This window comes from Streptomyces atratus, from assembly GCF_014648655.1.
Lineage (GTDB): Bacteria > Actinomycetota > Actinomycetes > Streptomycetales > Streptomycetaceae > Streptomyces > Streptomyces atratus.
Window position 1 is genome coordinate 1 of record NZ_BMRN01000027.1, and the last position, 103,932, is coordinate 103,932.

Sequence of the window (103,932 nt, forward strand, 5' to 3'; positions counted from 1 at the left end):
GCGGGCCGAGGAGCTGATCCGCGAGACCATCGCCCGCAACGGCATCGTGCCCCAGACCGTGCACGCGGACCGCGGCACCTCGATGACGTCGAAGAAGGTCTCCCAGCTACTGATCGATCCGGGGGTGCCGCGGTCGCACTCGAGGCCGAAGGTCTCCAACGACAACCCTTACAGCGAGGCCCGGTTCAAGACCACGAAGTACATGTCGGACTATCCCGAACGGTTCGATTCGCCGGCCCACGCCCGCGAGTGGTTCGACGCGTTCATCGCGTATTACAACCATGAGCACCGGCACTCGGGTATCGGCTGGCACACCCCCGCCTTCGTCCACTTCGGGACCGCCGAGGAAGTCCGCGACCAGCGCGCGGTCACCCTCGCCGAGGCATACGCCCGCCACCCCGAACGCTTCGGCCGCCGCACCAGACCACCCGAGATACCCCAGACGGCCTGGATCAACAACCCGGCCAAACGCAGGGAACCCACACCACAAACCCCATAGCGTCACAACCATCTCATTGGACTTGAAATCTTCCGGCAGATATCCGAAGCCCTGATAACCCGCGGCACGGACATCAAATGGCACGGCGTGGCCCGCTTCGAGAAGGGGATGACGGACGAACTCTTCGCCACCATGCGCCGGGCCGGCTGCGTGCGCCTGTACATGGGAATGGAGAGCGCCAACGAACGCGTGCTGGAGGCGATGGTCAAGGGGACCGACCGGCAGCGCATGTCGAACATCCTGCGCATGTGCAGCTCGGCGGGTATCTCCGTGGAAGCCGGGGTGTTCAGCGGCTTCCCGTCCGAGACTGCGGAGGAGGCGGACGACACCTACCGGTTCGTCCGCGACCACCGGCACGTCATCGCCCGTGCGGACGTGGGCACGTTCAGGCTGCTCAAGGGCGCTCCCATCGCCGACACCCCCGAGAAGTACGGGATCATCGTCCTCGGCGACCCCAAGAAGCGCTGGTACCACCTGGACTTCCGGCACACGGCACCGCAGGAAGTGTCGGACGGCGCGGCGGCCATGGAACGGATCCAGCGCCTCTACCCGGAGGTCGCCCTGATCGACGTGCCGGAGGACATCCTCTACAACGCCGATGTGGGCCCGGACGCGTTCCGCCGGTTCTTCGCCGCCGCCGGCGAACCGGCGACCCCGTCGGAGGCGGTCCCGGACGAGGCGACGGTCGCCCTGTCCACCGACTGCGAGCTGCAGCGGGTCCATGTGGCCAACTCCGGTGCCGTGCACTTCGACGACCCCGCCGCGCAGGGCGCGCGCCCCGTCTTCGAGGTGTCACGCATGACGCTGACCATCGCCGTCGACAGGGCAGCCTCGGCCCTGTACCCCCTGAGCCGTGCGGAGGAGTTCGTCCTGCGCCGTCTCGGAGAGGGCCCGATGTCCGCCGCACGTCTGCGCGCCGAGATCCAGGAGTACGCGGAGTCGGACCCTGACCGCGACGACACGGTCGACGTGAGCCTCCTGGACCACCTGGTGGCCCTGGGAGTCATGGTCGTACGCGCGGTGGACGCCGTCACTGAGGCTTCCCTTTGATTGCGGCGGACACCTGGCGTTCGGGCTGCGGCGCTGGGGCGCCGGTCGAACGTGGGGTGCGCTTCGGTCATCGCCGCATGGCTGAAGGGCGTCAGCGTCCGATGCCTCGGCGAATCGCGGTCTCCACAGGGGAGTAGTCGCCATCGGGACGTTCGATGCTTGGACCCTGTCTCGGGTTGGGGAGCAGCGGCGGCTGCGCCATGAAGCGGGGTTCGACACCCCGGTGAGGTTGCGCGGCATGTACGAGGAAGGGGTGACAGAGGTAGACGTCCCCGGCTCGGCCCGTGGCCATGGCAAGCGGTCGGTGATCGGTGGCGGGCACGGCGCGCTCGGCGAGGTTCATGAAGGTCAGGCCGGCCTCTCTCTCGGGTTCGAGAAGTGCGGCGACGTCCAGGTGGGAACCTACCCGGATCCGGGTAGGCGCGTCGTCCTCCCCCACGTCGGACATCAGGAACAGCATCAGCAGCCACCGTCCCCGGGAAGTGACGTTCACCCGGTAGGACATGAAGTCGGCGGGATCGTCTCCCGGGAAGCTCGCATCGATGTGCCATCCGTCGTCGCCTGGCTCCTGGTCGCTGCGGAATCGCACTGGGAACGTGCCAAGCCCGCCGAGGGGCGCCCAGCGCCCCTCGCCAACGAGGGCATCGAACGCGGCGTGCAATCGAGACGTGTTGGCAGCGGCCCGGAAAGGCTCTTGCCCATAGGCGCCAAGCCGCACCACGGGGCTCTTCCACGTCGTCGGGTCATCGGGCTCACCGTCGATGTCCCGCCACATGATCTCCCGGCACTCCGCCGCGAGATCACGCGAGAACGCCCCCTCCACACGGAGGAACCCCTTGTCCACGAACTCGGACACATCGTCGTCACTGATCACTGATTCACTCATGCTGCCAACGTGTCATCGAGGCGGGGGCACCCGCCCAACAATTTCTGCACGGCTGCTGTCAAGACACCGGCGTTGAGCGCGGTGTAGCGGCTTTGGGCGGGAGCTGCCTCGGGGCCCACGAACGTGACGCCCGCCTCGACCTGTTCCGCCGGCTGCACCGCTACAACACCCGACGCCGCCACTCCCGCCTCGGACAATGCAGTCCCATCGCCTACGAAACAGCACTCGACACCACATCAACCACCCTTGCCCCAGCCTCATAGCCCGTTTCCAAGATTCCGGGTCAAGGCCCCACCAAGCTGAGCCGGTCGGAACGGACCAGTCCCTTTTACGCGTGGGCGAGGCCGTTTTCCGGTGCGCCGGTCCAGACCGCTTGCCGGGTGAGGAAGGAACGTGGAGGTGGTCTCGTTCCAGGGCCTGCTCGGCTGCAACTGGTGGACGGTCTGCCGTTGCTGCGACCGGACCTCACCCGCCTTCGACCAAGTCACCCAGCACACGACGGCGACCGCCGGATCACCGTCCGGATTTTACCGAGCATGCACGAGCGCGGCACGCGTGATCTCTGCCGACTCCGAAGCCGTCGCCCCTGGCCGAATCACTCACCATTCCCGAGACCGTCTCCAAATACCTTGAATGCGTGGTGAGTTGAGGGGAATACTCCCGTTGACGGGACTGGCGATCAGGGGGACGGGGGCCCGCCGGTGAGTGCGCTGCGGAACAGTGAGACGGAGCGAACGCGGGAGCTGGCCCGGGGGGCCGTGCGGTGGCTGGCTCCGCAGGAGCTGGCGTTCTTCGAGGAAACGGCTGACGCCTACTTCGAGGATCCGGTGCGAGCGACCCGGAAGGCTCGGCCCGAGCCGCTGGGCATCGGCATCGACGCCATCGCTGTCGGCACGTGGACGGTGTTCGCATTGCCGGTCGCGGCAACGGTCGCGGGGAACATCGCCACCGACGTCATGCGTGAGGAGCGCGTACGAGGCTGGTGGCGAAGGCGTCGGGCGCGGGCGGACATCCGTACCGACGGCACCCCGGTCGACGAGGCGGTCGGCGGTCCGGCCGGTGCTGCGGACAACCCGTACGCCGCGCCGGGCACGGCGCGGCCCGTTGCGCCGGGGGGACTCCGGCCCGCAGACCTGGAACTGCTGCGGCGCATCGCCTACGACCGTGGAGTCGCGCTGGGCCTGCCACCGGAGCAGGCACGGCTCCTCGCCGACGCCATCCTGGGCGGGGTTGTCGCCGGCTGGAGCGCGGGTGCTCCGGAGGACGACGAACAGAGCGGGAGCAGCCGGGACGGGGAGGACACCTCCTCGTGACAGGGACTGCGAACGGCATGGGGGCCGGCAGTCCAGTGGGAGTGCAGCACCCGTTCCGCCTGCCGTCCGGCACGTCTCTGCGGTTCGCCTTGCTGATTCTGAGTACGTCGGTGGCGATGGCGACGCAATTGGGGTCGTTGGTCAGGACGGTGACATACTTCGGGTTTGGCAGCGGCGGCTTGGGCTCCATCGCCGAGTCCCTCGAATGCGCGTCGGAGAACTTCGCCGAGGACGCGACCGATCCCGCGGCATTCGCCCGCCGCTGCGGGCTGGAAGCGGAATTCGGCGGCAGCGGGTCCACCGTGGAGCTGGCGGCGCTCGCCGCTCTGTGGCTGGCCGTCGGCATCACCTACTGGCTGCTGCCCCTCTACCGGCTGCGCCGGCGTCGGCTGCGGCCGTTTCGGCCCGACGCGTACCCCGACATCCAGCGCACACTCACTGAACTGATGGCGCTCGCCGAACTGCGGTGCTCGGTGCGTTTCGTCGTCGACCTGCGGGACCAGCGCCTCACCGGAATCGCCTTCGGGCGGATCGGCCGACGCCATGTGATGCTCAGTGGCGGCCTGCTGCGCATGCACGGCATCGATCCCGAGGCGTTTCGCATGATCGTCCTGCACGAATTGGCACACCTGCGCAACCGTGATGTCGACATCGCCTTCCTCACCCTCATCTGCTACCGGCTGTTCGTCTTCGCGGTGGCGATCCCCATGGCCGTCCTGGCGCCCTTCTCCCTGCTCGTCGGCTGGACGCTGCTGCCGAGCAGCGCGATCTTCCAAGTGCTGCTCATCGCCGCCCAGTGTGCTCTGGCGGTCACGGTCGCCCACGCCAGCAGCGCGGTACTGCGCAGCCGCGAGCTGTATGCGGACGCCCGGGTCGCGGTATGGACGCGCGGCGCCCATTCGTTGCGGCGCCTGCTCGCCGCACAGCACGGCATCGAGCGGACCGCGCCCCGCCGGCCGCTGTTCCGCCGCACGCATCCCTCGGCGGCAAAGCGGCTGGCCGCGCTGAGCGACACCAGCCTGCTGTTCCACTTCTCCCCTTGGGAGGCCTTCGGGCTGGCGCTGTCCTGCTCGCTCGTCTACTTGCAGGTGGCGCAGTGGACCGAGGACGCGGCCGGCCTGACCGGCCACGACGGCGTGCTGAGCGCCCTCGCCCCCGCCGTGCTGCTGGGCGGCAGCGTGGCCGCGGGCATCTGGCGCGTGACGCTGGCCGCACATCTGAACCACGCGAGGTGGGCGGGCGCCCACCGCACGGGGCTCGCCGTGGGCTGCGGTCTCGCCGTCGGCACGTTCGGGGACGAGCAGCATTACACGGCCTTCGCTCTCGGCGTCGCCGACCCTCTTGCGGTGCAGTTGTCGTGGTGGCTGCTCCTCGGAGTCGTCGGGTACGGATTCGTACGGTGGAACGCGGTGACCGCCCGCGCGTGGGCACCGGTCGTGCTCGCCGCGCGCCGTCCGCTCGCGCCTATCGTCGCCTGCTGTGCGGCCGGTGTGGCGCTGCTGAGCATCTGGCTCGGGCACGTCTATCCCGCCGGGGTACCCGGCTTCGGGCTGCTGACCCTGCCGAGCCCGCTGAACCTGCTGCCGACGCCCTTGGACTACCTCGGCTATGTGTTCTCCACGATCGCCGTGATCACACCCTCGCTGGCGGTCATCGCCGTGGTCGGGGCAACCGCCGCGCTGCCGCTCGCCGCGCCGCTCGGAGTAAGGGTCCTCCACCGGATGCGAGGCGACGCGCCCACAGCAGGACCTGGACGGTTCCTGCTGTGGCCCCCGTCGGCGGAGGCTTCCGCAGCGCTCCTCGCTCCGCCGCGCCTGCATCCCGTGCGGGCGCTGGTGAGCGGTGTCGTGTTCGGCGCGGCCGCGGGGTTCGGACTATGGGTGGAACACGTCGTAAACGCCCTGGTCTTCCCGTGGCCGATCCAGTGGGTCGGCGGGGTGTTCACCCTCTACACCGTGCCCGTCGCGATGCTGCTGCAACTGGCTGTCGGCTTCTTCGTGGCATGGCGGAACGCGCACAACGAACTGCGCGCGCTCCACGGAGTGCTCGCCGCCCTCGGAGCGGGGTTGCTGCTTCCGTTGGCCTCGTTCACCTCACGCGACCACTTCGCCTGCGTACGCTGGGGCACCGACCACCCGGCATGCGGATCGGATCCGCTGTCCGGGATGGGATTCATCACGGTGGCGATCATGGCCTGGACCGCCGCCATCGCGCTGGTCCTCCTGCCCACCTGGGCAGCCCTGCACGACGGCATCCGGCAGCAAGGCCCGCCCCGCCGCCCCGGATCCTCGCCCCTCCCGCACCCGCCGCGGGCTTGGTGAACCCGTCTTGCCCGCCGTGGCGTGCACTGCCTGGACAAGCGCTCGACCCGCAGCAAGAAGGGCTGGGCCACGATCGCCGTCACATGCCGGTCGAAGTCCGCGTACCACTGCCGCGCCAGCTCCTGGCGTGACCCGTAGATCACGTGATCCGACTGCGTACTCGACCAGTAGGAACCCGAGTAGTGCCTCTGCTCCATGTACCAGCGGAATGTCCGCCACGACTCGGCCGCGTACAGCATGGGGTCACGGTTCACGGAACGGCGACATGCGTGCCCACTGCGTTGCAAGGACAGCTGTGGCTGCCTCGCAAGTGTTGAGCTTCCCGAGTTGTCACGGTGAATCTCAGTTGCCCGGGGCTCGACAGACAGCGATGATCCTCCTCATGTTCGACGCTGCGTCAGCAGGTTCCGGGCTACAGCCGTATCCCAAGATCTCCGCGAGGGGAGGGCTTGGCGTGTCTGGGATCCGGGAGTGGGTCGCGGTGGAAAAGGTGCACGCAGCGCACTTTGCGGTGGTGTGCACCGGCACGGGGGTTCATCCGGCGAAGCGGCGTGAACTCCTGGGCGACGATGCGCTGGACGGTTTCTTCGGCGTGAGCAGAATCTGGCCGGTGCTGTCGGTGGCGGCGGCCCGTTTTACCTCCGCACTGCGCAGTGTGTGGGGTGACGCTGCGGCGGTGACGATCTACGGTGAGCTGGCCGGCGGATGCTACCCACACCCGGATGTTCCTGCCGTTGCCGGGGCCGAGCCGGTGCAGACGGGCGTGTGGTACTCGCCAGGCCTGCACTGGCTGCCGTTCGACGCATCCGTCGAGACGGCTGGCGGCCGCTACTGGATCTCTGACCGTGCTCTGCGCGGAGCCGCGGCGGCCGCAGGGCTCGTCTGCCCTCCTGCTCTCGGGCACGGCGCGCTGAACAAGCTGCAGGAGCTGCCGTGCGCCTTCTCCACAGGAGTCCCAGCCCTCTTTGGGCTGCCTGAGCTGGCGGACAATCTCGCCGAAGGCTACGTCCTCAAGCCGGCCGGCGAATGGCCGGAGGCGGATCCGCAGGCGCGTCCAGTGGTCAAGGTCAAGCAGAAGTCTTTCGCGGAGGACGAGCGGTTCGACGGCGCACGTCCCTATCTGCCACCGCCGCAGGGAGCGGCCGGAGTTCCCGCCTGGCTCCTGGCCCAGGCCTCGGCACTCCTCACCCCCGCTCGCGCGGCCGCCGTGGTCAGCAAGCTGGGCCCCCGCACTCCGGTAGATGCCGTGGCGGAGGAGATCACCCGGGATGTTTCGGAAGAGCTCGCCGAAGCCCTGGGAGGCCTGGAGAACACACTCCTACGCCCTCTGGAGCGAGCGCTTCTGCCTGCGGCACGCTCCCTGGCGGTGTTCGACGCCAAGGACCGCCGTCCCTCTCGGACAGGCAGAGAAGGCACACGGTGACGACAGCAAGCAGCCGCCTCAGTGAAAGGCGCGGCGAGCAGAGGCATCGGTCGCATCCTCTTCAAACGCCTGGGCGCCATATCTATCGAACTCGATGGCGCGCTCCGGCACGTGACCGTCTTTCTCACGCTCAGTCGTCCTCGCCCGCGACGGCGGGTTCGTGGTCTGTACCACCGGGGGTATTACGGCTTAGTAGCGATACCCCCGAGGCCTCATGAGGATCTACACGCATTCGTCAGAGGCCGCTCTGCTCACCACACCGGCGAACTGACGGACCCGCATGCGTGGCGCCATTCGACCAGAGCAGCCCCCTCAACCCACTCGTCGGTGAAGCGACCGGACACATATCGAAACTGGCTGGACCGGGCGTCGGCATCACCCTCGGTCCGGTCGCCATCCACTGCGCCATCCTGCGGCCCGGCAAGATGTTCGGCGCCTACCAGATCGCACTGCCAAGCGGGGACCGGACCTGGGCGAGCACAACGACGAGATCCTTGCCGAGCTGGGATTCAGCCCCGCCGAGATCGCCGAGCTGCGTAGCCAGGAAGCGATCCCCGGCACGACGGAAGCGGAGGAGTCGCGATGAGCACGGCGCCCGAAGCGGCCCGACATGGTGCTCCATGAGCGCCGCGCCGGCGCGCTGACCATCACCATCAACCGCCCGGCGCAGAAAGAACGCCGTCGCCCACGAGGCCGCGGTACAGCTCGCGGCGGCCGTGGATCTGCTCGACTCAAACCCGGAACTGTCGGTCGGCGTACTCACGGGCGCGCGTCCCCAGTGGCGTCACGCCGAAGCAGCTCCACTTCGAGGCCGCCGGCCGGAAGCTCTACTGGGTTGATCGCGAGGGCATGCGCGTGATGCGCTGCGACCTCGACGGCTCGAACGTCGAGACCCTCGTACAGACGGGACAGGGAGAGAACAACCGCCGCGACGAGACCGGGTGGTGAAGTAGTTCCAGCACGCGTAGCCCAGGAAATAGCCGAGGTGCAGAGCGTCCCAGGCGCTGTTGCGCAGCATTCCTTTGAAGCCGGCGCGTGCGGGGGTGAGGATCTCGACCGGTCCGCCGTCGAGGGTCTGCATGGTGACGCTGTCGGCGGCGGCGTCGAAGACCATCCGCTGGTCGGGGCGGGTGAACGGGGTGAATACGATGTGCTCTTTGACCGTGTCGGGCGTCAGGATCTGGTCGAACGTCTTGTCCGGCGGCCAGCCCTTCCTCGCCCAGATCGGGCCGCCGATGGAGATGTCGACGTTCAGGCCGCGTAGGGTGTCCCAGTGTTCTTGGCCGCCGGCGGTGGCGATTGCCAGATCGAGGAGTTCGTCACTCACGAGCCGGGTACTTTCCGTCGCGATGCGTATGGCAGGCACCGAATCCGGGGACCACCAGGCCTTACGGTGGCTATCAGGGGCGGACGAGAACGAGGCCGACCTTGCCGGGCCGTACCGCGTGCTCCACGGCGTCGGCCAGCTCGCCAAGGCCGTACGTGGCGGCCACCTCGAGCTGGTCCTTGAGCCCCAGCGCGATCTGCTTCGCGGTGGCGACGTCGGACGCCCGCCTCTCGGCGGAGGCCTCGGACAGCCACCGGCCGATGCTTTTGCCCCGCAGCGTCAACGATTTGTTGAGCAGTCTCGACGCGTGCACAGAGATCACCTCTTCGGCGATTTGCCCATAACTGACCAGTTTCCCGCCCGGCGTCAACAGGTCCAGAAGGGTCTCTGTCAGCTTCCCGCCGATCGGGTCGAAGGCCACACTGACCGGGCGGCCGCCGGCTGCCTTGCGGACCTCCTCCGCCCAGCCCGAATGCTCTGTCGACACGACCGGCACGTCGGGGAACCGCTTGCGCAGCTCGGCGGCCCCGCGATCGCTGCGGACAACGTTGACCAGTGCCAGGTTGTGAAACCGACACACGCCCGTCACCAGCCGCCCGACCGACGAGCCCGCGGCGGTCTGCACCACAAGACCGTCGTATCCGAAGGCCAGGTGCTCCTGCGCCTCACGGCGCAGCATCACCGTGGTGAGCGGGTTGGCGAGCATCTGCGCGGCGACCTCGTCCGACAACTCGTCCGGTACGGCGACGACCGCCTCGGCATCCGCCACGATCCACTGGGACCACGCCCCCGGCTGGGGGAAGACCGTTACACGGCCACCGACCTTGACACCCGGGGCCAAGCTCGCTCCCTGCCGATCGCCTCCACCACGCCGGTGGCCTCCAGGCCGGCCGGAACCGGCTGTGCAGCCTTCCCCGGGTAGGCCTCGACGGCCTGGAGATCACCAGGGTGCACCGAGAAGGCCGTGGTGCGGATCAGGACCTGGCCGTGCCCGGGCGCTGCCGACTCCGGCTCCTCGATCACGGTCAGGACGTCGGCAGGCAACCCCCCACGGGTGTAGTACGTATGAGTCCTGGCCCGGGCATCGACCACCGTCCTGCAGCCCCAGTCGCACTCCGCTGAGTGCACTGCGGAACAAGGGTTTCGTAGTGCACGCGGCCTGCGTCGTATGGGCGGTCCTTGCCGTCGGTTGGTGGCGATTGCCAGGTCAAGCAGTTCGTCACTCACGGGCCGGGTCCTTTCGGGGGCGGTGTCGGCGTGAGAACTCGATCCGGCGTACGTGTGGCGGCCAGCCCCCGTGCACGACGGCCAATCGGCGCCTCCAACGATCAGCCCGCAACACGCTCGACAACGAACGACGAAGAAGTGGCTTCAGGAGCTGAACAGGCCGGGGTTCTCACGGACGTGATCGGCCACTCCCGAAGGAGGCCGCCCGATGACCTGCTCGACCCCGTCCGCCTTGCGGTCGTACCGATTCCCCGCGTGCAGGCAAGCCATGGTGGAGATGTGCTGGAAGACGTGGTCGGGCAGCCCCAACGGCCCGAGATCGTCGTCGATCCACTCCTGCAAGGGGACGTCGATGTAACCGACCGGTCGGCCCAGGGCTGCGGAGACCTCCGCCGCCATGGCGGCGACGTCCTCCGACCGCGGGCCGGTCAGCTCATAAATCCGGCCGACGTGCGGGGCAGGATCGGCCAGGATCTCCTCCACGACCGCGGCGACGTCCCCGGCCGCCACAGGGGAGGTTTTCGCCCGGCCGAAGGGCAGCCTGATGCTTCCGCACTTCGCGATCGAGGAAAAGCCCACACGGAACAGCGGGTTCTCCAGGAACACGGTGGGCCTGACCTGGACGACGGGCAGGCCCGACCAGCCGAGGACCTGCTCCACCAGCCACTGCTGCCGCTGCTGCACGGACTCGGAGGTGCTGGTGAGGTGCATCTCGGAGACAGTCAGCTGCGACATGTTCACGAACACTTCCAGGGCCCCGTACGCACGCGTGACGGCCGCCACCGTCACGGCAGCCTCCAGATACTGCGCCGACACGCCCATGCCGAAGTACATACGTCCACAACCGGCCAGGGCGTCGGCGACGTCGCTCGCATGCGTCAGGTCTCCGACGACGACCTCGGCGCCCGTCGCGCGCAGCGCCTCCGCCCGCTCGTCATCGCGGCGCACCATGGCCCGGACGGGCAGGCCCCGACGCCGAAGGCCTTCGACCACGGAGCGCCCGACGGCGCCGACACTGCCCGCCGCGCCTGTCACCAGAATGGGTAGCACACTGGTTTCTGGGGTGCGGTCCATAGGGGCAGCCTGTGGTGCGCACAGCCAGGGCGCAACTGGAGCCCGCCGAACCGTCGGCGCTGCAACAACACTCGGCTCATGTGCGACAACAGTCGGCCCAATGTGACGGAATCGGCATACTCGACTGGCGGACCAAGCATTCAGCAGCCAACTGAAACGCAATAGATGACGGCCCTGCGGCGTGCGCTGCAGCGCCTGTCGGTGCGGATCTCGAAGCATCCGTACCGGGCGAGTCGGCCCCGTACGGTGCCAGCCGTTCGGTTGGAGCTGAAGCGAGCAGTTGGGGAAGCGTTGGGTGAGGAGCGATCCGCCACTGCAGACGGCCTGCCGCGGCACGCCCTCACCTCCATGCCGCCCACTCCTTCACCGCGAACCGGTCGCCGACGCGACGCACTTGTGCTGCGCCCGGCCCGGGGAAGTGCGCGGGGAACAGCAGGGCGCCCCGGTCCGCGGCCTCCCCCAGCACACGGCGCCGGCTTTCCCGCGCGCGGGGTTCGTCCTCGTCGAAGCCGGGGCAGTCGTCCGGCTCCGCGATCTGCAGTGGGCTGTGCAGCAGGTCCCCGGCGAACACCGCCCGGTCCGTGCCCGACCGCAGCCATACGACGGAGGAGCCGGGCGTATGGCCGGGAGCCGGCTCGATACGGAGCTGGGCGTCGATGTCGTGGTGGTCGCCCTCCCACAGCACGGTCTGTCCGGCCTGGTGCACGGGGGTGACGCTGTCCTCGAAGACGTTGGCCATCTGTGGGCCGGAGCGGGTCCGGTGTCCGTTGGCCGGGTTCCAGTAGTCGAAGTCGGCGCGCGAGATGACGTACTGGGCGTGGGGGAAGGTCGGTCGCCACTCTCCGTCGTCCGTCAGGCGGGTGTTCCAGCCGACGTGGTCGCCGTGGATGTGGGTGCAGATCACCGTGTCAACGTCCTGCGGGCGGACGCCTGCCGCGGCCAGCTCACCGAGGTAGTGGGTCTTCAGCCGGTGGAAGGACGGCATGGCCGGGCGCTCCCGGTCGTTGCCGATGCCGGTGTCGATCAGGATGGTCCGGCCCTCGCTGCGGATCAGCCAGGTCTGGATCATCATGTGGATCTCGTCGGCGGCCGGGTCCAAAAAGGTGGGGGCGAGCCAGTTCTCGTGTGCCTGCCAGTGCTCGACGGGCACGTCGGGGAAGACGTAGTCGCGGGCGCGGCCCTTGGCGGGCAGCTCCTCCGCCACGCGGGTGATCTCCGCGTTTCCAAGCACGATGGTGTCCATGCCCCCAGCCTGCGTGCCGGATGACGCAGCCGCTATCGGTCGCATGACCGCACCTGGGAGGGAGCGGGATGCGGCGCGGCCGCCCGGCCTCCCTGGTGCCCGTACCCTCACGTCGACCGCAGCCTCCGTCGTGCACGAGTACCGGCAGGTCGCGCGAAAGCTGTTCGCCGCCCGGGACGCCTGCACGGGCGAGCAGCAGCTGGTGATCCTCGCCCGTGCACTGCGGCACGTCTACCTCCGGGACGGAGGTAGAGGCGCCCACGGCCTCGGGATCGCTTTCACCGACGCGGAGTTGGCCGACTTCTCCATCGACCGAGCGGGACGCAAGCACGCTGGCACAGCCTGCCGGGCCGGTCGCATACGAGAGGGTCCCGTTGGCCGCGGCAAGCAGCGGAGCAATGTCAGTGGTGGGTGACAGCATCGGGCTCATGACGGACACCACAGCATTCGACTGGCGGCTCTTCCTGCTCAAGTGGAGCGGGGAGTGGGCAGATTCCCTGCCGGACGGCGAGACGCGGGACGAGGACGACGAGGTCGCGCGACGGGCGCGGTGGCTGGGGTTTCCACCCGCGTCGGAGGAGCGGATCGCAGCCATGGAGGAGCGCCTCGGCCGACGGATGCCCCCGTCGTACCGGAAGTTCCTCAAGGTCAGCGACGGTTGGCGGCACGCGGGTGGGTTCGTGTGGCTGCTGGCGGGGACCAAGGAAGCGTGCTGGCACAACGACGAGTCGGGACTCGCGGACATATTCGAGGAGTACCTGGACGAGGACGCCGGGCCCGAGGAGCGGCGGGAGGCGGATATCTGGCGGCGCGGGCTGCAGCTCGACGTCGAGTCCGACATCACCCACGTCCTCATGGATCCCGAGGACGTGGATGAGGACGGTGAGTGGGCCGTGTACACGTGGGCGAGCTGGCGGGCCGCGCCACCCGAGCGGCACGCGAACTTTGTCGAGTTCATGCGGGACATGTACCGGGAGTTCCACAGCCTGCGGGCGCAGCCCGGCGACGGGGAGCCGGTGTTCGACAACGCCACGACGCGAAAGCTGGACGGCCTGGTGGAAGAGGCCCGGCTGGAGGCGCTGCGCGGCGGCTGGGAACGGGCCGGCAAGGCGCTGGACGAGGCCAAGGAGTACGGCAGACCGCGGGCCGCCGGACTGGGCGACCAGATACGCCGCCTGCTCGGCCAGACCTACATGGTGTACTTCGAGAACTTGGTGACGGACCCGCAGTACGCGCCCGAGTTGCTGCCGGCGATGGTCGCCGAGCACGCGGCGCACTCGTACCAGGACGACTCCACGCTGACGTTCCATTTGCGGGGTGCCGACGCCGACCTGGTGTCACTGGCTTACGCGACGCTGGATCAGGTGCGCGCCGGCACCTACCGGTACACGGCGGCCGGACCGTTCGGGGCGGCGGTCGAACGGGCGCGGGAGCTGGCGCGGTGGGGAGAGACCGACGGGGCATGGCGGACGCTGATGGACGCTCTGCCCCTGTGGGAGCCACTGGGGCCGGACCATCTGGCGCCGCTGGGGTGGGTGGCCGACCCCGTGCTGGGGCCGCTGCTGACCGAGGAGCGGGGCCGCGAGCTGCTGTCCACCCCTAGGGGCGGGCAGCCTGGTGAGGCACCGAGGCCGACGGCCGGGCTCGACCCGGGCGACCTGGCGTGGCTCGCGGAGCCGGACCCGGGCAACAACCGCACGTCCTACCGGTTCGCACTGGTGGAGGGTGTGGAGCCGGAGGAGTTGCCCGGGCGTCTCGCGGAGGGGGACGGCATCGTGCTGAACGAACCCATGACCTTCTGGGAAGCGCGCCAGAGGGTGCTGCACAACCGGAGGGAGTTCTCGTCCTACGAAGACAGGGCTCTCATGGCGGTCGGCCGAGCCGGCACCGGTTGGAGCTTCGCCTTCGACGGTGACCCTGCACCGTTCGACCGGCAGCGGTTCGTCTCCCCGGCTGCGACCGCCGGCGCGGGCACTCGCGCGGTGGTGGTGTGGAGCGGCCTGAGGGCCTGGCACGGGGAACCGTTCTTCCACCTTTCGGTGGCGCGAGACGGCGTCGAGCAGTACGCATTCACGTACGCCGACGGAGAGGTCCGGTCAAGCGGGGAGGTACCGCAAGCGCTGGACCCGAACCGGTTCTTCAGTGACCTGGAGGACAGCGCCGAGGTGGAACGGTCGCTACTGGAAGCGGTGACCGGGGAGTTCGGTGCCCATCTGCCGCGTCATGCAATCGTGAACGGCCGGCTGCACACGTTTGCCACCCGCTCCTGGACGCGGCCGCCGAGGGACGGCGAGACGTACGCGGTGGTCCGCATGAACTGGGAAGCCGCGCGCCCGGCGGATGGCGAGCAGGCGGCAGACGACGGGCCAGGAAGCAGGTAGAGACGCAAGGCCGCGCAAATTCTCGATGCGGATCGCCGGTTTCGCCAACCGGCGATGTCGTGTCATGGCTGCGCCCGGTTTGCAGGCTCCCGCATCGGCATGCCGCCACCATGGTCACGCCGGATCGCCGCGTACGGCTCGACCTTCGACATCCGCGGCAGGACCAGCACCTTTCACCAGGAGCATCCCACCCGTGGACCGGGGCGCCTCCCAGACACATCGACAAGTGACTTCACCAGTTCCTCTGCCTCCGGAGCAAAGGATTCAGACGAAGGCCGCTCTTACTTCCGCTGAACTGCGATAACACTGGTCAAGTTCGAGCCGCGTTCGATGCCCGAACCTTAAAAGACAAGCTCAGCGCCGGCACGGGGACGCCCCTTCAGGCGCGGTGCCGGCTTCGGCTGCGGATCACCGACATCAGCAGTCGGTGGGTTTCGCCGTCGGCGGCCACGACGAGTCCGCGGCCTGCCTGTCCGATCGGGGCGCCGTCGATCCCGGTGACTACGCAGCCAGCGGCCTGGCACAGAGCGATACCGGCGGCGAAATGGACGCTGCCGGACAGTTCACCGCCGTCGGTGACGTATGCGGCGCGCTTACCGGCGGCGACCCAGGCCAACGCCAGCGTCGTGGACACGACCCGGGGCCGGAAACGTTCCACGAACCCGGGCTGGGCCAACAATTCCACAGCCCGGAAGCCGGGCGCGCTGGGGAACGGCGGATCCAGATTGACATCCACGAGTTGGGTCGCGGGCGTGGGTGCCAGCTGCGCATCGGCATCGTCGTGCCGCACCCAGGCGGTCTCACCGTCGGTGAAGAAGACGTCGCCGCTGAACGGGTCGGCCACCGCTGCCGCACCGTTGCGCAGCGCCACGTTGACGGCCACCAGCATGTTGCCGACGGCGTAGTTCAGTGTGCCGCACAAGGGATCAACCAACCACTGGCGCGCGGCCTGAGCAGCACCCTGCTGTCCGCCCTCTTCTCCGAGCACAGCGTCATCAGGCCGCGCGGCATGGATGACGCTGAGAATCGCCTTCTCGGCCTCCACATCGGCGGTGGTGGCGAAATCTCCGGCGCCCTTGTCGATGCGGGTGAGCCGCTCGCCGTACATGTTGCGCACGACGTCCGCGCCGGCACGTGCCGCAGCTATCGCAACCCCAGCATCGTCAAGGCTCGCATACGAGTTGATCACGTAGCGCATGATACCGGCGGCAGGATCTCGGATCTCTGTCTGCCAGGCCGGTCCTGTCCATACCGCCCTGATTTCGCCCCCGCTGTTCCGGCTTCCGTATGCCCCACCGAAGTTCCGGATTCATCCGGCCCCACCCGGCGGTCCCATGCGTCCACGAGCCTGCGGGCGTTGGTCCGTTCGCCGCCCGGACCGCACGCATCGGTTATCCAGGGTGAAGCCCCCGTTCTCGCAGCTCACGGCATGGCCGGTGTGTCAGGCACATGAGGCGGTCCCGCAGCAGGAGCCCGGAAGTCGACGGATACGCCTGACGTGCTCGCCAACTTGCAAGACACGGGCCTCCCGCCCTCGACGAGCAGCACGACTTGGATCGGCGCGAGTCCGGAGCAACTCGCCTCCTTCATCGGCCCGCTGCTGTGGAGCCGCTCGCCGTCCGTGCAGCGGGAAGTCCTCGCGGCCTGCTTCGGCCTGCATCTACGCGGCCGCAGAGCACCCGTCCTTGACGGGCCTACCGCGCACTACCCAGAACTCGTCTTCCGGAAGAACCCCCGGTCAGGCACGATACGGTTGTGAAACTCACACTTCACGATAAAGCCGCTCATGGTGCAATACAACCCATGACAACGCTTCTCGACAAGGCGCAGATTTTCCGCTCTCTACACACACCGGGCGCACCGCTGGTCCTGCCCAATGCGTGGGATGCGGCATCCGCCCGGGTGGTGGCGGACGCCGGTGCTCTCGCGATCGCGACGACCAGCGCCGGGGTGGCGTGGTCGCTGGGGCACGGGGATGGCAACCGTCTGAGCCGTGAGCAGGCGCTGGGCGCGATCGCACGCATCACGGCGGCAGCCGATGTACCGGTCACCGCCGACATCGAACGCGGCTACGCGACAGACCCGGCCGGTGTGGCCGAGACGGTTCGAGGCGTCCTGGCGGTCGGAGCCGTGGGCATCAACATCGAGGACACTCTGCGGCCCGTTGCCGAGCAGGCCGAAAGGATCGCAGCCGCCCGCAGGGCCGCTGACGAGACCGGCGTCCCGCTGTTCATCAACGCCCGCATCGACACCCACCGCCTGGCGCCCGGTGACCGCACGGCCTGGCTGGAGGAGACGTTGGCCCGGGCCCGGGCCTACGCGCAAGCCGGCGCGGACGGCATCTTCATCCTCGGCACATGGGACTCCGAGACGGTCAGGACGCTCGTGGACAAAGCGCCTGTGCCGGTGAACGTCCTGGCCGGCCCCGGTGCCCCGTCCGTCTCCGAGCTCGCTGGGGCAGGAGTCGCCCGTATCAGTGCGGGATCCTCCATCGCCGAGGCGGCGTACGGGCTGGTCCGTCGAGCCGCCCGCGAACTGCTGGAGAAGGGCACGACCACCACGCTGGAAGGCGGATTCGACTACGCCGATCTCAATGCGCTGCTCCTGGCCGAACCGGGTCACTGAGACGCGCTCCGGATCCCAGCAATAGGCTGCAGTTGGCAGATCCGCGCTGGCGCGCCGGCCAGATCGTGCCCGGGCTGAAGCGTCGCGGCACGGCCGCGATGACAGGCCTCAGACGCCATCCGCTCACCGGACGACGCTGCAGGCTTCACTTGCTCATGAGTCTGCCCGTCGATGTGCCCGGGAGCGAGGCGCTGGGCCTGTTGTCCCGCTTTCGGGTCGAGTTCTACGAGTGTCTCTGCGCCCGCGCGGATGCGCTCTTCGAGCTCACCGATGCGGTGCTGTGCACGGACGGGCCGGTGAAGACCTTGGTCGAGCTGTCGCTGGCGGCCGAGCACCGGCGCGGGCCCCGCTCAGGATGACCACGGAGTCGGCCCAGGCGGCTGCCGCTGGATCACGGGTGCCCAGGACGATCGTCTGCCCCATCTGGTCGACGGCCTCGCACAGCAGCTTCAGGACGTGTCCGGCCGACTTCGGGTCGAGTGCGGCCGTGGGTTCGTCCGCGAAGATGGTCTCCGGGCGGGTGACGGGCGCCGGGCGACAGCCACCCGCTGCCGCTGTCCTCCGGACAACTACGCGGGCATGTGGGCAAGACGGTCGGCCATGACCACCCGGTGGACGACCTCGGTCAGCCACTGCTGGTCGGTCTTCCCGCCGCCGAGGAACAGGGGAGGGTGATGCCGGCCGTACCGTCCCGCTCGTCGGCCGGTCCACGCCGGACGCGCAGCGCAGGAACGTGCTCTTGCCGGAGCCGGACTGCCTCGTGATCGCGAAAGTGCTGCCATGCGCCTGAGCTGTGTGAGCGAAGGCTGAGCGCAACTCGGTGGCATCTGGAGTGGAAGTCAGGAAGGCTTGCGCGCATGGTTTCGGTATTGCAGAACGTGGCGATTGACTGTGCGGATGCCTACGAGCTGGCCCGGTTCTGGAGCAGGGTGACTGGCCGTCCACTGCATCCGGAGGACAAACCAGGCGACCGGGAGACTCAGGTGCTGCTGGCGGAGGGCCCAGTGCTGCACTTCAATCAGGTGCTCGAGTCCAAGACGATCAAGAACCGGATCCATCTGTGTTTGCGCCCTGAGACCTCGCGTGAGCAGGAGGTCGACCGGCTGCTGGGCCTCGGTGCCTCCTTTGTCACCGATCACCGGAATCCTGATGGCTCTGGCTGGGCAGTCCTCGCTGACCCTGAAGGCAACGAATTCTGTGTTCTTCGCAGCGATTCCGACCGAGCCGCGATGAGTTCCTGAAGCTCGCGCGCCATCCTGGCCTGTTTCGCATGACTGCTGGTCACAGCCACTCGTTGATGGCCGCGATGCGGACGGCCGCCTCGTAGCGGACCGCGAGTTTGTCGTACCCCGTGGCCAAGGCACGGTGCCTCTTGAGGCGGTTGATGCCGCACTCGATAACAGCGGGCCGCCGAGGGAGGGGGTGGGGTCGGCCGGGTCGTAGCGGAACGCCGTTGCCTTTGCCGAAGCCCTGCACATAGAAGTTGCGGCGATCAGACCGTCACCGCTGGTGCTGCCGTTCGCCACATGGCCGAATTTGGTAATGCTGCAGGCGACGAGCTGGTGGTTGATGACGGTGCACGTGCCGGCAGCCGCGACGACGCCCTGTGCCTGCTCGTCCGGGACCAGCACCCGGATCACGCAGGCCCCCACGTCGCCGAGCTCTGCGCGCAGCGGCGTCGCGGGGGCGCTCCGGCTGCTGACGGCCGTCGTCGACGACTGGGGTGGCGAGTGGGGCGTATGCAGGGTTCTGGCTCCGCACCGGGGGCACAAGTCCTGCGTGGTCATGTCCCGTTGAGGGGCGCGCCCGGAGTCGATGCGGGCGGATCGGAGGCCGGGGACCTCGGTCGGCACCTGCATGATGCTGATCCCCTTGCTGGGCGCGCCGCGTGGGTTCGACGCATCGGGTCGCCCAGCAGTGGCCGGATGCCACGTGTGGCCCGGCCATGTCACCGTCGCTGGGTGGACACGCATGCCGGGGCGCCTGCGGTGCAGGCGCCCCGGCATCGGTCAGCGGCGGATCTGGTAGGCGCGGGTCACCGTCTGCTCGATGGTGTTGCCATCGGCATCAGTGGCCTGCACGCGCAGCGACACGAAGCCCGCGTTCGCGGGGTTGCGGATCGTGCCGTTGAGGCCGCTGTCGAGGCGGACCTGCCGCCAGTTGGTGCCGTCGTCGTACGAGGCCCACAGCTTCGCCCCGGCGAGCTTCAGACCGTTCAGGCCCTTGGGGTAGCGCACGCCCAGTCCGATGCGGGTGGTGGAGTGCGGCCTGGCGCTGTTGGCCTGGTCGACGTCGAGTCGGTAGTCGACCGACAGGACGGGGAGCAGGGTCGGTCCTTCCTGCCGCTCGGAGTGGAAGCGCCAGTCGGTGCGCACCTCGGTGGAGGTCGTCCAGCCGGGGGCGTCCCGCTGCACGTCGGTGACCACGCGGTATTCGGCGCGCTGTGCCGTCATCGGGAAGGCGACGGGCGCCGAACGGATGCTGCCGAGGAGCTGGCCGTCCCGGTAGACGGTGGACAGCGCCTTGTCACTGCCGGCTTCGGCGGAGAAGGCCTGGTCCGGCGCGGTGTCGAGCAGACCGCCCGACGCCACCACACCGAGATCGCCCTGCCGGACGGCCGAGTTGGACTGTGCGTCCGGCAGCGCGGTGCGTACCACGGCCTTGTTCCAGTCGCGGTGCACGCGCTGTCCGGCCTTGAGCGTCGAGGGGTTCGTCACCTTCCAGGAGCCGTCCGACGTCCACACGGGAGCTGCCTTCACCGCTTCCCAGGTGGGCACGTCCGCGGAGACGTATTCGGTCCGGGAGCGCGGCAGGACCACCCGGTCGAAGACGAAGTTCGCCGTCGGCTGCATCGGCGAGCGCGTCAGCCGGGCGTATCCGCCTTCGGTGGCCGGCGTCGAGGCGTGGAACGAGGAGTCCACGGTGGCCAGTTCCTGGTCGCGTACCCGGTAGCGCTGGTCGGCGGGGATGCCGCCCTTGCGGTACTTCAGCAGCTCGTAGGAGTACGGGCTCACCGCCGTACCGGAGATCCTGATCCTGGGGTTGTCCAGGGCCGCCAGCTCCTCGCCCTGGGTGCCGGAGAGGGTCATCGCCGGGATCTTGGTGGCCGTCGTGCCCCAGTTACCTGCGAGCCAGTTCTCGGGGATGTCGTTGTAGATGAGGATGGCGAGCGCACCGGCGCTCGCGGCGTCGTCGGCCTGCTCTCGCACCGTGCGCTCGGCGCTCCGCTTCACCAGGGCGAGCTTGCCCCGGACGTCCTCGCCGGCCTTCGCCACGCGCAGGACGCGGGTGCCGTCGATACGTGCGGAGCCCGTCCAGCCCTCGAGGTAGGCCGCGTCCAGGGTCCGGTTGCCGTGCCCGACGAGGCGGGCGTCGAGTGCGGGTGCGCCGAGCGACCAGCCGGCGCGCGATTCGAAGCGCTCGTTCGCGGTCTGCGACGGGACGGAGTACACGGCCGTCTCGCCGTCCAGCCATGTCTCGCGGTCGTAGATGCGGTCGCCGTCCACGGCCTGGAAGTTCAGACCGATGCGGGTGCGGTTGGTCTCCGTCGGCCGGGAGGTGGTCATGGTGACCGGGCCGGCCTTGGCGCCGTCCAGGGTGAAGGTCCGATCGGAGTCGATCACCGTGCCCGGCTGGGCGGCGTAGGTGTACTCCTCCAGCCTGCTCCAGTCGGAGTTGTAGTGGAAGATCTCCGAGATGAAGGCGTGCTCGCCGCGCGGTACCCGCACCACGACGGTCCCGTCCGCTGCGACCGGGTACGTCTCGGGCAGTCCGAAGCGGCCCAGCTGCCAGGCGGTGACCGCGGCGATGCCGCTCGTCGGCTTGCCGTCGCGGTCGAGCACCTTCAGCGTGACGTCGAAGCGCTGTACGTCGCGGCCGAAGCCGACAGCCGTCACTGCCGCCGTCCGACCGTCGGCGGAGACCGCGGTGACGTGCGCGCCGTGGGATCCGGTCGTCACGCCGGCGGTGTTGAGGGTGAGGTCGACCGCGGCGGTGCCGTGCGCCGGCACGGTCACCGAGTCGGCTCCCAGGCTGAGCACTCCGGCCGGCAGTTCCTCGCCCGCGTTCTCGACCTTCAGGGCGAGGGTGACCGGCTGGTCGCCGTCGTTGACGTACTCGATCTCCTTCCCGACCGGGGCGGTGGCGTCCCAGTCCCGCAGTCCGAAGTCGGCCGTGCCGCTGGCCGATACGGGCTGCCGGAGTGCGCGTGCCACGTCCACGCGGCCTGCGCCCTGGGCGTAGACGGAGGTGGCTGCGGTGGTCTTGGCCGTACTGATCAGCTGGCTCTTCAAACGGGCCGGCGTCCAGTCGGGGTGGCGCTGCGCGAGGATCGCGGCGGCGCCGGCCACGTGCGGCGTGGCCATGGAGGTGCCACTCGCGGTGGTGTACGAGCCGTCCACCGGTGTGCCCATCGTCGTGCCGGCGGCGCGGGCGGCGACGATCCGCGAGCCCGGCGCGGTGATCTCCGGCTTGAGCCCGCCGTTACCGCCTCGTGGGCCCCGGCTGGAGAAGTCGGTGACCGCGTCGGTGGAGTCCACGGCGCCGACCGTCAGGGCCGCGTCGGCGGCTCCGGGTGAGCCGACGGACGTCGCCGCGGGGCCGCTGTTGCCCGCCGCGATGGTGAACAGCACGCCGGTCTGCGCCGTCAGTTCGTTGACCGCCATCGCCATGGGGTCGGTGCCGTCGGCGCCTTCCCCGCCGCCCAGGCTCATGGAGATGACCTTCGCCCCCGAGTGCGCGGCCCAGTCCATCCCGTCGATGATCGAGGATTCCGAGCCGCTGCCGCCGTCGTCGAGCACCTTGCCCACGATCAGCCCGGCGCCCGGTGCCACGCCCCGGTACTTCCCGCCGGAGGCGGCTCCGCTTCCCACGATGGTGGAGGCGACGTGGGTGCCGTGGCCGTGGCCGTCGCGCACCGTCTCGCCGGGGACGAAGCTGCGGCTTTCCACAATGCGGTCGGCGAGGTCGGGGTGGGTGGCGTCGACACCGGTGTCCAGCACCGCGACCTTCACGCCGGTGCCGTCGAAACCGTCCTTCCACGCCTCCGGGGCGCCGATCTGCGGGACGCTCCTGTCGAGGAGCGCCTTCACCTTCCCGTCCAGCCAGAGGCGCTGGACGCCGCCCGACAGGCGGGCCTTGGGGGTACCTGCGCGGGCGCTGTCGTCGTCGACGGCCTCCCAGAACGCGGCGCCCTTGCGCTTGTCGGCGCTGACGGCGGCTCCGCGTACGCCGGGGAGTTTCCGTGTGAGGCGGGCGCCGCCGGGTGCGGTGTCCTTGGCGCCGGACGCGTAGCGCACGATCATCGGGGTCGACGCGTGGTGGGCATCGTCGTACCCCTGGGCGATGAGCTGGGTGACGTTGAACAGCCGGCCGTCCACCTGGCCGTTGTGCACCAGCGCTTCGACGTCGCGCGGGATCACGTACACATCGGTGCCCACGGTGTACGTCCGCAGCTCGGCCGCACTGCGGTGGTACGGGGTGATATTGACGGCGAGGGTCTTGCCCGCCTTCGTGGCCACCGTCACCTGGTCTCCGGTGACGAGGGTGACCTTCGCGGTGCGGACTTCTGCTTGGGACGGGGTGGTTACCGCGTCCTCCCCGGTCTTCGGTGCGGGGGTGGCACCGTGCACCAGGCCGCCGCCGGCCAGGGTGGTGGCCATGGTGGTCGCCAAGGTGAAGCTGAGCAGTGCGGCTCTTCGCCTGAAACGCATGCTGAACGCTCTCCTTCCGCCGGCAGGGAGGGTTCCGCGACCGGCGGGTCAAGCCTCGGCAGGAAGGGGCACCGACGCTACGGCCGCGCCTGACGAAGAAGTGACATGTCGGCTCGCCGCCACTTTGCGCATATCGAAGTCGGATGGTCGTCGTGCGTGATAGTGCGGACATCGTCCCGGTGTGCGGGTGTGGTTAGATCACGCTGTTTCTGGTGGGTGGTACATCGGTTGGGGTGGGTGGGGGCGTCGTGAGAGGCGGACACATGCTGGAGGCCGCGGGGATCGGGGCTGGGGAGGAACGGGTGTACCGCTTCCTCGTCGGGGTGCGTGAGGCTGATGCCGCGCTGATCGCGGAGCAGCTGGGGCTCGAAGTGGCTCAGGCACACAGGCTGTTGGCCTCGCTCCACGACAAGGGGCTGGTGGGGCGGGTGGCCGTTTCCCCGGCGGGGGGCGCGGTGCGCTATGTGCCGGTGGCGCCCGATGCGGCGCTGCGTCCGCTGCTGCTGCGTGGGCATGAGGCGCTGGAGTCGGCGCGGCGGGGGGTGGAGCAGCTCACCGAGGAGTACCGGGCCGGGGGGCGGCGGCATGACGCGGGGCAGCTTGTCGAGGTGATCACGGGGGCGAGTGTGATCCGGCAGCGGCTGCGTCATATGGCATACGGGGCCAGTGAGATGCGGTGGCTCTGCAAGGCCGGCCACGTGGCCATGCCTGCGGCGGAGAACGACGAGGAATGGGAGCTGCTCGCCCGTGGGGTGCGGTACAAGGCTGTCTACGAGCGCGCACTGTTGGAGGAGCCCGGCATGGTCGACAACGTTGCCCGGAGCATCCGCGCGGGTGAGCAGGCGCGGGCTACCGGGACGCTGCCGGTGCGGATGGTGATCGCGGACGCTTCGATCGCCATCTGCCCGCTGATGCACGGCGGTTCGGGTGGTTCGCTGGGTGAGCCGACGGCCGCGGTGGTCCGCGGCAGCAGCCTGCTCGACGCGCTGATCGCGCTGTTCGAGAACCAGTGGGCGGCGGCGTCGCCGCTGCACGTCACGGACTCCGGCGAGCTGGCCGACTTCGGCGGCAGTCCGCGGCCCGGTGCGAACGTCGCCGACGACGAGCGGTATCTGCTGTCCCTGGTCGTCGCCGGGGTCGCGGACAAGGCGATCGCCTCGCAGCTACGGGTCAGCCAGCGCACGGTGCAGCGCCGGATCCAGGTGCTGATGCAGCGCGCCGGCGCCGCGACGCGGACGCAGTTGGTGTGGCAGGCGGCGCGGCGCGGGTGGCTGTCGTGATCGTCGTAGCCTCGCTCCATCAGGCCGGTGATGTCGAACAGCCGGCGGTCGAGTGCGCCGGTGGCCAGATACGGCAGTGCCTCGCCGAGGAGTACGTAGAGGTCGCCGACGATCTCCACCTGCTCGTAGCTGCCCCCCGCGCCTTCCCCGCCCGGCTCGACGGAGACGGCCTGGCGGCCGTCGGGGAAGCGCTCCAGGTTCACCCGGTCTCCGGTCATGAGGGTGACGGTGGAGGTCCGGGAGGCGGGGCCGCCGGGCGGGCGGTGGCGGCGGTCGCGTGGGAGGAGGGGGCCAGGACAGGGGCCAGGGCGGCGATGAGGGCACCTGTCGCTATGAGCGCGGCGGGGCGGAGCCGTGGGTGCATCGGAGGCCTCTTCGAGAAGGTGCGGGCGTGGAGCGCGCGGTTCGGATCAAGACTCCGGCTTCCGAGGCCCGTGTGTCACCTGTTGCGGGTGCCGTGATTGCGACATGTCGTCTCTACGACAAGGGGAGCTGGGTTGGCCCTTTGGGGAATCGCGGCCAAAACTGTGCGCGCGTAACGGCTGATTGGGACCCGGATGGGGCTTGAGTTCTAGCGGTCGGATCAGTGGAGTGGCTGAACTGCCTCAGAATATGGATCGTTTGGGGGTCCCGTCGTGGCCGACGCACGGGGATTCACAGTTCCGGGTGGTGCAGGTGCGGGCGTCGTGCCTGCCGGTGGCAGGCAGTCGCTGCCGTGGCCGCTGTACGCCGTTCTGTTCCTTGTCCGGGCACTGTTCTGGGTCACGGCCGTCGGCGGCATCGGGGTACTGACGCTCGCGTCGTCGGTCGATGCTGTCGACGGCCGGCTGCTCGGGCCGGGTTGACCAGCGGTGGACGCCGGCGCGGGTGAAGACATTGATCGGACGGTTGTTCCACGTCAGCTACACGGTGGAGGGGACGTGGCGGCTGCTGAAGCGGCGTGACCGGCAGCCATCTCAGCCCGGGATCTTTGTCAGGCTGAGGTTGGAAGTACTGGGGGCTCTTCGCCCTCATCCGCAGGGGCTTCGGAGTGCTCGGCGATCCAGGCCAGCGTCTCTGGCGAAATCACGCCATGTTCCTGTTCGTTGTTCCGCTTGGCCAGTCTCCGCAACAACTCATCGTGATCAGCCTGGAAGTGGACGAGCCGCCACCTGGCGCCATACTCCGTGACCAGCTGCTTGTAATCGTCCCTGACCGCGCGGGTGCCCAGGCCGTGATCCAGCACTACCGAACGGCCTTCCCGTAGGAGTGCGACGAGCTGTCGCCGAACGTCCTCGATCACGGGAGCCTGCAGCGCGAGATGTTCGTGCTCGGCGTGGTCCTTGCCGATCCGTCCATGCCGGGCTGTCATTTGGTCATCCACTGACAGACGGACGACACCGCCTCGAGCCAACGCCTTCGCGAAGGTGGTCTTGCCCGAGCCGGGCATGCCGGTAAGTAGCCATACGACGGGCTGAAGATCACTCACCCGCCTGACCCTAGCGGTCCCGGCGCCCTGCAACGAACCGGATTCCGATCGCCCGGGCGCACGATCACACCATCGTGCAAGGCATGCGGAGCACGATGAGCTGCATGCCCGACAACACCCGATCAAGTTCAGTAGCGGCCGGGCCCGCTGGATGTTCGTCTTCCAATGCCCTGCGGAACTCGCTGAGTTCGCTGCGCCGGAGGAAGGACGGCACCCCGAAGATGCCGAGCAGGATGCCGGCCACCGCCGCTATCGCCGAGACCAGGGCAGCGATCTCACCCAGCCGCCTTGCGGGAGCGTCCCCTTGCCCCGGATCCTCCGCCACCTGATCCCCCCTCACCGCCACCACGGTTGACTCAGTTGTCATTGAACGGGATTGTGGCCCGAGTCGGAAGACGGCCAGGGGCAAGCCAGTCGCATCCCCGCCAGGCTCACACTGCGGCAAAGACCGATCGACGTGCTTGGCGGACCGGGGTACGAACCCGCCCCACCGATCTTCACGGGAGGCGTGGTTCGGCGCCGCGCAACGCAGTCGCGGCTGACGTGCTGACGCTCGCGGTCCGGGATCTGGAGCCGGGGGCGCTGTGCTGATGACGACGTACCGCTCCAACGGCCACGTGGTCGCGACCGGTGAGCTTTTCCTCGAAGTCCGCACCGAGGCAGCCGAGCAGGATGAACTCCTGGAGGAGCTCTGGGACGCGCTGGCTTCGGAGCTCCGCGTGGCGGTGGCGGTCTTCGAGCCGCGACGGCCGGCTGACGCCGCCATGCGCCACGAGGCGTCTGCCTGGGGGCGATCACTCGTCGCAAGAAGCGAGTTGGGCTTCAAGGTCTGCGACGCGGCGTCTTGGAGGCGGAGGTTGGAGCGAGCGGCCTTGAGCCATTCGTCCAGGCCGTGTCTCTTCGGTTGTCTGATCAGTTGATCGGATGTGTCTGCCCGATTAGTGATCACTGATGTGATGTGGGCTCGGATCGAGCCGTTGATGCCGGCTCACCCGGTCCGTGGGCGGCGGTTGGCCGACCATCGCCGCACGCTGGAGGCCATCGTGTGGAAGTACCGCACCTGTTCGCCCTGGCGGGATCTTCCCAACGAACTCGGCCCTTTCCAGACCGCTCACAAGCGGCTGCTTCGGTGGGCCGTGGACGGAACCTGGACGAGGATCCTTGCAGCGGTGCTGGCAGCAGCCGACGCCTGACGATCTGGACTGGACGATGTCGGTGCACTCCACCGTCGTGCGGGCCCACCAGCACGCCGCCAGGGCACGCAAAAAAGGGCCGCAGGCAGCGACGAGCCGGACCATCACGCGCTCGGACGCTCCTGCGGCGGGCTGAGCACCAAGGTCCACCTGGCCGCTGACGGCGGCGCACGCCCGCTTGCCTCGGTCGCCCGCGCGGCGGCCCGACGACCAAGCTGCACTTGGCCGTCGAGTAGGGGCAAAGGCCCATGTCCATCGTGATCGCCGCCGGACAGCACGGCGCCTCCCCTCAGTTCGAGCCCGTTCTGAAGAAGGTCCATGTCGCCCGCCTGGGTTCGGGGCGTCCGCGGACCCGGCCCGACCTGGTCCGCGCCGACAAAGCGTATGCGTCCCGAAAGAACCGCACCTACCTGCGCCGACGCGGTATCCGCTGCACCATCCCGGACAAGGCCGACCAGGCCCGCAACCGCAGGAATCTCGGCTCGCGTGGTGGCCGGCCGCCCAAGTTCGGCGCCGAGGACTACAAGGCTCGGCACGCGGTCGAGTGTGGCATTGATCGCCTCGAAAGGCACCGCGCTGTGGCCACGAGATACGACAAGCTCGCGGTCCGCTACGAGTTCACTGTCCTCGTAGCGGCCATCAACGAGTGGCTGTGACCAGCACCGTCAGGAAAGGCGGGCGGAGGGCCGGTGGAGTTTAGGTGGTTCAGGGGTTGATGGTGTGTTCGGTGAACTGGCCACAGGAGCGGAACCCCAGGCGGCGGTAGACGGGCTCGCCGTCGGTTGACGCCTGCAAGACCGCGATGCGGTGATCTCGGTCGCGGGCCGTGCGGAGTGCCGCGAGCGTGATAGCACCGCCGTAGCCACGTCGGCGGTGGGCGGCCAGGGTGGAGATGTTGTAGATGCCGGCGACCCCCGCGTGATGAAACACTTCAGCCGAACAGACCGGACGGCTCTCCACGTAGCCGACCAGGTACCGGGCCGGGCAGTGCGCGGCCAGTGCCTGCGGGGCGGCCTGGGCGAAGAAGCGGCGGACGGTGTCAGCAGGCGGGTCCCAGTTCGCGGCGAGAACCGTGGCGTAGTCGGCAAGCTGTTCGGGCGTGGCCACCGTCTGGATGTCCAGTCCTTGGGCGGCGGGCAGTGGCAGGGTGTCGTCCAGCTCGGCCCACATGGCCGTCTCGCGTTCGGACGCCGACAGACCGGCCGCCGTCAGGCGGGCGGTGAGGTCCAGTGGTGTCGAGGCAGGCCCCACCCACCAGGAGAAACGGCGGCCAGTGCGAGCCAGCGTCCGAGCGGTCTCGGTGATACGTGCCGGGGCGGTGGCAGCGGTGAAGCGGGCCGCGGCAACAATGTTGAAAGTGTCGTCGTCCAGGCCACTGTCGGCGACCAGGAGGTCATCAGCCTCTGTGACGGCCGCACCAGTCATGCTCCGATGCAGGTGACAAGCATGTCCCGCCAGGTTCCGTTCCATCCTGTCCATCAAGTCGGCTTCATTGAGGAAATGATCATTCATAGCGATTGATCCCAGCATGACCGGGCGTAGATCGCACGCGAGTTCGGGTCGTCCGCCGACGGTGTCGCGCCGGCGACCAGCACATTCGATACACGGCCTAGTAGGGCACCGTGTCACACAAGGTCTCCGCCCAGGCGGAGGCGCCGTACTTATTGGCTGCGCGCACCGTGACGCAGATCTCGTCACCTGAGTACGGGCCCTTGATCGTGTAGCTGGTGCTGCCGGTTGAGTAGGTGGTGTCGACGTTCTTCTTGGTGAAGTTGCTGCCCGTGTTGGTGTAGTGGATGTCGTACCTGGTCGCTCCGGAGATCGCCGGCCAGCTCACCTTGATTGGCATGTCGCACGCGCCAACACAGGAGTTGGTGTACACGGCCTTGTAGCTCTTCATGGCGGGCGGCCGCGAGCCGGAGGACGAGCCGCCGGAGCCGGACGGATCTCCGCCGTCCGAGCCCGAAGAGTCAGGCGACCCCGTAGAGCCGGACGACCCCGTAGAGCCGGTGCCGCCGCTGGTTCCGGTGCCGCCGCTGTCGGAGCTGCCGTTGCCCTCGGATGAACTGCCGTCGCTCTCCCGGGCGTTCGTCCCGCCCGGCCCCTTCTCGCTGGCCCGCCCCTTCTCGCTGGCCCGCCCCTTCTCGCTGGCTCGCCCCTTCTCGCCGTTCTCCCCCTTTCCGTCGCCCCCGTCCTTCCCGTTTCCTCCCCGGGAAGGTGAACTGATGGGATCGCTCGGCGAGTTACTGCCACCAGGAGTGGCACTCGCGCTGCTGCCCGGTGACTGGGCGTGTGTTCCGTCCCCGCCGCCGCCCCCAAAGGGCTGGAGCAGGACGACCGTGCCGCCGCCGACAGTGATGACGGCAACGATGGGCAGAGCGATGAGCCTGTGACGCCGACGGGGCCGCCCTTCGTGCTCCCGCCGTCGCGTCGTGGTGTCGTTGTCCGCCACGACGACTTCGGGAAGCCCGTTCTTCGGCCGCAGCCCGACAGTCGCCAGGTCCACGGGCTCCTCCCGCAGTGGCGCCGCCTCGGCATCGAGCAGCCGTGCGGACTGCTGCGCGAGGTGCGCGACGACGCCGGCGGGCAGCCAGGCACCGCGCACGGTACGGGGAAGCGGCCGCTCGGGGTCCTCCAACAGTTCGTCGACGTCCGGCCGTTGGTCGATTCCCTTCGTCAGGCACCGGGCGATGAGCGCCCGCAGCGCGGCGTCCTCAACACGCGTCAGATCGGGCTCGCCCTCCACGATCTGGAACATCACCGCGTGCTGATTGCTTGCCCCCTGCCCGAACGGCAGCTGCCCCGTCGCCGCATACGTCAGCACGCACCCGAGGGTGAACACGTCGCTCTTGACCCCCGCGCGCTGCCCGCGCACCTGCTCCGGCGACATGAACCCGGGTGAGCCGATGACCATCCCCGTACTGGTCAACAAGGAATCGACGGACGTCTCGAGCGCCCGCGCGATCCCGAAGTCGATGACCTTCGTACCGTCCACAGTGAGCATCACGTTGGACGGCTTCAGGTCGCGGTGCACGATCCCGGCGCCGTGAATGTCCTTGAGTGCCTTCAGCAACCCGTCGGCGAGGGAGTGCAGGGCCGCGGCCGGCAACGGCCCGTACAGCCGGACGACTTGCTCAAGCGAGAGCCCGGGAACGTACCCCGTGGCGACCCACGGCTGTTCGTCGCCCGGACCCGCGTCGAGCACCGGCGCCGTGTACCGCTCACCGACCCTCCGCGCCGCCTCGATCTCCCGCCGGAACCGCGCCCTGAACTGCTCGTCCGACACATGCTCTTCGTGCACCACCTTCACGGCTACGGTCCGCCCGCTGTCCGACCGCGCGAGGAACACCCGCCCCATGCCACCGGCACCAAGCCGCCCGAGCAGCAGATACGGCCCGATGCGCGCAGGATCGCTCACCGCGAGCGGCTTGATACCCCCGTCGACGCTGTCGTCCCGCTCGTCGCGTCCGTCCCCGTTCGTACCGCTCATGATGGTGTGACTCCCCCGCTCTTCCCGCCTGGTCAACGGCGTAACTCGGTGAGAATAGACGTTGTTGATGTACCTGGTGAAGTCGAGGAAGTCGTCGCACGAACCGGTCGCCCTGTAAGAGCAACGGCATTGTCATACAAAGCCTGGGGGCGGTGCCCGCCAAGGCACCGCCCAGACGCCGGCCGCCGATCTGTATCCCCCTGCCCAGCGCCCGAGGATCCAGGCCAGGCTCTCTGGGGTATGGGCGATGTCGGCGACCAAACTTGTCCCATACCGCCCTCGCCGAGTTGTCGCACCAAGCGGTAGCGGCCCCCGAGGCGCTGATCTGGCACTGCCACGCCTGCTGTTTGGAACACCTGTCCCTCCCGTTGGCAAACAGGCGCGACAGGAATGACGACGCAACTACGAAGGTGACACACCCGTTAACCGGTAACGCGCCAGGCACAGGGGTATTCGTCAGAGCGGTCACCCTGTGGTGGTGGCGACTGAGGTCGGAAGGCGTCTCGCCGTACCTCGGCAACTCGAAGCTTTCCTTGTCCGACGAGCGCGTGCGGTACGCCGGGCCCAACCACGGCGACGTACAGCGCGCCCGCTGGACTCCTTCCGGCCTGTTCGAGCGCCTGCACTACGTCGTCGGGGTCGGTGCCGCGTGGGATGGCGTCGGCGAGCAGCCGCAGCGCGGCGGCCGCGGCCGGGGCGAGGTCGGCTAGCGTCCCGCCGGTGCCGGCTGGAGCCGGCTCGACCAGTGCCGACAGTTCGGGTCGCAGCCCCGTATCCACCTCGACGGCTTTCTTGCGCCCGCCGCCTCCGGGGCGGGGGCGGACCCGACCCAGCGGGTCCGCCCCCGCTTCCCACTCGTCGACGGCCTTGCGGACGGTGGTCTCGCCGGCCTCGGCCGCCTGCGCGACGGCCCGGCTCCTGCCGTGTCCCGGGATCCGGGCCCCGGCCCCCGTCAACAGACGGCGCCGGCTCGTCCAGGTACGGAAACAACACCGCGAGTCCCACAGGCGCGGTCTCGGCCGGAACTTCCGTGCCGTCGGCCAGGGCTGCTACCACGGCCTCGACACCCTTGCGCGCAGCTACGGAGTCGATGTGACCGACCAGGGCCGTCGGCTCGGACGACGGACAGAAACGCCAGGCGACAGAGAGAAACATCAGACGGCGGACGGGGGCGTCATCCGACGGGTCTCGCTACCAGCCGGCCTTTACCCCGTTGTAGGCCTTACGGCAGTCGGCGTTGGTGGCCTCCACGGCAAGCTTCTGCATGGCGTTCTGCCAGACCTTCTTGGCCACCTTCTCCAACTCCCGCGTCTCGGCGGGGATGTTCGGGGCGTACTTCTTGATCGTCCCGATGGCGGAGGCGGTGAACTTGTTGCACGCGGGTCCGGCGGCGTTCCGGTAGCGGGTGTCCAGGTCCGTGGCCACCGCTTGGCCTTTCTTGGTGGCCCAGTTGTTCCAGGCCGCGCACGCCTTCTCGGTGAAGGCCTGCTGGTCGGCCTCGCTCAGGTTCCCGACCTCGTTCAGCATGGCGTTCTGGACCTTGTCGGGGACCGTGAAGTCCACGACGGGGAACTTGTCGAGGGTTGTGAGCAGCGCCTCCTGACACGCGGGCGGCAGCGGAGCCGCCTGCGCGGAGGCGGGGAAGGCCAGGGCGGAGGCGGACAGGAGAGCCGCGGTGAGGACTGCGCTCCGGGCGGTACGCGAAAGGGTCATGGGGGTGGTACTCCTTATGTCAAGAATGTAGTGATCAGGCGGCGAATCAACGCCCGGTTGCAGAACGATCGCCGGCTCCCGCAGGTCACGGCGGCTGTCAGGCCAGACGGCCGGTGGCCCGCCGGTCAGGTGGGTCGTACGCGCTGTGCGGCTGCGCCGGGCTCCGGCGTGTGCGCAGGCGCACCCGCGTCCGCACCGGGCCCGGAGTGGTCCGGTGTGCGTCGCTTCCGTTCCGGTGGAAGTGCGTCGCGGGTACGCCGGCGGAAGACCATGAACCCGGCCAGCGCCGCCCCCAGGAGCCAGAGCAACTGGATCGCGAGGCCCTCGGCCACCGGCGCGGTGGAGAAGGCCGCGGACATGCTGGCCTGCACCGCTCCGTACGACGGCAGGAAACGCACGACGGCGCTGTCCGACCCGGAGCTCGACAGGGGGTTCTGCAGGGCGACGTCGATGATGCTGATCATCAGGATGGCGAACATGCCCTCCACCTCACGGCGGACCACCGAGCCGAAAACCACTCCGAGCGCGCCGTAGGTCAGGGCGGCGCAGAACAGCGCGGCAGCGAGCATGAAGGGCTGCCGGGGGGACCAGGCGAAGCCGGCGGCGGCCGTGGCGTATGCCGCGACGGCGGCGCAGACCAGGGTGAGCGCAGAGAGCTTGGCAAGGACCAGGTGGTGACGCGGGTACCCCGCCATGGCCAGGCGCCGGTCGAAGGCACCGCCCGTGAAGGTGGCGGCGAACATCATGAACCCGGCGATCAGGGTGACCGCGTTCAGCGCGCCGGTGATCTGGGTGAGGTGATTGCCGGGCGGAGTCAGGACCTCGCCCGTGGCCCGCAGCCGGAACGGCGCCGGCCGGTCGGGAATGGTCACGTAGGCCAGGGCGATCCACACGGGGATGTACAGCACCACCAGCAGCATCGCGAACCGGTTGCGGGCGTGACCGATCAGCGCGTACCGGGAGGCCGTGGTGAACAGGGACCAGTGCCGCCTCATGCCGCCGCCTTCGAGCGCCGGTCCTGGTGGTGGAGGCGCCCGTCCTCCAGGCGCCACAGCTGGTCCAGCCGCTCGATGTCGTACGCCAGGTGCGAGACGACCAGCACCGAGCGTCCGGCGTCGCGCAGCCTTGTCGCCAGCTCCCAGAACCGCAGGTACGTCTCCCAGTCGAAGCCCTGGTAGGGCTCGTCGAGCAGCAGCACGTCCGGGTCGTGCATGAGCGCGAGGGTCAGGTTCAGCTTCTGCCGTGAGCCCCCGCTGAGCAGACCCGCGCGCTGGTCGAGGTACTCGGTGAAGGCCAGGGTCTCCATCACTTCCTCGGCTCGCCGCAGGTCCGCCAGCCCGAAGGCGTGCCGGAAGAAGTCCAGGTGCTGGCGGACGGTGAAGGAGTCGTCCAGGACCACGGACTGCGGGCAGTAGCCGAACCTGCCGCTGTGGTGCACCGAGCCCCGGTCCGGCCTGAGTTCACCGGCGAGGATCCTCAGCAGCGTCGTCTTGCCGGCGCCGTTCTCCCCGACGATCCCGGCGAGGACCCCTGGCCGCAGCCGGAGGTCGACACCCCGTAGAACGGCGTGCTGCCGGTAGGAGTGGTGCACATCTGTGACGTCCATCGCGCTGCTCCGTCGTGCCAGGTCTTCCGGATGTCCACGGAAGCGGTACGCGTCTCCCGATCGGACGGCCGCACGGAGCTGTATCTGCGCACGGTCCCGCCCCGCGTCCCGGGGCTCTACTTCATGGGGCTCGCGCAGCCCTCCGGTGCGGCGTTCCCGCTGCTCGAACCGCAGGCGGAATGGATCGCCGAGCTGATCGGGGGCGCGGTCGCGCTGCCGTCGCCGACGGACATGACGCGGGCGATCGCGCGTGAGTGGCGCCGCCATCGCAAGACGTACGTACCCACCTACCACCACGGGATCGAAATTGACTTCCGCTCCTACCGAAGAGCCCTCCGCCGGGAACGCCGAGCAGGCAGGCGTCGCGCACGCGGCGTCGTCCCGGCCCTTCCCGCCGTGGCCGGCCCCGCCCCGGCGGCCGACGCCTTGTGATCCGCTCAGCCAGGTGTTCCACCGGATGTCCGGCACGCACCAGTTGGCGGTGGGGTGGGCGGTGCGCTTCCGTGGGGAGCCGCCCTCACCGGACGCCCTGCATCGGCACGTACGGGCCAGGCTCGCGGACCTTCCGACGCTGACCCACCGTGTCGAGGAGGGGCTGGGGCCTCGTCCCTGCTTCGTGCCCGTCCCGGACCTCGACCTGCGTCAACATGTACACGATCTGCTCATGACGGATCCCCGGGAGCAATGGCAGAACTGTCTCCAGGAAGTGCTGATGCAGCCGCTGCCGGCCGCACCCCGCCCGCCCTGGGACCTCTGGCTGATTCACGGGTACACCGATGCCACCGGCCTGCCCGAGTACGTGCTGGTGTTCCGCATCAACCACGCTCTGGAAGACGGCGCGGGGCATCACCACCTACTGCGGACGCTGTTCACCCCGCGCGTCGCACCGCAAAGGTCGCCCGGCGTCCAGGACACGCCTCCGCCCGCCGACAGCGGGGGGCGGGGCTCCTCCCGTGCCGTGCTGGGCATCACGAGCGACGTCGCTCGGAGCCTGCGGGGCAGCGGCACCTGGTCCGTGTTGCGTCGGCCGCCGACGGGAGAGCTCGCCACGGCCGTCGGGACGGTGCAGACCCGGCGGTTGCTCGCTGTCTCCCGGGCCCTCGGTACCGACGTCAGCGCGGTCTTCCTGACCGCGCTGACCGGGGCGATGAGGGCTGTCGCCCTGGCCGAGGAAGAACGTCCGGCTCCTCTCACCCTCCTCTGGCCCCTGTCCGTCCGGACCGGCGGCGAACGGGGCGCGGTGGGCAACTTCCTCAGCATGGTGCGTCTCCGGCTGCCCTGCGAGGAGCCCCTTCCTCTGCGCCGTCTCGCCTCTCTCTCACGTCAATTGGAGCCTGGGCGCGTCGAGCGGAGGATGCACACCTCCCGCGCTCTCATGCGGCGCGCGCCGCGTCCGGTGAGCCTCGGCACGCTGCGGCTGCTCATGCGTCCGCGCCACGCCTCCCTCACCGGCACCTACTTCCCCGCGGCCGTGCCACAGCCGGTCCTCGGTGAGGCACGGTTGGACGGCGCGCTCGGGCTGGGCGCTCCCCTGCCCGGTCAGCTCTGTCATCTGACGCTGCTCAGGTACCGGGCCGAGTGCGCGCTCTCCGTCGTCCACGACACGGCCTTCGCCCGCGGCGCGGACCTCCCGGGGCTGTGGCTGACGGCCCTGGCAGAACTCGAAGCGGTGGTCTGAGACAGACGGCTTGGCCCGGGGCCACATCCGAGCGATCGGTACGGCCCCCGGCGCCTCCGCGTTCACACCGGCGCGGAGGTTCCCTCCAGTTCACCCACGGCCTGCTCCCAAAGCTCCGGAAGCAGTTCCCCGAGCGGAAGAGCGCGGTCAGCCACGAAGGACGACTCGGTCCAGTTGCCGAAGAACGACAGGCCCACTCCGAAGAGGTGCCCGGGCACGAGCAGGGGGAGCAGGGCGACGCCCGTCACCCGGCTGTCCCCCAGACTTCCCTTGTCGGCGACCGGCATGGACGTGGCCATGACGTCGGTGACGCGCGGGGAGAGCATCCTTCGCAGGTACCACTCGGTCGGGCGGTCCGGCATGTAGTGGACCAGGTCCTGAATGGCCTGCCGCCACACCTCGCCCCGCAGTTTCCGGGTCGTGGCCATGACGTGCTCCAGTCGCCGAAGGGGCGAGTCTCCGTTCCGGGATCCGGTCCCTCTTTCCTGGGCGGTCCGCACGGGCAGCTCCAGCGGCAGGGCGAAGCAGCGGTTGCCCCAGGTCTGTTCCTCGTCAGGGCGGCGTGCGTCAACGGGCAGCAGCGCCGTCACCCGAGGAAGCGGTACGCCGGACCGGGCCGACCAGGCCGACAACGCCCCGGCGAGCGCGGCCAGATGGACGTCGTGTGCCGATCCGCCATGTGCCGCAGCGATCCGGCGGAGGGCGTCCGCCGGTACGCGGCCCCGCCACAGCCGACGCTCTCCCGTGGGGACGAAGGGGACGGCCGGACGGTGGCCGCGAACGGCGAGGGAGCCGGCCAGGAACTTCGTGGTCAGCCCGACTGCCGTACCCACCCGTCGGGGCAGACAGGTCAGGCGGCCCTTCCTCGGCACCGGGCGGGCCGAGGGCTCCCCCTCGCCCAGCATGGTCCGGAAAGTCATCGCGGCGGCCGAGCCGTCCTGGCAGGCGTGGTGGAAGCGGTAGCACACGGCGTACTCGTCAGGCACATGGCCGTGGACCAGCCAGACCCCCCAGTAGGTGCCGGGCGCGAACGGCGTGTCGAGCGCGGTGTGCAGGGCGTCGTCCCACCCTGCGGGGCCCTCTGCGACCACCTCGTGGACGTGCCGGTCGACGGTGAAGTCCGCGTCCGGCCGCCACCGGGGGCGCCGTGAGCCGCCCTCGACCCGGCTCATGAGCAGCGGCAGCCGGCCCAGGCGTGAGCCCACGTACGCGCGAAAGTCCGTCAGGCTCGGGGGCGGACCGCTCAGGTACGCGACACCGCCGGCGTCCCAGCGGACATCGGGGTGGCGGCGCTCCATGCTGAGGAACGCGCGGTCGACCGAGTGGGCGGGGTGGCTGGGTAGGGGAACGGACCGGGCTGACGGATCGGACACGGGCATCGGGGAACTCCAGTTCGCGCCAAGGGACAGGCAGGCGGGGCGAGGCCGGGCGCTCGGCCACCCCGACCGACCGGGACGGACCACCGATCGGAAGGGCCGCCGACCGGTGCGCGTCCGCAGCGACGCCGAACGCGTCACCTCGGCCTGAATAAGTACGGTTTATATCCGGCCGCGGTGAACGGCCGTACTCGCCCGCAGCCCCCGAAGTACGGGCTCCCCGCCTGCCCCACTGGGCTCGACGCCCGTCACCGCACGCCTGCGGGGACGCGGAGCCGCCCGGGACCGCCTGCCGGCCACCGCCCGCGAGATCACCCGAAAGGGGGACGGTCCTCCGGGCGGCCCGCTCGGTCCCGAGTGCTTCCGTCGCGTCCGTACGGCCGGGCGCCCCGGCTCGCGGCGGGAGCTACGACGAGCCGTCCGGGACGCACACGGACCGTGGCGTGGGTACTTCATTCGGGTGAGCCGGTGGGATCGGGTGCTCCATCACCTTCCGCCGTCTGACACTGTGTGCCGTGCGCCAGTGGTCATCAAGCCCGGGAGAGGGCCTGAGCAGCCCCGGGCGGGGCCGGAGGAACCGGGGGGCCGGCGGACGCCCGTCGCACCGGGTCGCCCGGACGAGTTCAGGCCGCGCACGCCGCGACCGCCGGTGTCATGCCGCGCCGCGGAAGGGCCGGATACATCTCGCCTCCCCGGCCGCCGCAACAGCCCCGGCGTTCACCGCCCTCGCACGCGGTAGCGGTCCTGTCCCGTTTCGGAGCCCTTGGAGCCAAGGTCATGCACGTCGCCCTCACCGGCGCCACCGGATTCCTCGGACTGCGCCTGCTGCGCCGTCTGCTCGACACGCACCGGTCGGTGACGGTCCTGGTCCACGCGGGGTCGGGCGACGCGCTGCACCGCATCACCCGGTTCTTCGCACTGACCGGCGTGCCCGAGGCGTTCGTCGCCGAACTCCCCGACCGGCTGCGGGTGGTGGAGACCGAGTTGGAGCAACCCGGGCTGGGGCTGTCCAGGCGCGCGTTCCAGGAGTTGGCCGACGGTCTCGGCGCGATCTGGCACAGTGCGGGCAGCATCAACCTGGAGGGAGACCTTCCCGAGCTGCGCCGGACCAACGTCGAAGGAACCCGGCATGTACTGGAGTTGGCCGCCGCCGGACGCGAGAGGCCCGTGGTCCACCACGTGAGTACCGCTTTCGTCGCCGGGAGCCGGCGTGAGGGGGTGGCGTACGAGGACGAGCTGGACGACGCGTACGGCTTCGAGAACGCCTACGAACGCTCCAAGTACGAGGCGGAGGTGTTGATCCACGCGTGGTCGCGGGAGCACCGCCGCCCGGTCGTGGTGCTGCGGCCGAGCATCCTCGTCACGGACCTGCCGCCGCACCCGGAACTGCCCTCGCATCCGCTTCAGGTCATCGAGCGGATTCTGCGCGACGCGCGACGCACCGCCGGCCGCGGAATCCCGGGCCACGACGGCGAAGGACCCGACGCCCCCCACGGCGCCGACCCGGGCGGCCGTCCCCGCGTCCGGTTGGTGGGTCATCCGCACAGCCGGCTGAACCTGATGCAGGTGGAACACGCGGCCGAGGTCATGGTGCGGCTGGCCGGCCGGACGCCCTCGGGCGGAGTCGACACGTACCACGTCGTCCATGACCGCGACGTGCCCGTGCTGACGATCGCAACCCTGCTGGAACGGCTGGTCGAGTTGTCGATCGACCTGGTCGCCACGGAGCCGGAGGACCTGTCGGCGCTGGAGGCGCTGGTGGGCTTCTACCCGGGTCTGACGGCCTACCTGACCCACCGACGACGCTTCGACGACACCCGGGTCCGGGCCCTGTTCGGATCGTCGGCGGCCTCCGACCGGGTGGACCTCGACTACCTGTGGTCCGGACTGGTCCCGAGGGACCGTGTTCCCGCCGGACCGTCGTCCACCGCCGCGTTCCCGTCCGTCCGCTACGCCTGACCCGCACACCTTCTCTCCCGCTGGAGCCCCGCCGTGTCCGTCCTCTCCGCTCCCGTCGCCCCTGCCGCGTCCTCGCCGGTATTCTCCCCCGAGGAGATCGCCGCCCGTGCCCGACGGATCCGGGAACCCGTACACATCGTCAGCGGGCCGAACGGCCGTGAACTGGGGCTCGCGGCCGGTCCCGTATCCAACAACCCGGTGCTCGGGACGCTGCCGCCGCTGTACCCCGAGTGGCTCGGCGGGCGCACCTTCTGCGAGGCGCACGGCGTCCGTTTCCCCTATGTGGCGGGCGAGATGGCGAACGGCATCGCGACCACCCGGATGGTGTCCGCGATGGCCCGGGCGGAGATGCTCGGGTTCTTCGGCGCCGGCGGCCTGGCGTATGCCGATGTGGAGCGGGCCGTGCACGCGCTGGCCGGGGAGCTGCGGTCCCGTTCGAACTGGGGCGTGAACCTCATCCACTCACCGGCCGAACCCGCGCTGGAGTTCCGCGTCGCCGAGCTGCTGCTGCGCTGCGGTGTGCCCCGGATCTCGGCGTCGGCGTTCATGGAGCTCACCCCGGCCGTCGTGCTGTGCTCGGCCCGGGGACTGCGCCGCGGCGCCGACGGCGGAATCGTCCGGCGCACGCGGATGCTCGCCAAGGTCTCCCGGCCCGAGGTGGCCGAGAGGTTCCTCTCGCCCGCCCCGGCCGCGCTGCTGGACCGGCTCGTCGTCCAGGGGAAGCTGACCCCGCAGGAGGCCGGCCTGGCGGCCCTGGTGCCGGTGGCCGAGGACATCACCGTGGAGGCCGACAGCGGAGGTCACACCGACAACCGGCCGTTGTCGGCCCTGCTGCCGAGGATCGCCCTGCTGCGCGACGCGCTGTGCCGGCGATTCGACTACCGCCGACCGGTCAGGATCGGCGCGGCCGGCGGGCTGGGCACGCCGGCCGCGGTGGCCGCCGCCTTCGCACTCGGCGCGTCCTACGTGGTCGTCGGATCGGTGAACCAGACCGCCACCGAGGCGGGCCTGTCCGAAGAGGCCAAGGCGATGCTCTGCGAGGCGGATGTCGCCGATGTGGCCATGGCACCGGCGGCGGACATGTTCGAGCTGGGTGTCACGCTGCAAGTACTGTCCCGCGGGACTATGTTCGCCCAACGGGCCGGCAGGCTCCACGCGGCCTACCGGGCGCACGGTTCGTTGGAGGAGATCCCACCCACGGTTCGCGCCGCGATCGAACGGGACGTGCTGCGCGCCTCGTTCGATGAGGTCTGGCAGCACACGCGCGCGTTCTGGGAGCGGCGCGACCCCTCGGAGATCACGCGTGCAAAGGCCGATCCGAAGCACCGTATGGCTCTGGTCTTCCGCTGGTACCTGGGCAGTTCCAGTAGGTGGGCGATCACCGGCGAGGCGGCCCGGCGTACCGACTACCAGATCTGGTGCGGGCCGGCGACGGGCGCGTTCAACCGCTGGGTTGCGGGCACGTTCCTGGCCGAACCGGCGAACCGGTCCGTGGTGCAGATCGCGCTCAACCTGCTGGAAGGCGCTGCGGTGCTCACCCGCGCCCATCAACTGCGCACCTATGGAGTTCCGTTGCCGTCCGAGGCATTCGCCTACACCCCGCGCGGGCTGGCATGAGCGGCCCCGGCGCCCCGGAGGCGTCAGCGGCAGCCGTCCGGCCCCGGGGAGACAGCGTGTCCGCCTGCCCCCGTGGGCAGGTGCCCATCGCCGTGGTCGGTGTCGGCGCCCTGGTGCCCGGCGCGACGGACGCGGCAGGCTACTGGCGGATCCTGACCGGCGGCCGGGACCTGATCACTGAAGTGCCGGCCTCCCGCTGGCTGGTGGCGGACCACTACGACCCCGATCCGGCCGCCCCCGACAAGACGTACGCCCGCCGCGGCGCGTTCCTGCCGGAGGTGGACTTCGACCCGTTGGCGTACGGTGTGCCGCCCGCCAACCTGTCGGCGACGGACACCTCCCAACTGCTCGCCCTGATGGTCGCCGACCAAGTGCTGATCGATGCCGGCGGTCTGTCGGGCATGGACCGGGACCGGGTCGGCGTCGTCCTCGGCGCGGCCTCCCTGGAGCTGCTCCCGCACATGTACGGGCGCGCACACCGCCCGGTGTGGCTGAAGGCGCTGCGGGAGAGCGGTCTCGCCGAGGCCGAGGCGCAGGCCGTGTGCGATCGCATCTCGGCGCACTTCAGCCCGTGGCAGGAGTCGACCTTCCCCGGCCTGCTCGGCAATGTCGTCGCGGGCCGGATCGCCAACCGGTTCGACCTGCACGGCACCAACCACACCACCGACGCCGCCTGTGCCAGCTCCCTGGCGGCACTGTCCACGGCAGTCGGTGAGCTGACCCTCGGGCGGACCGACCTGGTGATCAGCGGCGGTGTGGACACCGGGAACGACATCGGCATGTTCCTGTGCTTCTCCAAGACGCCCGCGCTCTCCCGCACCGGTGACTGCCGTCCGTTCTCGGATGCGGCGGACGGCACCATGCTCGGCGAAGCGGTCGTCATGTACGCACTGAAGCGACTGTCCGACGCGGAGCGGGACGGCGACCGGATCCACGCGGTGATCCGGGGCATCGGCACCTCGTCCGACGGCAGGGGTACGGCGATCTACGCGCCGCTTCCCGACGGTCAGGCACGGGCTCTGCGACGCGCCTACGAGGAGGCCGGCTACGGTCCGCAGACCGTGGAACTGGTCGAGGCCCACGGGACCGGCACGAAGGCCGGGGACACCGCCGAACTGACGGCGCTGCGCGAGGTGTTCGAGGAGACGGGACGTACGGACGGGCAGTGGTGCGCGATCGGCTCGGTCAAGTCGCAGATCGGCCACACCAAGTGTGCGGCGGGCGCGGCGGGGCTGCTCAAGGCGGTCATGGCCCTGCACCACAAGGTGCTGCCGCCGACCATCAAGGTCGACCGGCCGATGCCGGCGGCAGCCGCCCCGGACGGCCCGTTCTACGTCAACACCGAGGCCCGGCCGTGGGTGCGGTCCGCCGGTCATCCGCGCCGGGCGTCGGTGTCGAGCTTCGGCTTCGGGGGCAGTAACTTCCACGTCACGCTGGAGGAGTACGTGCCCTCGGGCACCCTGGCCCGGGTGCCGCCGCGCCATCGCTCCGCACCGAGCGAACTCGTCCTGTTCAGCGGCGCGTCGCCGTCCGACCTGGTGCCGCCGGAAGCGTACGACGACCGTCCGCTGGCCGCGCTCGCCCGGGAGAGCCACAGCGCGTTCTCGCCCACCGATCCGGTGCGGCTGGCCGTCGTCGCCACGGACACCGAGAACCTGAGGGAGAAGTACGCGCTGGCGCTCACGCTGATCCGGCAGCGGCCCGGCACGGCGTTCTCGACACCGAACGGTGTCCGGTACGCCTTCGGGGATCCCGTGCCCGGCCGTCTCGCGTTCCTGTTTCCGGGGCAGGGATCCCAGTACATCGGGATGGGCGCCGGCCTCGCGATGCTGTCACCGGCCGCCCAGGCCGTGTGGGACCGGCTGGGCGGCACCAGGTTCGACGGGCGGCCCCTGCACCGGTTGGTGTTTCCGCCGCCCGCCTTCGCCGACAAGGAACGCGCGGCCCAGGCCGCGCGTCTGGCCGCCACCGAGTGGGCGCAGCCCGCGCTCGCGGTGCACGCGCTCGCCCTGCTGGCCGTACTGCGGGGTCTGGGGCTGCAACCGGACTGCGTGGCGGGCCACAGTTTCGGTGAGCTGGTGGCGCTGCACTGCGCGGGTGCCCTGGACGCCGATGCGCTGGTCGGTCTGGCCCGCAGGCGCGGTGAGCTGATGCGGGACGCGGCCGGCGTACCGGGCGCGATGCTGGCCGTGGCGGCGGACCGCGAGCACGTGGTGGCGGTGCTGGCCGGTGAAGAGTTCGGCGACATCTGGCCGGCCAACCTCAACTCCCCGCTTCAGGTGGTGCTTTCGGGTACGAGGGAGGCTGTCGCACGCGCCGAGAAGGCGTTCGCGGCCGAGGGTGTCGGCACACGCCGGCTGACCACTTCGACCGCTTTCCACAGCCCGCTGGTCGCCCCGGCCGGTGAGCCGCTCGCCGCGTTCCTGCGTACGGTCCCGCTCACGGAGCCCCGGATCGAGGTGTACGGCAACGCGGACGCGGAACCGTACCCGTCGTCGCCCGACGGGGTACGCCGCCGGATCGCCGACCACCTGGCCTCACCTGTGCTCTTCCAGGACCAGATCGAGGCGATGTACGCGGCAGGGGTGCGGACCTTCGTCGAGGTCGGCGCGGGCACCGCGCTGACCGGCCTGGTCGGACAGATCCTGGGTGGCCGCGAGCACGCGGCCGTCCCCCTGGACCGGGCGGACCGGTCCGGGGTCAGCACCCTGCACACCGCGCTCGGTGAACTCGCCGTACGCGGTATCCCTCTGGACTTCGAATCCCTCTGGGCGCCGTACGCCTCGCCCGGAACCTCAGTGAAGGAGCGCAAGCCCCGGATGACCGTGCAGATCAGCGGAGCCAACTACGGTCGGCTCTACCCGCCCCGCACCGGAGCCGCCGAACCGCAGCCGCCCGTGCCCGCGCCGGAACGCATGCCGGAAAGCCACCCGCATCCCGCCCCCGCCCCCTCGTCCGACATCCTGGCGGTTCCCATGTCCGCATACGCACCCGCTCCCGCCCACACTCCGGAGCCGTCGGCCCACGGGACGGCGCCCGCCCAGGAACCGGAGCCCGCGTACGGAGCCGAGCCGTCGCACGACCCCGTGCCCGTCTACGACCCCGCGCCCGCGTACGGCGCCGAGCCCGATGCCGACCTCGGCCCCGGGTGGTATGCCGCGGTGGAGAGCGTCCAGCGGCAGACGGCACAGGCCCACGCGGCCTGCCAACGCATGCTGACCGACAGCCATATGGCTTTTCTGCGGATGACCGAGACCACCCTGGCCGCGATGCTCGGGGCACCGGGCGTCGGCGCCGTGCTCGACGCCCCGGCTCCCCCGGCACCGCTGCCGCTCCCCCGTCCTTCGGCACCCCGGCGGGCCCCGGCACCCGCGACACCGCCCCCGGCAGCGGTCGCCGTGCCCGCCTCCGTACCCGCAGGGCCCACCTTCGTACCCGCAGGGCCCGGCGAGATGCCGTCGCCCGCACCGGTCGCCGCCGAGGAACGGGCCCCGGCCGCCGTCCCGGTGGCCCCCTCGGCACCGGCCGCCGATGCCGCGCCTCTGTCGGCGCCGGAACTGGAGGAACTACTGCTCTCGGTGGTGGCCCGGCTCACCGGCTACCCGACGGAGATGCTCAACGTGGACATGGAGTTGGAGGCGGATCTGGGAGTCGACTCGATCAAGCGCGTCGAGATTCTGTCGGCCGTACGCCAGAGGGTGGGCGACGTGGCGACGGGAGACATCGGACAGCTCGGTAAACTCCGCACGCTGCGCGAGATCGTCGAGGCGCTCACCGCGGCCGACCGGACGCCGGGGGCCCCGGCGCCGGATTCACCTGCCGTGACCGGACCCCCCGCCGTCCCGGAGATCCCCGCCATGCGCACCGGGTCCGGGCTGAAGACGGTGCTGACGAGGCTGGTGCAGCGCGCGGTGGAGTCACCGGCGTCCGGCCTGGCGACGGCAGGGCTCCTGGACGGGCCGCTCGTGGTGACGGGCGGGGGCGCCGACGGCGACGCGATCACCGCCCTCGTCGCGCGGAAGCTGGCGGAGCACGGCGTGGACGCCACCGCCGTGGCGGAGGTGCCCGAGGACGCGCGCGGAGTCGTGCACCTCGGCGGGCTGACCGGGGACGGCACGCCGGACCATGCGCGGGAGGTCCACCGGTCGGTGTTCCGCGCGGCGCGCGCGGTGGCGGCACAGGCCGCCGAACGGGGCGGACTGTTCGTGGCCGTGCAGGACACCGGAGGCGACTTCGGGCTCGACGGCCACGCACCCGACCGCGCGTGGCTGGGCGGCGTCGCCGGTCTGACCAGGACCGTGGCGAAGGAGTGGCCGGGTGTCTCGGTCAAGGCCGTCGACTGCGAGCGGGGCGGTCGGAGCGACGAGGAGGTCGCCGAGGCGATCGTGCGGGAACTGCTGGAAGGCGGCCCTGACCCGGAAACAGGTCTCCGCGCGGACGGCACCCGCACCACCCTGCGGACGGTACCCGCGCCGGTGATGCCCGGCAGCACCCGGCGGATCACCTCGGAGTCGGTGATCGTGGCCACCGGAGGGGCCCGCGGGGTGACCTCCGCCGCGCTGCTGGACCTGGCCAGGACCCATCGTCCGCGGATCGTGCTGCTCGGCAGGACGGCACCGGCTCCTGAGCCCGCAGGGCTCGCGTCGGCCGCCGACGAACCGGCGCTCACCCGGCTGCTCGCCGAGCGTTCGGCCGAGGGCGCGGAGAACTCCTCGCCCGCCCGGATCGCGGCGCGGGCCCGGGAGATCCTGGCCGCGCGCGAGGTGCGGGCGACGCTGGATGCGCTGGAGGCGGCGGGATCCCTCGTCCGGTACGTCCAGCTGGACGTCCGCGACGGCGACGCCGTCGCCGCCGCACTGCGCGACGTACGTGACGCGTGGGGGCCGGTCACCGGCATCGTGCACGGTGCGGGAGTACTGGCCGACAAGCGGATCGCCGACAAGACCGACGAGCAGGTCGAGCAGGTGATGTCCACCAAGGTGGACGGTCTGCGCGCGCTGCTGGCCGCGACGGCGGACGATCCGCTGGACGTGATCTGCCTGTTCTCCTCGGTGGCCGCCGTGTTCGGCAACGCGGGGCAGAGCGACTACGCCATGGCCAACGAGATCCTGGGTCAGGTCGCGTCGGCGGAGCAGGCCCGCCGCCCCGGCTGTCTGGTGCGGTGCGTCGCCTGGGGGCCGTGGCGCGGCGGCATGGTCACGCCCGCTCTGGCCGGGCATTTCGGCCGGTCCGGGGTTCCGCTGATCCCTCTGGAGCAAGGGGCGGCCGCTTTCACGGCCGAGCTGGACGGCACAGCCGGTGAGGCCCGCGTCGTCCTGGTGGCCGGGGACGATCCGGCGGCCCTGTCCCCGGCCGGCGATCCACGTCCGGCTCAGCTGCTGGTCCGGGCGGACAACCTGCCGCAGCTGGCCGACCACGCGCTCACCGGGGTTCCCGTGCTGCCCGTGGCGATGGTCCTGAACTGGTTCGCGGGGGCGGCCACCGCCTGGCTGCCGGGTGCCGGCCCACTCGTCCTGCGCGACCTGCGGGTGTACCAGAAGTGCACCCTGCCCGAACTGGCCGGCACAGGCCACCGGCTCACCGTGCACGGCAGCCGGGGCGCGGCCGGTTCATCGACGGGGCTGGAGGCGGAACTGCGCGGGGAGAGCGGGGTGGCGTACTTCCGGGCCGTGCTGGACACCGGGACCGAAGAGCCGGATCCGGCCACGTGGGACAGCCCGGACGGCCTCAAGCCGCTGGACCGCACCGAGTTGTACGACGGGGAGAGCCTCTTCCACGGCCCCCGCTTCCACTCCGTCCGCTCGCTGCACGGTGTTTCGGAGCACGGAGCCGAGGCGATCGTCGCGGGCGTGCGCGACTTGGAATGGTCCGGTGAGCACTGGCCGCTCGACCCGGCCGCCCTGGACGGCGCGCTCCAACTCGCCCTGCTCTGGGCGCAGGAGGTAGTCGATGCGGCGACGCTGCCGATGGCCGTCGCGGAGTGCAGGGTGTACCGGCGCGGCCCGGTGGACGGCACGGTGCGGTGTGTGCTGCGAGCCCGGAAGGTTCACAGCACGGGGGCGCGCTGCGATGCGGCGCTGATCGACGCCGATGGAGCCGTCCGTCTGGAACTGCTCGGCGTGGAGCTCGTCCGCCGCCCCTCCTGAGCCCGGCCCCTTTGAACCAGCCCCGCCCTGCCGTGAAGTGAGACCTGCATGGAATTCGAACCGATCGCCGTCGTCGGCCGCGGCTGTGTGCTGCCCGACGCACTCGATCCGGACACGTTCTGGGACAACATCGCCGCGGGCCGCACCAGCCTGTCGGCCATCCCTGAGGGCCGGTGGCGGCTGCCGCACCACTGGGCCATGGGCTCGGTGGACGACCACCTCGACCGCACCTGGACCGATGTCGGCGGGTACGTACGGGGGTTCGAGTCCGTCTTCGACCCCGGCGGTTTCCGAATCGCCCCGGAGCGGATCCTGTCGCTGGACCCGCTCTTCCACTGGGTCATGTACGGGGTCCGGCAGGCACTCATGGAGGCGGGCCGCGCGGGCCCTCTGCCGCGCGCGGGGCTGGTGCTGGGAAACCTGTCCTATCCCACGCCCGCAGGGGCGGCTCTTGCCGAGCACGTCTGGCTGTCCGCCCAGCGGCCGCCGCTTCGTGACGCCCTGCTGACGGGAGTGCACCGGCAGCGGCCCGACGCGCGGAATCGCTTCTCGTCCGGGCTGCCCGCCCACCTCGCGGCCCGAGCCCTCGGGCTGGGCGCGGGCGCGTGGTCCCTCGACGCCGCCTGCGCGTCGTCGCTGTATGCCATCAAGCTGGCGTGCGACCGGCTGCACGACGGCACGGCGGACCTGATGGTGGCCGGTGCGGTCAGCCGGGCGGACCCCCTCTATCTGCACGTCGGCTTCTGCGGGCTGTCCGCGACGAGCCGCACGGGGCGCAGCCGGCCCTTCCACCAAGACGCGGACGGGCTGGTGCACGGCGAGGGCGCCGGGTTCGTCGCCCTGATGAGGCTGTCCGAGGCCCGCACCGCCCATCTGCCCGTGCTCGGTGTGATCCGCGGTGTCGGGTTGTCCAACGACGGGCGCGGCGCCGGGTTGATCAGCCCGTCGGAGGAGGGCCAGGTTCGGGCCATGCGCCTGGCGTACGACGCGGCGGGCGTCGCGCCCGAGACCGTGTCACTCGTCGAGTGCCATGCGACGGGGACGCCGGTCGGGGACGCGGTGGAGGCGCGCGGCATGGCCCGGGTCTTCGGGACCGGTGACGACGTGCCCATCGGTTCGGTGAAGTCGAACGTCGGGCACCTGCTGGCCTCGGCGGGCGTGGCCGGGCTGCTGAAGGTGCTCGGCGCGCTGCGTGCGGGGGTCCGTCCGGCGACGCTCGGCGCACAGCGGCCGCTGGAGGCGCTGGCGGGCACGCCGTTGCGGGTGCTGACCGCGCCGGAACCATGGTCCGGGCCGCGCCGGGCGGCGGTGAGCGCGTTCGGGTTCGGCGGGACCAACGCCCATCTGGTGGTGGACCTTCCGGACGGCGACCCGGTGTCCGCCGTATCGCGGCCGATCCGCCCGGCCGCCGCCGTGACCGCCCCGACCCGGGTGCGGGAATCGCCGGGCGGCCGTACGCCGGTGGCGATCGTCGCCCTCGGCGCCCGAGTCGGCGACGGGAGGTGTACGGAGGACTTCCGGCGGGCGGTGCTGGGCGGTGAGCGGCGTGGCCCCGCCCCCGGGATCGCCGTGGAATTGAGGGACCTGTGCTTCCCGCCGCTGGCCCTGGAGCGGACGGTGCGCCATCAGCTCCTGGTGCTGGAGGCCGCCCGGGAGGCCGTCCGGTCGGTGTCCCTGCCCCGGGAGCGGACCATGGTGGTCATCGGCATGGGGGTGGATCCCGAGGTGGCCCGGGCGGGCGCCCGCTGGAGGGTTCCCCACTGGCTGGAGCAGGCCGGGCTTGCCGCCACACCCGAGTCGGCGGACCTCGCCCGGGACGCGTTCCTGCCGCCCGTGACCGCGGAGGGGGTGGTGGGCACCATGCCGAACCTGGTGGCGAACCGGATCAGTACCCAACTCGACCTGGCGGGACCGGGTTTCGCGGTCTCGGCGGAGGAGGCGTCCGGGCTGGTGGCGCTGGAGCTCGCGGCCCGGGCCGTCCGGTCGGGGGAGGTCGACGCCGCGCTCGTCGGTGCCACCGACCTGTCCTGCGAGGCGGTGCATCAGACCGCCCAGCGGGATCTCGGCCGCGAGGACGAACCGGGGGACGCCGCCGTTGTCCTGGTCCTCAAGTCCTTGGACACCGCGCGCAGGGACGGCGACACCGTCGTCGCCCTGCTCGACGAGGAAGCCACCGGCGCTCCCGACGTGGTCATCGGGGACGGCCCTGACGCGTTGTTCGATCCGGCGTCGACCTTCGGGCGCGCTCACGCCGCGTACGGGCTGGTCGCGGTCGCGGTCGCGGCGCTCTCGCTCCAGCACCGCGCGGTGCCGCGTCCGGGCCGTCCTGCGGATACCGCGGCCGTCGCGCGCACCGCGAAGGCCGCGGTGACACCGTTGGAAGGGCCCACCGCGAGTGTCCGGCTGCGCGCGGGGGACGCCCGGCCGTGGCTGCGCGGCCGGGCTCCGCGCCTGCACGTCTTTTCCGGGGTCGACCGCCGGGAGGTGCTGGCCGCGCTGGAGTCCGGTGCGGAGTCCGACGCCGGACCGGCCCGGCTGGCACTCGTGGCCGACGACGACGCGTTGCCGGGCCGGAAGGAGGCCGCCCGCCGCTGGCTGGCCGCGGGCGGAGCCCGTCCGGCCGATGTGTTGTACCGGGACAGGCCGGTCACGGGGCAGACCGCGTTCGTATACACCAACGGCTCGGCAGCGTACCCGGGTATGGGCCACGAGCTGATGCTCGCGCTGCCGTCGCTCGGCGAGGCCGTCCGTGCCAGGCACGGGGCGATCGGTGCACGGCTGCGGTCCCGGGCGGAGCGCGGAGTGCTCGACCAGATCTGGGATGCCGCCGAACTCGCCGTCCACCAAACCGTGTTCACCCGGGAGGTGCTCGGGCTCCGGCCACAAGCCGCTCTCGGGTACTCCTCGGGCGAGTCGGCCGCCCTGGTGGCGCTGGGTGCCTGGCCGGACGCCGCAGGGCTGTACGACGCCACCCGGGACAGCGGTCTGTTCACGACCGAACTCACCGGTGAAATGCGGACGGTGCGGCGCCACTGGGAGCGTCTGGGCGTCGAGGGCTGCCGCTGGTCGAGCTATCTGGTCAGTGCGCCCCTGGAAGCGGTCCGTGCCGAGCTCGCCGCCGAGGTCGCAGTCCATCTGATGGCGGTGAACGCCCCCGGAGTCTGCGTCATCGGCGGCGAGTCCCGCGCGTGCGCGGCCGTCGTGGCCAGGATCGGCGCCGACCGCGCGATCGAGCTCGACTACGACATGGCCGCCCACGCACCGGAGTTGGCGGAGATCCGAGAGGTATGGCGTGCGGTCCACCGTCGTCCGACCGTCGACGTGCCCGGTGTGCGGTTCTACAGCGGGGCCACCGGGCAGTCGTACCGGCCGACGGCAGAGCGGGCCGCCGAGGCGCTCACCGCGCAGGGACTGAACACGATCGACTTCGCGGCCACGGTCGAGCAGGCGTGGGCCGACGGTGTCCGGGTCTTCGTGGAGCACGGGCCGCGCAAGCTGTGCACCGGCTGGATCAAGCGGGTACTCGGCGACCGGGACCATGTGGCCGTCGCGCTCGATACCCCGGGCGACACCGGGCTGCGGCAGCCCTGCCTGGCGGTGGCCGAACTCGTCGTCGCGGGTGTGCCGGTACACGCAGACGAGTTGTTCGCCCGGCTCGCGGAAGCCGCCACGGAGGTCCCGCGTCCCGGGCCCACCGTCACCGTGCCCGTACTCGCGCCTCCGTGTCTGCCGCCACTGGAGCCGGCCCTGGTAACCCTGCCCCGGGCCCCCGAGCTGGCGCCGGTACCGGACCTGGAGGCCGGCCGGCCCGACGCACCGGGCGGCGCTGCCGTGGCCTGCCCCGGTACGGCGGGGCCGCGCCCCCTGCCGGACGTCCGGCCGACAGGCTCGGACGGGCGCGATCCGCGGGCGGCGGGCGCCCGCGCCGCAGTCCTCCGGCAGAGCCTACGGGTCGCCGCGCTGCACCAAGAGATCACCGCCGGGCACGCCGAGGCCCATCAGCGGTTCCTGCAGATGTCCGCTCTTGCCGTCACCGTGCTGCGGAGCACCGTGCCCGTTCCCGTACAGCCACCGGGCCCCCCTGCCCCGCGTCCGACCGCCGGGCCGCCGCCGGTCCCCGTACGGCCCGCGCCCCGCTCGGCGTTCCTGCCCGCTCCCCCGCCGGAAGCAGCACCCGCACCACTCCTGAGGCCGGGGCCGAAGTTCGACCGCGCCCAGTTGGAGCACCTCGCCTCCCGGGAGATCTCCACGCTGTTCGGCCCGCGATTCGCCGAGCAGGACGCGTACGCGGTGCAGACGCGGATGCCCGAGCCGCCGATGCTGTTCACGGACCGGGTCACCGGTATCGACGCCGTGCCGGCGGCGCTAGTCGCGCCCGGCCCGGTGCGCACCGACGGGACGATCTGGACGGAGACCGATGTCCGGCCCGACAGCTGGTACCTGGACTCCACCGGGCGTATGCCGGCCGGGCTGCTGATCGAGGCGGGCCAGGCGGATCTGCTCCTGCTCAGCTGGCTGGGCGTGGATCTCCTCAACCGGGGGGAGCGCGCCTATCGGTTGCTGGGATGCGAGGTGACGTACCACGGCGGCCCGCCGGAAGCGGGCGACACCCTGCGCTACGAGATCCACATCGACGGCCACGCGGAGCACGAAGGCGTCCGGCTGTCCTTCTTCCACTACGACTGCTACGTGGACGGCGAACTCCGGCTCAGCATCCGCGAGGGCCAGGCCGGGTTCTTCACTCCCGAGGAGCTCGCCGGCAGCGGCGGTGTGCGGTGGGATCCCGCCGAGCGGCCGCCCGGCGACGACCTGCCGTTCGACCCGCCCGCAGTGCGCTGCGGACGGACCTACTTCGACGCGGACCGGGTGCGGGCCCTGGCCCAGGGGCGGCCGGCGGACTGCTTCGGCCCCGGCTGGGAGGCGACGGCGGCCCACGTCCGCTCGCCTCGGCTCGACGACGGCAAACTGCGGCTGCTCCACGAGGTGACCGCGTTCGACCCGGCCGGAGGGCCGTGGGGCCGCGGCTATCTGCGGGCCGAGACCCCGCTGTCGCCGGACGACTGGTTCTTCGCGGGGCACTTCAAGAACGACCCCTGTATGCCGGGCACCCTGATGCTCCAGGGTGGTCTCCAGGCGATGGCGTTCTACCTGGCGGCCATGGGCTTCACCGTGAACCGGGACGGCTGGCGTTTCGAGCCCGTCGGCGGTCACCCCTGCAAGGCGATGTGCCGCGGCCAGGCGACCCCGGCCGGCCGACGGGTCGTCTACGAGGTGTTCGTGCGCGGCGTCTCGGCCGGGCCGGTGCCGACGCTGTACGCCGATGTGCTGGGCTCGGTGGACGGGGCGAGAGCATTCCTGGGCCGGGACGTGGCGCTGCGGCTCGTACCCGACTGGCCGCTGTCGCACTGGCGGCGCTCGGGCCCGCCCGTTGTGCAGGGCAGCGGTACACCGGTGCCGCTCCCCCTGCTCGGCGGGCTGGCCGGGCACCGGGAGAAGAAGCCGATGGCGACGGCAGCCGATGGATTCCCCTTCGACTACACCTCGTTGCTGGCGTGTGCCTGGGGCAGACCGAGTGAGGCATTCGGTACCGCGTACGAGCCCTTCGACAGCACCCGTAAGGTCGCGCGGCTTCCCGGTCCCCCCTACCACTTCATGAGCCGGATCGTCTCGGTGGACGGTCCGCAGGCCGGTATGCAGGAGGGCAGCAGTGTCGTCGCGGAGTACGACGTGCCCGCGCGGGCCTGGTACTTCGAGCAGAGCGGCGGCCGTACGATGCCGTTCGCGGTCCTGATGGAGATCGCGCTGCAACCCTGCGGGTGGCTGGCCTCGTACGTGGGCAGCGCGTTGACCACCGACACGGATCTGCTGTTCCGCAACCTCGACGGGGCGGGAACGGTCACCGGTGAGGTCACTCCGGCGACGGGTACGGTCCGCACCCATGCTGAACTGACCCGTGTCTCCCGGAGCGGGGACATGATCATCGAGTCGTTCCAGGTGAGATGCACGGCCGACGGCGTGCCGCTGTTCGAACTCTCCACGGTCTTCGGCTACTTCCCGCCATCGGCCTTCGACCACCAGCAGGGCCTCACGGCGTCGGCCCAGGACCGGGCCCGTCTCGACGAGCCGTGCGACCGTGTGGTCGATCTGACCGCCCGGCCCGCTCGTTACTGCGCCGGGGAACCGCGGCTGCCGGGCCCCATGCTGCTGATGCTCGACCGGATCACCGGTTCCTGGCCGGACGGGGGCGGCATGAGGCTCGGGCGGCTGCGGTCGGAGAAGGACGTGGTCCCGGACGAGTGGTTCTTCCGGGCCCATTTCTTCCAGGACCCGGTGCAGCCGGGGTCGTTGGGCGTCGAGGCCATGTGCCAGCTGCTCCAGTATCATCTGCTCGAGCGCGGCGCGGCGGACGGCATTCCACGCCCCCGGTTCGAGCCGGTGCTGCCCGGCCGCGAGACGACCTGGACCTACCGCGGCCAGATCACCCCGGCCAACCGGCTGATCCGAGTGGACATGGACATCGTGGAGAGCGGCACGGACGCACGGGGGCCCTACGCCACGGCGGACGCGTCGCTGTGGGGCGATGACACGTGCATCTACCGGGTGCGCGGGCTGGGCATGCGTGTGGTGTCCGACGCGGCTCCCGGACCCTCACCCGCTCCATGACGCGAGTGCCCGGTCGAGGGCTGGGCACTCGCCGTGGCGCCCGCACCGCACCTGACAAGGCTGCTCCGGTGCGGGTGGAGGAGTTGCGAGCCGGGTTCGAACGTGTGCGGGCGGCACTGGTGGAGGCGGAAGAGTTACTGAATCACCGGGTGATCGGCCTGGAACAGTATCTGGAGGCACTGGCGGAACAGGAGGCTCCAGTCGTGTCCGAGGTCGTCGGACCGGCTGTCGTCGAGATTCCGGTGCCAACTCACCGGATCCAGAAGCACGTTCGACCAGGAACGACCGCACCTTCGGAAAGGCAACGGCGTGTCAGAGGGCATGAGGGCCCCGGATGACTCACCGAGGCCCTCGCTGCGCGCCGAAAGATCTTGTTGCTGCGCTCGCTGGTTTGGGCGAGGACCCGAGCCCGGAGGGCTGCGAGGACGATAGGGGCGTCGTCGCGGGTGAGATGGTGATGTCGTTGTACCTTGAGCGGTTTCCTGGTCTTCAGGAGGGCGCGGTGCATGGCGGTCCGGCTGCTGCCGAACAGTACGGCGAAAGGTCTGCGGCCAGGCCGACCCGTAGATGGAGCACCCACAGCAGGCAACCTCAACCATCGGCACATCGTCACCGTGTACAACTTCGGGATCGGCCTGCACACTGGGCATCCCTTGATCTGTCGTGTCATGGTGTCCGCGGTGCACGGCGCCGATCCGGCCTGCAAACAGCACCATCCCCCTTATCCGTTCACTGTCCTCTGGAGGACGCAGTGAGACGAACCCTGGTCCCGGCACTGCTGTCAGGGGCGCTGCTCCTCGGAGCGCTCGGAGCCGCCACGGCGGCTGCTTCCACGGGCACGGCGCCCACGACCCGCATACCGGCTGCGGACAACGCGGACAGTCTGGTCGATGCGTGGACCGCACCCCTGAGTACCCGTGGCCGGTACGTCGTCGACGCCTCCGGCAACCGCTTCAAGCTCAAGTCAGCGAACTGGCAGGGAGCACAGGGGTCCTGGACCGGGTCCGGAGACATCAATGACCCGGCGAACCATCATGACGGCGAGAAGGCCGACGAGATGCCGCTCGGTCTGGATCGCACGCCGATCCAGACGATCCTCGCCGATTTCCACGAACTGGGCGTCAACAGCATCCGCCTGCCGTTCTCGAACGAGATGCTGCACAATCAGCGGCCAGTCTCCGACGCCTCGGTCGCCGCCAATCCACAGCTGCGGGGCAAGACGCCGCTCCAGGTCTTCGACGCCGTCATCGCCGCCACGACGGCGCAGGGCTTCGCGGTGGTCCTCAACAACCACACCAATACCTCACGCTTCTGCTGCGGCCTGGACGGCAACGAGCGCTGGAACACGAGTCAGTCCACCGCTCAGTGGGAGAACGACTGGATCGCCCTCGCCCGCCGCTACAAGGGCAACAAGCGCGTCGTCGGAGCCGACCTCTACAACGAGGTTCGCCGTACTGTCACCGACGACGCCAACTGGAACTGGGGCGACGACCACGACTGGTGGACCGCTTCCCAACGCCTCGGCGACCGGCTCCTGACCGAGGCCAACCCCGACCTGCTGGTGATCGTCGAAGGCATCAACTGGCAGGGTGTCCCCCTCGACGGGATTTCTCATTGGCGCCCCACGCTGGAGCCGGTACGTACGGTGTCGCACACCCTGGTGGCTTCGAACAAGCTCGTGTACTCAGCGCATTTCTACGGGTATACGGGTCCGAATCACACCGGCGCCAGCGGGCTCGGCGAGACCCACGATCCGCGCTATCAGGAGTTGTCCCGCGAAGAACTGTTCGCGACGCTGGACCGCCAGGCGTTCTTCGTCGCCGGTGAGACCGGCCGTCACTTCACCGCGCCGGTGTGGATCAGCGAGTTCGGTATCGGCAGTGACGAGACGAATCCGCAGGCCCGCACGTGGTTCGGTAACTTCGTGGACTATTTGATCGACCGGGACGCCGACTTCGCCTACTGGCCGCTGGTCGGATGGACCGGACACGGTACCTGGTCGATCCTGAACTACGACGCGCAGGGGCGCCGGTCGGGGATTCTCGGCGGCAGTGACTGGCGCGCGGCCCACTGGAGCCGCCTCGTCGGCGCACCGCAGAAGAACGGTCCGGTCGCGGTCGCCGATACGTGGGACATGCTCAACCTCGATCACGCAGACGCGGTCCAGTCACTCCGGTCACGGGCCCGGGGAGACTGGGATCCGGGAGCCCGTAAGGGAGTGTGCCCCGACGGCCAGCGCCTCGCCGGTCTGGCCCACAGGGATGGTCGGGGTCTGTGCACCGACGCCAGTGCTTCCCTGACCGTTCCTGCCGGTGCGCAGTCCACCGTGGTGCGCGACGAACGCCATGTCCAGCAGGGCGACTGGGCCAGTGGATACACCAAGTACCAGTGCGGAGTGAACCAGTTCATCTCCGGGTACAGCGTGCGAGGCCAGGAGGTATCGACGGTGCTGTGCACTCCCGCGGGCCACACACTCGGGTTGAGCGGTCGGACCGTCTGGTTCGACCGTGGAGACAACCGTCCTGCCGGGGAGCCGGGTGGCGAGTTCACCCCGGGCAACTTCAAGGGCCAGTGCCGCACCGATGAGTATGTGGCGGGTATCGCCTTCACCGGCGCCTGGGCCAAGGGGAAGACCCCGGACGCCCTTCTGTGTCGGGAGCTTGAGGGCTGACGTCCGCGATCGGAAGTACCGACAGCGGCGTCCGACGGTCCGCTGGGCTGAGCCCTGTGGTTCCGCGTACGGACCCGAGCAGGCCGAGGGTGTACGAAGCACGAGCCGCGGGTGTGCGTGTGGCGGGGTCACCCCTCCTTGAGGTGGCCTCGCCATTCGGGCGTTCGGGCGCCCTCGTCGCAAGCCTGACTGACGTGGTGGCGCAGGTTGTCAGAGGCGGCCGCGGTCGACGCACCTGATGTCTTCGTGTGTCGACACACCTGATGTCTTTGGTGACGGGATACCACGCACGACGGCGAGGGAATGTCGTGCGGCCACTGCGTTTCGGCAGTGTCGTCCGAGACCGGCCTCCTCGGCGGCGTAGATATCGACCTGCCGAGCGGCGAGGTGACCGTGACCAGCGAGACGCGACTGGCATACGACACAGTTGCGGCTGCCATCGATGAAGCCGACTACGACCTCATCAGCCGTCGGGAGCAGTGAAGCCAGTGCGCAACCCGGCAAAGCAGAGTTGGGAGTGGGCACAAAGGGTCGCAGCTCATCCCGCAATCCACCTCACAGCGGCGGCACTCCTACAGCCGGCCGCCGCGCGGGTGACACCAGCGCCCGGCCAACGAAATTGCGCTGCTCACGCAATGGGCTCAGCCGCCCCTGAAACGTCTCACCACGGTGTCGGCGTTCGCGATCACGAACACGTTGTGCCGCGCAGCTCGCGGCTCAACGGGGCGAGAACAGCGGGCATGACCCGTGTACTCGCCGAGGGACCACTCCGTCGCACACAGGTAGGGTCGGACCGCCGAACGGGCCGTCCTGTACAGGCTGAGATGGCCCTACTATGGAGCTACGTACAACGGCGGCGGAAGGAAGAGGGTCATGCGACGGCTCGGGGAACTCGAGGCGGAGATCATGGACCGTCTCTGGAAGTGGGGTCGCCCTGCCACGGTCCGCGAGGTCGTCGACGACATCAACACCCATCGGCCCATCGCGTACACAACCGTGATGACCGTTGCCAACATCCTGTTCAACAAGGGCTGGCTGCAGCGCAGCAAGCAGGGCCGGGCCTGGCTGTACACACCGGTCCGGAGCCGCGAGGCCTATTCCGCCGCCCTCATGGAGGATGCCCTCGGAACCAGCGAGGACCGCCCCGCAGCGCTGGCACACTTCGTGGAGAAGATGTCCGACGAAGAGGTCGCCGCACTGCGGAAGGCGCTGCGGAACACCGGCGGACGATCCAGGACATGAACGCCGCCCCCGCACTCATCGGCTACGCGGCGGCCATCGGGTTCCTCTCTCCCCGGGTGATGCTGCGGAGCGCCTGGCCGCACCGCGCCCCCGCGCTGGCCGCTGCGACGTGGCAGGCGCTGGCGGCCTCGTTCTCCATTTCGGTGGCACTCGCCGCCTACCACCTCGCCACTCCGACCGAGCACCTCCATGCCGGGGTAATGGGGATTCTTCATTCCTGCGGAGTGGCTCTCGGCGCCGTGGGATCACACGCCCCCACCACGGCCGACCGCCTCGCCGTCGCGCTCCCCGTCGCTGTCGCGCTGGCCCTGGCAGCAGGTTTCGCGTTCCAGGTGGTCCGTGCACGCAGGGCACGTTCCCGCCACCGTGCGGTCCTCGACATGGTCGGCCGCCGGTCACACCGGCTGGACGCCATCGTGGTCGAGCACACGGCCGCTGCCGCGTACTGCCTGCCAGGGAGGCACCCACGCATCGTCGTCAGCGGAGGCGCTGTACGCCTGCTCTCCCCCGAACAACTGGACGCCGTCCTGGAGCACGAGAGGGCCCATGTCGCCGGCCGCCATCATCTGGCGCTGGCCGCAGTGGAGGCGTTCTCCATGGTCTTCCTGCGGGTACCACTGGCCCGGCATGCAAGGGAACAGACCGCGCTCCTGCTGGAGATGATCGCGGACGACCGCGCATTGCGTCGCCATTCGCGCGATGTGCTCGCCTCCGCCATGTACGAGATGGCTGCGGCACGAGCCCCCAGGGGCGCGTTCGCCATGGGTGGCGACTCCGCCCTTGTCCGGCTCCAACGAGTACTCGGCCCGCGCCGTGGCACGCACCCCGCCTTGCGGGGCTCCGTGGCCGCGGCTGCGATCACGGTGCCACTGCTCCCTCTGCTCGTCACCTGCCCACTGGGCATCGTGTAGCGGAACCGCTCTCTTCGCCGTCCTCGCGAAGCGACGTGCCACGGAACGCCCCGTTCCTCGCACGCTGCTCGCTGCTCGCTGCTCGCTGCTATGGGCGGCGTACTGGCCACGGGTCGCCCTGGCCACGTGCGGAGGTGGGGAGTCGGACCCGGGCGAAGCCCCGGACTCCGCGCACGTGCGCAAGTGGTCGACTCCGCTGCTTCTTTCGCCCTGACCTATGGACTCCTACGCCCACGGGTGGCCGCCAGCAGAGGGCTTGTTGAGTCCGCGACGGCGTCGGAACCGGGAGAGGAGTGCGGCCGGGATCATCCAGGCCGGGCTGAGCGAGCGGTCTCGGTGGGGCAAGAGGCAGAGCACGTCTGGTGGTGACGGCGAAGGCCTGTGCGACGGAGAGGCTCGCAGCTGCCCCTTGCTGGTGCCACCCGCGGAGGCAGCCACCCGGAGGCAGCTGCCTCGCTGTTGTCGCGGTCAATTCCGTCGCAGGGTGGCGAGGGTGTGGTCCAGAGCGGCTCGGCTGGTGCGGTTGTAGGGGAGCTTTCCGAGCAGGGCGGCCATGGCACAGCTGTTGGTGAGGGCGGAGTAGACGAGGCCTGCCGCGATTCCTGCGGAGAGCAGCTGGAAGGCGGGGTGGATCAACAGGCCGAGAAGCAGGCCGAGGAGGACGACGGAGCCTGCGGTAAGGCGGACCTGGCGGTCCATCGCCCACTTGGGCCGCGCCGTTGTTGTGGTGGGCCGGTGCAGGTCTTCGCCGGTGGAGACCCAGGCTGCAGTCCCGCCTTCCAGAGTCGAAGCGGGAATGCCGTTGCGGGACAGCAGTTCGCAGGCGTTCTGCGAGCGTGCTCCGGAGGCGCAGACCACGAGGAGCTCACTGCGGTCGGCGGCATCGCGCAGGGTCGGCAGGGCGTGGCCTAGGTCGTCGAGGGGGATGTTGTGGGCGCCGGGCAGGTGACCACCGGCGTACTCACCAGGCGTGCGTACATCGATGACGGTCTGCGTACATCGATGACGGTCAGGGAGTGCAGGCGCTCACGGGCGATGTCGGTGGTGAGGGTCGTGTGCATGGTGCGTGTCATGTCTTTCGCATTGGTGCGGGTGGGTCAGATGAGGCTGTCGATGAGCATGAGGGCGGCCACGACCAGCAGGACGTAGGCGAACGCCCGCTGCAAGCCGTTGCCGGAAAGTTTCGCGGCGAGGCGTTTGCCGTCCCAGGCGCCGAGGATCGCGGCTCCGGTGAAGGGTGCGATGACGGCCCAGTCGAGGCCGTCGGCGGTGCCGGTGCGGGTGGCGAGCGCGGCCACCGAGTTGATGGTGATGACCAGGAGGCTGGTACCGACAGCGGCCTTCATCCGCAGGCCGAGCGCGCCGACCAGGGCAGGCACAGCGAGGAATCCCCCGCCTACGCCGAGTACACCGGTGACGGCGCCGAGACCGGCCCCCGCACCGGCGGCCCGCGCCGGTTGCACGGAACTGTCCTCCGCCGAGCGGCCGGGGCGGAGCATGCGCCACGCCGCGAGCGCGGCGATCACCGAGAAGGCGGTGGTCAGGACGGGGGCGGGAATATCGCGGGCCGCGAGTCCACCGAGCATGGCAGGGACGATGCCCGCGGCGGCGAACAACAGTCCGGCCCGCCATCGGACGTGGCCGTCCCGAGCGTGGGCGAGCAGGGAGGTGAGCGATGTCGCGGCGACGATGATCAGGCTGGCGGTAGTGGCGGCGACGGGGCTGAAGCCGAGCAGGTAGATCAGCGCCGGGACGGCCAGGACGCTTCCGCCACCGCCGAGCCCTCCCAGTGCCAGGCCGACTGCGGCTCCGGCCACCAGTGCCAGGATGAGCGCACTCATACGACGGTGCCCGCCGCCCCACGGGCGTCATGGACCGGCAGTCCCTGACGGGCCCAGGCAGCCATGCCACCGGTGACGTCGATCACGTCGAGGCCCCGTTCGGCCAGCAGGCGGGCAGCATGCCGTGAGCGGTTGCCGGAGCGGCAGATCAACACCAGCCGCGGGCCGCCCCCTGCGCCGGGTACATCTACGCCGGCCGTCAGCCGGGACATGGGCAGATGCCGGGCGCCGGGGACGTGCCCGGCCTGCCATTCATCCGCCTCACGCACATCCAGCAGGACGACAGCATGTTCCTGGAGCATGCTGTGGGCTTCGGTGACGCTGAGGCGGCCGGAACCGTGTCGAAGGAGAGACATGTGAAGGCTCCTTTCGGTGTCGGAGAAGGTGTGGGGCGGTTCAGCCGTTGGTACGGACGGTCAGGCCCGCTTCGGCCGCCTGGTCGAAACCGTCGTCCACGGCGACCACGTCACGGCCTGCCGCGTCCAGCAGCGAGGCCGCGATCCCGGCCCGCATGCCGCCGGCACAGTGCACCCAGACGGTTCCGGCGGGAACCTCGTCGATCCGCTGGTGCAGCGTGTGCACGGGGATGTGGACGGAGCCCTCGATGTATCCGCCGGCGCGCTCGGAGTCGCGGCGGACGTCGAGGATCACGGGATCCGCCGCCCCGCGGAGTTCTGCGGCCAGATCGGCGAAGACCGCCCGGCGGAACGACGCCGGAGCCTCACCGGGGCGCAGCCAGTCGGCCGGGCCCCCGGTGGCCGCGGCGGCGGGCCGGTCGATACCGACGCGGACCAGCTCGCGCTGCGCCGCGGCAAGCTGCTGGGCCGACTCGGCGAGCAGGGTGACGGACTTGCCCCACGGGATCATCCACGCGAGGTAGGTGGCGATCTTGCCATCGGCCTCGAAGTTGAACGACCCCGTGACGTGTCCGTCGGCGAACGCGACGCGGTTGCGCAGGTCGACGACCCACTCACCGGCTGCGAGCCGGGCGGCGATCTCCTCGGCGTCCGCGCGGGGCGGCGCGGTCAGGTCGACCGGGTCCGGGCCCGTCGAATTGGCCGGGCCCATGTGCGCGTAGTACGCGGGTACGTCCTCCAGGCCGGCGAGCAGTTCGGCGACGAAGGTGTCGATGTCCTGGGCCAGTGCGGCGTTGACCGTCTTCTCCCGGCCGATGGTGCTCGCGTCGCCCTCGGCCTGCCCGGACGAGCAGAAGCTGCCGAAGCCGTGGGTGGGCAACACCGATGTCGTGTCGGGCAGTTCGGCGGCGAGCCGGTGCGCAGAGGCGTGCTGGGCGCGGGCCAGGTGCTCGGTGAGCCGGGGCTCGACCAGGTCGGGGCGGCCCACGGTGCCGATGAGCAGCGAACCGCCGGTGAAGGCAGCGACGGGGGTACCGCTCTCCTCCAGGACGTAGGCCGTGTGGTGCGGGGTGTGGCCGGGGGTCGCCAGGGCCCGCACGGCTATGCCGTCATCGATCTCGATCACGTCGCCGTCATGGACCGGGACACGGGCGAAGGCGACATGAGCGGCGGCCGGCACCAGATAGGCGGCACCCGTCAGCCGGGCCAGTTCCAGACCGCCGGTCACGTAGTCGTTGTGGATGTGCGTCTCCACGACGTGTGTGATGCGCACGCCTCGCCGCGCGGCGGCCGCGATGAGCTGGTCGATGTCCCGCGGCGGGTCGACCGCCACCGCCGTCAGGGCACCCCCGGCCAGGTAGTGCCGGTTGCCCAGGCCGTCGATCTCAATGGTGTCGACGAAGAACATGCGCCGCTCCCTTCCTCATTCCGATTGAGTACCCCCAGGGGTATTAAATCCAACCGTAACAGATTACCCCTGGGGGTATAGTCGAGTGAGAATCATCCGCTCTTTCCAGCAGCGGAGAGGACCATGGGTTACGACCGCACCGTGCGCGTCCCTGCCGGCTTCGCCCGTACGGTGGCCGCCGCGCGGGAGGCACTCGCCGCAGAAGGTTTCGGCGTACTCACCGATCGACGTGACCGCAACGCTCAGGGCCGAGCTCAACCGTGACATCGAGGACTACCTGATCCTCGGCACGCGCAACCCCCACCTGGCCGCACAGGCCCTCGACGGCGACCGCAGCGTCGGACTGCTACTGCCCTGCAACGTGGCGATTCGCACCGCAGGGCAGTGGACGGCGGTGCAGGCCCTGGACCCCGCAACCATGGTTACCCTGACCGGCCTGGCCGCCATGACTCCGGTGGCCGACGAGAAAGCCGCAGCCCGCGCCGTACTGACCGCCTGCACCGCGCGCAGGGTCAGCCGGCCGGAGTCATCACCATGACCGAGGAAGGCCGGGACTGACGTGACGTGATGACCCAACTCGCCGCCGCCAGCCGCGCACTGGACCGCGCCGGCTTCAAATTCTTCGCCGGCCGGATGCGCGAATGCATGACCACCCCCATCGGCGGCGGCGAACCTCGGATGAACGAAGCGGAGGTGGATAAACCCTTCCTCACCCTGGCCTGACCATCCCGCCCCGCAATCACCGACGACACGCTGGACACCGCCCTACGTTGCCGCGCGAACGACGAAACCGCCGAACGGATCCAGCCCGAACCGATCACCCCACCGGCTCGCACAAGGACGCAACCCAAGCCTGTCGAGCGTCCACCGGCCGCTGGCCAAACACCAGAAGGCGCAGGCGTACTGGGCAACCGCCACTCAAGCACGTACCGACTTTGCGGCCTTTCCCAACGTGACCGCCACCCAGAGTGATTACTCCGCACCACTCACACCTGGCCGACGCAGGTCCCTGGCCCGACGTCCGTCGCGGCGACGTCTCACGGCCCGTCATGGTGCCCTCCGTCGGCGCGATGCGGTCGCCTCGCACACCACCAAGGCAGGCTCGTCATCTTCGGCAAGTACACCCCCGCGCAGCCCCCTCAGCGGCCTCGGCGATCGAAACCCTTCTCATCCCTGAGCAGTCTGCACGGAGGCAGGCATGGACCGTCAGCGAACAGCGAGTACTTGCTACTAAAACACTTAGCTGTCTAGTATTTGGGCTCGGCCCTCTCGCATACGTGACCACACAAGTTCCGGGCGGTGCGGCCGAATGAGCCTCACGTACCCACAGCGCCTGACTACGCCAGAAGAACCGAACGATCCCTGGCGAGGGCGGTCGAGGAAGAAGGAGCTGGCCCCACCATGGCGTCCCACCGCCGCCCCAAGCCGCCCCGCAGGAACCAGACGACCGTGCTCACGACAGCCGCTCTGGCCGTCGTCGCCCTGTCTGCGCAGTCGGCCTCGGCCGACCCTGTGCCCGATCCGACGAAGAAGGGCGTCAAAGCTCAAGTCGACCGGCTCTACGAAGAAGCCACACAGGCGACGGAGAAATACAACGGCGCCAAAGAGAAGGCCGACGGCCTCGAGAAGGATGTTTCGGCTCTTCAGGAAACCGCAGCACGCAAGCAGGCGGATCTCAATTCGATGCGTACACGCATAGGTTCCCTCGCCGGCGCCCAGTACCGCAGCGGCGGCGTGGACCCGTCCATGCAGCTGATGCTCTCCACCGACCCGGACTCCTTCCTGGAGAAGGCATCCCTCCTGGACCAGGTCGGCGCACGCGAACTGAGCATCTTTCAGCAGTTCCAGATCCAGCAGCGCGGACTGCAGCAGCAGCGGGTCGAAGCCTCCAGGAAGCTGGCGGATCTAGAGGCCACTCGCACCGAACTCCGCCGCAAGAAGTCTGAGATTCAAGGCAAACTCGCCTCCGCCCAGCGACTCCTCAACACTCTGAGCGCCAAGGAGAAGGCCCGGTTGGCGGCGGAGGAGGAACGCGCGAACCGCGACAGCGCGCGCGTGAACCTCGGCAATGAATCAAGCGCCTCCTCACTCGCCGCTGCAGCCTTCGACGCCGCCAAATCCCGCGTGGGCCTGCCCTATGTGTGGGGAGCCACGGGACCGGGATCCTTCGACTGCTCGGGCCTCACGTCGTGGGCGTTCAAGCAGGCCGGTGTCTCCATACCCCGCACCTCCCAGGCACAGGCCAACGCCGGAACGCGTATCAACTCACTGAGTGCTCTGAAGCCCGGCGACCTCATCATCATGCGGACCGACTTGAGCCACGTCGGCTTCTACGCGGGCAACGGGCAGATACTCCACGCCCCCAAACCTGGAGCCCAGGTGCGCTACGAATCCATCGCACGCAGCGGTATGCCGTTCATGTGGGGCGTGCGAATTTGACGCCCACCCGAAAGCCCCGCCCAGCCACCGGCGAGCGGGGCGGGTTGCGGGGGCCCGAATGTCTCACGTGTCGGTGCGGGAAGTCCGGGCGTCGTCGGTCCGGTAGGTGATGTGCTCAGCGACGGAGACCACACCGTCGACGCTCCGGCACAGCCTTTCGATGATGGGGATCAGGCTCTTGAACTCGACGGATCCGCCGAGGACGACCTGCCCCTGGCCTACTTCGACCGTCACCTCCGAGGGGGCCAGACCCATCGTCCGCTGCAGCACGTCCCGGTTGATTTCCTCATGGATGGCGTCGTCGCGGCGCAGGAAGACCCGCAGCAGGTCACTGCGGCTGACGATACCCAGCAACTTGTCCGTCTCGTCCACGACGGGCAGCCGTTTGACGTTCTGCACCTCCATGAGCCGGGCCGCCTCGACCACGGTCCACTCCGGACGCGCACACACCGCGGGAGCCGACATCAGTTCCTCGGCCCGGGCCCCCTCCGCCTTGGCCCGCTCCCACGCCTCCAGATGCGGAATCGGTGTCCGGCCGGACGGATCGGCCTGGTCGGAAGACTTGCGCAGCAGATCGGCCTCGGACACAACACCCAGGGGCCGATCCAGTTCATCCACAACGGGTACCGCTGTGACATCGTTCTCCGCCAACAGCTTGACGATCTCTTTGAACGGCAGGTCACGCCGTGCCCGGACGACGTCTCGAGTCATGAGCTCTGCGACAGATCGGTGGTGCATGCGGCTTCTCCTTTCGGGGTGTGACGGCCAGTAATGGTCATGTGCCGAGCGTGTCAGGACCTGTCGCCCGCGAGCCGCGCCGGTGGCCCGGCCCCACTCGTCGGCGGACCAGTGGGCCCGATACCAGCCCCCTCGGCCCTGCGGAATCACGGTTTCTCATCCCGTGCGGCGACACGCCATGCGTGGCACGTTGGGTACAGCAACATGATGAGGAAACGGCGGCGATCATGCGAGCTCACCTCGGCGATCAACTTGTTGTCGAAAGCCCGGTCACCGGCGCCAGCAGGCGCGACGGCGAGATTGTCGGACTCCACCACGAGGACGGAACCCCTCCCTACGACGTGCACTGGTCGGATACCGACCAGGTGACGCTCGTGTTCCCCGGACCCGACGCCCATATCCGTCACCTTGAGCACAGGCCGGGTAGCAGATCCCGCGAGCCGTCCCGGCCGGGCTCGGCTGAGCCTGGCGCCGAATCCGCCGGGGTCCACCTCGATGGCGCACCCAACCCCGGCGACATCGGCCGGCGCGTGGCCATGGAACGCGAGCGACAGGGGCTCAGCCGCGCAGAAACAGCCCGCCGCGCCAGAATGGCGCCGGACTACCTGGCCTACCTCGAACAACGGCCGGCTGACCCGAGTCCGGCGAGTCTCATCAGCCTGGCCGACGCACTCGGCACCACCGCCGCAGCCCTGCGCGGAGGCGGCATCGATCTGCCACCCGGCCAGGGCGAGGCGCTCCTGCACCCCCGACTGCAGGACCTCGGCCCCGACGAATGCCGCGCCCGGCTCTCCACGCACGGCGTAGGACGCGTCGCGGTGTCGACACCCGATGGCCCGGCAATCCTTCCGGTGAACTACGAGGTCATCGATGACGTTATTGCCTTCCGGACCGCGCCCGACTCGGTGCCTGCGATGGCCGGGGGAACAGATGTCGCATTCGAGGTCGACCATGTGGACGAGGCCATGAGCCAGGGTTGGAGCGTGCTTGCCGTAGGCCCTGCGCGGATCGTTACAGAGCCCGACGCACTGCGGCAGCTTGCCGATCGCGCCCATACCACGCCTTGGGCAGGGGGCGAACGCGAGACGTGGGTGTCGATCCGGCCCACGCGCCTCACAGGGCGGCGTATCAGTCCGGCTGATCAGTGACGGACAGCGGACTGCCGCGACGCCCGGCGGGCCATCTACGACCACGATCCGGCCCTGACCTCACAGCGAAGTCGTTCAGCACATGGCGCACGGTGTAGGGGTGGGTGTGGGGTATGTGGTCGGCAAAGTCCGTGATCGTAGCGGAAAGGGGCGAGGTCGACGAGTTCGAAGCAGCGCTCGTGCCGGCTGGCGGCGTGCTCGTCCCCCGTCCGGCACGCCCTGTGGGCCAGTAGGCCCAAGTCCGGGACGGCTCACACGCGCAGTATGGAGGCCGGGGCAAGTCGGAATGACTGTTGTCGCGCCGAATCCGGGAGTCGGTCGTGCGCTTCTGCCGGCGTGGATAGTGGGGTCGCCGTCTCCCAGGCATTCCTGCCCGGCTCAGTCGGGCCCTTGGCCCCCCAGTGTGTGCCGCTGCATCAGCCGCGAAATGTCCTTCGCGGTAACGATCCCCACCAGATGGCCCCCGTCGACGACGAGAATGCGCATGCCAGTACCCGAGCGGAGCTTGTCGAGCGCCTCACTCAGAAGATCACTCGGGGCGGCAACCGCGCACTGTGACAGCGGGATCGCCACCTCACGCACGCGCAGCGCCTCCCGACGCGCTCGCGGTATCCGGGCAAGCCCGCGTATCTGAACGATCCCGCTGGGACGGCCTTCGAAATCGAGCAGCGGCACGGCGGAATGGCGGGAGTTCACCGCCACCTCGTCGACGAAATGCCGGATGGTCAGCCAGTCGGCGCCCGTCGTCACCGGGCTGGACATGGCATCGGCGACCTTGACGCCCCGCAGTGCTGTGTGGATCACGGCGCGCTGTCGTTCGGCGCCGGCGACGACCGCGATGAAGAGACCGACGAAGACGAGCCACAGCCCGCCCGGCACCCCGCGCAGAAAGGAGATCCAGCCGAAGGCCATCAGCAGCCCACCCACGACCTGACCGCTTCGGGAGGCCGCCCGATCCGCACGTTCCCGGTCTCCGGTACGCCACCACAACAGCGCCTGGACCACCCTTCCGCCGTCGAGCGGCGCAGCGGGAAGGAGGTTGAATGCGCCCAGGAACAGGTTCGCCCAGCCGAGCCACACCAGAACGGCGGCAGGCACCGCCCAGCCGGACATCGAATGCAGCCCGATTCCCGCTCCGAGCGCGGCGCCTCCAATGGCCAGGCTGGTGAGCGGCCCGCTGACCGCCACCGCGAAGGCCACCGCGGCCGTCTGCGGTCGCCCCATCCGGGTCATCCCGCCCAGCGCCCACAGCGTCACATCCTGTACCGCGATCTTCTTCCTGCGGGCAGTCGCAGCGTGTGCCGTCTCGTGAAGCAGGAGGCTGCCCATGAGTAGCACGGCCCCCACCGCACTGGCGAAGGTGTAAACCGCATCGGAGTGCCCGGGGGTCCATGCGGGGAGGGTCTGGCGGCCAAGACCGTACGCGAACAGGACCACCAGCAGCGGCACGCTCCAGTGCATCCGCAGTGGTACCCCGACAACTTGTCCGACACGGACCGAGCCGTTCATCGTCGTCTCCCGCCGGCTCGGCACCCGGTCCACCGGACAGGACCTCGCGACCTGACTCCGTGAACCGACCAGCACGGCACCCACTCACCATTGTCGCTCTCGGAATCTCCCGCAGTCGGCCAGGGCCAAGGCCGGCGTTTCCTCCTCAGTTCCGTGGCCTGCGTCGAGCGCGTCGCCGCGCAGACACGGTCGGGGAGGGCGGATTCAAGTTCAGCTTCCGTGCACCGAAGAGGCCGTGCTGATGGCCGACCGGATCGTCGTGCTCGGCTCCCGCCCCTGCGGCACGATCCGCGACATCACCGATCAGACCAGCGTCTTTGCGGTCGTGAGCGACAACGGGCCAGGCATCCCCGAGGAGCTCCAGCCCGGAATCTTCGTCCGCGCCGACCAGGCCCGCTCCCGTAGCACGGGGAGCGCCGGTCTGGGCCTCGCCATCGTCCACGCCGTCATCACCGCCCGCGGCAAAACCGCCACCGTCAGCCCCGGGCACACCACCTTCCGCCTCACACTCCCCGACCACTGACACCGCACGGCCCGGTCGGCGCACCGCTGGATCAGGCCCGTGAACAGCCCCGCATCACGGAGCGTCCGCAGCGGAGGGGAAGGCCAGGTCCAGGTCGAGATGGCGGCGTCCAGGAGCGCGTGCCGATTCGGCCAGGCCGCGACGGCCCGGTCGAGGTTGCGACCGATGGTGTCACCGAGCAGGAGTGTGTCTCGCTTGTGCCGTGCGCGTACAAGAGTTCACCGAGCATGCCGCGGCCGACCTTCGGGCGCCTGCCCTCGCCCGCGGCGAAGATCGGCCGGGTCTGCGCCACCGGGTCCGAAGCGTCCGCGCAGTTCGACGGTCGTGGGGGCGGCCGAGGCGAGCGCGAGGACGTGCCGTCCGGAATCGGCGAGCAGGGCGGCACAGAAGATCCCGGGGTCGTCGGCAAGGGGCCGCAGGGCGGGCAGGCCGCCGCGCGCGGGCGTGGGCGGCCAGCGCTCCGGGACCGGCACCGGCCGGCCGAGGCCTCCGCCGCGCAGTCCCCGGCCTCGCGCCTTGCCGATCGCCTCCTTCTGGGTCCACAGCCACAGGAACGCCGCGGGCCTCGCGGCCGGCGGGACGCGCGCCAGCCAGTCCGCGGCGGCGGCGTCCAGCCACCGCCCGGCCATGCGCAGGGCGGGGACGGGCCGTACGGCCTCGACGTCCACGCCGACCGGCCCCGTGGTGCCGAGTGCCACGGCCCAGACACCGCGGCCGTGGCTGATGCTCACGTGCGGCGGCGCGGCGGCGCCGGCCAGGCGGGGGCGGCCGCCCGGTTCGTACGTCAGGCGGAACGCGTCGGCCGGCTCCCCGGTCAGCAGCGCCGCGCCGCGGAGCAGGGCGGTGTGCGCCGCGGTGCGTGCGTCGCCGGCCGTGGGTCCCCACAGCACGGTCACGCCCGCACGCGCCACGCCGGTCTCAGGCTTCCCGGTGGATGTGTTCCAGCGCCTTGACCGCGTTCTCCGCTCCGTTCTCCCCCTTGAGTTTCTCCGCCAGGCGACGGGTGTTGTCGGCGATCTCGGGGTCGGTGATCGTGTGCCGCACCGCCTCGACGAGCCCATCCGCGGTGAGGTCGTTGTACGGGATGGGCTCCGGTGCGACACCGAGGTCGCGCAGGTGGTTGCCCCACATCAGCTGTTCCTTGTGGAAGGGGCAGGCCATCTGGGGGATACCGGCCTCGAGGGCCGCGTTGAGGGTGCCCGGGCCCCCGGCGTGCACGGCCGCGCGGACCCGGGGGAACAGCCAGTCGTACGGAACGTCGCTCTCCACCAGGACGTTCGCGGGCGGATCGGTGATGCTGATGCCGCCCCAGCCGGTGACGACCACGGCACGCACGCCCGTCCGGCGCACCACGTCCAGCACCAATTGCCCGGTCTTCTCCGGATCGCCGTGCGCGAGGCTGCCGAAGCCGAAGAAGACCGGTGGCTCGCCGGCTTCCAGGAAGCGGAGCAGCTCCGCCGAGGGCCGCTGGTTGGCGGGCAGTGACCAGAAGCCGGTGGTGTGGACCCAGTCGGGCCACTCCGGGGCCGGTTCGAGGACGTGCGGGCTGAAGCCGTGCAGGACCGGAGTGGGCCTGCCGTCGGGGCGGTGCCGGAAGTCCAGGTAGTCGTCGCGGAGCGGCAGCCCCAGGGTCTCCGTCCGCCACGTGGAGATCATCTCCACCAGCAGCGGGTTGAGGGGAGCGCTGTTCACCCGCGCGTGCTGCTCCAGGTTGTCCGGCCTGGCCTCCAGCGAGCCGAGCTGTGCGGGGTAGCGGCGGGACGCCACAAGGTTGGGGTGAAGCGTGGCGAGCACGCTCGGGATGCCCAGCTTCTCGGCCATCTGGTGCATGACCTGACGTGAATGGTGCGAGTGGACCAGCAGATCGGCCCCACCGCGTGCCGCGTCCCAGAACTGCCGGAGCAGGACGGGATACGTCTTGGGCATGAATTCGCGGAATATCGCCTCGCGGGCCTTTCGGTATTCCTCGGATTCCGGGTCCGTGGTGAGGAGCAGCTTGCGGACGTCCGGCCGCTGGAGCAGCTTCACGCCCTCGTCGGTCACCGGGGCGAACCGCACACCGTACGACTCCGCGAAGGGTTCGAAAATGCTCGGACCGACGAGGGTGGCGGTGTGTCCGGCGCGATTGAGCGCGTGGGCGACGGCCAGATAGGGCTGCAGATCGCCACGCGTGCCATGGGAATAGATAAGCACCTTCACCCCGGCGACATTAGGGGCGCCGGACCTTGGCCGGCTGGACGCCGTCTGCACGCGGAAAGCTGCCTCTTGTCAGTGCCGTGGCGGTCGATGAGCATGACCGTGATCCACGTCGTCCATCAGCGGAGGAGACCGAGATGAAGGCTCTGGTGTACTGCCACGGGAGCCGTGGGGACGTACAGCCGTATCTGGCCCTGGCCCATGCCCTGAATAGGGCCGGGCACTCCGCGACCCTGGTGGCGCCGAGGCTCTTCGCTCCTTTCGCCGCCGCATACGACGTGGAATTCGCCGGTCTGGACGACTGGTCCCTCACGCTGTGGCACAGGCCCGAGGTCCGCAAGCTGCGCTGGACGAGCGACCGGCGGACGCCGGAGACGGAGCGTCAGCGGGCCGCCCTGAAGCAGGAGGCGGTGGACCGCTACCCGATCATTCTCAAGGACATGTGGGAGGCGGCGGCCGACGGCGCCGACATCATCATCCACTCGCAGGCGTCACGCGAACAGATAGCCCAGATCGCGGAGAAGCTGGGAATCCCGAACGTGTTCGCGGTGCTTTACCCGAACTTCGTGGTCTCCCGCCGGTACCCGGCCTTCGGCCGGCTGTCGGACGTCTTCAGCGACCAGGTGGACGAGAGCGGGGCGGACCCGTACAGCTACATTCCGCCGCAGCTGATCACGATGATCGAGCACTGGCGGTCCGAAACGCTCGGCCTGCCGCCCCGCGACGGCTTCCTGGACTTCCGGTACCGGGCCGACGGCAGCGCCACTCCGGTACTGCACATCTTCAGCCCGCACGTGATCACGCCCGCGGCCGACTGGCCCGACACCGTGCACACCGCGGGCTTCTGGCATCTGCCGCCGGCTCCCGACTGGCAGCCGCCGGCCGAGCTGGTGCGCTTCCTGGAGGCGGGTGAGAAGCCGGTGTTCGTGGGCTTCGGCAGCACCCTGAGCCCCGATCCGCAGGCCACGGCCAGGATCGTCCTCGAAGGTGTCCGGGCGTCGGGGCAGCGGGCCGTGGTCGTCGAGGGCTGGGGCGGCATCCAGGTCACCGACTACGCGGACGACATCCTCACCGTCAAGGACGTGCCCTACGCGTGGCTGCTGCCACGGGTGCGCGCGGTGGTCCACGCAGGCGGACCCGGCACGTACAACGACGCGCTGCGCGCCGGAATCCCCCAGGTCATCTGCCCGTTCGAGACGAACCAGCGGATGTGGGGCGAGCACCTCAACCGGCTGGGGGTGGCCCCGCCCCCCGTCATGCAGCGCGACCTCACCCCCGAGGGGCTCGCCGCCGACATCCGGCACGCGGTGACGGACCCGGGGATCGCGGCCGTCGCCGCCCGCTTCGGCGCGCTTCTCGGCGCGGAGGACGGACTGGGGGCGGCGGTCCGGGTCCTGGAGAAGGTCCACGCCGAGGGGGGCGGGGGCGCTGACGCCCCACCGCCCCCGGCAGGTTGACCGTGCGGCGCGCCGCCTTCACTGTGCGGCGCGCCGGACGAGCGGCTCCCACCGGGCGCGGTGGTCGCCGTACCACTGGACCGTCGGCGAGCCCGGTGTCGAAGTCCTTGCGCGGCCGATAGCCGAGTCCGGCCCGGGTCCTGTCCACCGCGAAGCGGCGGTCGTCAGCCGGTCAGACTCGGTCAGCGGCCCTCGGACACGTCGCCGTACACCTCGTCCGTGGAGATGTGCACGAGGGCCGCAAGGCCGGTCCGGAGCGCGGCCTCAAGCAGCGTCTGCGTGCCGAGGACGTTGGTGCGCACGAACTCCGCCGCGCCCGGTCCGCGACGTGCCGGTGTGCTTCCAGTAGCCGAAGTGGGTCGTGGAGCGGACGTCGGCGCCCCGGTCGATCAGCCATTGGACGGCGTGGGTGATCTCCAGCCCGCCGCGCCACGAGGGGGAGATGGCGCGCACCGCCTCGTGGACCGCCGGGGTGAACAGGTAAACGCCGACGGCGATGTGGCCTCCCTGTCCGCCACGTCCTGCAGGACGTGGAAGAGCACCGGCCTGTTGGCGATCGGGACCAGCTGTTTGGCGGACGAGTAGTGATCGGCCGCAGCCGGGTGCCCGTGCCGCCCGCGAGGACGAGAGCCTTCACCCGTGATGCCCGCCGCGTCGGTGCCGGGCGGTCACGTCCATGAGACCACCGTGCCGTCGTCGATGAACCCGAAGATCCCGGCCAACGTGGTGCGCCTGGTGCCGGGGTCGGAGTTGGGCTCCACGGCGTGCACATGGGAGCCGTTGAAGACATAGACGTCTCCCGGGTGGACGTCGATCCACCGGCACTCGATGCCGTCCAAGGTCCGGGTCGGATACGGGGAGCCCGTGTGGTGCAGGCCCATCCGCCGCTTGGACGCGTCGTCCGGCTGGATGTTCCACACCAGCAGCCGGCCGCCGTCGCCTTTCTCCAGGCAGATGTTGAGGGCGCAGACCTCGTGGTCGACCACCCGCTGGATCTCGAAGTCCGCCTGCCGGGGCTCGGTGCACTGGGAGCGGTCCTCATGCGGGTCCAGGGCGTACCTGCCGTCGCCGTGCCAGGAGCGCAGCAGGCCGCGGGACGCGGTGCGCCCGTGGTGGCGGGCCAGGCGCACGTCCACACCCTCGGGGGCGAGCTCCTCGGCCAGGCCCGTGTAGAAGGTGGTCAGCGGGTCGTCGGGCAGGTCGAGCACCTTGTCGAGGGCGGCGGCGCCGCGCTCGGACTCGTCCAGGTAGTGCTCGGTCGTCTTGTGGTAGTGGTAGGCGCCGAGGTGGTAGCTGGGGGCTTCGGTGCTGCGCCGCTCCCGGTCCGGGCTGTCCCAGAACCGGGCGGCGAGTTCGGCGCAGACGTCCCGCGCGACCATGCCCCGGAAGATGACGCCCGCGCGGCGGCCGCGCAGGACGTCGACGACCGGCTCGGGGCGGAACTCATGGTGCTCGGGGAAGCTGAAGTAGTCGGCGTCGCCGCTCCAGCCGGTGACCGTGCGGCTCGGCGGGGCCTGGACCGCCCCTGTCCCGGTCCCGGTCATCGGCCGCCCATCTGCTCGACGAGGCTTTTGGGCCGCATGTCGGTCCAGTGCTCCTCGATGTAGTCGAGGCAGGCCTGGCGGCTGTCCTCCGGGTGAGCGACCGTCCAGCCGGCCGGCACCTCCGCGAAGACCGGCCAGAGCGAGTGCTGGTCCTCGTGATTGACCAGCACAACATACCGGCCGTCAGGATTCTCGAACGGGTTCGTCATGCGGGCACTCCCTTGGGTTTGTGTCCTGAAATCGCGAGAGTCATGGAATTCGAATGGTGCACGACACGGGTACGGATCGGCTGTACCCGACCTGTACGCGAAACTGCCGTCGCAATCCATTGAATCTTCTGTCAACATAAAGTTTTGGCACGGGAGTTGGTGATCTGTAAGCTCTGCCACCCATTCCGGAATCACGCGACCACGACCATCCGGAATGAATAGGCGAATATACAGGGGAGCGTTGTGAAACTGACCACAGGCGATCTCGCGATATTCGGCGGAGTGCACGCCTTTCTGCGGCCCTTGTACGTCGGCTCCCCCAACACGGTCGACCGTGACCGCCTGTTCGACCGCCTCAACTGGGCACTGGACAACCAGTGGCTCTCCAACAGCGGCCCGCTGGCCGTGGAATTCGAGGCCAGGACCGCCGAGCTCGCCGGTGTGCGCAACTCCGTCGCCACCTGCAACGCGACGGTCGCGCTCCAGATGCTCTGCCATGCGCTGGAGCTCAGCGGTGAGGTGATCATGCCCTCGCTCACGTTCGCCGCGACCGCGCACGCCGCGCGCTGGGTCGGCCTCGACCCGGTGTTCGTGGACGTCGACCCGCAGACCGGCCAGCTGGATCCCGCCCTCGCGGCCGAGGCGGTCGGCCCGCTCACCTCGGCGATCCTCGGCGTGCACCTGTGGGGCCGGACGTGCCCGGCCCCGGAACTGGAGAAGGTCGCCGTCGACCACGGGCTTCCGCTCTTCTTCGACGCGGCTCACGCCATCGGCTGCACCCTCGACGGACGGCCGGTCGCCTCCTTCGGCAACGCGTCGGTCTTCTCCTTCCACCCGACCAAGGTGGTGGCCGGGTTCGAAGGCGGCGCGATCGTCACCGACGACGACGCCCTGGCCGGGCGGCTGCGCAGCCTGCGCAACTTCGGTATGGGACCGGGGGCCGGCAGTCCGGCGGGCGGCACCAACGGCAAGATGAGCGAGGCCGCCGCGGCCATGGCGCTGACCTCGCTCGACGGATTCGAACGGGCCGTCGCCCACAACCGGTCGAACTTCGACGCCTACGCCGCGGGGCTGGACAAGATCCCCGGGGTGCGGCTGATTCCGCACGACCCGTCGGAGTCACGCAACTACCAGTACGTGATCATCGAGATCGACGAACCCGTGGCGGGCGTCGACCGGGACCTCGTCCTGGAGATCCTGCAGGCCGAACACATCATGGCGAAGCCGTACTTCTCCCCCGCCTGCCATGAACTGGAGCCCTACCGGTCCGGCCGCACCTTCCGGCTCCCGCACACCGAACGGCTCGCCGGGCGCGTACTGGCCCTGCCCACCGGTTCGGCCGTGTCGCGCGAGAGCATCCGCAGGATCTGCGACGTACTGCGGCTGGTTGTCTCCCGCAGCGATGAAGTGACCTCCCGTTGGCAGCAGATGAAGGGACGACCCACATGACGTCGGCACTCGATCCGCGTACCGGGGCGGTGGTGCACTGCGCGGCCCCCGGCCACGACCCGGAGTCGTCGGCGGCGGCCGTGCGGCACCTCCTGACGGAGCGCCGCCACTGCCCACCGAACGAGGCGGACACCGCCGCAGGCCGACTCGTCGCCCTGGCGCGGCACTACGGCAACCGGCCGTTCACGCCGCTGGAGGAGGTACGGCGGGAACTCGCCCTGGACACGGACCACTTCCGGCGGCTCCTCGACCTCTTCGGGCGGCTTCCCGAACTCCGGGACGCGGTGATCGCGGGCCCGTCCGGCCAGTACTGGTCCAACACCGTGCTGCCGCTGGAGCGGCGCGGAGTGTTCGACGCGGTCCTGGAGGGCAGGCCCGGCTACCCGCACATCGTCGGCCTGTACCCCGGGCCGAGCTGCATGTTCCGGTGCCACTTCTGCGTACGGGTGACGGGGGCGCGCTATCCGGCCTCCGCGCTGGCGGACGGCAACGCGGCGCTGGCCTCGGTCATCGACGAACTGCCCGCCGGCTCCCCCGAATCCCTGTACGTCTCCGGCGGCCTGGAGCCGCTCACCAATCCCGGGCTCGGCGACCTGGTGCGGCGGGCCGCGGGGCGTGGCTTCCCCATGACGCTGTACACCAACTCCTTCGCCCTCACCGAGCAGACGCTGGAGCGCCAGCCGGGACTGTGGGACCTCGGCGCCGTCCGCACCTCGCTGTACGGGGTGTCCGACGAGGAGTACGCGGCCACCACCGGGAAGCGGCGGGCCTTCGGCCGTGTGCGGGCGAACCTGCTGCGTTTCCAGCGGCTGCGGGCCGAGCGCGAGGCGCCCGTGCGGCTCGGGCTGAACCACATCATCCTGCCGGGGCGCGCCCGGCGGCTGCTCGACGTGCTGGACTTCGTCGCCGAGCTGGACGCCGCCGCCCCCGGCAGGCCCGTGGACTTCCTGAACCTGCGCGAGGACTACAGCGCACGGCCGGACGGGGCGCTCTCGGCGGCCGAACGCACCGAACTCCAGGACATCCTGCTCGCCTTCGAGGAGAAGGCCCGGCGCCTGACCCCCGCCCTGCGGGTCGACTACGGCTACGCCCTGCACGCCCTCAAGTCGGGCACCGAGGCAGAGCTGGTGCGCCTCCGGCCGGAGACGATGCGGCCTCGGGCGCATCCGCAGATCGCGGTCCAGATCGACGTGCTGGGCGACGTGTACCTGTACCGCGAGGCGGGCTTCCCCGGCCTGGAGGGCGCCGACCGCTACATCGCCGGACGGGTGGGGCCGGGCCGTTCACTGCTCGACGTGGTCGGGGACTTCGTCACGGCCCGCGCCTCGGTGGCCCCGCGGGCCGGTGACGAGTACTTCATGGACGGCTTCGACCAGGTGGTCACGGCGCGGCTGAACCAATTGGAGGCCGACATCGCCGCGGGCTGGGCGGCGCACCGCGGGCTGCTGCGCTGACGGAGGCGGGGCTCAGGTGCCGGTCAGCCGCTCCACGACCGGCACGAACTCCTCCCACCGTGCCGCGGGCAGCACCCAGTAGCTGATCCCGAACCGCTCACGGCGGTCCCGCAGCCGCGCGCAGATCTCGTCAACGGTGCCCGCGAGGACCACGGGCGAGTCCAGGACCTCGGCGGGCGGCAGGCCGAACCGGGGGGCCAACTCGCGCGTGGCGTACTCCTCGCAGTCGGTGACGACCGCGGCGTCGATGAGCAGGCACTGCAGCTCCGGGGCTGAGGTCCGGCCGGCCGCTGCCGCGAACTCCCGCACCCAGTACACCCGTTCGTCGAACCGCTCGGCGCGGGCGTTGTCGCCGAGCGGCTTGTCACGACGGCCGGAGGAGAGCCGCGCGGTCAGTGACACGATGTCCGCGTGCTCCACGGCGGTCCGCAGCATCCGAGGGCCGCCCCCTCCCATGACCCAGGCGGCCGGGCCCGGCCGTGGCGCGCCGATCGCGTCGACGGCCGAGCAGTGGCGTCCCTCGTACGAGACCGCTCCCTTCTCCCAGAGCTCCTTGAGGATGTGCGCGGTCTCCGCCAGCCGTTCGATGCGGATGCCGGGAGGGGCCATGGGGACGCCGGCGCGGGCGAAGTCGGGGGGATACCAGCCGGCGCCGAGGCCGATCTCCAGGCGCCCCGGTGCCGCCTGGTCGAGCGTGGCCAGGTCCTTGAACAGCACGGCGGGGCGCCTCAGGTCGGCGGCGAGCATCAGGGTGCCCAGGGCGATCCGTGAGGTCCAGCCGGCCGCGAGGGCCAGCGAGACCACGGGCGACCAGCGCTCGTCGAGGTGGTCGGGGACGAGCAGGGACGCGTAGCCCGCCTCCTCGGCGCCCACCGCCAGCGCGCGCAGGGCGCCGATGCCGGAGAGCGCCCCCGCGTACACACCGAACCGGAACGGATGCCGCCCGGCCGGCGGGCCGCCGGTCACGGCATGCCCGTCAGGCCGGGGCCCGGGGCGTTCACGAGCACCGCGGTGTTGCCCGCCGCATGCCGGTTCTCGTACACCTGCTGATGGGCCCGGCCGATCTCCTCGAAGGGCACGGTCTCGCTCAGACAGGGATCGACGCGTCCGGCCGCCACCAGGTCGATGATCGCCCGGGTCTCGCGCACGTTGGCCGCGTGCGAGCCCTGGAGCCGCTTCTGGAACATCCACACAAAGCGCAGGTCGATGTGGCCGATGTAGCCGCTGGTGCCCGCGCACGTCACCACCATGCCGGCGTTGTCGCAGACGTACACCGACGTGGCGAGCGTGTCCCGGCCCGGGTGTTCGAGGACGATGCGCGGTGACCGGCGCTCGCCGAGCACCTCCCAGATCCGCCGGCCGAAGGAGCGCGCGCCGTCCAGCCACGCGCCGTACGCCGCGGTGTCGTCGGGGCCGGGCAGGCCGCCCCAGTGGGTGAACTCATTCCGGTTGACCACCCCGTGGGCGCCGAGCCGCATGCAGTGGTCCCGCTTGGCGTCGTCGGAGACGACCGCGACGGGGATCCCGCCGAAGTGGTTGACGATCTGGATGGCCATCGATCCGAGGCCGCCCGAGCCGCCCCAGATCAGCACCGGATCACCGGGCCGCACATGGTGCGGGTGCCAGTTGGTCAGCATGCGGTACGAGGTGGAGCCGCCGCCGAGGAAGCAGCCGGCCTCCTCCCAGGTCAGCCGCGGCGGCTTCGGGTGGCACTGGTATTCGTCGACGACCGTGAACTGGGCGAAGGAACCGTAGTTGAGCTCATAGCCCCAGGCGCGCTGCGACCGGGAGGCGGTGGGGTCGGTACCGAGCCGGATGTCGGGGGCGGACTCGTCCCAGCGGACCCCGCCCACGATCACCTCGTCGCCGACGCGGTACTGGGTGACGCCCTCGCCGACCGCCCACACCACCCCGGCCCCTTCGGAGCCCGCGATGTGGAAGTCGTGCGGATCGCCCTGCTTGCGGCGGGCCGCGATGACGTCGGCGGGCGCGCCGAGCGCGGCCCACACGCCGTTGTAGTTGACCCCGGCCGCCATCACCAGGAGCAGGATCTGGCCCCGGCCAACCGGCGGCACCTCGGTCTGCTCGATGCGTATGGCGTCGGCGGGCGCGCCGTAGCGCTCCTGGCGGATCATGGCCGCGTGCATGTAGCGCGGCACCTCCCCCAACGGCGGTATCTCACCGATCTCGTAGATGTCCTGGCCCATCAGCGGTCCGTTCCCCCCTTGGTGCGGCGCAGCCGCGCGGTGACGATCCGCCCGATCTCGGCGAGCGGCTCCGGATCCATCATGTGTTCGTGCGTGCAGCGCACCACGTGGGCGTGCACCCGTCCCTCGACGTACGGCTGCCAGCGCTCGGCCCGGCTGTGGGCGCCGGCGCCGTCGGGCAGGGCCGCGAAGAGCAGCGCGTCCCCGCGGAACACCTGCGGGACGAACGCGTGCCGCAGGGCCACGTGGTCCTCGAAGGTCTCGAGGACCGTGTCGAGCCGGTCGGCGAGCAGTTCCATGAGCGGGTTGCCGAGGGCACGCAGCGCCGCGGCCGCCTCCTCTCGGGTGACGGCTTCGGTGCCGGGCGAGGAAGGCGCCGCGTGCGTCACTTCCAGCAGGGCGCGCAGCAGTTCGCCGCCGTCGCCGGCCGCCGCGGGCGGCGCGATGCCCGCTTCGACCGGGTAGGCGTCGAGCAGTGCGAGCGTGGCGACCTCGTCGCCGTCCTCCTGGAGCCGCGCGGCCACGGCGTGAGCGACAAGGCCGCCGAAGGACCAGCCGAGCAGGTGGTAAGGGCCGGTGGGTCGTACCTTTCTGATCTGCTCGACGAAGTCCGCGGCGATCTCCTCGACGCCGGCCGGCCGGTAGCCGGGCGTGCTGTAGGCGCGGGCCTGCAGTCCGTACACCGGGTGCTCGGACGGCAGGTGCCGCAGCAGTCCGGCGTACCGCCAGCTCAGTCCGCCGCCGGCGTGGAGGCAGAAGACCGGGGCCTCGTCTCCGGTGGTCCGCAGCGGCAGCAGTACCTCCAGGCCGCCGTGCTCGTCGGGGCCGGTGTCCGGCTCCAGCCGGCACGCCAGCGCCGCGACGGTGGGCGCGGTGAACAGCGCCTGCACGCTCAGCCCGGATCCCAGGGTGGCGCGGATGCGGCTGACGAGCGCCGCGGCCGTCAGCGAGTTGCCGCCCAGCATGAAGAAGTCGTCGTCGAGGCCGACCTCGGACACGCCGAGCGCGTCGGCGAACAGACCGCACAGTACCTCTTCTTGAGGGGTACGCGGCGGGCGGGTCTGCTCGGCCCGGTGGTCGGGCGCGGGCAGCGCCGCACGGTCCAGCTTGGTGTTGTCGGTCAGCGGCAGCCGGTCGAGGACGACGAAGGCGGACGGCACCATGAACTCCGGCAGCAGACCGGCCAGCCGCTCCCGCAGGGCGGCCAGGTCGGGGGCCGGCGAGTCGGCGTCCGGCACCACGTACGCGACCAGGCGCTTGTCGCCCGGGCGGTCCTCCCGGACCAGCGCGACCGCCTGGCCGATCCCGGGGTGGCCGGTGACGGCGACTTCCACCTCGCGCAGCTCCACCCGGAATCCGCGCAGCTTGACCTGCTCGTCGGCGCGCCCGGCGAACTCCATGAGCCCGTCCGCGCGCCGGCGGACGAGGTCGCCGGTGCGGTACATGCGCGTGCCGGGGGGGCCGTAGAGGTCGGCGACGAAGCGCTCGGCCGTCATGGCCGGGTTGTTCTCGTAGCCGCGCGACACGCCGGAGCCCGCCAGGTACAGCTCGCCGACGACGCCCACCGGCACGGGTTCGAGGCCTGGGCTGAGGACGTAGGCCCGGGTGCCGTCCAGCGGGCGGCCGATGGGCACGCTCTCCGGCACCGGGTCGCCCGCGCGCATGGAGTGCCGGGTGGAGAACACCGTGGTCTCGGTCGGCCCGTACCCGGCGGTGACCACTGTGTCCGGGCAGGCGTGCAGTGCCCTGCGCACCGCGTCCGCGGGGACCACGTCGCCGCCGGTGCGCACCTCGCTCAGCCCCGCGAAGCACTCCGGGTGTTCCTCGGCGAGCAGCCGGAACAGGCCGCCGGAGGCCCACAGTCCGGTGACGCGCTCCTCGACCACGAGGGTCGCGAGGGCGTCCAGGTCGAGCTTGCCCGGCGGGGCGACCACGATCTCCCCGTGGTTGAGCAGCGGCACCCACCACTCCAGCGTGGAGGCGTCCCAGGCGTGCGGCGAGTGGAAGAGCACCCTGCGGCGGCTGTCGAGGCCCCACCAGCGGTCCGCCGCGAGCTCCACCACGTTCTGGTGGGTGACGGCGACGCCCTTGGGGGTACCGGTGGATCCGGAGGTGTAGATGACGTAGGCCAGTTGGTCGGGTGCCACGTCGACGTGCGGCGCGGTGACGTCCTGGCCGGGCAGCCGGGGGTCGCCGTCGACTGCGACGACCCGCACCCCCGCGTCGGGCCCGGCGGTCCACGTGGGCGTGAGCCCCTCGTGGGTGAGCAGGACGGGCGCGGCGGTCTCGGAGACGAGCAGTTGCTGGCGCCGCTCCGGGGTGTCGGGCTCCAGCGGTACGTACACGGCACCGGCCTTGAGGACCGCGAGGACGGCGACGACGAGGTCGACGCCCCGGTCGAGAAGCACCGCCACGCGGGTCTCCCGGCCCACCCCCAGCTCGCCGAGGAGCCGCGCGAGCCGGTTGGCGCGCTCGTCCAGCTCACGGTAGGTGAGCCGCTGGTCGCGGTGGCGGATCGCCGTGTCCTCGGGCCCTTGGGCCACGGCGTCGGCGAACCGGCCGGGAATCGTGGCGGGCCGGGCGGCGGCCGGCGTGAACGCGTCGCCGTTCCAGCCGTCCAGGAGCTGTCGCCGCTCGGCCGGGTCGAGGACGTCGATCCGCCCGACGGGCCGCCGCGGGTCGCCGACAACCTGTTCCAGGACGCGTACGAGGCGGTCCAGGAGCTCCTCGACCCGCTCGCGGGCGAGGAGCTCGGGCCGGTACTCCAGGCGCAGCCGCAGTCCCGTCGGTGTCATGTTGGCGATCAGGGCGAGCGGGTAGTGCGCCGCCGCGCGACCCTCCCCGGCCTTGGCGCTCAGCCCGGTGTCCGTCGATTCCCCGGAGGTGGGCGCGGGGAAGTTCTCGTAGACCACCAGCGCGTCGAAGAGTTCGCCGACGCCGGCCAGCTGCTGGATGCGGGCGAGCCCGAGCTGGTGATGGGCGCTGAGCGCGGTCTGCTCGTGCTGGATGCGGGCCGTCAGCTCCTGCCAGGTCTCGCCGAGCCGCAGCCGGACCCGGACCGGGATGGTGTTGATGAACAGGCCGAGCATGGACTCGATGCCGGGTATCTCCGGCGGGCGGCCGGAGACCGTGGTCCCGAAGATCACGTCGTCGCGGCCGAGGAGCCGGCCGGCCAGCACTGCCCACGCCCCCTGCAGGAACGTGTTGACGGTGGTCGCGGACCGTGCCGCCTGTTCCTGGAGCGCCGTGGTGAGCGAGGCGGGCAGGGCACGGACGACGTTGCGGGGCATCTCGGTCGGCGGGCCCGGCTCGGCACCCGCCAGGAGCGTGGGCTCCGACACACCGGCCAGGGCCTCGCGCCAGGCCGCCTCGGTCGCCGCGCGGTCCTGCCGCGACAGCCAGTCGAGATAGCCGCGGTAGGGGACGACCGACGGCAGCGCGCCCTGGTCGCCGTGCCGGTAGAGCGCGAACAGGTCGCGCATGAACAGCGGCACCGACCAGCCGTCGAGCAGGATGTGGTGCTTGAGGATCAGCAGCCGGTGCCGGTCCTCGCCGAGCCTGATCAGGGTGAACCGGATCAGCGGCGGCCGGCCGAGGTCGAACCGCTGGGTGCGGGCGTCGTCGGTCAGCCGTGTCGACTCGGCCTGTCCGGCGCGCTCGTCGAGCCCGGACAGGTCCACCTCCGTCCAGGGAAGTTCGACCCGCCGGGGGATGATCTGGACGCTGTCGCCCCCGCCGCGGTGGCGGAACCCGGCCCGCAGGTTGGGGTGGCGGTCCAGGACGCCCTGCCCGGCGGCCCGCAGCGCCGTGGCGTCCAGCGGGCCTGTCAGGTCGAGCGTGGTCTGCATGGTGTAGACGTCGGGGCCGGTGCCCGCGAACAGGGCGTGGAAGAACAGTCCTTCCTGGAGCGGCGAGAGCGGCAGGACGTCCTCGACGCCGGCCGGCTCGGCCTCCCAGGCATCGATCTCCTCCTGGGTGACGGAGACGAGCGGCAGGTCGGCGGGGACGAGTCCGCCGGCGCCGGACCGCCCGGCCCGGTCGGCCAGGGCGCGCAGTGCCCGCAGCCAGGTGTCGAGCAGGTCCTGGACCTCCTCGGCGGGGAACAGCGCGGCAGGCCAGGCGCAGCTGACGCTCAGCCGGGGCCCGTCGGCCAGGTCCCGGACGGCCGCCGTCAGTTCGAGGGCGTGAGCGAACGGCAGGTCGCCGTCGGACGGGTCGACGCCGGCGGCGAGGTCCGTGCTGACCGACCACTCGGTGGGCGCCGGGCTCTCGCCGTCGATGGCGCCGCTGTTCATCCGGCCCAGGTAGTTGAAGCCGATCTGCGGGGAGCCGTACGGGGCGAGGACGCCGGCCGTGTCCGGGTTGAGGTAGCGCAGCAGTCCGAATCCCAGCCCGTTGTCGGGGAGTTCCCTGAGGCGGTTCTTGATCCGCTTGAGGGCGTCGACCACCGCGGGCTCCCCTGCCGGCGCCCGGCCCGGGTCCGGCTCGCCCGGGTCGAGCCGCAGCGGGAACACGCTGGTGAACCAGCCGACGGTGCGGGAGAGGTCGATCCCGTCGGCGATCTCCTCCCGGCCGTGGCCCTCCACGTCCAGCAGGACGGTGCGGTCGGTGCCCCAGCCGTGCCGCTCCCGCCACTCGGCGACGGCGAGCGCGAGCCCGGTCAGCAGGATGTCGTTCATGCGGACCTGGAACGTCTCCGGTACGGAGGTGAGCAGCGTGCCGGTGAGGTCCGCGGGCAGGGTGGCGGTCAGGTACTCGGCCGTCCCCCGGGTGTCCCGGGCGGGCCTGAGTGCCCCGGCGCCGATGCGGGGGTCGTCGCCGTCCAGCATGCCGGTCCACAGGTCCAGTTCGGCGGCGCGCTCCGGGTCCTGGCCCTCGGCGAGGAGGAGCTGGGCCCAGCGCCGCAGCGAGGTGCCCACCGGGGCGAGCCGGGGTCCGCCGCCGGCCGCGGCGGAACGCCACGCCTGGGCCAGGTCGGGCACCAGGATGCGCCAGGACACCCCGTCGACGACCAGGTGGTGGGCGATCAGCAGCAGTCGGCCCGGGCGTTCGGGCCCCGCGTCGAACCACACCACCTGGAACATCGACCCGGACTCCGGGTCCAGGCGGTCCCGCGCGGCCTCGCCCTCCCGGGCAACGAGGGCGGCGAGCTCCGGGGAGCCGTCCGGGTGGGCGGTGATGTCCACCCGCCGCACGCACTCCCGCGCCGGGAGGTCGCCGCGCGGGGCGACCTTCAGGCCCCAGGTGACCTTGGTGGCGCCGCCGACCAGGGTGGCGCGCAGCGCGTCGTGGTGGTCGAGCAGGCTCTGCACGGCGGTGACGAGTGCCTCCAGTCCCAGTGCGGGCACCGTCAGCAGGACCGACTGGTTGAGGTGCGCGACCGGGCCGCGCCGCTGGGCGAGCCAGCGTATGACGGGGGTCGCCGGTACGGCGCCGACGCCGTCGTCGCGGCGCCGGTCGTCCTGGGGCGCGGACTCGCGCACCGCCGCTGCGAGTTCGGCCACGGTCTGGTGCCGGAACAGGTCCCTGGGGGTGACGACCAGTCCGGCGGCGCGCGCCCGACTGGCGACCTGGAGCGCGGTGATGCTGTCGCCGCCCAGGGCGAAGAAGTTCTCGTCGACGCCGATCGGGGGTATCGCGAGCACGTCCGAGACCACCTGGCAGAGCAGTTCCTCCCGGGGGTCGCCGGGGCGGCGTGCGGTGTCGGCCGCGACCGGCCGGACCGCGGGCAGGGCCGCGTGGTCCACCTTGCCGTTCACGGTCAGGGGTATGCGGTCGAGCACCACCAACGCCGTCGGCACCATGTGCTCGGGCAGGAGCTCGGCGAGCCGGGCGCGGATCCGCTCGGTGTCGGCCTCGGCGCCGGCGCCCGGCGCCGGGGTCACATAGCCGACCAGCCGCCTGCGGCCGGGCTGGTCCTCCCGTACGACGGCGACGGCCCGGCCCACGTCGGGGCAGGACATCAACGCGTTCTGGATCTCGCCCAGTTCGATCCTGAAGCCGCGGATCTTCACCTGGTCGTCCGCGCGGCCGGCGAACTCCAGTTGGCCGTCGGCCCGCCGGCGCGCCAGGTCACCCGTGCGGTACATGCGGCTTCCGGCGGGGCCGTAGGGGTCCGCCACGAAGCGTTCCGCGGTCAGTGCCGTCCGCCCCAGATAGCCGCGGGCGACGCCGAGGCCGGACACGTACAGCTCGCCGGGCACGCCGACCGGGACGGGCCGCAGCGCGTCGTCGAGGACGTACACGCGGGCGTTCGGCAGCGGCCCGCCGATCGGCGGCATGCCCGGCACGGCGGGCAACGGCCCGGCCATGGTGCACGAGACGGTGGTCTCGGTGGGGCCGTACGCGTTGAACATCCGGCGTCCGGCGGCCCACTTGGGCACCAGGGACGCTTGCGCCGCCTCGCCCGCGATGACCAGGTTCACCACGGAGGGCAGGCTGTCGTCGGGGAGCTGGGCGAGGATCGCGGGCGGCAGCGTCGCGTGCGTCACCCCGTATTGCCGGATCAGCGTGGGCAGTTGGTCGGCCTGGTCGAGCATGTCGGCGGGGCCCAGCACGAGGCAGGCTCCCGCGCACAGCGGTGTGCAGATCTCGGACACGGCCGCGTCGAAGCTGAGCGAGGCGAACTGCAGCGCCCGGCTGCCCGGTCCCATGCCGTACGCGCCGATCCTGGCCAGCACGATGTTCGGGACGGAGCGGTGCTCCACGACCACGCCCTTGGGCCGGCCGGTGGAGCCGGACGTGTAGATCACGTAGGCGGGGGTGCGCGGGGTGAGCGGGGCCCCCCGGTCGGCGTCGGTGAGGTCGTCCGCCGAACGGCGCGACAGTTCCTCGGCGGTGGCCGGGTCGTCGAGGACGATCCGGTCGACGGCGGACGGCAGACGGTCCGCGGTCGCCCTGGTGGTCACGGCGAGGACCGGACGCGCGTCGTCGAGCATGTAGCCGATCCGGTCGGCAGGGTACTCGCTGTCCACCGGCAGGTACGCGGCGCCGGACTTCAGAACGGCCAGGACGGCGACGATCATCTCCACGGAGCGCGGCACCATCAGGGCGACCACGCTCTCGGGTCCCGCGCCACGCTCGGCCAGGAGCCGGGCCACCCGGTTGGCGCGGGCGTCGAGGTCCGCGTACGAAACGGTGTCCGCGCCGCAGACGACGGCCGGGGCGTCCGGGGTGCGCGCGACCTGCTTTTCGAACAGCTGCGGCAGGAGCTGCGCGGGCAGCGGGCGTTCGGTGTCGTTCCAGCCGCGCAGCAGCCGGTCGCGCTCGGCCTCGCCCAGGATGTCCGCCTCGCCGATGGGCCGGCCGGGGTCGGTTACCACGGCACGCAGCAGCCGGACGAACCGTTCCGCGATCGCCGCGACCGTGGGCCGGTCGAAGAGATCGCTTGCGTAGGCGACCGACCCGGCCAGGCCCGCCGCTTCCCCGTCGGCGGCCTGCTCCACCAGGCGTACGGACAGGTCGAACTTGGCCCGGCCGGGCGCCTCGGGCGGCGGCTCCACGGCGGCGGCCGTGGCGTCGCCCGCCGGGTCCGTGCTGCTCAGTCCGTCGAGTCCGGTCTCGGGCCGGGTGAAGTTGTCCAGGACGAGCATGACCTGGAAGAGGGGGTGCCGGGCGAGGGAGCGCGCCGGGTTGATCTCCTCGACCAGCCGGTCGAAGGGAACGTCCTGGTGGGCGTAGGCGGCGAGGTCCGACTCCCTCACCCGGTCGAGGAGTTCGTCGAAGGCCGGGTCGCCCGAGGTGTCGGTGCGCAGCACCACGGTGTTGACGAAAAAGCCGACGAGGTCGTCGAGGGACTCGTCGCCGCGCCCGGACACGGCGGCGCCGATGGGCAGGTCCGTTCCCGCGCCGAGGCGGGTCAGCAGCGCGCCGAGCGCGGCGTGCAGCACCATGAACGGCGTCGCGCCGTGCGCGCGGGCCAGGTCCCGCAGCCTCTGGTGCAGTTCCGGGTCCACCTCGAAGGGGACAACGCCGCCCTCGTGCCGGGCCTCCGCGGGGCGCGGGCGGTCGGCGGGCAGTGCCAGCTCCTCGGGCAGTTCCGCCAACTTCTCCTTCCAGTAGGCAAGTTGTCGGCTCATCTCGTTGTCCGGGTCGCTGTCGTCGCCGAGCATCTCGCGCTGCCAGAGCGTGTAGTCGGCGTACTGGACCGGAAGCGGCTGCCACTGCGGGGCCTCGCCGGCCCGGCGCGCCGTGTAGGCCGCGGACAGGTCCCGTACCAGCGGCCGCACCGAACCGGCGTCACCGGCGATGTGGTGGAGGACCAGGACCAGCAGGTGGCTCTCCGGCCCGAGCGTGAGCAGACTTGCCCGCAGCGGGGGCTCGGACGCCAGGGCGAAGGGCTCGGCGCGGATGACGTCGACCGTCCGGTCCGCCTCCTCGGGACAGACCTCCACGACGCCGAGGCGCGGACGCGCGGCGTCGGGGTCCAGGACCACCTGGTGCGGCACACCGTCCACTTCGGGGTAGACCGTGCGCAGACTCTCGTGGCGGGCCATCACGTCGGCGAGCGCGGCCTCCAGGGCGTCCCGGTCCGGTGCGCCATGCAGCCGGGCCGCCAGGGAGATGTGGTAGAGGGGGCCGGTGTCGGCCAGCTTGCCGAGGGCCCACAGGCGTCGTTGGGCGTACGACAACGGAACCATCTCCGGACGCTCCCGCACCACCACCCCCGCACGCCCACTCACCACACCCGACTCGACCCACCCCACCAAACCCGCCACCGACGGCGCCTCGAACACCGCCCGCACCGGCACCTCAACACCGAACACACCCCGCACCCGCGACACCAACCGCGTCGCCAACAACGAATGCCCACCCAAAGCAAAAAAGTCGTCCTCCGGCCCCACCACCCCCACACCCAGAACCTCCGCAAACAGACCACACAAAATCTCCTCACCCGCAGACCGCGGACCACGCCCCACCCCACCCGACACCACCGGCACCGGCAACGCCCCCCGATCCACCTTCCCGTTCGCCGTCAACGGCAACTCAGCCAACCCCACCACCACCGACGGCACCGCATACCCCGGCAACACCCCCGCCACCACACCACGCACCACCACCGGATCCACCCCACCCGTCACAAACCCAACCAACCGCCCCCCACCATCCGGACCCACCACCACCGACGCCACCGCACCCGACACACCCACAACCCCCCGCAACGCCGCCTCCACCTCACCCAACTCCACCCGGAACCCCCGCACCTTCACCTGACCATCCACACGCCCCACAAACTCCAACCCCGACACCGTCCACCGCACCAAATCCCCCGTCCGATACAACCGCTCCCCCACACCCCCGAACGGATCAGCCACAAACCGCCCAGCCGTCACACCAGGCCGCCCCACATACCCCCGACCCACCCCCACACCACCCACATACAACTCACCCACCACACCGAACGGCACCACACCCAAACCACCATCCAGCACATACACCCGCGTATTCCACAAAGGACCACCCACCACCACAGAACCACCGGGCACCACGGGAGCGGAAGTCGAATAGATAGTGGCCTCCGTCGGGCCGTAACCGTTCAGTACGGACAGCGCCCGGTCCGCGAGCCGGGCCGCGAGGACGTCGTCCAGGGCCTCGCCGCCGGTCAGCACGCGCAGCCCGTCGGCGGCGTCCGGGGCGGCGTCGAGCAGCGTCCGCCACAGGCTCGGCGTCGCCTGCATCACCGTGGCGCCGTCGGCGCGCAGCCGGCGCGCCAGCTCCGCGGGATCGCGGACGACGTCGCGCCCGGCGACCAGCACGGTCGCTCCCGAGACCAGCGGCAGGAAGACCTCCAGCAGACAGATGTCGAAGCCGAAGGCCGCCACGGCCAGCCAGCGGTCGTGCGGCGCCAGCGGCACCAGTTCTCCCATCGAGGACAGCAAGTTGCACAGTGCGGCATGCGGGATCACGACGCCCTTGGGGCGGCCGGTGGAGCCCGAGGTGTAGAGGATGTACGCGGGATTCTCCGGCAGGGCCGGCACCGCGGCCGCCCACTCGGGGACCGGCCGCGCGTCCTCGATCAGGACCGTGGGGACGGCCGGCTCGGCGGGCAGCTTCGCCACCGTCTCCCGCGTCGCGAGCACCAGCACAGGGGCGGCGTCCCGGAGGACGAAGCGCACGCGTTCCGCGGGGAATTCCACGTCCACCGGCAGGAACGCCGCACCGGCCTTGGACACCGCCAGCATCGCCACGACCGCGTCCACGGACCGTGGCACGGCGAGCGCCACCACCGACTCCGGCCCCGCTCCCCGCTCGGCGAGCAGGCGCGCCACGCCGTTTGCCCGTTCATCCAACTCGGCGTATGTCAGCTTCACCTGATCGTCCGTCACGGCGGTGGCCGCCGGAGTGCGGCGGGCCTGGGCCTCGACGAGCCGGTGCACCGGGGCCTGCGGGACCGGGTGCGCGGTGTCGTTGCGGGTCACCAGGAGTTCGTGCCGCTCGGCCGGGTCAAGGACGTCGAGGGCGCCGAGCCGGATGCCGGGGTCGTCCGTCACCGCTACGAGCACGCGCTCCAGGCGCCGCAGCAGCGACTCGACCGTCGAGGCATCGAAGAGCTCGGCGGAGTACTCGGCGACGCCTTCGAGGCCGTCGGGCGCGCCGTCCGGGTCACGCAGTTCGCCCAGGGCCAGGAACAGGTCGAAGCGCGCCCACAGGGTCTCGTTCGACACGGTCTCGACCGCGAGGCCCGGCAGCGTCAGCTGCGCGCCGCCGCCGCTCTGCACGGTCAGGGCCACCTGGAAGAGGGGGTGACGGGCGAGCGAGCGCGGCGGGTTCAGCTCCTCCACCAGCCGCTCGAACGGCAGCTCCTGGTGGTCGTACGCGGCGAGGTCGGTGTCCCTGACCCGCGCGAGCAGCTCGCGGAAGGTCGGGTCGCCCGAGGTGTCGGTGCGCAGCACCAGGGTGTTGAGGAAGAAGCCGACCAGGTCGTCCAGGGCCTCGTCGGACCGCCCGGTGATGGGGGTACCGATCGGGATGTCGTCACCGGCGCCGGCCTTGCTGAGCACGGCCGCGAACGCCGCCTGGGCGACCATGAACAGGCTGGTGCCGGTGGCGCGGGCCAGTTCGAGGAGCCGTCGGTGCAGGGCGGCGTCACAGGAGAAGCGGAGCCTCGCTCCCCGCTGGGGCCCCGAGGCGGGGCGCGGCCGGTCGGCGGGCAGCGCGAGCCCCTCGGGCAGGTCCGCCAACTTCTGTTTCCAGTGGGCGAGTTGGCGGGACAGCTCGCTGTCCTGGTCGCTCTCGTCGCCGAGAACCTCGCGCTGCCAGAGCGTGTAGTCGGCGTACTGGACCGACAGCGGCTCCCACCGCGGGGCCCCGCCCTCCCGGCGCGCCGCGTACGCGGCGGCCAGGTCCGCGCCGAGCGGGCGCATCGACATCGCGTCGCCCGCGATGTGGTGCAGGACCAGAACGAGCACATGGTCGCGCTCGCCCAGTTCGAGGAGGGTCGCGTGCAGCGGCGGGCGCACCGTCAGGTCGAAGCCCTCCCGTGCGGCCCCGGCGACGGCTTCGCCGAGGTCGGCCTCGGTCACCGCGAAGGTGCGCAGCAGCCGGCCGGCCAGAAACGCGGGGTCGAGGATCCGCTGAGCGGGTTCGCCGTCCTGCTCGGGGAAGACCGTGCGCAGGCTCTCGTGGCGGGCCACCACGTCGGCCAGCGCGGCGTCCAGGGCCGCCCGGTCCAGCGGTCCGCGCAGCCGCAGCGTGATCGGCAGGTTGTAGAGCGGGCTGTCCGGGTCGAGCCGGTTGATGAACCACTGGCGGCGCTGGGCGTACGACAGCGGCAGCGGGTCGGGGCGGTCGGCGGGGGCGAGCGCCGGGCGCGGTCCCGAGCCGGAGCCGCGCACCACCTCGGCGAGGCCCGCCGGGGTGGGCGTCTCGAAGAGGGTGCGGATGCCCAGCTGCACGGAGAAGGCCCGGCGGATCTGGCTCAGGAGCCGGATCGCGAGGAGCGAGTGGCCGCCGAGTGTGAAGAAGCTGTCGTCCGGGCCGACCTCGTCGGTGCCGAGGACGTCCGCGAACAGGCCGCGGAGGATGTCCTCGTGCGGGGTGCGCTGCCCCCGGGCCTGCTCCGCCGCGCCGTGGCACGGCGCGGGCAGGACGGCGCGGTCCAGCTTGCGGTTGGCGGTCAGCGGCAGCTCGGGAAGGACCACGATCGCCGCGGGGACCATGTACTCCGGCAGGTGCCCGGCGACGAACCGGCGCAGTGCGGCCGGGTCCGGCGCCTCGTGCCTCCCTGTCCCGGCGGGCACGCAGTACGCCACCAGCCGCTTGTCCCCGGGGCGGTCCTCGCGCACCGTCGCCACGGCCCGGCCGACCGTGGGGTGCGCGGCGAGCGCGGCCTCGATCTCGCCGAGTTCGACGCGGAATCCGCGGATCTTGACCTGGTCGTCCGCCCGGCCGACGAACTCCAGGTTGCCGTCGGCACTCCAGCGCACCAGGTCTCCGGTCCGGTACACGCGCTCGCCGGGGCCGCCGAAGGGGTCGGCGACGAACCGCTCGGCAGTCAGCGCCGGCCGGCCCAGATAGCCGCGCGCGAGCTGCGGTCCGGCAAGGTACAGCTGTCCCACGGATCCCGCGGGCACGGGCTGGAGCGCGTCGTCGAGGACCAGGACCCGGCAGTTGCCCCGTGGCCTGCCGATGGGGACGTTCCCGTCGGGCAGGGCGTCGCCGGGCGCCACCCGGAACTCGGTGCAGTTGACGGTGGACTCGGTGGGTCCGTAGGCGTTGACGACGGTGACCCCGGGGTGGCGGCGCCGCCACCGTGCGAGGTCACGGCCGGTCAGCGCCTCGCCGCCGACGACGAGTTCCTCCGAGGGGGAGAAGCCGTCGTCGAGGGCGGACAGCAGCGGAAGATGGCTCGGCGTGATCTTCATGAAGGAGGCGAAGCCGCGCTCGGGCGTCACCTCGGGCCCCGGACCCGAGGCGCCGAAGAGATCGACGACGCGTACGCAGCCGCCGGACACCAGGGGCGTGTACAGCGCCGTGACCGTCAGGTCGAACGAGACGGGCGAGTGCACCGCCGTCACACCGCGCGTGCCCGGATGACGGGTGGCGGCCCAGCCGAGGTACTCGCGCAGGGAGCGGTGCTCGATCACCACGCCCTTGGGGCGGCCGGTGGTTCCGGAGGTGTAGATGACGTAGGCCGGGTGGCGCGGGGTGAGCGGCGCCGTCCGGTCGCCGTCGTCCGGGTCGTCTGCCGGGCAGGCGGCCAGCGCGGCCCGGGTCGCGGGCGCGTCCAGCCGGATCGCGGTGGCGGGCAGCGGCGCGGCGACGCCGCTGCTGGTGACCACCTGGACGGGCCGGGCGTCGGCCAGCATGGCGGCGACGCGGTCGGCGGGGAGGTCCGGTTCCACGGGGAGGTAGCCGGCACCGGACTTCAGCACCGCGAGCAGGGTGACGACCAGGTCGGCGCACCGGGGCAGCGCCACGGCCACCAGCCGCTCGGGGCCCGCGCCCCGGTCGATCAGCAGCCGGGCCAGCCGGTTGGCGCGGGCGTTCAGCTCCGCATACGAAAGCTCGGTATCTCCGTCCGTGACCGCGGGCGCGTTTGGCGTCCGGTACACCTGCCGCTCGAAGAGGGCAGGGAGCAGCGCGGACGGGTCCGCGTCCGGGTGGCCGCCCTCCCCCGTGCCCCATTCGGCGAGGAGCCGGGTGCGCTCGCCGGGGTCGAGCAGGTCGAGGCCGCTGAGGGGGCGGCCGGGCTGGGCCACGGCGGCGCGCAGCAGCCGCTCCAGACGCTCCATGAGGGTTTCCACGGTGGCGTGGTCGAACAGGTCCGCGTTGTACTGCGCGATGCCCTCGATGCCGCCGGGGCTGCCGTCGGCGCCGCGCCGCTCACGGAGGTTGAACAGCAGATCGAGCTTGACCGCCGCGCCCGGCAGCGGCTCCGGGGCCACCTCCAGGCCGGGCAGCGCCAGGTGCGCGTCGGGGGCGTTGTCCAGGGTGAGCGACACCTGGAAGAGCGGGTTGCGGCCCGGGACGCGATCGGGGTTGAGCACCTCCACGAGCCGCTCGAACGGCAGGTCCTGGTGTGCGTAGGCCGCCAGGTCGACGGCGCGCACCCGGTCCATCAGCTCCCGGAAGCTCGGGTCGCCGCTGGTGTCCGTCCGCAGGACGAGGGTGTTCAGGAACAGGCCGACGAGGTCCTCGGTCGCCTCGTCCGTGCGCCCGGCGATCGGGGCTCCGATCGGGATGTCGTCTCCCGCGCCCAGCCGGGACAGGAGTGCGGCCAGACCGGCCTGAAGCGTCATGAAGACGGTCGCACCGCGGGCCCGGGCGAGGGCGGCCATGTGGCCGTGGAGCTCCGCGCCGAGCGTGAAGCGCACGGTGCGGCCCGGCGTTCCCTCGGCAGTGCGCCGGGGCCGGTCGAAGGGCAGGTCCAGGCTGTCCGGGAGGTCCCGCAGGGTCTCGGTCCAGTGGGCGAGCTGGCGGCTGATCCGGCTGTTCTCGTCGTCCTCCGTGCCCAGGTGCCGGTTCTGCCAGAGCGTGTAGTCGGCGTACTGGACGGGCAGGGGGCGCCACGCGGGGGCACGTCCCGCGCACCGCGCGGCGTAGGCCGTCCCGAGGTCCCCGGCGAGCGGCGCCGACGACCAGCCGTCGCTGACGATGTGGTGAGTGACAAGGACCAGTACGTGCTCGCGCGGCGCGAGGGCGACGAGCCGGGCGCGCAGCGGAAGTTCGCCGGCCAGGTCGAAGCCCCGGCCGATGCACTCGGACATCTCCCGGGCCAGCCCGGTCTCGTCCGTCTCGACCACGTCGAGCGCAGGGACGGCGTCCGCGGCGTCGAGGACCACCTGGTGCGGCTCACCGCCGGTCTCCTGGAAGAGTGTCCGCAACGCCTCATGCCGGGTCACGACGTCGGCGAGCGCGGCGCGCAGCGCGCCTCGGTCCAGCTCCCCGCGGAGCCGCACGGCCACCGGGATGTTGTACGCGGAGGCCTGGCCGCCGAGCCGGTTGAGGAACCACATCCGGCGCTGGGCGGACGACAGCGGCACCACCTCGGGCCGTGCCACCGGCACCACGGGATCGGCCGGCCGCTCGTCGGCGTGCGCGAGCCGCTCCGCGAGCGCGGCCACCGTCGGCGCCTCGAAGAGCGCGCGGACCGGCAGCTCGGTGCCGAGCGTCGCCCGGATCCGGCTCACCAGACGGGTCGCGGACAGCGAGTGCCCGCCCAGGTCGAAGAAGCCCTCGTCGACGCCGACCCGTGCCACGCCGAGGACCTCGGCGAACAGGCCGCACAGCACCTCCTCCCGCGGGTCGCGCGGGCCGCGGGCGTCGCGACTGCCGGTCAACTCCGGTGCCGGCAGGGCCTTGCGGTCCACCTTGCCCGTGGCGAGCTGCGGGAGGGCGTCCAGGGCCATGACGGCGGCCGGGACCATGTGGGCGGGCAGCGCCGCGGCGGCGGCCCGGCGCAGCGCTTCGGGGTCGAGCACGGCACCGGGGCGCGGCACGGCGTAGCCGACCAGCCGCCGGTCGCCGGGGGTCACCTCGTGGACCACGACCGCGACCTGGGCCAGGTCGCCCAGTTCCCGCAGGGTCTCCTCGACCTCGCCCAACTCGACGCGGAAGCCGCGGATCTTGACCTGGTCGTCGGTGCGTCCGAGGTACTCCACCACGCCGTCGGCGCGCTGGCGTACCAGGTCCCCGGTCCGGTACATGCGCTCGCCCGGGCCGCCGAACGGGTCCGCGACGAACCGTCCCGCGGTCTGCGCCACGCGGCCCAGATAGCCACGGGCCAGTCCGGCGCCGGCGATGTAGAGCTCGCCGTCGGTGCCCGGCGGCACCGGCTGGAGCCCGCCGTCGAGCACGTACACCCGGGTGTTGCCGATGGGGCGTCCGATGACGGGCCGGTCGTCGTCCTGGAGCGAGGCGACGAGGGAATCGACGGTCGTCTCGGTGGGCCCGTAGAAGTTCCTGCCCACGACGCCTGCGGCCCGCAGGTCGTTCCACAGGCCCTCGCCGACCTGCTCGCCGCCGACCATGAAGCCCCGCAGGCCGGACTCCAGGATCCCCTGGGACAAAAGGAGTTGGGCATAGGTGGGGGTGACGTCGACGATGTCGGCGCGGTGTTCGGCGACGTACCGGCACAGCGCCTGGGCGTCGCGTCGCACGTCTTCGGGGACCAGGTGCAGCTCGTGTCCGGCGATCATCCACAGCAGGGGCGGCCAGAGCGCGTCGGAGGAGAGACCGGCGGTGTGGGCGACCCTCAGCCGTTCCCGTCCGGCGTCGGCCGCGGCGGGCGCGAAGACGTGTTCCCGGTGACTGAGGAAGAGGTTGGCGAGGGCGCCGCGGGGCACGACGACGCCCTTGGGCGTGCCGGTCGAGCCCGAGGTGTAGTGCACGTAGGCGGCGTGGTCCGGGTGCACGGGACGCAGGAGCTCCGCCGGTCCGGGGTCCGTGGCCGCGCACCGGTCGAGGGCGCCGGCCGTGTCCGGGTCGTCGAGGAGGGTGACGGGGACGTCAGTGGCGGGCAGCCGCCGCAGCGGCCCGGACTCGGTGAGCAGCAGGGCGGGGCGAGCGTCGGCGAGGAGCCCGGCGACGCGGTCCGCCGGGTCGTCGAGGTCGACCGGCAGATACGCGGCACCGGTCTTGAGCACGGCGAGCAGGGCGGCGACGGCCCGCGTGGAGCGGGGCAGGGCGAGGGCCACGACGTCCTCGGCACCGATGCCGAGGCCCGTCAGGTGCCGGGCGAGCCGGTTGGCACGGGCGTTGAGCCCGGCGTAGTCGGTGCTCTCGCCGTCGTGCACGACGGCTGCGGCCGTGGGGGTCCGCGCGGCCCGCCGCTGGAAGATGTCGACGAGACAGTCGCCGGACAGCGGGAACGCGGTGTCGTTGAAGTCGTCGAGCAGGACGCGGCGTTCGTCGGCGCTGAGCACACCGACCCGGCCCGTGGGCAGGTCGGGGGTGTCTGCGAGCGCTTCGAGCAGCAGCCTGAAGCGCCACATGAGGGCCTCGGCGGCGGCGCGCGGGTAGACGTCCGGGCGGTGCTCCAGGCGCAGTTCCAGGCGTTCGCCGGAGCGCGCGGCTATCAGGCCGAGGGTGTAGTGCGTGGCGTCGTGCCCGTCGGCGGAGGTCAGCCGCACGCCGGCCACGGCGCGCTCCAGCGACTCCCGCTCCACCAGGAAGTTCTCGGTCACCACGGTGGTGTCGAAGAGGTCGCCCAGGCCGGCCTTCCGCTGGATGTCGCCGAGCCCGATGTGCTGATGGTCCATCAGCAGCGCCTGCTCGTGCTGCACCCGGGTGAGGAGGTCGGCGAAGGTCTCGGCGGGCCGCAACCGGATCCGGACGGGCACGGTGTTGATGAACAGGCCCACCATGCCCTGTACGCCGGGGATCTCCGGCGGCCGGACGGAGACCGTGGCCCCGAACACCACGTCGTCCCGGCCGGTCAGCCGGCCGAGGAGCAGCGCCCAGACGACCTGGACCACGGTGTTCACGGTCACCGCGTGGGCGGCCGCCCGACGCTGGAGCGCCTCACCGAGCCGGTCCGGCAGCTCCACGGTGAGCTGCTCGGGCCGGACCGGGGGCGCCGTCTCGCTCCGGGGGGCCAGCAGCGTCGGCGCCTGAAGCCCGTCCAACGCCGCGCTCCAGGCGCGCAGCCCGCTCTCGGTGTCCTGTCCGGCCAGCCAACCGAGGAAGGTGCGGTAGGGGGTGACAGCCGGCAGCCGCGCGGTGTCGCCCCGGTGCTCGTACAGTGCCATCAGGTCGCGCAGCAGCAGCGGGCCGGACCAGCCGTCCATCAGGATGTGGTGGTTGGTGACGACCAGGCGGTGCAGCTCCGGTTCCTCTTGGACCAGCAGGAAGCGGATGAGCGGCGGCCTGTCGAGGTCGAAGCGGGTCGCGCGCTGCTCCTCGCGCAGTGCGTCGAGTGCGGCCGCGCGCCGGTCGGGCGCGAGGCCGGTCAGGTCCGTCTCCCGCCAGTGCGGTTCGGTGTCCCTGCGGATGTACTGGACCGCCTTGCCGGACCCGGTCACCCGGAACCCGGCCCGGAGGTTGGGGTGGCGGCGCAGCAGCGCGCGGGCCGCGTCGTGCAGCCGCTCGGCGTCCAGGGGTCCGGCCAGGCCCACGGCGAGCTGGACGGTGTACACGTCCGGCCGCCGGTCGTCGTACAGGGAGTGGAAGAGCAGGCCTTCCTGCAGGGAGGTCAGGGGCAGTACGTCGTCGAGTGCGGGCCGGGCATCGCCGGAACGTGTCTTGCGGGTCACTTGTCGTCCTCCAGGCAGCGTCGCACTCGGCGGTACGTCGTGGTCAGGCGCACAGGCACGGGCCCGTCCCCCGCCCGCCCGGTGTCGGCGGGTCGGGGGTCCGTGGCCCGGCGGGGTCCGGGATCAGAGGTAGGCGTTGGCGGGGTTGAAGCGGTCGCCGAAGAGGCGGACGCAGCGGTGGCCGCTGATGTCGAGGTTCGAGCCGTCGAAGGTGTCGCCCGTGACGCGCTGCGGGTACACCCAGGTGTCGCCGAGGGTGTAGCGGGCGTTGACGGCCAGGCGCATCTTGGCGCCGGGCAGCGAGGCACGGGAGCGATGCATGCAGCGCTCGCTGAAGATGACGTACTCGCCGGCCTTCATCGGCATGGTCCGGGTGTCACCGGGCTTCAGTTCGAAGGGCTCGGTGACGACGGCCTGCAGCTGGTCGACGTGCGCGGTGAGGATGTCGAACAGCTCGTCGAGCGAGTGCTGTCGCGGGTCGACGCCCTCGTACACGCGGCGGGTGTCGATGTCGAGGATGAGGCTGTTGTCAGCGGCGCGGGACAGCAGCTCTTCCTTGGTCTCGATCCGGTTGCGCGGGTCGACGAAGGCGCCGGACTCGGTGAGCTTGACCATGCGCTTCGGGTAGGCGCTGCGCTGCGAGCCCTTGACGTACTCCATCACGCCGTCGTCCTCGGACACGTCGGTGAGCGCGAGCCAGAGCGTCCAGTCCCACTCGCCGGGCGAGCCGAAGGGGAAGAGGGCCGGGCGGTGGCCGCCGACCTCCTCGCCGTCGAAGTAACCGTACTCCTGGTGCCAGTCGATCGCGCCGTCTCCGGGGTACTTCTCGAAGAGCTTGGTGCGCCAGAGGATCATCGACTCGGCGCCGGTGGCCAGCTGCAGGTTGGCGAGGAGCTCCGGTGCGGTCAGCAGCTCGCGCACCTTGTCGTTGACCAGGTGCCAGTCGCGTACCGAGTACCTCTGGTAGAGAGGCTGCACGGGCGGGTTGTCGAGCATGTCCTGGTAGAACTCGGCGATTTCGCCGATCGTGTCTTCGTCGGCGAAGCGCGGGAACGGGCCCACGAAGCCGTCGCGGGCGAGCGCCTCGCGGGGCGCCAGGAGGGGCGAGGTCGGTGCTGACACGTACAGTCCCTTCTTCATGGTCGAGCGGGTCGACCGGTGCGGTCTTCGGGGAGAGCGGAGATCGGGGCCGCCCGCTCTCCCGTGGGCGGCGCGTCCGCCGGACGGCGACGGCGTTCGAGCCGGGCGGTCAGGGCGAGTCCGGGCGCCGTCAGGACCGTGGACAGGACGGCCACGATCACGAGTTGGGTGAACAGCGTCTGGGTGAGCAGCCCGGCCTCCAGGCCGATGTTGAGCGCGATGAGCTGGACGAGGCCGCGCGTGTTCATCAGGACGCCGACCCGGAGCGCCGGCAGCCAGCCGGGGTCCTGGAGCCGGGCCGCCACCGTGCAGGCTCCCAGCTTCCCGATCACCGACGCGGCGAGGAGCACCCCCACACCCAGGAGCAGGGGGCCCGCGTCGAGGGCCTGGATCTGTGTGCGCAGCCCCGTGTAGACGAAGTAGAAGGGCAGCAACACGCCCACCGCGAACGGCCGGACGGAGGCCTCCCAGCGGGACAGCGCCTCGCTCTTGGGGAAGGCCAGGCCCAGCACGAACGCGCCGATCACCACGTGCAGGCCGAGGAACTCGGTGGCGGCGCAGGCCGCGAAGAGCAGCGCGCACACCAGCGGGAGGAACCCCTGCCCACCCCGGCCCAGGGAGGTCGCGAGGAAGGTGCGCAGCGCGCGCCGCACCACGGTGAACAGGAGCGCGACGAACACGGCGAAGCCGGCCACCGTGAGCAGCGGGTCGGTGTGGCCCGCCCCGGTGAGCGCGAGCATCAGCCCGATCCCCACCCAGGCGACCACGTCGTCCACGGCGGCCGCGCCGAGCGCGACCGTCCCGGCGCGGGACCCGAGCAGGCCCTCCTCCTCGATGATCCGCGCGAGCATCGGCAGGGCCGTGACGGAGGCGACCACCCCGGCGTACAGGGCTCCTTCGATCAAGCCCTTCTCCGGCACGGCCGAGGGCTGGGCCCGGAACACCGCGTAGGTCGCGGCGATCCCGAGCACGAACGGAGCGGCCATGCCGGCGAACGACACCGATACAAAGCGCCGGGCCAGGCCCGATCCCCGGACGAGGGAGCCGCTGAACTCCAGCCCGACCAGGAACATGTAGAAGGCGATCCCCAGCTGGCCGAGCGCGTACAGCACCGGTGTGCTGTCGGCCGGGAACACCCACGCCTGGGCGTCCGGCAGCACCAGCCCGAACAGCGAGGGTCCGAGGGCGATGCCGGCCACCATCTCGGCGACGACGGGCGGCTGCCCGACCCGGACGGCGAGCGCCGCGAGGACCCGGCACAGCACCATCATCACGGCGGCGCCCACCAGGAGGCGGGTCAGCAGGTCGCCGCTCACAGCTCTGCCTCCAGCTCGTCGATCTCGTCCTGGGTGAGGTCCACCAGGGTCAGATCGGAGGGGGTGTGCCCGCCTGCCGCCGGGTCCGCCGCGTGCCGGACCAGCGATCCGAGTGCGGCGAACCAGAGGCCGGCCAGGGCCTGGACCCGCCGCTCGTCGAAGAGGCCTTCGGGCCAGGTGAGTGTCGCCCGCAGGCGCGGTCCCGACGGGGTGTCATGAGTGATCGCGCTGATCTCCAGCGCGTGGGCGCACGGCATGTCCGGGTCTGCGGAGGCGATCCGGACGTCCTCGGGCGCGCCTCCCCAGCGTTCCGCACCGGCGTCCACCCGCACCCGGCCCAGGTAGTTGAACCCGATCTGCGGCGTCGCCGCCCCGGCGAGCTCGTCGGCCGACTCCGGGTCGAGATGGCGCAGTTGGCCGTGGCCGAGGCCCTTGCGGGGCACCGTGCGCAGCTGCTCCTTGACGGCGCGCAGACCCTCTCCCGCGGCCGCCGTGTCGCCCTCGCGCCAGACGACACCGGGGTCGACCGCGACCGGGTACAGGGTGGTGAACCAGCCGACGGTGCGGCTCAGGTCCGCTTCCTCGTCCCCCTCATCACGGCCGTGGCCCTCCAGGTCGACGAGGGCCACGGTGTGCCGGGCCTGCCCCTGCGAGTACGTGGCGGAGCCGCCGTCGGCCCGCCAGCGTCCCAGCGCCAGCGCGAAGCCGCTCAGCAGGACCTCGTCCACGGCGGCGCGCAGCACCGCGGGCACCGTCGTCAGCAGCGGCGCCGTGTCCTCGGCGGGCAGTTCGGCGGTGACCCGGCGGGTGGTCCCGACGGTATCCCTGGCGGGATCCAGCGGCCGGTGGCCGAGCAGCGGATCGGCGGTGGCGCCCACGGCCCGCCAGAAGGGCAGCTCGTCCCGCACCTGAGGGGAGAGAGCCTGCTCGGCGAGCCGGTGGGACCAGCCGCGGAAGGAGGTGCCGACGGGCGCGAGTTCGGCCGCGGAGCCGGTCGTGCGGTTGTGCCAGACCGACATCAGGTCCGGGGCGAGGACACGCCACGACACTCCGTCGACGACCAGGTGGTGGGCGATCACCAGCAGCCGGCCCTCGCGGTCCGGGCCCGCGTCGAACCAGACGACCCGCGTCATGACGCCGGTGTCCGGGGCGAGTTCGCGCCGTGCCGCCTCGCCGTGCTCGGCGATGGTCCGCGCCCAGTCGGCCTCCTCGTCGCCGGGCGGCAGCGCGACCCGGCGTACGCACTCCTCGGCGCGCACCGCGCCGACGGGCCGGGTCTCCAGCGTCCACCGCCCGTCGTCCGAGCGGGACAGGACCGCGCGCAGCATGTCGTGCCGGTCGAGGACCGCCTGGACCGCACGGACCAGCCCGGCACGGTCCGGGGCAGGCGGCACGCGCAGCAGCAGCGACTGGTTGAACCCGGCGTAGGGTTCGCCGCGTTCACGCAGCCACGCCATGATCGGCGTGACGGGGACGGCGCCGACGCCGTCGTCGGCCGGCGTCCGCGCGGTGCCGACGTCCCTGGCGGCCGGCGCCAGGGCGGCCACGCTCTGGTACTGGAAGACGTCGCGCGGCGTGATGAGCAGCCCCGCCTGCCGGGCCCGCGCCACCAGTTGGATCGAGACGATGCTGTCGCCGCCGACGGCGAAGAAGTTGTCGTCGACGCCGACCTCGGGCAGGCCGAGCAGTTCCGCGACGAGTTCGCACAGGACGCGCTCACGGGGGCCGCTCGGCGCCCGCCCGGCGCCGACCGTGAACTCCGGTACGGGCAGGGCCGACTTGTCGAGCTTCCCATTGCGGCTGAGCGGAAGGGCGTCCAGGCGGACGAAGGCGGCAGGGACCATGTAGTCGGGGAGCGCCGCGGCGACCTGCCGGGCGAGCACGGCCTCGTCGAACGCGTCCGGCTCGGCCACGACGTACGCGACCAGCCGCCGGTCCCCCGGTCTTGCCTCGTGGGCGACCACCACGGCCTGGGAGACCCCGGGGCAGACGGCGACCGCGGACTCGACCTCGCCCGGCTCGATGCGGAACCCGCGGATCTTGACCTGGGTGTCGGTCCGCCCGGCGAACTCCAGGACGCCGTCGCGGCGCCACCAGACGCGGTCGCCGGTGCGGTACATGCGGCTTCCGGCGGGGCCGAACGGGTCGGCGACGAAGCGTTCGGCGGTGAGCCCCGGCTGCTCGGCATAGCCGCGGGCCAGGCCGGTGCCGGCGATGTGGAGTTCGCCGGTGACGCCGGGCGGCACGGGCCGCAGTCGGTCGTCGAGCACGTAGACGCGCGTGTTGTCGAGCGGCCGCCCGATGGGCACGGAGTTGCGCGCCACGTCCTCGGCCGTCAGGGCATGGTGGACCGCGCACTGGGTGCACTCGGTGGGGCCGTAGGTGTTGGTCAGCCGTGCCGTGCCGGCGTGCGCGAGGACCTTGCGCACGGCGGTCGCCGAGACGGCGTCGCCGCCCACGTAGATGTCGCGCAGCCCCGCGAAGCACTCCGGGTGGTTCTCCGCGAGGAGCCGGAACAGCCCTTCGCCGAAGAGGCCCGCCGTCACCCGGTGTCCGGTCATCGTGCGGGCGAGGCCCTCGATGTCCGTGGCCTCGCCGTCGAAGGCGACGATCCGCGCGCCGCGCAGCAGCGGCCCCCACAGCTCGTACGTCGAGGCGTCGAAGGAGACGGGCAGATGCATCAGCACGCGGTCGTCGGTGCCGTGCCCCCACCAGCGGTAGTGGACCATGTCGACGACGCTGCGGTGGGAGACGGCGACGCCCTTGGGCACACCCGTGGAGCCCGAGGTATGGATGACGTACGCGAGCTGGTCGGGGTGTACGGGGGTGCGGGGTCCCGTTCCGCGGAGTCCGGACTCCTGGGCCGCGGGCGCCGCCGGTTCGTCGGCCCGCACGATCGCGGCCGGGCCGTCCGGGACGTCCGGGAGGGTCGTGCGGTCCGCGACGACGGCCACGGCCCGGGTGCCGTCCAGGATGTGCCGCAGCCTGCCCTGCGGGCTGCGCCGGTCCAGCGGGACGTACACCCCGCCGGCCTTGGCCACGGCGAGGACCGCGACGACGTGCTCGGCCCGGCTGCCGAGCAGCAGCGCCACCCGGTCCTCCGTGCCCACGCCGTGGGCGGCGAGCGCGGCCGCGAGGCCGTCGGAGCGCTCATCCAGTTCCTGGTACGTGAGGGTGGTCGCCCCGTCTTCGAAGGCGACGGCCCGCGGGGTGCGTGCCGCCTGGCCGCGGAAGAGTTCCGGCAGGGAGCCGTCGGGGAAGGCGTGCGCGGTGTCGTTGCGGGCCACCAGCAGCTCGCGCCCCTCCTCCTCGTCCAGCACCGGGAGCGCGTCGACGGTGAGTTCGGGGTCGTGGGCGGCGGCGGTGAGCAGCCGCTGGAAGCGGGCCGCGAGGGCGGCCGTCGTGGACCGGTCGAACAGGTCGACGGCGTACCGTATCTGGCCCTGGATGCCCTGCGCGCCGCCGTCGTCCCCGTACCGCTCCCACAGGCTGAACGACATGTCGAACCTGGCGACCGGGGCCTCTGCCCCCTCGACCCGGGCCCGCAGCCCGGGCAGGTCGACGTCGGGCTCCGCGGTGTTGTGCAGGATCAGCATGACCTGGAAGAGGGGGTGCCGGGCGAGGGAGCGCGCCGGGTTGATCTCCTCGACCAGCCGGTCGAAGGGAACGTCCTGGTGGGCGTAGGCGGCGAGGTCCGACTCCCGTACGCGTGCGAGGAGTTCACGGAAGGTCGGGTCGCCCGAGGTGTCGGTGCGCAGCACCAGGGTGTTGACGAAGAAGCCGACGAGGTCGTCGAGCGCGCTGTCGGTCCGGCCGGCGGTCGGGGCGCCGAGCGGGATGTCGGTCCCGGCGCCCATGCGGGTCAGCAGCGCGGCGAGGGCCGCCTGGAGCACCATGAAGACGCTGACCCCGTTCGCCCTGGCCAGCTCGACGATGGCGGCGTGCTCCGCGGGGCCGATTTCGAGCGGCACGCTGTCGCCGCGGTGGGTGGCCATCTCGGGGCGCGGGCGGTCGGTACGGTACTCCAGCTCCTCAGGGAGGCCCGCCAACGCCCCGCTCCAGTAGGCGAGTTGGCGGTTCAGCTCACTGTCCGGGTCGCTGTCGTCGCCGAGTATCTCGCGCTGCCAGAGCGTGTAGTCGGCGTACTGGACCGGCAGCGGCTCCCACCTGGGGGCCCCGCCGGCCCGGCGCGCCGCGTAGGCGGTGGACAGGTCACGCAGCATGGGGGTGTGTGACCAGCCGTCGCCGGTGATGTGGTGCATGACCAGGACGAGTGCGGCGGTGTCCGTGCCGGTGGTGAGCAGCCTGGCGCGCAGTGGCGGCCGGGTGGCCAGGTCGAAGCCGTGCAGGACGGTCTCCTCGACGGCTGCCCGGAGTTCGTCGGGGGCGACCTGTGACTCCTCGAGTTCGGGGGCGCCTTCCGTCGGGTCGAGGATGCGCTGGCAGGGCACTCCGTCGTGCTCGGGGAAGACGGTGCGCAGGCTTTCGTGACGGGTGACGAGGTCGTTCAGGGCCGCGCGGAGGGCGGGGCGGTCGATCTCGCCGGTGAGACGCAGGACGAGCGGAATGTTGTAGGTGGCGCTGGGGCCTTCGAGCCGGTCGATGAACCACAGGCGTCGTTGGGCGTACGACAACGGAACCATCTCCGGACGCTCCCGCACCACCACCCCCGCACGCCCACTCACCACACCCGACTCGACCCACCCCACCA

At 71.1% G+C, this 103,932-nt stretch carries 61 protein-coding genes and 10 pseudogenes; 35 read left to right on the forward strand and 36 right to left on the reverse strand.

The genetic code is table 11. The features are described 5' to 3' along the window. Both IEZ15_RS30300 and IEZ15_RS30305 read left to right on the forward strand, forming a co-directional pair. Positions 1 to 499, forward strand: a 499-nt coding sequence (locus IEZ15_RS30300) for an integrase core domain-containing protein (RefSeq protein ID WP_189280225.1), incomplete at its 5' end; no start/stop codon positions are given. Positions 500 to 586: 87 nt separating this feature from the next. Continuing rightward, positions 587 to 1,549 carry a radical SAM protein gene (locus IEZ15_RS30305; RefSeq protein ID WP_189280226.1) on the forward strand — a complete coding sequence of 321 codons (963 nt, stop codon included), beginning with the start codon at positions 587 to 589 and terminating at the stop codon, positions 1,547 to 1,549. A 91-nt stretch (positions 1,550 to 1,640) separates the two neighbouring features. On the opposite strand, the gene IEZ15_RS30310 is transcribed toward IEZ15_RS30305, so the two are convergent. Next, the gene (locus IEZ15_RS30310; protein ID WP_189280227.1) at positions 1,641 to 2,435 is read right to left on the reverse strand and encodes a phytanoyl-CoA dioxygenase family protein; all 795 of its coding nucleotides are present in this window, start codon (positions 2,433 to 2,435) and stop codon (positions 1,641 to 1,643) included. 701 nt (positions 2,436 to 3,136) lie between these two features. On the opposite strand from IEZ15_RS30310, the gene IEZ15_RS30315 reads away from it, so the two are divergent. The 3 genes from IEZ15_RS30315 to IEZ15_RS30325 all read left to right on the forward strand — a co-directional run bounded on the left by IEZ15_RS30315 (position 3,137) and on the right by IEZ15_RS30325 (position 7,492). After that, positions 3,137 to 3,748, forward strand: a complete 612-nt coding sequence (locus IEZ15_RS30315) for a hypothetical protein (protein ID WP_189280228.1) — start codon at positions 3,137 to 3,139, stop codon at positions 3,746 to 3,748. After that, positions 3,745 to 6,069 carry a M48 family metalloprotease gene (locus IEZ15_RS30320; RefSeq protein ID WP_189280229.1) on the forward strand — a complete coding sequence of 775 codons (2,325 nt, stop codon included), beginning with the start codon at positions 3,745 to 3,747 and terminating at the stop codon, positions 6,067 to 6,069. The genes IEZ15_RS30315 and IEZ15_RS30320 overlap by 4 nt, the downstream gene beginning before the upstream one ends. Positions 6,070 to 6,364: 295 nt before the next feature. Continuing rightward, positions 6,365 to 7,492: an RNA ligase family protein gene (locus tag IEZ15_RS30325; RefSeq protein WP_189280230.1), complete on the forward strand. Its 1,128-nt coding sequence runs from the start codon at positions 6,365 to 6,367 to the stop codon at positions 7,490 to 7,492. Positions 7,493 to 8,276: 784 nt separating this feature from the next. Here the strand turns inward: IEZ15_RS30325 and IEZ15_RS30330 are convergent. The 5 genes from IEZ15_RS30330 to IEZ15_RS30345 all read right to left on the reverse strand — a co-directional run bounded on the left by IEZ15_RS30330 (position 8,277) and on the right by IEZ15_RS30345 (position 12,363). Continuing rightward, positions 8,277 to 8,819: a hypothetical protein gene (locus IEZ15_RS30330; RefSeq protein WP_189280231.1), complete on the reverse strand. Its 543-nt coding sequence runs from the start codon at positions 8,817 to 8,819 to the stop codon at positions 8,277 to 8,279. Between the two features lie 73 nt (positions 8,820 to 8,892). Continuing rightward, positions 8,893 to 9,660, reverse strand: a complete 768-nt coding sequence (locus IEZ15_RS30335; RefSeq protein ID WP_229846189.1) for a zinc-binding dehydrogenase — start codon at positions 9,658 to 9,660, stop codon at positions 8,893 to 8,895. Next, entirely contained in the window at positions 9,627 to 9,863 is a 237-nt protein-coding gene (locus IEZ15_RS45210; protein ID WP_229846190.1) for an alcohol dehydrogenase catalytic domain-containing protein, read from the reverse strand. Before IEZ15_RS45210 ends, IEZ15_RS30335 begins: the two co-directional genes overlap by 34 nt. A gap of 327 nt (positions 9,864 to 10,190) precedes the next feature. Beyond that, complete coding sequence (locus IEZ15_RS30340; protein ID WP_189280232.1) at positions 10,191 to 11,120, reverse strand: NAD(P)H-binding protein; 930 nt, start codon at positions 11,118 to 11,120, stop codon at positions 10,191 to 10,193. Between the two features lie 340 nt (positions 11,121 to 11,460). Beyond that, positions 11,461 to 12,363 carry an MBL fold metallo-hydrolase gene (locus IEZ15_RS30345; protein WP_189280233.1) on the reverse strand — a complete coding sequence of 301 codons (903 nt, stop codon included), beginning with the start codon at positions 12,361 to 12,363 and terminating at the stop codon, positions 11,461 to 11,463. Positions 12,364 to 12,406: 43 nt separating this feature from the next. Between IEZ15_RS30345 and IEZ15_RS45215 the strand changes: the two genes are divergently transcribed. Together IEZ15_RS45215 and IEZ15_RS30355 are read left to right on the forward strand one after the other, a co-directional pair. Next, positions 12,407 to 12,778, forward strand: coding sequence for a hypothetical protein (locus IEZ15_RS45215; RefSeq protein ID WP_229846191.1), 372 nt, complete (start codon positions 12,407 to 12,409; stop codon positions 12,776 to 12,778). A gap of 13 nt (positions 12,779 to 12,791) precedes the next feature. Beyond that, on the forward strand, positions 12,792 to 14,744 hold the full coding sequence (locus tag IEZ15_RS30355) for an SMI1/KNR4 family protein (protein WP_189280234.1): 1,953 nt from the start codon (positions 12,792 to 12,794) through the stop codon (positions 14,742 to 14,744). A 379-nt stretch (positions 14,745 to 15,123) separates the two neighbouring features. On the opposite strand, the gene IEZ15_RS30360 is transcribed toward IEZ15_RS30355, so the two are convergent. Next, positions 15,124 to 15,933: an inositol monophosphatase family protein gene (locus IEZ15_RS30360; RefSeq protein WP_189280274.1), complete on the reverse strand. Its 810-nt coding sequence runs from the start codon at positions 15,931 to 15,933 to the stop codon at positions 15,124 to 15,126. Positions 15,934 to 16,547: 614 nt separating this feature from the next. Between IEZ15_RS30360 and IEZ15_RS30365 the strand changes: the two genes are divergently transcribed. The 4 genes and pseudogenes from IEZ15_RS30365 to IEZ15_RS30385 all read left to right on the forward strand — a co-directional run bounded on the left by IEZ15_RS30365 (position 16,548) and on the right by IEZ15_RS30385 (position 19,166). Continuing rightward, positions 16,548 to 17,369: an isocitrate lyase/PEP mutase family protein gene (locus tag IEZ15_RS30365; protein WP_189280235.1), complete on the forward strand. Its 822-nt coding sequence runs from the start codon at positions 16,548 to 16,550 to the stop codon at positions 17,367 to 17,369. A 155-nt stretch (positions 17,370 to 17,524) separates the two neighbouring features. Continuing rightward, positions 17,525 to 17,713, forward strand: a pseudogene (locus tag IEZ15_RS30370) (NF041680 family putative transposase); the annotation flags it as partial. Positions 17,714 to 18,226: 513 nt separating this feature from the next. Beyond that, positions 18,227 to 18,610, forward strand: a complete 384-nt coding sequence (locus tag IEZ15_RS30375) for a VOC family protein (RefSeq protein ID WP_114248291.1) — start codon at positions 18,227 to 18,229, stop codon at positions 18,608 to 18,610. Between the two features lie 328 nt (positions 18,611 to 18,938). Beyond that, positions 18,939 to 19,166, forward strand: coding sequence for a hypothetical protein (locus tag IEZ15_RS30385; RefSeq protein ID WP_194535976.1), 228 nt, complete (start codon positions 18,939 to 18,941; stop codon positions 19,164 to 19,166). Between the two features lie 212 nt (positions 19,167 to 19,378). Here IEZ15_RS30385 and IEZ15_RS30390 read toward each other — a convergent pair whose 3' ends face one another. Then, entirely contained in the window at positions 19,379 to 23,080 is a 3,702-nt protein-coding gene (locus IEZ15_RS30390) for a S8 family serine peptidase (RefSeq protein WP_189280237.1), read from the reverse strand. Positions 23,081 to 23,343: 263 nt separating this feature from the next. Between IEZ15_RS30390 and IEZ15_RS30395 the strand changes: the two genes are divergently transcribed. The 4 genes and pseudogenes from IEZ15_RS30395 to IEZ15_RS47675 all read left to right on the forward strand — a co-directional run. Beyond that, positions 23,344 to 24,360 (forward strand): helix-turn-helix domain-containing protein, encoded by a 1,017-nt coding sequence (locus tag IEZ15_RS30395; protein ID WP_114248288.1) that lies wholly within the window; start codon positions 23,344 to 23,346, stop codon positions 24,358 to 24,360. Next, complete coding sequence (locus IEZ15_RS30400) at positions 24,357 to 24,821, forward strand: hypothetical protein (RefSeq protein ID WP_189280238.1); 465 nt, start codon at positions 24,357 to 24,359, stop codon at positions 24,819 to 24,821. Before IEZ15_RS30395 ends, IEZ15_RS30400 begins: the two co-directional genes overlap by 4 nt. 225 nt (positions 24,822 to 25,046) lie before the next feature. Next, complete coding sequence (locus tag IEZ15_RS30405; protein ID WP_189280239.1) at positions 25,047 to 25,205, forward strand: hypothetical protein; 159 nt, start codon at positions 25,047 to 25,049, stop codon at positions 25,203 to 25,205. Beyond that, positions 25,195 to 25,323 (forward strand): annotated as a pseudogene (locus IEZ15_RS47675) (winged helix-turn-helix domain-containing protein); the annotation flags it as partial. The gene IEZ15_RS30405 and the pseudogene IEZ15_RS47675, both read left to right, overlap by 11 nt. A gap of 10 nt (positions 25,324 to 25,333) precedes the next feature. On the opposite strand, the gene IEZ15_RS30415 reads toward IEZ15_RS47675, so the two are convergent. After that, a complete protein-coding gene (locus tag IEZ15_RS30415; protein ID WP_189280240.1) occupies positions 25,334 to 25,828 on the reverse strand; it encodes a P-loop nucleotide/nucleoside kinase family protein in 495 nt (164 codons plus the stop codon). A gap of 64 nt (positions 25,829 to 25,892) precedes the next feature. Further along, positions 25,893 to 26,195 (reverse strand): hypothetical protein, encoded by a 303-nt coding sequence (locus IEZ15_RS30420; protein WP_189280241.1) that lies wholly within the window; start codon positions 26,193 to 26,195, stop codon positions 25,893 to 25,895. A 223-nt stretch (positions 26,196 to 26,418) separates the two neighbouring features. Here IEZ15_RS30420 and IEZ15_RS30425 point away from each other — a divergent pair, with 223 nt between their 5' ends. Both IEZ15_RS30425 and IEZ15_RS30430 read left to right on the forward strand, forming a co-directional pair. After that, positions 26,419 to 26,748, forward strand: a complete 330-nt coding sequence (locus IEZ15_RS30425; protein WP_189280242.1) for a hypothetical protein — start codon at positions 26,419 to 26,421, stop codon at positions 26,746 to 26,748. Positions 26,749 to 26,754: 6 nt separating this feature from the next. Continuing rightward, positions 26,755 to 27,677, forward strand: a pseudogene (locus tag IEZ15_RS30430) (IS5 family transposase). Positions 27,678 to 27,726: 49 nt separating this feature from the next. Here the strand turns inward: IEZ15_RS30430 and IEZ15_RS30435 are convergent. The 6 genes and pseudogenes from IEZ15_RS30435 to IEZ15_RS30460 all read right to left on the reverse strand — a co-directional run bounded on the left by IEZ15_RS30435 (position 27,727) and on the right by IEZ15_RS30460 (position 33,830). Then, entirely contained in the window at positions 27,727 to 28,491 is a 765-nt protein-coding gene (locus IEZ15_RS30435) for a GNAT family N-acetyltransferase (RefSeq protein WP_189280275.1), read from the reverse strand. A gap of 139 nt (positions 28,492 to 28,630) precedes the next feature. Further along, complete coding sequence (locus IEZ15_RS30440) at positions 28,631 to 30,511, reverse strand: protein kinase domain-containing protein (RefSeq protein WP_189280243.1); 1,881 nt, start codon at positions 30,509 to 30,511, stop codon at positions 28,631 to 28,633. A gap of 722 nt (positions 30,512 to 31,233) precedes the next feature. Continuing rightward, positions 31,234 to 31,516, reverse strand: a pseudogene (locus tag IEZ15_RS47680) (ISAzo13 family transposase); the annotation flags it as partial. A 186-nt stretch (positions 31,517 to 31,702) separates the two neighbouring features. After that, positions 31,703 to 32,224, reverse strand: a complete 522-nt coding sequence (locus tag IEZ15_RS30450) for a hypothetical protein (protein ID WP_189280244.1) — start codon at positions 32,222 to 32,224, stop codon at positions 31,703 to 31,705. 125 nt (positions 32,225 to 32,349) lie between these two features. Continuing rightward, a complete protein-coding gene (locus tag IEZ15_RS30455; protein ID WP_229846192.1) occupies positions 32,350 to 33,219 on the reverse strand; it encodes an ABC transporter permease in 870 nt (289 codons plus the stop codon). Continuing rightward, on the reverse strand, positions 33,216 to 33,830 hold the full coding sequence (locus tag IEZ15_RS30460) for an ABC transporter ATP-binding protein (RefSeq protein WP_189280245.1): 615 nt from the start codon (positions 33,828 to 33,830) through the stop codon (positions 33,216 to 33,218). The genes IEZ15_RS30455 and IEZ15_RS30460 overlap by 4 nt, the downstream gene beginning before the upstream one ends. 30 nt (positions 33,831 to 33,860) lie before the next feature. On the opposite strand from IEZ15_RS30460, the gene IEZ15_RS30465 reads away from it, so the two are divergent. Both IEZ15_RS30465 and IEZ15_RS30470 read left to right on the forward strand, forming a co-directional pair. Next, positions 33,861 to 34,262 (forward strand): hypothetical protein, encoded by a 402-nt coding sequence (locus tag IEZ15_RS30465; protein WP_189280246.1) that lies wholly within the window; start codon positions 33,861 to 33,863, stop codon positions 34,260 to 34,262. A gap of 25 nt (positions 34,263 to 34,287) precedes the next feature. Next, positions 34,288 to 35,508, forward strand: a complete 1,221-nt coding sequence (locus IEZ15_RS30470; RefSeq protein WP_189280247.1) for a wax ester/triacylglycerol synthase domain-containing protein — start codon at positions 34,288 to 34,290, stop codon at positions 35,506 to 35,508. 62 nt (positions 35,509 to 35,570) lie between these two features. Here the strand turns inward: IEZ15_RS30470 and IEZ15_RS30475 are convergent, their stop codons facing one another. Further along, positions 35,571 to 36,887 (reverse strand): wax ester/triacylglycerol synthase domain-containing protein, encoded by a 1,317-nt coding sequence (locus IEZ15_RS30475; protein ID WP_189280248.1) that lies wholly within the window; start codon positions 36,885 to 36,887, stop codon positions 35,571 to 35,573. A 774-nt stretch (positions 36,888 to 37,661) separates the two neighbouring features. Here IEZ15_RS30475 and IEZ15_RS30480 point away from each other — a divergent pair. Genes IEZ15_RS30480 through IEZ15_RS30495 form a run of 4 tightly spaced genes read left to right on the forward strand, consistent with a single transcriptional unit; the run spans position 37,662 to position 53,269 of the window. After that, positions 37,662 to 38,843, forward strand: a complete 1,182-nt coding sequence (locus tag IEZ15_RS30480; RefSeq protein WP_189280249.1) for an SDR family oxidoreductase — start codon at positions 37,662 to 37,664, stop codon at positions 38,841 to 38,843. Positions 38,844 to 38,876: 33 nt separating this feature from the next. Further along, positions 38,877 to 40,460 carry a PfaD family polyunsaturated fatty acid/polyketide biosynthesis protein gene (locus IEZ15_RS30485; RefSeq protein ID WP_189280250.1) on the forward strand — a complete coding sequence of 528 codons (1,584 nt, stop codon included), beginning with the start codon at positions 38,877 to 38,879 and terminating at the stop codon, positions 40,458 to 40,460. A gap of 56 nt (positions 40,461 to 40,516) precedes the next feature. Further along, positions 40,517 to 46,606 carry an SDR family NAD(P)-dependent oxidoreductase gene (locus tag IEZ15_RS30490; protein WP_373302645.1) on the forward strand — a complete coding sequence of 2,030 codons (6,090 nt, stop codon included), beginning with the start codon at positions 40,517 to 40,519 and terminating at the stop codon, positions 46,604 to 46,606. A 48-nt stretch (positions 46,607 to 46,654) separates the two neighbouring features. Further along, positions 46,655 to 53,269 carry a polyketide synthase gene (locus IEZ15_RS30495; RefSeq protein WP_189280252.1) on the forward strand — a complete coding sequence of 2,205 codons (6,615 nt, stop codon included), beginning with the start codon at positions 46,655 to 46,657 and terminating at the stop codon, positions 53,267 to 53,269. A gap of 367 nt (positions 53,270 to 53,636) precedes the next feature. Here the strand turns inward: IEZ15_RS30495 and IEZ15_RS45225 are convergent. Continuing rightward, a pseudogene (locus tag IEZ15_RS45225) lies at positions 53,637 to 53,854 on the reverse strand (ISAzo13 family transposase); the annotation flags it as partial. Positions 53,855 to 54,020: 166 nt separating this feature from the next. Between IEZ15_RS45225 and IEZ15_RS30500 the strand changes: the two are divergent. The 4 genes from IEZ15_RS30500 (at position 54,021) to IEZ15_RS30515 (ending at position 58,093) form a co-directional block, all read left to right on the forward strand. After that, a complete protein-coding gene (locus tag IEZ15_RS30500; protein ID WP_229846193.1) occupies positions 54,021 to 55,940 on the forward strand; it encodes a glycoside hydrolase family 5 protein in 1,920 nt (639 codons plus the stop codon). Positions 55,941 to 56,270: 330 nt separating this feature from the next. Next, a complete protein-coding gene (locus IEZ15_RS30505) occupies positions 56,271 to 56,423 on the forward strand; it encodes a hypothetical protein (RefSeq protein ID WP_229846194.1) in 153 nt (50 codons plus the stop codon). 390 nt (positions 56,424 to 56,813) lie between these two features. Further along, a complete protein-coding gene (locus IEZ15_RS30510) occupies positions 56,814 to 57,182 on the forward strand; it encodes a BlaI/MecI/CopY family transcriptional regulator (protein WP_189280255.1) in 369 nt (122 codons plus the stop codon). Continuing rightward, positions 57,179 to 58,093, forward strand: coding sequence for a M56 family metallopeptidase (locus IEZ15_RS30515; protein WP_189280256.1), 915 nt, complete (start codon positions 57,179 to 57,181; stop codon positions 58,091 to 58,093). The genes IEZ15_RS30510 and IEZ15_RS30515 overlap by 4 nt, the downstream gene beginning before the upstream one ends. Positions 58,094 to 58,561: 468 nt before the next feature. Here IEZ15_RS30515 and IEZ15_RS30520 read toward each other — a convergent pair. The 4 genes and pseudogenes from IEZ15_RS30520 to IEZ15_RS30540 all read right to left on the reverse strand — a co-directional run bounded on the left by IEZ15_RS30520 (position 58,562) and on the right by IEZ15_RS30540 (position 61,698). Then, a pseudogene (locus tag IEZ15_RS30520) lies at positions 58,562 to 59,166 on the reverse strand (rhodanese-like domain-containing protein). Between the two features lie 24 nt (positions 59,167 to 59,190). After that, entirely contained in the window at positions 59,191 to 59,934 is a 744-nt protein-coding gene (locus IEZ15_RS30530) for a sulfite exporter TauE/SafE family protein (RefSeq protein WP_189280258.1), read from the reverse strand. Continuing rightward, positions 59,931 to 60,290, reverse strand: coding sequence for a rhodanese-like domain-containing protein (locus tag IEZ15_RS30535; RefSeq protein WP_189280259.1), 360 nt, complete (start codon positions 60,288 to 60,290; stop codon positions 59,931 to 59,933). Before IEZ15_RS30535 ends, IEZ15_RS30530 begins: the two co-directional genes overlap by 4 nt. Before the next feature lie 40 nt (positions 60,291 to 60,330). After that, positions 60,331 to 61,698 carry an MBL fold metallo-hydrolase gene (locus IEZ15_RS30540; protein ID WP_189280260.1) on the reverse strand — a complete coding sequence of 456 codons (1,368 nt, stop codon included), beginning with the start codon at positions 61,696 to 61,698 and terminating at the stop codon, positions 60,331 to 60,333. A gap of 123 nt (positions 61,699 to 61,821) precedes the next feature. On the opposite strand from IEZ15_RS30540, the pseudogene IEZ15_RS30545 reads away from it, so the two are divergent. The 3 genes and pseudogenes from IEZ15_RS30545 to IEZ15_RS30555 all read left to right on the forward strand — a co-directional run bounded on the left by IEZ15_RS30545 (position 61,822) and on the right by IEZ15_RS30555 (position 64,137). Next, positions 61,822 to 62,236 (forward strand): annotated as a pseudogene (locus IEZ15_RS30545) (DUF302 domain-containing protein). Next, positions 62,194 to 62,421: pseudogene (locus tag IEZ15_RS30550) on the forward strand (metal-sensitive transcriptional regulator). Before IEZ15_RS30545 ends, IEZ15_RS30550 begins: the two co-directional pseudogenes overlap by 43 nt. A 678-nt stretch (positions 62,422 to 63,099) precedes the next feature. Beyond that, positions 63,100 to 64,137, forward strand: a complete 1,038-nt coding sequence (locus tag IEZ15_RS30555) for a C40 family peptidase (protein WP_189280261.1) — start codon at positions 63,100 to 63,102, stop codon at positions 64,135 to 64,137. Positions 64,138 to 64,200: 63 nt separating this feature from the next. Here the strand turns inward: IEZ15_RS30555 and IEZ15_RS30560 are convergent, their stop codons facing one another. Further along, positions 64,201 to 64,875 (reverse strand): CBS domain-containing protein, encoded by a 675-nt coding sequence (locus tag IEZ15_RS30560; RefSeq protein ID WP_189280262.1) that lies wholly within the window; start codon positions 64,873 to 64,875, stop codon positions 64,201 to 64,203. Between the two features lie 227 nt (positions 64,876 to 65,102). On the opposite strand from IEZ15_RS30560, the gene IEZ15_RS30565 reads away from it, so the two are divergent. Further along, positions 65,103 to 66,023 (forward strand): DUF1918 domain-containing protein, encoded by a 921-nt coding sequence (locus IEZ15_RS30565; RefSeq protein WP_189280277.1) that lies wholly within the window; start codon positions 65,103 to 65,105, stop codon positions 66,021 to 66,023. Positions 66,024 to 66,401: 378 nt separating this feature from the next. Here IEZ15_RS30565 and IEZ15_RS30570 read toward each other — a convergent pair whose 3' ends face one another. After that, entirely contained in the window at positions 66,402 to 67,532 is a 1,131-nt protein-coding gene (locus IEZ15_RS30570) for a site-2 protease family protein (protein WP_114249480.1), read from the reverse strand. A 241-nt stretch (positions 67,533 to 67,773) separates the two neighbouring features. Between IEZ15_RS30570 and IEZ15_RS30575 the strand changes: the two genes are divergently transcribed. Beyond that, positions 67,774 to 68,055 carry an ATP-binding protein gene (locus tag IEZ15_RS30575; RefSeq protein WP_373302647.1) on the forward strand — a complete coding sequence of 94 codons (282 nt, stop codon included), beginning with the start codon at positions 67,774 to 67,776 and terminating at the stop codon, positions 68,053 to 68,055. 218 nt (positions 68,056 to 68,273) lie between these two features. Here IEZ15_RS30575 and IEZ15_RS30580 read toward each other — a convergent pair whose 3' ends face one another. Further along, a complete protein-coding gene (locus IEZ15_RS30580) occupies positions 68,274 to 68,951 on the reverse strand; it encodes a 4'-phosphopantetheinyl transferase family protein (RefSeq protein WP_189280263.1) in 678 nt (225 codons plus the stop codon). A gap of 22 nt (positions 68,952 to 68,973) precedes the next feature. After that, the gene (locus tag IEZ15_RS30585; protein ID WP_189280264.1) at positions 68,974 to 70,254 is read right to left on the reverse strand and encodes a glycosyltransferase; all 1,281 of its coding nucleotides are present in this window, start codon (positions 70,252 to 70,254) and stop codon (positions 68,974 to 68,976) included. 134 nt (positions 70,255 to 70,388) lie between these two features. Between IEZ15_RS30585 and IEZ15_RS30590 the strand changes: the two genes are divergently transcribed. After that, positions 70,389 to 71,708, forward strand: coding sequence for a glycosyltransferase (locus IEZ15_RS30590; protein ID WP_189280265.1), 1,320 nt, complete (start codon positions 70,389 to 70,391; stop codon positions 71,706 to 71,708). 188 nt (positions 71,709 to 71,896) lie between these two features. Here the strand turns inward: IEZ15_RS30590 and IEZ15_RS30595 are convergent. From IEZ15_RS30595 to IEZ15_RS30605, 4 genes and pseudogenes are all read right to left on the reverse strand, one after another. Further along, a pseudogene (locus tag IEZ15_RS30595) lies at positions 71,897 to 72,025 on the reverse strand (NAD-dependent epimerase/dehydratase family protein); the annotation flags it as partial. 13 nt (positions 72,026 to 72,038) lie between these two features. Further along, positions 72,039 to 72,200, reverse strand: a pseudogene (locus IEZ15_RS47270) (glucose-1-phosphate thymidylyltransferase); the annotation flags it as partial. 176 nt (positions 72,201 to 72,376) lie between these two features. Further along, entirely contained in the window at positions 72,377 to 73,252 is an 876-nt protein-coding gene (locus IEZ15_RS30600; RefSeq protein ID WP_189280266.1) for a hypothetical protein, read from the reverse strand. After that, positions 73,249 to 73,461 (reverse strand): MbtH family protein, encoded by a 213-nt coding sequence (locus tag IEZ15_RS30605; RefSeq protein WP_114248261.1) that lies wholly within the window; start codon positions 73,459 to 73,461, stop codon positions 73,249 to 73,251. The genes IEZ15_RS30600 and IEZ15_RS30605 overlap by 4 nt, the downstream gene beginning before the upstream one ends. Positions 73,462 to 73,704: 243 nt before the next feature. Here IEZ15_RS30605 and IEZ15_RS30610 point away from each other — a divergent pair, with 243 nt between their 5' ends. Together IEZ15_RS30610 and desII are read left to right on the forward strand one after the other, a co-directional pair. Next, on the forward strand, positions 73,705 to 74,910 hold the full coding sequence (locus IEZ15_RS30610) for an aminotransferase class I/II-fold pyridoxal phosphate-dependent enzyme (RefSeq protein ID WP_189280267.1): 1,206 nt from the start codon (positions 73,705 to 73,707) through the stop codon (positions 74,908 to 74,910). Beyond that, on the forward strand, positions 74,907 to 76,364 hold the full coding sequence (gene desII, locus IEZ15_RS30615; protein WP_189280268.1) for a dTDP-4-amino-4,6-dideoxy-D-glucose ammonia-lyase: 1,458 nt from the start codon (positions 74,907 to 74,909) through the stop codon (positions 76,362 to 76,364). Before IEZ15_RS30610 ends, desII begins: the two co-directional genes overlap by 4 nt. Before the next feature lie 12 nt (positions 76,365 to 76,376). Here the strand turns inward: desII and IEZ15_RS30620 are convergent, their stop codons facing one another. From IEZ15_RS30620 to IEZ15_RS30645, 6 genes are all read right to left on the reverse strand, one after another. Continuing rightward, positions 76,377 to 77,330 (reverse strand): TIGR03621 family F420-dependent LLM class oxidoreductase, encoded by a 954-nt coding sequence (locus tag IEZ15_RS30620; RefSeq protein ID WP_189280269.1) that lies wholly within the window; start codon positions 77,328 to 77,330, stop codon positions 76,377 to 76,379. Beyond that, positions 77,327 to 78,571 (reverse strand): crotonyl-CoA carboxylase/reductase, encoded by a 1,245-nt coding sequence (ccrA, locus tag IEZ15_RS30625; protein ID WP_114248257.1) that lies wholly within the window; start codon positions 78,569 to 78,571, stop codon positions 77,327 to 77,329. Before ccrA ends, IEZ15_RS30620 begins: the two co-directional genes overlap by 4 nt. Further along, positions 78,571 to 96,765, reverse strand: coding sequence for a non-ribosomal peptide synthase/polyketide synthase (locus IEZ15_RS30630; RefSeq protein WP_189280270.1), 18,195 nt, complete (start codon positions 96,763 to 96,765; stop codon positions 78,571 to 78,573). The genes ccrA and IEZ15_RS30630 overlap by 1 nt, the downstream gene beginning before the upstream one ends. Before the next feature lie 123 nt (positions 96,766 to 96,888). Continuing rightward, the gene (locus IEZ15_RS30635; protein ID WP_189280271.1) at positions 96,889 to 97,887 is read right to left on the reverse strand and encodes a phytanoyl-CoA dioxygenase family protein; all 999 of its coding nucleotides are present in this window, start codon (positions 97,885 to 97,887) and stop codon (positions 96,889 to 96,891) included. A gap of 14 nt (positions 97,888 to 97,901) precedes the next feature. Beyond that, the gene (locus IEZ15_RS30640; protein ID WP_189280272.1) at positions 97,902 to 99,221 is read right to left on the reverse strand and encodes a cation:proton antiporter; all 1,320 of its coding nucleotides are present in this window, start codon (positions 99,219 to 99,221) and stop codon (positions 97,902 to 97,904) included. Further along, positions 99,218 to 103,864: a non-ribosomal peptide synthetase gene (locus IEZ15_RS30645; RefSeq protein ID WP_189280273.1), complete on the reverse strand. Its 4,647-nt coding sequence runs from the start codon at positions 103,862 to 103,864 to the stop codon at positions 99,218 to 99,220. Before IEZ15_RS30645 ends, IEZ15_RS30640 begins: the two co-directional genes overlap by 4 nt. Between the last annotated feature and the right edge of the window lie 68 nt (positions 103,865 to 103,932).

Excerpts from the sequence above, each read along its gene's own strand:
- IEZ15_RS30530 (WP_189280258.1), bottom strand. The coding sequence starts at position 59,934 with ATGAGTGCGCTCATCCTGGCACTGGTGGCCGGAGCCGCAGTCGGCCTG.
- IEZ15_RS30515 (WP_189280256.1), top strand. The coding sequence starts at position 57,179 with ATGAACGCCGCCCCCGCACTCATCGGCTACGCGGCGGCCATCGGGTTC.
- IEZ15_RS30375 (WP_114248291.1), top strand. The coding sequence starts at position 18,227 with ATGGTTTCGGTATTGCAGAACGTGGCGATTGACTGTGCGGATGCCTAC.
- IEZ15_RS30590 (WP_189280265.1), top strand. The coding sequence starts at position 70,389 with ATGAAGGCTCTGGTGTACTGCCACGGGAGCCGTGGGGACGTACAGCCG.
- IEZ15_RS30425 (WP_189280242.1), top strand. The coding sequence starts at position 26,419 with ATGACGACGTACCGCTCCAACGGCCACGTGGTCGCGACCGGTGAGCTT.
- IEZ15_RS30600 (WP_189280266.1), bottom strand. The coding sequence starts at position 73,252 with ATGACCGGGACCGGGACAGGGGCGGTCCAGGCCCCGCCGAGCCGCACG.
- IEZ15_RS30560 (WP_189280262.1), bottom strand. The coding sequence starts at position 64,875 with ATGCACCACCGATCTGTCGCAGAGCTCATGACTCGAGACGTCGTCCGG.
- IEZ15_RS30310 (WP_189280227.1), bottom strand. The coding sequence starts at position 2,435 with ATGAGTGAATCAGTGATCAGTGACGACGATGTGTCCGAGTTCGTGGAC.
- IEZ15_RS30570 (WP_114249480.1), bottom strand. The coding sequence starts at position 67,532 with ATGAACGGCTCGGTCCGTGTCGGACAAGTTGTCGGGGTACCACTGCGG.
- IEZ15_RS30395 (WP_114248288.1), top strand. The coding sequence starts at position 23,344 with ATGCTGGAGGCCGCGGGGATCGGGGCTGGGGAGGAACGGGTGTACCGC.
- IEZ15_RS30575 (WP_373302647.1), top strand. The coding sequence starts at position 67,774 with ATGGCCGACCGGATCGTCGTGCTCGGCTCCCGCCCCTGCGGCACGATC.
- IEZ15_RS30365 (WP_189280235.1), top strand. The coding sequence starts at position 16,548 with ATGACAACGCTTCTCGACAAGGCGCAGATTTTCCGCTCTCTACACACA.
- IEZ15_RS30605 (WP_114248261.1), bottom strand. The coding sequence starts at position 73,461 with ATGACGAACCCGTTCGAGAATCCTGACGGCCGGTATGTTGTGCTGGTC.
- IEZ15_RS30475 (WP_189280248.1), bottom strand. The coding sequence starts at position 36,887 with ATGCCCGTGTCCGATCCGTCAGCCCGGTCCGTTCCCCTACCCAGCCAC.
- IEZ15_RS30385 (WP_194535976.1), top strand. The coding sequence starts at position 18,939 with ATGACGGTGCACGTGCCGGCAGCCGCGACGACGCCCTGTGCCTGCTCG.
- IEZ15_RS30455 (WP_229846192.1), bottom strand. The coding sequence starts at position 33,219 with ATGAGGCGGCACTGGTCCCTGTTCACCACGGCCTCCCGGTACGCGCTG.
- IEZ15_RS30555 (WP_189280261.1), top strand. The coding sequence starts at position 63,100 with ATGGCGTCCCACCGCCGCCCCAAGCCGCCCCGCAGGAACCAGACGACC.
- IEZ15_RS30470 (WP_189280247.1), top strand. The coding sequence starts at position 34,288 with ATGTCCGGCACGCACCAGTTGGCGGTGGGGTGGGCGGTGCGCTTCCGT.
- IEZ15_RS30535 (WP_189280259.1), bottom strand. The coding sequence starts at position 60,290 with ATGTCTCTCCTTCGACACGGTTCCGGCCGCCTCAGCGTCACCGAAGCC.
- IEZ15_RS30420 (WP_189280241.1), bottom strand. The coding sequence starts at position 26,195 with ATGACAACTGAGTCAACCGTGGTGGCGGTGAGGGGGGATCAGGTGGCG.
- IEZ15_RS30460 (WP_189280245.1), bottom strand. The coding sequence starts at position 33,830 with ATGGACGTCACAGATGTGCACCACTCCTACCGGCAGCACGCCGTTCTA.
- IEZ15_RS30345 (WP_189280233.1), bottom strand. The coding sequence starts at position 12,363 with ATGGACACCATCGTGCTTGGAAACGCGGAGATCACCCGCGTGGCGGAG.
- IEZ15_RS30435 (WP_189280275.1), bottom strand. The coding sequence starts at position 28,491 with ATGGAACGGAACCTGGCGGGACATGCTTGTCACCTGCATCGGAGCATG.
- IEZ15_RS30390 (WP_189280237.1), bottom strand. The coding sequence starts at position 23,080 with ATGCGTTTCAGGCGAAGAGCCGCACTGCTCAGCTTCACCTTGGCGACC.
- IEZ15_RS30465 (WP_189280246.1), top strand. The coding sequence starts at position 33,861 with ATGTCCACGGAAGCGGTACGCGTCTCCCGATCGGACGGCCGCACGGAG.
- IEZ15_RS30340 (WP_189280232.1), bottom strand. The coding sequence starts at position 11,120 with ATGGACCGCACCCCAGAAACCAGTGTGCTACCCATTCTGGTGACAGGC.
- IEZ15_RS30495 (WP_189280252.1), top strand. The coding sequence starts at position 46,655 with ATGGAATTCGAACCGATCGCCGTCGTCGGCCGCGGCTGTGTGCTGCCC.
- desII (WP_189280268.1), top strand. The coding sequence starts at position 74,907 with ATGACGTCGGCACTCGATCCGCGTACCGGGGCGGTGGTGCACTGCGCG.
- IEZ15_RS30565 (WP_189280277.1), top strand. The coding sequence starts at position 65,103 with ATGCGAGCTCACCTCGGCGATCAACTTGTTGTCGAAAGCCCGGTCACC.
- IEZ15_RS30450 (WP_189280244.1), bottom strand. The coding sequence starts at position 32,224 with ATGACCCTTTCGCGTACCGCCCGGAGCGCAGTCCTCACCGCGGCTCTC.
- IEZ15_RS30480 (WP_189280249.1), top strand. The coding sequence starts at position 37,662 with ATGCACGTCGCCCTCACCGGCGCCACCGGATTCCTCGGACTGCGCCTG.
- IEZ15_RS30510 (WP_189280255.1), top strand. The coding sequence starts at position 56,814 with ATGCGACGGCTCGGGGAACTCGAGGCGGAGATCATGGACCGTCTCTGG.
- ccrA (WP_114248257.1), bottom strand. The coding sequence starts at position 78,571 with ATGGGCCAGGACATCTACGAGATCGGTGAGATACCGCCGTTGGGGGAG.
- IEZ15_RS30355 (WP_189280234.1), top strand. The coding sequence starts at position 12,792 with ATGACGGACACCACAGCATTCGACTGGCGGCTCTTCCTGCTCAAGTGG.
- IEZ15_RS30645 (WP_189280273.1), bottom strand. The coding sequence starts at position 103,864 with ATGGTTCCGTTGTCGTACGCCCAACGACGCCTGTGGTTCATCGACCGG.
- IEZ15_RS30540 (WP_189280260.1), bottom strand. The coding sequence starts at position 61,698 with ATGTTCTTCGTCGACACCATTGAGATCGACGGCCTGGGCAACCGGCAC.
- IEZ15_RS45215 (WP_229846191.1), top strand. The coding sequence starts at position 12,407 with ATGACCGCACCTGGGAGGGAGCGGGATGCGGCGCGGCCGCCCGGCCTC.
- IEZ15_RS30440 (WP_189280243.1), bottom strand. The coding sequence starts at position 30,511 with ATGAGCGGTACGAACGGGGACGGACGCGACGAGCGGGACGACAGCGTC.